Source organism: Acidithrix sp. C25 (assembly GCF_904848545.2).
Map to the genome: position 1 here is coordinate 1 of NZ_CAJHCI020000002.1, position 115,343 is coordinate 115,343.

Genomic DNA, 115,343 nt, shown 5'->3' on the forward strand with positions numbered 1-115,343 from the left:
GATCAAAACTATCTTCGATAAATGATCAGCAAATCCATCCAACCAGTCATAGAACCAGCCCATCGTCTTCGAAATCGATTCTGGAAGCGGACGCCCTATTCCTTTATTGGCAAACCATGCATATCCAGCGCCTTCAGCGATCGGAGCGCGCAGAGCCACATAGCGAACCCCTTTGGGAAGATAGCTAGCCAAGGTGATGATCTCGGTCTCGGTCGATCCCCGTCCATGTAATAAAATGACTAACGGTGCCTTAGGATCATCAGAGCCAGCTGAAACAATAGTTGGCACCTCAAAACTTTCCATATTGACCCTCTTCTTTCAAATTAGTACATCAACAAAAACAATTTCTCAAATCACCAACATGACAATTGCGCTGGTCTATTCCAAGAATTTCAAACCCACCAGCGTAAAAAAATCTAACACCCTTATTGAAAGGATCAAAAGACATACAAATCAATAGGAATAAACTAATTTTATTTACCGCCTTGATGTTTAAAGTTCAAACAACTATTTTGAACCTAACGATTCGAAATTACAAAAAAAACAATACCCCAGCTACAACAATATTGAGAAAAAAAAACCTCAGCCAAGCAACATCTTTTTGATCGCGAAATAAACTAAACATCCATAAAAAAAATAATTAAAAAAATAAGCCCCAAAGGTAACCGATGATACTTCTCCAACGGATTACTACTTAAGTAAAATTTTCTATCTGTTGGCAATTAATTTCGATAATTCGTATCTATCTTCAAAACAAAATGATAAAATAAATTTTAATGTACCCATTTACGTACCCATTTAATCTAAAAAAAATATTCTCCGGTCTGAGCTTTGCAATAGCATCAACAGTCATTCTTACGGGATGTGCCCAAGCTTCATCAACTTCTACTTCCACATCTAGCCAAACGCCTAAAACCTCAGAGACTACCAACGCCAATCAAAGCGGTTCGACTTCAGCCGCTACAAGCACGACACTACCGTCTCTAAATCGTCTAACCAGTCTCACAAATTACAGCTATACCATGACCGTAGGGACTGGGAGTGCATCCTTGACAATGACGGGCCAAATCCACAGTCAAAGTAATTTTGAAATATCTTTAGGGACAACTCACACATACCTAATCAATAGCCAGGCCTATGAAGTGCTCGGCAATCTCGCATCACAAAAAATCACCCTAAATCCGACGTATTTTCAACAACAAGGGATAATTGCTGCAGCTAACACATTCTTCGACCTCACAAAGGCGTCCGGGGTGAAGGTTGAACCATCAGGAAGTTGCACTATCGCCGGTTTAAAAGGCACGCTCTACAAAGAGACAACTCCGTCCAATGCGGGTATCTTCAAAATCGCCCAAGTAGGTTGCGTTGCGAATTCTGGCGGAGCCCTCTTGAGCTTCAACCAGGGCGACTCTGGTTCCGCAGCTCCAGGAGGAGGCGGACAAAAGTACTTCTTTGAAGTTACAGGAGTCAACAATGTTTCTAAATTTGTGACTCCTTAGCCGTGACCTTAAAATCAGATTTTGCAAATTCAAAAGAACTAACAATCCGAGAAACCCGTTTTATGTGAAGCTTCCCTAGAGAGCCCAGAGGTTCCAAAAAACCGGGACAGCAGTAAGGCTCTTTGGCAACTTGCCACAAAAGCCAAATACCCTACACGTTTCGGAATCACTCACCTCAATAAGATCAGGAGCCGATTGTGCTCCAAATCCGCCCACTAACGATCGTGACCTTTGACAGTTCAAAGTCACAGGTTCTAACAACGTTCACCGACGCTGAGAGCACAATATCTCCATGGCCTAGCTCCAAATCAAAGTGCATCCTAAAAGCCCACGAGAAAACCTGAATTATTGAAGTAAAAATCCAAAGTCTTTATGGAGCGAAATCAGGCCGGACATGCCCTGGGATCCCAGGGCTGGGGCTTTTGGGATACATTAACTTGAGTTGCACCAGTAATGCTAGCTATCGTCGTTGAAGGCGACGATGCGGAAGTTGATGAAGTAGCAGTTGTACTACTCGATGGCTGGTTCTTTGTGGAAGACGGTGTTACAGGAGCAACCGCAACTGCGATCTGGTCTCCAGCCAACAGTTCCAGCGGAGTCGAATATCCGGTCGATGGAACTTGGCCCATTATGACCTCGCCTGTCAAAGTTGCCTTGAGAGCTTCCGCCTTTGCCAAATTGCCAGGCGTATAGTAAATCACCGATTCAACGGGATTTGCATTAGGAGGGATTGCCCGCGCCTTAGATACGTTGAAGCCCAATCCGGCAAGGCCACTTGAAATAGTCGAACCAACGCCCGCAGAGTTGGATCCATTTACCACCGTAACATTAACAGTCGATAGAGTAATCTTCGGCTGAGCTAAACCGATCAAATTCTTCAACATAGTTGTGTCTGCTGGCTCCTGTGGCAGGACGATCGATGCGTAATTGGTGCCATCAAAGACATATCCAGAGGCCGGACCAAAGGCAACCGGAAGAGTGCCTGTTGGCGTTGCGGCTGGGTTCGCGTGACGATAAGTAAGTATCAGCGAAAGCATCTCTGATTCAGTAAATTGGCTATCTATAGTTAAATATGGAAGCACATTTTTCAAAAGTGATAGATCTTTAACTGGATTAGTAATCCCCGAAGCCTTCACCTGAGAAGCCAGAACCTGAAGAAATATATGATCCCGTCGAGTCCTAGACAGATCTCCCAATCCATCGTATCCCCAAGTCCCATTGGGCAATTGATATTGTAAATGGCGTGCACGCACTACCTCAAGTGCTTGAAAGCCATTCAAGGTAATGCATCCGGGCTTTGTTATGTTCAAACCCGAATACGCATCCTTGACCGGCATAGGAAAATACATCTTGATTCCGCCAAGGGCATTGACTATTCCTTGAAAGGAATCAAAATTCAACTCAACATAGTGCTGGATCGGAATACCTAAGTCGTATTCGATTGTCTTAACCAATTGGTTCGGGTTCTCAGCGGTGCCGGTAGCTTTAGTGGGATTTAGCGCAGCATCAACACGCTGCAGCTTCTTCGTCCCTGGGATTGGCATAAAAAGATCTCTAGGTATCGAGACCAGAGTGACGTTCTTGGTTTTCGGATCAAAATGTGCAATCATGGTCACATCCGCACGACCACCGCCAACCTGAGACGAAGAGCCAAAAGCAGCGACCTCAGATGGACTCAAGCCAGTTCTAGTGTTGTTACCGATGAGCAGGATATTTAACGGTTGTCCCGCAACTTGAACATGCTCTGACGAAACACTAACCTTCTTGACTTTCGAGAAAAGATACTGCCCGTATACAAACGAGCCCAGCGCACCAAGCAAAATCACCAAGACCAAAAATCCAACAATGAACGCAGATCTTCGAAGCCGTTTGGCTCTCGTGGTTCTTATCTTCTTAGAGCTGGAAGGGTAGACACGCCTATTAGCGCCACCTAGATCCGCCAACTACGTGCTCCTCCTAAGACGCTCACCAACAAAGGGTACCGATGAACTCTAACAATTCAAACAATCATAACCGACTGTGGAATAAATAATGGCGGACATAACTCTCGTACGAGATAATCCCTGATGAGCGGTATATTTGTAGGGGGTGTCGCCTGCGGACAATATTCAGATCGCACGTTTTGCTATCTAATTGTCAGCAGCCAATTATAGGTTTGTGGACAAAACTATAAAATCCAAAGATCTAGACGATCTTGACCCTCATCTTCCATGGTTATCTAACGCAAAGGAATTATCCCTAAAAGTCCTCAAACAAACGATAATCAAATGAACCTTGGAGCAACATTGAACCACCCCACGGATATACGGGTGATTCCTGGCTCAGGCTGCTTGAATGCCCAGCGGACACTCAGCTCTTATGCCATCAATACCAGCCGCATTCAAACCAGCCCAGACGACTGTCATGGCCGCAGAATTCTTGTCCCTTGAATTTCCTAACCCACAAACATAACAGGAATAGGTTCGTTGGGACAATGCTAAGCGAGTGCTTGGTTCTCGCAGTGCAGCTGAAGCAACCGATAGTCGTCTACCTTGGATGGAGGGGTTGTGGGCCTGAAGCGTGCTTCTAATTCATATAAACACCGGTCTGCTCTTGGCTACGCTATCCGGTCTGCTCTTGGCTACGCTATCCGGTCTGCTCTTGGCTACGCTATCCGGTCTGCTCTTGGCTACGCTATCCGGTCTGCTCTTGGCTACGCTATGACAGCATCATCTTTCTTCTTAGCCATGGTTGTCTTAGTGAGAGATTTTGGTTCTAACTCTTCCATGGCGGCCTGGTCGTGGTTCATCACAAATAACTTGGCGTAGTTACATGATTCAACTTGTCGTTTTTGTGCGACGCTGCGATAAGTCTTGGCGGCATATTTTTCTTGGCGCATCGGTGGCCCTTAGAAGTTGATCGTCCACTCTGGGTTTACGTCGAGCCATCTTGCGTTGATAGCGAGAAAGAGGGATCTGGGAGGTTTTTGGTCTTTCAGGATGAGGAAAGTCGTAGGTGTCATCTGTTATGGTAGCAATCTCATTTACTACCCAATCAATCCCTATGATCGCTCCGTTCTTGGGGAGTGGCTCGTGTTTCACTTAGATGACGAAGCTCACTCACCAATCACCAACTCCGTCTTGAAAAGTTCCTTAGAAAAGACGGCTCAGATAAAAAAGGACGCGACCAGACCGGGTGGACGATATTGCCTCCAGCCAGATGTAACTGTAAGAGGTTATGCCTATTTGTTGTTGATCTGGTGATCGGGTTTGTCCTGTTCCTTTTGTTCTGTTCTTTGAGGGGTATCCACTCCTTGTGCGGTTGAAAGCCTTTGACCTGGCTTGTCCGAAGTCTCAAATGGTCTGTTGCCGGGTAACTGAGGAAGCATTTGGCAAACACTCATTTTCGCATCGCCAATGGGTGGGGTCTTTACACAATTTTGCCGGCCCACACTAATCTTGTTCTCAGGAGTAGATGTGCTAAAGGCTGCTTTGGACTCTTGAACACAGCGGCTCCAGACCCATCGGGCACTGTCTCATTCAGCACTGTCTCGTTAGGCACTTTCTCATTCAGCACTGTCTCGTTAGGCTTGCAGTCTTGACCCAGCATCTTTAGAAATAGGCAATCGGTAGTTGTACCAGATGGCGGAAGAGCCAAGTTTGCGTGATAACACTTCGGTGTATAGCTTGCTCATATGGAGATCAAACCCAATAACAACCCAATAACAAAAAATTGTCTAGCGCTGTATTTATCATGTTCTAAGTACGACAGATCAATTACCGACGATGATCTAAAGTAAGGCACTCATCGAGCCTTAGCTCGAGGAAATCATTACTCAGCTTTGCATCACGAAGGGGCCAAAGAAGGGGCCAAAGAAGGGGCCAAAGTGGACTTTAGACCATGGCCAATCAACTCCATCTCCTCGTTAGTGTCGATCCCCAGTTGTGGAATATTCACTATGGCATCGATCCTCTCGTCAAAGTAGATCAAAGCTTGGTCGTCTCTGAGGCTGCGCATTGAGTTGCTAAGTCTTGGCCACAGCCTCGCTAGACCTGTAGCTAAGACTTAGTCTTCGTCACTAGGAGTCTTCGTCACCCCGCTAGAAATCATCAAGCAGTAGGTGGCTAATCAGCGCAATGTTTGAGCACAGTTGTAGGCGCTTCGCCCCGGTGGGACGCTATATCCCCAGGGCTAAAACCAGGGGCATTCCGCCAAATGCCACATTCTGGTAAATACCGAAAAACCTCGGCGGGCTACCAAGCAATCCCCCGGTTCTTACATCACTATCGTCAAAGTCATTTAATCAAAATCTTGCGCTCTGCAGCAAGGGCTAGACAACTAGAGCTCCGAACTAGGATGCCAACCTTTATGAAGCAAAGATGCTGAAAACTTCCAGATCTAGGCGATACGAACGTACAAGTTGGGTTATCAAACACGGGGGCTTCGATCAAATGCAATGCCAAACATGCAACATCAAAGCTGCGAATCTAAATGCGCAAATATACGCCTGAAAACAATCAGTATCTCCAGCTCACTAAGGATAAAGTTACCACTTAAAAATCAGGATACTTCGACCATTTTATTGGTGTTAGCGTCAAGATAACATGGCACCATGGGCCAAAAGCGGTGCTCAAATTCCTCAACCTAACCCTGCTAAATATTTCAGCCGCAGAAATCTAAATCAAAATTAATAAGAATACTTTGAAGCGTTCACCTCTGACGAAAGTCAAACACTCACACTCGTTACCTCGTTACCATGAAGGTCAATTACAATTTGCATCGACCACCAAGGAATGTGTAGCCCAAGAGACATTTGAAAGAACCTATGATTTTACGATAATTTCGCAATTCATTTATTGTAATGAATAAAAATAACTTACCAATTGCCTCACGTAACATTAATTCCAGATAACCAGCCTCCCAATTCGCTAAACGAAAAGCTTTTTACTTTTTACCCTTTCGACTATCTAAATACGACCCACCCGAATCCATATCACTCGAATAGATCGTTGGCTCATAGACCCTGCTGGGGTACCTATCAATTCTTCCTCAGAAAATCCAGGCACTCAATAACAATGTCATACTGCCCGAAAAGTTGTTGACCTCCAACCGAAATCAAAGACCGTAAAATCAGCGCCACACAACACAACATCACCTATCAGAGCAGAGTCAAGGGTTCCAAATGGTTCGTCAATTATAGATTGACAAATAGAATCTGTCAATCTATAATTGACGGTATGATGAAAAAAATCGACGACCATGTAGCCGAGCAGATACGTGAATCAATCACAGAAGCCATAAACAGCGCAATTCGAGACAAAACTAGAGAGGATGAAGTTATTTCGGAGTTAGTAATCGCAGCAACTCAGGTCGGCTTAGACCACTCTCAAGAACTTCTATCCCAAGCGGTATTGGCAGCTCGCCACGCAGGCGTTAGCTGGAGTGAGATTGGAGATCAGCTAGGCGTCACCAAACAGGCTGCTCAGCAACGTTATAGGGTTACGAAGACACCGGTAGTAGGTGCAACCCAACGACTACTAAAGCCAGTTACCGCCTTAAATGAGATGGCCAAATTAGCCGATGCTGGCGCTCACGGGTGGCACTCGATTAGCTACGGTTGGCTATATCACCTTCTTGAAAAATCCGACCAGCAATGGGAGCACCATCGTGACGGATTCCCAATTCCAGGAAATCGAAAGCGACTGGAGGCCCATGGATGGACGTGGATTGGAACAACATATCCATGGCAATACTTCAAACGGCCACTAGATACGCCGGCTTTCAAGGAGAGCCTCTAACAACCAATGCCAAAAGGCCCAATCTGTCGCTTAGCATTGGACTCAAAGCGATATCGTTTTAGGATCTGACAGAAAATAAATAAATCGCTATAGCTAAGCTCTGAAACTTTAGACCTCCAACAAAATAGCATTCGATCATTTAGGCCAGGCAACCAAGCCAAAATATTCGAAAAATATCGCTCGAATTCACACGGCACGTCAATCGCATAAAAGTTAAACATTTATGAGAAAATACTTATTATCAACACGATATAAACGATGGTTTTGATCTACCCCTGGCCTATCGCCAAAGGAATTTCAATAAAATATTAACGATATTCAAAATAAACAACAAGTTATATGTTCGCACCTTGACGATATGGCTCATTTTTAAATGGGCATCTTCCGCCTTCTATTTGTTGGCATATTGACGTCACCAATCTGCCAACTTCCAAGTTTCGGCTGTTGCGATATATGCTCCCGTTCAATTCGAAGGTACCTTAGGTTGTAGGCGATTCTTTGTTTGAAAAGATTATGAATTTGCAGCCTTGCGAAACAATGGCCTACGAATTATGATATTTCGAACAATTAGAAACTCTTTTATCAATTTCAAGTAATTGATCCTAAATTGATGTACTATTAGAGTCAATGAAATCGATTTTCAACATCGTCGATGTTGAACTTAATTCGATCCGAAGGCGATGCATCCTATGAGTACTTCCCCCTTAGCCCCTAATGGCTCTTCTTCTCCTGTTAATTTTTGGAAGGTTCGAGGATTAAACAGACAAACAAGACGATTACCACACCGTCACGCCAAACTCACCGCACTGGGTGTGAGCATCTTGGGTTTCGCAGTCTTCACGGCCTCAACTAGTAGCCCCGCATTTGCTGCGACCGCTCTCAACCTTGGCTCGGCTACGTCGTATGCGGTCGTGGCGGGTTCGACGATTACCAATACCGGGTCATCGGTCATAAGTGGAGATATTGGACTATCTCCAGGCACATCAATAACCGGTTTTCCACCCGGTACCGACACAGGTACAACCAACGCCAATAACTCAGCATCGCTAGCTGCACAGACTGCTGCGACAGCCGCATACGGCATTGCAGCAAGCCAAAGCGCGACAACCGTAGCAGCCGGAACTTTAGGTGGAGTGACATTTACGCCAGGGGCATATAACAACTCGACTCTGAACCTAACAGGGACAATAACCCTAAACGCTGGCAATAACCCCAACGCCGTATTTATCTTTCAAAGTGGCTCAACCCTTACGACAGCTTCATCCAGTAATGTAGTGTTAGAAAATGGAGCACAGGCATGTAACGTCTTTTGGCAAGTTGGTAGTTCCGCGACCCTCGGTACAACTACGAATTTCGCAGGAACCATATTGGCACTGACTTCAGTGACCCTAAATACCGGGGCAACCGTCAACGGGCGCATTTTCGCCCAAACCGGAGGGGTAACCCTCGAATCCAATTCAATCACGATACCGACTTGCTCCACGGCTCCTACGACGACCACAACTTCGAGCACCACAACTTCGAGCACCACCTCTACAGTTGCTGCTAGTACTACAACTACACCCGCTACCGTTACAACAACTACACCCGCTACCGCTACAACAATTACTCCAATTGCCGCGCACGCATCCGGGGTTATTCCTGTAGGTGCACCTGCTACCGGAAAAGGTGGAACTGCAGGTAACAGTCCTATGCAATTGGGAATCATCGGCTTCGGCGCAATCATCATCGCCCTAGGTGCGGCGGGGTTTGCCTTGCGGTCCCGTCATCAACATGGCTAAACAAAGTAGATCGGCCCATCGGATATCTCAAAACAAAAACTCATTTCGTCAATGGATCTGGTGGGGCATTGCCACAGTTGCCATGACAATTGGTGTCGTTTCCCTCGTTGGCACTTTGCCTACGAGGGATCCAATCAAAGTGGTAATTGCCAAGGCGGTCGCACCACGACCGCAAAGAGTGGCCTCTAAATTTGCGACCATTCCGAGCGCTCGACCGGTCCAACTCACAATCCCGGCAATTGGCATTAACACCTATGTCGGGACGCTAGGACTACAGGCCAATCACCAAGTCATGGTGCCTACAAACTCCCATACGGTAGGGTGGTTTATTTACGGTCCTACACCAGGGCAGATTGGGTCATCAGTTATTCTTGGCCATGTAGACTCCTACCTCGGACCTGGTATTTTTTTCAATTTGAAATCTCTTGTTGCCGGAGACACAATCACACTGGTGCTAGCCGATGGTACTGTAACAAACTTTGAAGTTACCAAAGTCGTCCAGTATGCAAAAGCGTCATTCCCCGATCAATTGGTCTATGGTTCAAACGGCACGCGCTCACTTCAGCTAGTTACCTGCGGTGGAACCTTCGATCATGCTACGGGAAGTTACGAATCCAACATCGTAGTATTCAGTCAACTCGTGAGTGCTTCTTTGCCAAAGCTGTAGGAAACTACAATATTCAACTCGAATGAATTGCCACAAAGCAAGGTCACGAATCGGATCTCGACAAAATAACTGACAAAAACTAGGTAAAGCCAATCAAATGCCATTTGATCAAAATTGTCGATTTGCTTGAGATTGTCCACAATAAGAGACTTGAGACACAAGACTACCGCCACCTGATCAAACTCATCAGGGCCGATTAAATCTGGTGCTTCCAATGATTAATACTTTTAGGAAGTGCTCCCGGATGATATTGACCACAGAGACAACGGCAGATGTACCGGCCGTGTTGGTAAGGCTGTGTTGCTGAAGGGGTAACCCTAGTCGGGTAGCCTCCATTATCAAAAAGTGCATAACCAAGAATTAAGACGCCGAAGATCCAAGAGAGCGATGTCTTTCGCCGGGTAGAACGACGCGCACCTTTGGCCGGTATCTTGATTGGCTCCACCCTGGGTATTGGACAGTATCCGAAAATGTACGCAAATGCAACTGCTTCCTTTGATAGTTCCAATCCACACAGTGCCGTAACTCGGATAATCGAAGCTATTAGCGATAGTCACACTGACGCCTTGGTCCGACTGACAGACTCCAAACGCGCTCATCAATTGACAGGAAGATCTTCCCCTCGCCCTGAGGAGCTCCGGAAGGTTCTCCATAACTCCTTGATCGATGTTCTTTCATTGGCCACATGGAGTCTTGCAACCGCGCCACGACTCCCAGCGCCGGACACCGAAATAGTGAAGTGGGTAAGAACCGGGCCAACGGTTGAAGTGGTTCGGGAGCCTCACTTGGTCACCGCAAATACTTTCCTGTTCGGACTTTCCAGTTCAGATGCGCTCAGCATGGATGGGTCCCCGTCAAGCTTGATGACTCCGACCCTGCCACTACGGGCGGGTAACCTATAACTCGTATAGAGTCATGAACGCCATGTGATCCACCTGAAGTGCGAGAAGATCGAGCGGAGTGGAAATGAGACAAGCGTTCATAATCCGAAAGTGGCACGTATGGAGAACCAAATCATTGCAAAGGTCCCAGGGTCGCAAGGAGCCCCCATTTCGCTGACACCATAGCCACTTTGTGTGGCTTGTCGGGTTTTCCAGCTAGTCCGCAGGGTTAAAACATGCCCTGACCTGGTAGGCCCGGTGGGATGCGAACCCACAACCAAGGGATTATGAGGTGTTCACAAAGTGTCCGAACTGGAAGTCAATATGTCCGAGTACGTCTCATTTTTGCAGCTCATCGAGGCGTTTCGGCAAGGGCGGTGAGACAACCTCGGACTGGGTCGGACGTTCTCGGACACAATTGTTGGGTGAAAAGTTGGGTGAAGCGTACATAGAGATCCCCCTAAGCATTGGCTGACCGTGTTGATCTCATTGTTCGTACCCGAACACTACCAACGTGTTCTTCGGTGCCAATGGATCGCCTGACCATTGCTGTCCTGGTTGCGAAGAGCAAAACACCAAGATTAAAGTGCGGTTCTGACGGGGTAACGACAATCGGTTTCGCTAAGTGCCAACATTACCTGGGGACAGAAGCCGCATCGGGTCCCTTGGTAGAGTAAGGCAACCTACTGGATCTTTTCACTATCCAGACAGACCGCACTCTCAAGCGTTAACATCTATCTCAATACCCGACGAGACTTCTCGTAGATGCTATCAGCGGGGGTCATCAATGAAGTTTGCCATTATCCGGGGGCTATTAGTAGCGTTCGCCGGGAGCGGCACTGCTCTTGCGTCACCGGCGACTGTAGCTTCTAGTTCGAATCCTTAGGCCATCTTCGCTCCAGTTAGGGAGGGTTCTGGTAACACCTACTCCACCCTCACCTAACTTTGACTCACTCACTGCAAGCAATACAGCTCTTCGTGCCAACGGCTTTCCCGAAAGGCCAGCTGGCGCTCCTTCGGGTTGGTTTATCGGGGCGGCCTCGCAAACGAAATGGGTATACCTACGGCTCACTCCCCGATATAGCCACCAGCTGGCGTCACCGTTACATCAAAGCGCTAGCCCATCTTTCCGAAAATCAACCTATTCTCCCAGCTAGTTGAGTATGTGGTCTTACGTTGGGACACTACAAATGCGTCGCAATGGTCTTTATCCGTTTAAGGGGATCACTAACTCCTAAGAGACGGTAGATCTCTTTGTGAACCGGCTCAGGAACACCACTAGTGCGGATGTGATAGACGACGCCTTTATCTGATGTAAGAACTATGGTGGCTCGGCGGTGACTGTTAAGTTGCTCTTGGATGGTTGACCATCTTCTCTTATCGTTATTTTGCCTCAAGGTCAGCTCAATGGCACTAAGGAGGTGATAGGCAAGTACTGAGATGAAGAGGTGAGCAGCAGTTCGGCTAGCTAGTTGATGATAGACCGGTCGAAGTCCAAGATCACTCTTGAGGGATCTAAAGGCATCTTCTACTTTAGTGAGAGTCGTATAGATATTCCAGATCTCACCTGCATCTAGCTCGCTATGGCTGGTGTCTATGACGTAGGCTCCTTGGAGATTATCATCTTTGGCTTTAGTGGGTTTTTCTGTAATAGTAAGATTGATTACTTTGTCAAAGCGTCTCTTTTTGATGATCTTGCCATGGTCTTGATGATATTCAAGGGATATCTCGTATTTGGAAGCAATACTTGGGTACTTGGCCTTGATGCGTCCGATACGCTCTGAGACAACTGTGGTCTTAGATATAGAACCCTTTGTGATTGAGGTATTCAACGAAGTGATATCTACTAAGAATCTCTCGTTAGCTTGACTAGAGATCGCTGATTCCTTCTTGGATCTCCCCAAAGAACGACACAACACCACGGTTGTGGTGTTGTTGTTGGTGGAAGAGGAGGAGATGGAGGAGGAGATGGAGGAGGAGATGGAGGTGGAGGAGATGGAGGTGGCGTTAGTATCAGTGTCGGTGCTGTCGCTGATATTGTTGCCGGTGGCACCATTACGGATATAGTCGTCAGTGTCGGTGCTGCTGTCGCTCTTGATGATTTTGGTGTCGGTGCTGCTGTCGCCCTTGCTGCTGCTGTCGCCGTTGCTGCTGTCGCCGGTATTCTTGCTGGTGGCACCATTACTGCTATTGTCGTCAGTGCCGGTGCTGTTGCTGATATTGCTGCCGGTATTCTTGCTGGTGGCACCATTACTGTTATTGTCGTCAGTGCCGGTGTCTTCAATGAGTCGAGCAAACTTTAGAGGTAAATCTACTCATCTACTTTGGCGGCAATGCTTTCGCTAGCCGTTCAGCTATTTGCCAGATCCTATCTTTCGAGAGCGCTTCAATTTCGGCCATCTTCCGAGACAACGCATTCGGTCCAGACACGAAGGCGCCCCTGACTGAAAAAGGCTTGGCGAACCATCCCCATTCAGCGTCCGTAAAGCAAAGAGCCCCATTAACAGCTATTTCATCAGAGTCAAGCGCAGACCTGACCGCTTTCAACTGCCATTCAAGACCATCTGCAAGCTTGGTCTTATCCCGGCCATCAACGAATAGGTGAATATAGGTACTAAAAAATCCTCCTACGTCACGTTGTTGGACCAAACCCGAGTAGTTTTTTGCATCGATGACCCACACTCCAGACGGTGCAATCGCGATATGGTCGATATTGGCCCGACTCTTTGGAACCTTGCGGTCATTTAGTAGGATGACCCTATCTCCAAGGTTTTCAACCAAGACAGACGCTAATTTTTGCTCACCTATCGAACCCTTTTTCCAAGCGATCGTGGACTGGGGGTCATCGCTCAAGAACTTAACGATTCCAGCAAACATCCCAAATTTCGCCTCAATTTGAGCTTCGCGTCTTTCGTGACGCCTTTGGTACTCTTCCATTGCAGACTTCCCGGCCACACCAGTTTCGATAAAAGGTAGTGCTGGTGCGATAGAAATGCCACTGCTCTCATAAAGCTTCTCGACGGGAGGGCTCGCAATCCCACCCTCGAAGCATCTCACGCACAACACCTTGCGCGCCTCCACATCCCACCAAGCTCTATCGCCAACAGCGAGCTGAACTCCACAAAGCGCGCAACAATCGGCGCGACGAAGCGATAGCTGTTTCAAGGCCAATTGCTCCAATCATTCGATCGGATGAACTACTGTCACAATTTGCAGATGTCGCTCCAGAGTATCTGGTAGCAAAAGACAAATTACAAAAAAGACTCCGAGTTAATATTTACGTTATAAGTCATCGGTAAAACCTTTCAATTAATTAAGGGTTGATTAGAGCCCAAATATCAATTCAAAAGTTGGCAGCGCTCATACCGTCGAAGCTGTAAATGCCTTACCACTTCGCCACTGAAGGGCTTTGCCACCCAGCTACACTGCTCTCTAAAGCGCTGATTAGGCTGCGTCGTTATGACCCAGTTGAAAACGTGTTTTCAATCGTTTACTATCAGGGTACCCAAATCTGAGCAGCTGATCAAATCGATATCGAAGTGCAGTAGCTGGATGAAATAAGAAGTAAAGAATCATACTTATCAAGTTTCGTAAGCAAGAGCCATTTTGGAGTCAGATTCGCGGAGTAGCGGATGTGGAGACGCAAACACACATGTATTGAGAAGTCGCTCTACCGAGGACATTTCAAAGTGCCTTGGGTTGAATCGGTATGCAAATTCCTCGAGGCATAAGTTGCTTATGTTCCTCACGTCCGTGGTATGTTCCGTCGATAAATTTCTTGCAGTTCCCTATCAGGATGTTGAGCCATTTGAATGTTACATGTGCTTGTTCGTCTTTGGATAGAGTGAACCAGTGCGCTAGTCCAAGGTCTTTCAGCACATACCCCGTAACTTGGGTTACCATTACTTATCAGCTTGGTATTAGAATCTCAACGTCTCACAAAAACATCTTTGGGTGATTTAGCAGTGGTATCTTTGATTACTTCCATGAAGCAATGAGTAGGAGCACCATTGCTAATCGACACTCCAATTAGAACATTGGTTTGTTTTGTTCCCTTTCCTCTTCTGCCTTCGCCATGGCTCTCACCATCTAAAAAGAACTCATCTACTCAGGCGTTTTCTCCAAGTTTGTATAAACCATCTCGGTCAGCCATTACGCTCAGCCATTACGCTCAGCCATTACGCTCAGCTATTACGCTCAGCCATTGCCTTAGGTAGCTTATTTAGCATCAACCAGCCAGTCGAATAAGATACTTGAACGAATTTAGCAGGGGCTCTGATGGCTAGGGGGTAGTAGCCGAAAGACCACGCTTGTCGTTGGACAATAGATAGATAGCGGAGAACCACTTGGATAAAGAGATATGGCTTCGATGGAAGATGGTTCTGGAGGTAACGCTAGTTTGACGGTGAAAAGATTTACATTGAAAAAGTGGAGCTCGAGATGCTGCATTTCTTGAAATGATTTGGCCTTACTAAAGTAAATTGATCGAAGTTACACTTTGAGCATCTAAATCCCTCATAGCAATAGCAATTTGATCAAATGATCTTCACATGCTTCCTCTGAAGCGAAGCGTACCATAAAGCCTGAGATATCCACCATGCCACCTTAGTAGAACATCTGTTCTACTAAGGATTAGCTCCAATCTGGTCTCGGTGAAGGCGAAACTTACGAAACTTGATAAGTATGTAAAGAATTGCCTTCGATTGTAGATTTGGACGCAAAGGGCAAATCGTCTGTAAACCGAGGGGTTTTGGATAACGGCTGCATTTACTAGACGTGTCTTAAGGACTATAGAACAGCTAATCCGCGACCCCTAGATACTAAATAACTTTCAATTTTCACGCCCTCCAAAGTATGTCCATTGGCACCGCGGCAACGCGATCACCAAAAAAAGCTGAATTAGAGCCTGTGTGAAGGATGGAACCTGCAACAAACCTACTTCCGAGTTTTTCACGCAGGAAGCTAAGGCCCTTTGCATCCTTGACCGTTGGGTTTGAATTGGACTTAACTTCTACTCCTACCACCCGTCCGTCAGGTGTCTCTAGTACAAGATCGACCTCACCGACGTATTGGTCTCGGAAGTGTGTCAACCTAGCCGTCTCATTGCTCCAAGTCGATTGACGTCTGATTTCACCGGCGACAAAGGTCTCAAGCAAGCCGCCGGCTAGATTCGGATTGGCATCTAAAGAGGCACCCTTAGATGAAACATTCATAAGTCGCGCAGCCAAGCCTGCATCGAGAAGTGAAACCTTTGGACGAGATACAACGCGCTTTGAAAGGTTGGTTGTCCACGCCGGTATGTTCTGCGTCAGATATAAGGTCTGTAGCAACTCTAGATAAGGAGTCAGGGTACGTTGAGGAATGTTGGTGTCGCGAGCCAAGTCGGCAACGTTCAACTCTCCGCTACTTCTTGCAGTCAACATTCTCGGGATCACTGGCAGCTCCGTGATACGTTGAAGGTTCGAGATATCCTCAGCCTCCCTGCGAAGTATTGCATTAGCATAGTTATAAAACCAAAGGTCACGACGCCTTCCCGGAGCACGATTCAAGACCTCGGGATGTCCCCCGCAACAGCTAGTTAGAGATAGTCATTTCGGCTCAGATCACTTGTATGGTTTATGAATCTTTCACCGGACAAAGCCCGATCGATGAACTTCTCCCTATGCCCTATGAGCTCACCCTGACTTAGGCCGAACAACTCGATAATCTCAGTCCAACCAGCAAGACTATCTTCGATAGTGGGTAATGTGAGGAGATTGGCCGATCCAGTCAAAAGAAAGCTACCCAGACGATTATCGCCATCGACTACGAACTTTAGCGCTAAAACTAATTCAGGGACACGTTGTACTTCATCAATAGCCAAAAGACGACCTGGGTCGGAGTTGAGGCACCCAACTGGATCCTCACGGACGCCGTTCGCCGCAACTGGATCGTCAAATGAAACTAACCGTCCGTCCTTAGAATCGACAATCTCTCTAATGAATATCGTCTTGCCCACCTTCCTGGCGCCCTGTATAACAACAACTCTGGTATCGCCAAGGGCCTCTAATACCCGACTCTTGGCATTTCTAGCGATTCGCACCATGTTTTGATTTTAGAAAATACTCCCCGATTTGCTGTACTTACTTCGTCAACTTACCGTCGTCGGTCGTCTCGAACATCGAGGTTGGGGGCTTTACCGACTAGCAGCCGTTCCCATCCCAGAACGGGGTGAATACCAAAAAGCCGTTTCGGGGTCTAACGGATTAGAAGTTATTTCTGGGGAATCTGCGCTTGACCTTTGGAACCTAGCGCACGTTAAATCTATAACGTAGGAGTAATAGCGCTCTCCTAACACTCATGTGGTTCACCAAGACTCCATAACTGGCAAGTAACCCCTACGTGATTATTAGATTTACGTCTTGAAAGACGATGTGAACCTTCTCACGATACGCGACACGACGCTCCCTATTCCGAAGGAGAATGCAGAGCTTTCAATTGCATTCAAAAGAGGTAAAGTCTCGTGGGAAGTAAGGACATCGAAACCCAGTGGAACTGAATGGGATGTTCTCTGACACATTTTTGGGTGGATTGTTGAGTGGACAATTCGGTTATTTCCCGGAGAAGGAAAGCGCAAACGCCAGAAAAGATGAAGGTACCGCCCAAACAGCTTCTCCCTCTGTTGCGTCGAGAATATCCCTAGTCGCTAGGATTCCGGTACCAATAGCCGAATTGCGCAAGCCGAGGGCCTCCTGTCTCCACGAATCTGAGACGTATTTGCCCTCGATCGGTGTCATACGTGTCCCCAAATCCGCACACTTACCTACAAAATCAACCTCACTGCTAGCGTTTCGATAATGAGTGATCCAGTCCCCGGAACGAACCGAGCCAGGGCGCACTCTCTCATTCCACTGCAGAAGGGCGACGCCAAGCTGTTGCTCGTTCAAGCGGGTGACGTCGACTTGGCTTCGACCGTTGACGAGCTGTGGCAGTTTGGCTACGAGCGGATCAAGAAAATAGAGCTTTCCCTGCTTGCGAAGATCCGCGTTACCGCTGTTATCAGCTCTCGGGTTTCTCCAGACGAGAAATGCACTCGCGAGAGCATCGATACGCTTCATTAGAGTCTCTCGAGCCACCCCGACCTCTTCGGCGAAGCCACTTATGGCAGTGGGACTCGACAATCGGACCCCGATACCATTGATCACCGCACCTAGGATGACCTCGTTCATTCCACTGGTGATTGCGTCACCTCTCACTACATCCCACAAGGCCTGCCACGTTGGCACCGCCACCTGATTAGTCCGACGCCATTCACCGACAGCCTTGGGGTACCCACCAACCTCAAGGTATGTCTGCCAAGCGGCTACCAAGTCATCGGTATACGGAGCGAGCGCCATCCAAGTTTCACGAGCCCGAGCAGACATCAACCCATCTGCACGAAGTCCCGCAACGGATGGCAAGTCAATTGACAAGCTATGACAGAACTCCCCAAAATTCATTGGCAGTAGGCACCTGTCGGGGTCGTCTACGGGACCTCTGCGACCTGCAAAAGCTTTAATTGCCTCGTCGAGATCTTGGTTCGTTGAACCGGTGAGTACGACACAATCATCACCGAAATGGGTGTTATCTCTGAGGTTCTTCACCACCGACCACCACTGCCCGCGGCAGGCCGTGACCTCATCGATAAACCAGTACCTCGGCCCATCACCCACAGAACTCGTTAAAACTCTCACCACATATTCGTACAGCGTCCCGAGCCGATTGGCCTGCCACCCATCCACGGTCACACGTATGATCTGCAGCGGATTTACCCCCTGGGCAAGAAGCGCCTGAATAGATCGCTTTACTAGCACAGTTTTGCCAACTCGTCGGGGACCGTAGAGCATATAGAGGCCTCCGGACCGTATGTTCGCCAAAGACAAGGGATAGTAGTCAATCTGAGATCCGGCGGCCTCGAGCATATCTCGGTCAGTCGCTGCCCAATGAGGACTTCGCCACCAGGGACTATCTCGACGTACCGCCTCAGCAACCTGTCCCTCATTTACAACCATAAAAAAACTATAGCTTAAACCCCAGCGTTTTTGTAAAGAGCGTCTATAAAAACCCCAGGGTTTTTGTAAAGAGTGCCTACAAAAACCCCAGGGCGTTGTAGGCACAATCGTCCACGGTAAAGCGAAGTTCTATATAACCTTCAGCCAATCGAACTCCGAAGCGAGCCGCCTCTGGATTGTTCGACGCGGTATTGGGGGAACCCCATAATTGCAAACAAGCGTGCGCTGTATCTTTAAGCGTTGCGCTTTAGAAGGAGAAGAGTACCGGCTCGTCCTTCCAAGTTAATCCTTCGCACTACCGGGCCTTTGGTGAGCATTCTGTGATTGGTACTGCAAGACATCCGATGGTTCATCGAACCTTGGATCGGTTTTGCGAGGTTTTTTGAAACTTCCATGGGATGCTTGCTACGAGTGATGCCTAGGAACACGCCGATGTTGCGTTTTCAACGCCCGTATTACTAACTATCCACTGATAACTCATTACTGAATAGCAACTTGCCGTAGGCCCACCGGGACTCGAACCCGGGACCAAGGAATTATGAGATGGACTGGAAGTGTCCGAGCAGGGAGTCATAGTGTCGCATAATTGCAGTTACTAGCTTTACAATCTAAAGACCATTGAGACTCCGTGAAACTGAATGTTACGCTCTCGGACACATTTGTTGGGTGAATTGTTACGTGGACAGGCTTGCTTTATCAGCCCCAAAGATTTCAGCGAAGTGGTCCAAAGATTGTGGCAAGGTCAAACGTCGCCAGACATATAGCAATCAGTGTCGCAACCGCTTCTTACTTCCTTCATTGGACGATTGTGCGATAAAAGTCGCGTGTACGATCATCCACTTTGCTATAGTGTGTACGATCATCCACTTTGCTATAGTGTGTACGATCATCCACTTTGCTATAGTGTGTACGATCATCCACTTTGCTATAGTGTGTACGATCATCCACTTAAGACAGCATTTATTTCCTTAGGAGGCACCTTTGAAGAAGATTCTTTCCATGAATGATCTAGCGGCTATCGTCAAAGGACGACGTCTTGAACTCGGACTCAGCCAGAATGCACTTGCACAAAAGGCACAAGTCTCACGTGAATGGATCGTGCAATTCGAAGGCGGAAAGATTTCAGCCCAAACCATCCAGTTACTTCGAGTTATTGAAGCCCTAGACCTTTCCCTTTCCGTCTCGGTCAACACTAACGCCGTTGCAAAGGACAGTGCAACGTCGACAAGTACATCTTCGACAAGTACATCACTCGATGAATTACTACAAAGATACGGTGCTAGATGAGTGATGCATTGTCAGTAATTTTGAACAATCAAATTGCTGGAACGATTATTCGTTCCAGCAACAGTACCATTCGATTTGAATACGAGGAAGACTATCGATATCAATCGAACTCTACCCCGCTTTCGGTCGCAATGCCGACATCTATAAAGACTCACCCTCATTCGGTCATATCGCCGTGGCTTTGGGGGCTTCTTCCAGAGAATCAAATTGTGCTTGATCGTTGGGCTCGGAAATTTCAAGTTTCATCATCGTCACCATTTGAACTTCTCAAAACGCCAATAGGCGAAGATTGTCCTGGGGCCGTTCGCTTTGTGTCTCCAGATCGCGTAAAAAGTATCGTAAACGCACCTTCGGAACTATTACCACTAAGCGACGAGGAGGTAGGGAAACGACTTCGCGACCTTTTAAAAGATTCAGCTACGTGGCTCGGTGAGTCATACACTGGAAGGTTTAGTCTTGCGGGCGCACAGGCAAAGACCGCTCTAGTTAGAACGGAAAATGGATGGGCCTTACCGGTAGGTTCCATGGCTACAACGCACATCCTCAAGCCTGGAATTTCTGACTACCACGATCATGAAATAAATGAATATCTTTGTCTGAACGCAGCCCGTCTTTTGGGGCTACGAACCGCCAAGACTTCTTTGGAATGCATTAGCGGAGTTGCTAGCGTAGTATCAGATCGTTACGACCGCTATGTCGAAGATGGAATTGTCAAGAGGATTCACCAGGAAGATCTATGTCAAGCTCTTGGAATTATTCCAGCAAAAAAGTACCAAAACGAAGGTGGTCCCTCTCCCCTAGATATTGTAAAACTCCTTCGCAGAGCACTCGCACCAACCGCAGCTGAAGTTGCGATATTGAACTTCGTCGACGCTCTGATATGGAATTGGTTCATTGGAGGAACAGATGCACATGCTAAGAACTACTCGATCTTAATCCTGGGACAAGAAGTTAGGTTTGCACCACTCTATGATGTGGCTTCCGCACTTCCATACGACGACCATGAGAAAAAACTCCGCTTTGCAATGAAGCTCGGAGGGTCGTATGGTGTTTGGATAGATCGAAATCCATGGCCTTCCGTCGCAAAAGAATTAGATCTCGGCAATGACTTGATTGTCTCAAGGGCGCAAGAGATCGGCGACCGTATCACCAATTCCTTCGAAGAAGTTTCGCGAAGGTCAGAGGTTGCTGACCTAGCCAGTACGTTACCTTCGCGGCTTTTAGAGAAAATCAACGAACGATCGAAACGTTGTATGACAATTCTCAAATGATGCGAGGTGAACCTTCTCACGATACGTGACACAGTTCTCCCTTTATACAAGGAGAATACAGGTATCGGGGGAAAGGAATAACAGAAGACTAGGAAAGAGAAGACTCGTCGACAATTTGACGGCGAATTCAAAAAAGACGCAGTCAGACTTTTCTAGAGTAGCAACTCGCTTATAATGCAGGTAGCCGAAGATTCTGGCATCTCAATGGCGGCGCTATTTGATTTGTTCACAAACCTTCATTTTGTCGCCGCCTTCATCATCATTTCGACCAAATCAAAGAAGCTGTGATTTTTCCACAATCTTTGGACTACTTGAATCCGGATACTTGAACCTACTGCCGATCACTTGACAAAAACGTCCAACAGGCTAATATCCGAAGAACCAGAAATGGTGGGCCCGGTGGGATTCGAACCCACGACAAAGGGATTATGAGATGGCTTGAATGTGTCCTAACTAGTAGTCAAATTGTCGCAGCTCGTCCCATAATTGCAGCTCCCGGCTTTGCATTCATATGGTTTTTGAAACACAATGAGACTGAATGGGACGCTCTCGGACACATTTGTTGGGTGGAATGTTGAGTGGAATGACTACTAACCAAACACACATCAGTTCGCTAATTCTGCGTACGTGGGTGTAAATTACTGAAACATTGACTTTCGCTCTCTGTCTGGTGTGCTCATCGAAGTACTCCCCCTAACTTTGGTAGGGAAAATACGATCTTTCCCAGATAGAAACGATCAGGCTGTTGTCCTCACTGATGTCAGCTGCACATTTAGCAACCATTGAGGTTCCCCAGTTTCTGTAGACACCTTTTATGCCAACCTACGATGTTGGTGGAGAGGATGTCACAATGGGAGCAACGAGGCGGAAATTCACGCTGGAGTTCAAAACTGAGGCTGCACATCGAGTAATTGACTCAGGGAGAAGCGTGGCAGAGGTCGCCAAAGAGTTCTCTATCGCCGAAGATTCACTGTACCCGTGGGTCCGCGACGAACGCAGGCGCATGGAAGCTGCAGCAAGTACCGGTGATGAGCCGCTGAGTGCTGCTGAGGTCGGGCTCGCCCAATCGGACTTGGGGCTGGCACAGAACAGCTAACGCGCCATTTGGCACTTGCCAGTGACACAACTGCCGTCACGGGTTAACCCTTTGTCAACGAGCCTCCTTACCCGGCATGCACCAAAGCCGGAGACACCGGTCAATCACGCTGGATCTCTCGGGTACCTCATTCTGGACACGGAGACAACCGGCTTCAGCGCTAGAAAGACCGTCTCATCGAAACGGTTTGGCTCGACAGCACTTTCAGGACCACAGCCGAGTACGCCAGTCTCTACCAGATTGACACACTCTGGTGCGAGCGGCGCACGTTCACGGCATAACCAACGAGGTGCTAACTAGAGCCCACTCCTTCGCTGCTACGGCAAACTGGATCTCTGCCCTGGCAATGACCAATGTTCTCGTCGGCCACAATTTACCGTTCGATCTTCGCTTCATAACTAACGAGATGAGATTGGCGAAAGTAGATTATTTTCAACCTGCCGCTAGTGCCAACACGCTTTCCTAGGCGAGAAACATCGTTAAGGGCGAGGAAGGGTTCACTCTTGCACAGTGCTGCACTCACTACAGCATCCCTTACGAAAAACGCCATAGGACACTTCCGGACGCTCGGAACGTATCAACGGACTTTGGACAACCTTCAATCCAGTTTAAGTGTCCGAGCTAGTAGTCATAGTGTCGCATAATGTCCCACAATTGCAGTTAACAGCTTTACAATCTAAAGACCATTGGGACTCCGTGAAACTGAATGTTACGCTCTCAGACACATTTGTTAGGTGAATTGTTAGGTGGACAGGCTTGCCTTTTCAGCCACCTGAGTAGACGAAAACTCGGGAAGTCAACAACCTCTCAATCGAAACTTCTTGACCCACATTCAGCTAAGAACAAGTCGGAAATGCCGTCCTCGTCATATTTATAGTTGTAGTTGTGGTTTCGCACCGGCAAGTTGGGTAAGCCTAGGCCGTCTCGATTCTCCCGATCAAATCAACGACAGCAGCAAATGCCTGTTCAAATGTCAACCCGACCTGCCCGTCCTCTGCAAGACGTCGCCAGGTTTCTCGCCACGACGGCTGCTATGAAAGTACCGGTGGCCAGGAGTGCCTACCCCGGAGTTCAAAAATCTCCCTACAAGCAGCCGAGAGAGCTGGATACTCCTCCAGTTCAACTAATTCCGCTATCAAGAGAATGTCAAAAAGGTCCCTGACTCTAATGTTCGGATGATCATCTGTAGGTGGCTCGGTGCATGCATGCAATTTTTGAGCAATCTGGTACCTTGCTGGCAGAAATGCAATCTTCCCAGGATCAGGCAACTGAACCGGAGCTAGGGAAATCGCCACCCTGTGATATTCCGGGGAATCCAGGCTAGCGCCTTCTGCTGCCGACATCTCGAATGCTACAGTCGAAAAGGGTTTGGATTTGTACGCCAACTTTATCCTTGCCCTCCGTGGTGGAGGAGTTATTCCAGCGCGAGTGATCTCTACTTCGTCAGAGCGCACGCCCTCAAACCCAGACCAACCTCTCTTAAGCGCGGACCGAAGAAGACCACGCGCTTCAATGATATCTCCGCGAAATGCGGTATCAAGATCGCTGGTCGTACGCGCCCGATCGCCAAGACGTAACTGCAGTGCTGCGCCACCCTTAATGACGAGTCTTGCCCTGCCATCTTCTCCAGGTAGTCCGTCAAGCATTGCCGCGATAGCCGTAAATCCCAAAAGACGTCGCAAGCGACTCTGTCCGAGTTCGAATCCTTCTCGCGCCCACACATCAATTAATCGTTCCAAATGCTGTCTATTGCCTGGAATCCGATCACTTTCGCTCACTTAGCCCCCTCTCCTTATCATCAAGAGCTGCCAAAAGTCTTGCCGCACGACGGGTCCCTATTAGTTCACGCCGACTGGCATTTGTAATGGCCTGATCTATAAGGCTGCCGTCAACACCCTCGTCCATGGCAATCTCAATGGCAAGAGAGGGAGAGACGACCCGGATATCATCTACTTCGTCAATTTGGTCTCTTGGAACATCTCTCCTCAAGAAAACGATGTCCTTTCGAATTCGTCGTATCCGCAGACCCGGGGGTACTATGACTTCGATCCGACGTGGATTAACGTCAGCAAGGTCCCAAAGGTCAAGAGCGGCTTCGCCAGCGAGAGCACCATGATCTCCACCTAGAAGAACCGCCTCAGCGTAGTTGTCGTGAGGGCGATGCGGTACTAAGGAAATACGGTACAGACCTCGTTCTCGTTGTTCAGCACGACCTCGCAATGCAAGCGCCCGAAGGCGCTGAGGGTCAACTCCGACTCTTCGAGCATCCGCTACTGTCACATATCCGTGTTGCTGAATAGCAATCTCCAAAAGTACATCAAGCGTCGTCATGACAATAGTGTACCGAATAACGAACTCTTTTACCACATTTATTGCAATTATTGCCATATCCGTTCATTTTAACGAACGGATCAATTGTCCATCTCAAGTGCGTATAACTCAGAGTAAGTGAGCCAACAAATGACTCCAGGCACTGACTTGACCTTTGAACTCGACACTGGTGACCAAATTTCGGAAATAACTGAAAATCATGGCTCAGGAACCAGAGGGTGGTTGGATCCCACATGCATCCCTAGTACACTCGAAAAGCTGGGTCCGCCATGGTCACAGCTGACCAAACCCTACAACTTAATTGGCTCTGCATGGCATATATGTAGTAGGTCCGGTGGGACTCGAACCCGGGACCAAGGGATAATGAGGCGTTCACAAAGTGTCCGAGCTGGTGGCCAATTTGCCCGAGTACGTCTCATTTTTGCATCTCATTGAGGGGTTTGGGCTAGGGTGCTGAGACAACCTCGGACTGGGCTGGACATTCTCGGACAAAATTGTTGGGTGCGCACTTGGGTAAAGTTGACGTGTAAATCCTCTTAAGCATTGATCAACCGTGTTTAAATTATTGTTCGTACCCGAACACCATCCACTTGCTTTTCGGTTTAAATGGATCGCATGACCACTGCTGTCCTGCCTTCGAACAGCCAGTTGTAGAAGTCATCCGGGGTTTTCCGAACAGCCAATTGCCAGAACGGCCTAGTCCGACCGGGTTAAAGTGCGATCCTGACGAGGCAACAACAATCGGGACATCCGCGCTTTCAACTCTATTCATCAGGTCCTACGTCCCTCGTTCACCTTGGAAGGGAATCGCGAGATCTGTTCCACTGTCGAGCATCTCCTGATTCCATACGAGACCCGCAGCCTTTCCGTGCCGAACGCAGTCGGCAAGACCCACCTCAACATGCGATCCCAGCGTTCCAGCAAGATAGCCCACCAATGCATCGGCACCGTAAATTATTATTTCGTTAGGCACTACTACTTCTAACTACTTAAGGCTTTCGCGGATTGCATCTGCGTCCACGTAGTCTCTACCGCCACACACAAAAACATGGATTAGATTCTCCTGTTGGTATCTGCTCTATATCTATGAACCATTGGAACGTGAACGACATTTTTGGGTGAGAATTCCGTCTGCACAGTCCCCTGTTGGTGATCCAACCCCTGCGTGAATCGACAAATGGACGCATCCGTACACACCGTACCTCGATGTTGATCGCAGCCCAGTAACTGCCCCTTCTAAGAACCTCTGCCTCGCTTGCACGATCCGATAATCAGTGGAGAGATTTCGACCCCTTGGCAACACCATCGAAGATTTCGCTCCGTCAAGGCAGTCATTGACCAAGCCGAGCAGCTTCGGCCCGTGCACTGGTTATCCTCTCCTGCACCAGTTCAATAAGCGCTTGCGGCACCTCGGGGACATCTCTAGCAGCCTGATCCAAAGCATTAGGGAGTCTCTCTAGGAGTTGGGTCAACACCGACTGTGCAGTCCTATATCTCATTCCCCAACGCTCCGCCTCGGACACGAGGTCCTCGACAGTGACTTCGTTGATATTGCGCTTCGCATTCACGAAAAGGCCAAGCGTGCGACTCATTGAACGTGCGTAGGCTGTTCTATAGTACTCGGTACTCATGATGTCATAGACCGGAGCCAGACATACCGTCCCATCTTCTTGGTGAAAAAATGAGACGTTCTTGCCGTGAGCGTCGGCATTGCCGACAATCACATGAATAGCAATCTGGCGCAACAGCTCCTCTTTTGACTGGGCATCCCCCCACTGCTCAAGCAACCTGGCAATCCCGACCAGAGTTGGCCCGCCAAACTCTTCGTATTTGTGCTCAGGGACAATCGTGAGTACTGACAGGGTCTGACAGGCATCTTCTTGGTGCATCCGCCGGATACCGCCTACTTCCCGTCGTCGGTCATAGCGCTCAGACACGAGTACTTTAGTCCCAGCAAAAGACAAAATGGTAGTGCGAGCCGCTTTTAGTCCCGACCTTGCCGCCAGGTTCATACAGAACGCCTCGTTCACCACCGAGTTCGGTAGATCGCGATGTGCCGGTTTGAGAATATGGGTGGACACGACACCATCAGCAGGTAGCACCCAGCGTCCATCTTCAAGCCTGGATAGCAACAGCTTGGATTGGACTCCGGCGAGCGAGACCCGTATATGTCCATCCACTCCAAGCGGATGCAATGGCAACGCCCGCAACCGTCGCTCTATCTCAGCATCATCGACAGTATCCTTCGTTGAAGCTCCTGCCACTAATGCTGCTCCGTCCCCTTTTGGTTGCACCATGAGCGCACCGGCGCAATCTTTTCCCAATACAGCGAGGAGGCCCATGTCATCAGACTCATCGAGACCAAAATCGTAGGCCAGCATCCTTCTAGCCTCCCCTTCGGGTAGCAGACCACGGAAGAACGCCCGCACCTTGGGATCTGAGTATCGTCCAGCACCCACCGGCATTGCCACCGATACAAGAGGAGCGCCGACAGGATGAGCCTCACCAGTGTAGGCCATCGTCATCTGCCTACGATTCTCGCTGAGCATGGCAACGTGTGTCCCATTAAGCCATACCTCAAGCTCCATCCTTACGAGTTCCTTCCCGTGGTCGAACGACGATCTCCAAATCGAGTGCACGGCAGGCCAAGACAAGATAGCGCACGGCTTCAGTGGTGGAACCGCGCTCAAGTTCTGAAAGATAACTCCGATGTAACCCTGAAGTCTTTGCTAGTTCAGCCTGAGTCACTCCACGACGAAGGCGAAATTCACGCAGTGCCATCCCGAAGGACTGGGCGCCCCGAATCACGTACTCCCTGTCTACATTTTCAGACATAGGAATAGTTTAGCTCACTTGTCTACATCTGCGGGCATCGATTGGTGCAGGGTTGATGGTGGACACATGGGGTTCACCACTCCAGGCCGAGGCCGCATCAAGTCTCCAGACCGAGAAAGACAACCACGTGAACCGAAGTTATGCCTCCAACGTCACTCGCCCTCGCTTCACACACCATGGTAACGGATGCTTCGTAATTATGTGGCCCACCTAAACACCATGCTCGCGCGCTGGCAAACCTGAAAGCACCTACCCATTACGTACGTCGCCGATCAGCGTATAGCTACAAATACCTGCCGTGGTGTGACCAATCTGGAGCGAGCATAGAGCCTTCCGAATGCAGAACCAATTACCCTTTCGTAGACTATGTCCCACGTTATACACAAATTCACCATGGCATCTTCAGAATTTCTTGGCTTAGATTAATTCTTTGAATTTGGTGACTCAGTGATACATGTTTCCCAAAGCTCTAGCCAACACTCGATTTACCCGTTTTATGACCGCGGCGGAAGTTCGTGTAAATACATGACGGTATGTTCAGTGATGAGCGAACCTGTCTTCGGGAACATCACTATAAATCTAGGAGACGAGGGGAGGGCGCCCGGTGCCAATACTTAGGTCGATCGGCGACAACTGGATTCAGTAAATCGTGCCTTAGGTATGCACGGCCGAAATAATGGCAGTGTGAACTATGCATGTGAATATCAATGGGGGGTTTGGCCTGACCGAGCAGCATCTAATCCTTGCATTTTCGGGGCTAAAATCGTGGGTCAAAATACCGGTTTGACGTGGATAAAGTTAGAAACCTGATGGAGGGACGCCAGCGACTGCATCAGTCCTAGTCGGCATCGCCCCTACAAGCATCGGACAAGCTGTTGCGTACCCCATGAGCAAATCCGCCCCGTATGTCGCCCCTCAAAAGCATCACTATTGGAGCATTACGTATCTTGAGGACGTCGCCAACGAAGGATTCATTCTCCCAGATCCGACATCGGCGCTTCGGCCAATCCCCGATGCCCGGCCCGACCAGGCCGACGTGCGATGCTGTTGCCACCCTGCGCAACGTCTTGGAGGAGACCTTGGTAATCGCTCACGCGAGTGTTCGTTTGACTCATAGAGGGTGAAGGCGGCGCTATGTGTTTTGTTCACAAAATTTCATCTTGGCGCCGCCTTCACCATCATTTCGCTCAAAATCAAAGAAGCTGTGACTTTTACGCAATCTTTGGACCACTTGAACCTACTGCCAGTCACTTAGCGAAAGCGTCAAACATGCTAAAGTACGATGAGCCGGAAATGTCGAAAGGTCACCCCGCTAGAAACGGAAGAGCCACTGAAAAGCTAAATAGCTTATGAACTGGTGGGCCCACCGGGACTCGAACCCGGGACCAAGGGATTATGAGTCCCCTGCTCTAACCGACTGAGCTACAGGCCCGAATAGATACTAATAGGACATCAACCAGACACTGCCAAATTAACAGACCAAGTAATCCAAGCAGGAAATCAAGGGCTAGCTCACGGAAAATCAATCATTCAAAGACAACCTTGCTGATGAAAATTAACTTTTAGCCAAACTTGCTGGAAGTTACAGTTTCAGCGGTTTCAACCAAGCGGACGGTTCTAGGCCCGATGGCAGCTCTATCTGAAAAAGATTACATTTTGCAATAGAGCGCAAGTCGACCGCACAACGGCAACCACCAAGTCAGCCAAGCTTTCCATCTCTTTGGTCAAGTGATAAAAAACGAGCTAACCAATCGTTCACGCATTTTTTATCTAGCACTTAACCAACGCTGATATCACCTTATGATTTGAACGATAATCTCTAAAACGCCGAGCGGGTGCTATCTGACGTGTCGTAGAGGAACCAGAGTCAGAATAGGACTTCGGAAAATTTCAACAAGAGACCAAGGACAATCCGATGGTGGCTTTATCAATCAAAAAAACGCGATAGAACCCTAGTTGCAAGGATCAAATTCAAAGATGAAAGATCAAAGGTGACAAATCGCATCGCATCTCAACAAATCCAAAGGATAGTGATAGTCAAAGATGATCGTGCCGTTCGCGACTCAATTGCTACCGTTCTCCGACTAAAGGAGTACGTAATAGAACCGTGCAAAGATGGAGAAGATGCCCTTTTGGCGATCGAAAACGAACCACCAGATGCCATCATCCTTGACATAATGATGCCAAAATTAGACGGACTATCTGCGACCCGAGAAATTCGAAGACGGGGCTACAAAACCCCCTCTTAATTTTAACTACCATCTCCCAGGTCAGTGAACAAGTCGCTGGCCTTGACGCTGGAGCAGATGACTACCTAACAAAACCCTTCGCGCTTGATGAACTAATCGCAAGGTTCGGAGCACTTCTAAGACGCTCGCAGCTCGTGAATACATCACCGATGATTTCCATTGGAGATTTGACGATAGACCAAACTTCAAGTCGTGTATGGCGCGCAGACAGAGAGATCAACCTCTCCAAGACAGAATTTGAGATCCTATGTCTAATGGCCAAACACACCGGAGATGTGTTGGATCATTCAATTATCTACCCTGAGATATGGGGCTCAGGCTTTGAACCACAATCAAAAAATCTAGCGGTCTACATTGGCTACCTTCGTCGAAAAATCGAACAACCTAACGAAAGTCAGCTCCTACAGACCGTGCGGGGGAGGTCGGATATGTCCTGGAATCAATATGAAGCTTAGAATAAAACTTCTCCTCCTTTTTGCCAGCTTTAAAATTTTAGCTTCCACGATTGTCGCTCTCTATTCATACAGCGCCACATCGCGCCACCTCAGTGCGTCCATAGACCAATCACTGATGCATACCTTTACGACCCTCTCACGTCGTGCATCTCGCACTTTTATCAATTCTTCCCAGGGCTCACCACTATCCCCCTCGACGCGTCCAAGCGGACCACAGCCAAACAATCCATTTGGCCCAGGGGAGGGCTCTTCAACCTAGCGAGCGCCCAATTCATCAACCCTGCTGGCATCACTCGTCAAATATCCGGATCGATTAGCCTTCCTGTATCCGCGAGAGACATTCATATCTCCAACACCACTAATCAGCGGTGGATTCGCACTGTTTCACTATCGGGTGGTGTATCTGCAGCCTTTTGACACAAAGTACTCCAGGAGGCGCGATCGAGATAGGGCTAAACTCAAGCGCCACCTTAGGTTCCCTCTCGAATGTGAAGCTGCGACTCTTTGAGTTTGGCTTGTTGATCTCATCTCTCTTTGCAATTGCTCGCTATTTTGTTGCATCGGCAATCACCAAGCCAATCGACGAACTTACCCGCACATCAGAAGAAGTCGCTATCACAGGTGACTCGAGCATCCAAGTTGATATAAATAGGAGAGATGAAACCGGTCGACTCGCGCGTTCAATCAACCAACTGTTAGACTCCCTGTATCGTTCTCGACTTGCCCAAGCACGCCTCGCGCAGAACGCATCTCACGAACTTCGAACACCCTTGACATCACTTAGAACCAACATTAAATTGCTTAGCCGATATAGAAATATCCTAGATGTCGATCGAGAGCGCATACTAAGAGATCTACTAGGTGAGACAAACGAACTATTCATGCTAGTCAAGGAGCTACTGGCCTTAGCTGGCCTTAGCTATGAAGACGAAGAGAAATCAGCTGTCGATATCATGAACTCGTGCGAGGCTGTGGCCAGCCGAATAAGTTCACGTTTCAATGTCAATATTAAAGTACGAGGGAACTCGCCACAAGTCTGGGTCATTCAGCCTCGAACTATCGAACGGGCCATTTCGAACCTTTTAGAGAATGCGATAAAATTCAGAGACAGTGAAGAAACCATAACTATCGACCTCTCAAATTTCACGGTAGCCCTAAGAAACTTCGGAAGCTCGATTCCAATTGAGGATCCACCAAATATCTTTGAGAGATTTTATAGAGCTAAAACTTCATGGCCCATAACCGGCTCTGGCCTTGGACTTGCAATCGTCAAAGAGGCCGCCCGGACCAATAATGAAAGAGTATTTGCCAAGAACATACTCGACACAAACGACAAAATTGGTGTCGAGATTGGAATCAAATTTGATTCCGCCAAGATAACTATTCGACTTGGTTCAAATCCTCTGTCTCAAAGTCTTGACCTCTAGTTTGCTTCGACAGGGCAAGATATCAGAGAAAAGAGACGCATAATACAACAATTCATTCATTAGCGGCCATAGCAGGGTCGTTAATCTAAAAATCAATAGATTACTCCCGATAGACTCACCCATGTGGATTTAAACGCAGACGTCGGTGAGACCATAAATGATATACCCTGTAGTAACGATGCGATCTTAATTCCTCTTATGACCAGCGTCAACATCGCATGCGGAGGCCACGGTGGAAATTTAGAATCACTCTCGAGCGCGTTGGCGCTTGCAAAGCATAACAACGTAACAGTTGGAGCACACCCTTCATACCCTGATCGATTGAACTTCGGACGGAGAACGATTGATTTGAAACAAAATGAACTAAGAGAAACGATCACCGATCAGCTCCATTATTTGAAGAAGCTTTGCGACCAGTTGGAGGTCAAGATCTCATACGTCAAAGCACACGGGGCGCTTTATAACGACATGTTTAACGAGAGCGAGATAGCTGACTGGTTTTTAGAGGCAATTGAAAACTTCGATCCCAACCTTGCAATCTTAGGTCAGCCAAGGGGTGCACTAGCTAAAAGAGCAAACGATCGCGGCGTTAGGTACTTCCAAGAAGGCTTCAGTGATCGAAGATACCAGATAGATGGTTCATTGAAGCCAAGAAGTCACGAAAACGCGGTCTTAGAGAAACCGCTCGAGATAGCAACTCAGGGATATCTGATGGCATCAAAGAGACAAGTTACAAGTGATAGTGGCGATCAGATCTCCTTGGAGGTCGACTCGATCTGTATCCATGGAGATAACCCGGCTTCAATAGATGCGGCTCGAAACTTACGCGATCGCTTGCGCGAAGCCAAAATACCTATCGAGTCCTTTTGTTAGGAGTTGAGCCCTATGGAAACGCCGCATTCCTCGTAACGAGCGACAGAGCCTTTAACTTTGAAGAGCGGCTTCTACATGATCGTCCCCCTTGGTTGATCGATGTAATCGCAACGAGCTACGAGGTACTTGTAAAATTCGATACCATATCAACTTGCCCTAATAAGGTAGTCGAATATCTGCATGGACTCTCTGAGGTGACCGATAAGGTTTGGCAGATCTCTAAAGTTGGGCAAAGTCACGAGATCGAATTCGAGCTCACTGGCTTTGATCTAAAAGAGGTCCTTGAACGCTCTAAATCAAGCATTGTCGAGCTTAGAGATGAACTATCAAGTAGCACTTTCAAGGTGGCTCACCTTGGATTCGCCCCAGGCTTTGTCTATCTAGATGGCCTAGGTTCTAAATTTCATATTCAACGTCGCGAGAGTCCGAGAACAAAGCTGCCAAAAGGATCTCTGGCGATTGGCGGCAAATATCTGGGGATATATCCACTTGCCACCCCAGGCGGATGGAACGTAATCGGATCTGCGACCAGTTCATTCTTCGATATCCGAAATAACCCTCCAATGGCACTACATCGAGGTGACACAGTCACCTTCAAGGAGGTCGAGTCAAAACCCATAACCGTAAACAGCTCTCCAATTGATACTGACGATATCCAGCTAGTTCCGTCGGGCAAAAATCTCCTTCGATTTGGAGTAGTAACACAGAGCATTGGTAACCCATCCTTCCAGGATCTAGGGAGATTCGGCCTCAACCATCTGGGTATATCCAACTCAGGGGCTATGGATCGATCAGCCTTTAGCTTGTCAAACTTGATTTTGGGCAATGACCCGGTCAAAGCAACGTCGATCGAGATTCCTATAGGATCAACACTTCAAGTAAAGGTCACCAAAAGCGCCTATGTGGCAGTCGTGGGACAGGGAGCTACCCTTAGAATCGACAACCATGAAGTTCCTATCAATACGACATTGGCTCTTAATGAAAACAACGTATTCCATATTTCAAATCGCGGAGACAGTGCCTACGTCTACCTCTCCATTGCCGGTGGCTTTGCCTGTGATAGGACGCTTGGATCTACCTCATTTGATTCGCTTAGTGAAATAGGTCCGACCCTTAGCTCAAATGACCTTTTGTATATAAAGATTAATAAAAAAAATACCATCTTTGACCATATTGAGATGAACCAAACGGCAACATCAAAAGAGTTATCAGTTCCGGTGATGCTAGGTCCAGATATTAAATATTTCTCGGACGAAACTACGGAGCGTTTTCTCAACAATCGATTTACCATCTCATCGAAGATATCACGAGTAGGAATCCGCCTCATGCCAGATCTAGCACTTAGGCCAATTAGCAATTTGGATCGATCGAAACCTATGGCTTGCGGAGCCATTCAAGTGACGCCCTCTGGAGAGATGATCATCATGATGAGAGACTCCCCCACTACGGGCGGATATCCAGTCATTGGGGTCACCTGCGAACCCTGGATCTCAAAGATCGCTTCACTCTTGCCCGGCGCTTCAATTACATTTATGATAATGGGGCTAGAACACTACAGATCATCCCTTCTGCAAAGGCAATCGCCGCCCTTATCAAAATGCCTTAGGGGACACCGCCCTTACGATGAACTCATTTCAATGGACTATAAGCAATAAAAGGCGCCTAAAAAGGCGCCATAGGAAAAATGAAACCACAAAATAATCATTACAACAAACCAACAAAACGCCTGATGGCCAAAGATCGATAGGTAGCTAAACATTTACAATATGAGCGACTGATACCTCTATCTAACCTCGATAAAGAGGTGCGATAGAGGTATCTCAAGAAATTGATTGATTGATCGCGCTAAAGGATAAGCTCGGCTAGAGTCCGGAGCGAGTCAATATCGCCGCCTGTGACCACGGTAGTTATTACCGTCTCCTTCCATCGTTCGAGATCATGTCGAATCTTATCCTTAGGACCAATCAATGCCACATCTTCGATCATCGTCATAGGAATCGATGCCATAGCCTCACCTTTAGCTCCAGCTAAAAATAGGTCCTGAATACGAGCACACTCAGCTTCGTATCCCATCCTCACGAAGACATCAGCGTGGAAGTTCTTCGCCTTGGCGCCCATTCCACCTATGTAAAGTGCAATCATGGGCCTAATGGCATCGGCGGCTTTTTCGATATCGTCGTTGATCACAATGGGCATAGGACAAATAACTTCAAACTTGCTAGAGTCATATGCCTCGCCACGAGCTTTAAATCCATCCTGAAGAGCCAATGAGTAAAAATCATTGCTCTTTGGGGAAAACCAAAAAGGAAACCAACCATCAGCAATTTGTGCCGCCAGTGAAACATTCTTGGGGCCCTCCGCTGCTAAAAAGATAGGAAGATCGCCACGCAGCGGATGAACCGTGGACTTCAAAGCCTTTCCAAGACCTTCTCCGCCTCCATATGGAAGTTGATAGAACTCACCATCATAGGAGACCGGTCCTTCGCGCCTCAAAACCGATCGTACGATCTCTACATATTCTTTAGTGCGTGCCAACGGTTTGGGATATGGAGCTCCATACCAACCTTCAACGACTTGCGGGCCACTAGCGCCAACTCCCATAATGAACCGACCATCAGAGAGGTAGTCCAGAGTTATTGCCGCCATAGCCGCAGCCGTTGGAGTCCGAGCACTCAGTTGCATAATCGCCGTACCCAGCTTGATCTTTGAGGTATGTGAACCCCACCAGGCGAGAGGGGTCAGCGCATCAGAGCCATAAGCCTCAGCAGTCCAGACAGAATCGTACCCCAGTGCCTCTGCTTCTTTCACTAATTCAAGAGCGCCACTTGGCGCCTTTGATCCCCAATATCCCATTTGTAAACCAAGCTTCATAGAGCACCTTCTAAAAAAATAATTCAGCTCATCATCCTGAGAATGAAAGCTCTCCTAAGTCTCACCATAGCCCAATTACAAAGGAATTATTTGCCATTTAACAATTTGGCGCTGTGTAAAAATAGACAACGACAAGCCAGTACGAATGCAGAGGTCTTCCAAATGCCCAGATTCGCACTACCAGCTCAGAAATAACCAATTTAGAGCCGATGGCCCATGAAAATATTCACAAGAAAGGTCTCTTAGAAGCGGCTGGTAGCCATTTTAGAACTTCAACCTCTTTTAGAATTTGAGTTTCTTGAAGTTAGCAAAGGTGAGCCAATGTCACACTTAGCCTGGATCCACCGAAAATTTAGCCGCTCAACTTTGATTTTGGCATAGAAAAGGTGCTCTGAACTGGTAGAATGATGTTTGAAGACACTTCAAATCTATCAGTTCAAGGAGCACCTTTTAGATGCGAGCATCTGCTAGTGCTTTAGAGTGTTTGATAGTCACCTTTGACGATTCGAACGCAGTTTCCAACAGTGGGTTAATACTCCCTATCACCCTTGCTGAGAGACTTGGCCTTAGGGATCTCTTTGATTTACACATTGACCTAGAGGATCGTCCTGGACGAGCAAATGTTGGCAGAAAAGCTATGGCTATCGTCGCATCTATCTTGGCCGGTGGTGATTGCATTGATGACACTGCAATCCTTGAAAGCCCAAATGCGCAAGTGATTCTTGGTCAGATAATGCCAGCACCATCTAGGTTCGGTGTCTTCTTGCGTAGTTTTGAGACCAGTGACATCGCAGATGTTGAACGAGTTGCAGCTTTGTTGCTAGAACGAGCCTGGCTAGCTGGAGTAGGTCCAGGTGATGAGTCACTCACCATTGATGTTGATTCCACGATATGTCAGGTATATGGAAACAAAAAAGAAGGAGCTTACTTTGGTTATACCAACCTAAGGGGGTATCACCCACACCTAGCAGCTGTTGGTAAAACAGGTGACATTCTTGGAATAGTGACACGTGAAGGCAACGCCAATACCGCTCGTGGTGCCGGGGAGTTTGTAACCCAGGTAATCAACAATGCCAGAGCCGCTGGAGCAACTGGTGAAATAACCATGCGTTTTGACTCTGGGTTCTACTCAAGAGCCGTTAGAGACGCAGCTAGTGCGGGTGATGTTCGCATTTGCATTACAACACGGATGTCCAAGAGACTAAAAGGTATCATCTCCGATATCCAAGAGGATGCCTGGACTTCAATTCCCTACTGGCTTGAAGGTGGAGCTGATGTAGCCGAAGTTGAATACAGGGAAATACAGGGAAATATCGCGCATTTGCAAGAGATAGACAAGACGTTCGTCTTATCGTAGGAAGAACAAAGCCTACTCCAGGGTCTCAGCTGGCACTATTTAGTGACTATGACTATCACGCATTTATTACCGATCGACAAGGCGAAACGCTTTTCCTTGAGGCTGATCACCGAGCACATGCCCAGATCGAACTAGTCATCAAGGATCTCAAAGGAGGTTCTAGATGGAATCATGTTCCATCCAGATACATGAACGCTAATGCCGTTTGGTTAGTTCTGGTCTAATTAGCCATTGGTGCAACTGCACACAACCTGGCACGGTGCAACTGCACACAACCTGGCACGGTGCAAGTGCACACAACCTGGCACGGTGCAAGTGCACACAACCTGGCACGGTGCAAGTGCACACAACCTGGCACGGTGCAACTGCACACAACCTGGCACGGTGCAACTGCACAACCTGGCGCGAATAGGTGCTATTACAGAAACTGTTATCACCACACCAAAGCTTCGACGGTGTTACTTTCAGATCGCAGGACATATCACTCGTTCAGCTAGAAAAGTAATACTCCATCTTGAAGAACACTGGCACTATAAGGATAAGTTCTTAGAGGCTCTTGATCGGATCAGAAAGTTTGAGATCGCCATCACCTGAACATCTGGTTACCTAACACACTGAATATTACTTGAAGGAACTGCTCTAGAAGACAAGGGATTAGGTCACTATACCCAAAATGAGATTTCAGAATCTCAAAAATGACCAAAAAGGCTCAATCACAAAGCGAATAGGTCATATTTGGCACTCTGAAACCAGATTTAAGCCATAGACCCTCCGTCAAACCTAAATCAGTTCCAAAAAACCGACTCAGAGTCACACCGAAGGGCTCAAGCTGGTCCATTTCTGTGGATTCAGGCTTAGGGTAATGGCCTATCAAAAGAGTTGCACTTATTATTAATTGGCTTAAGCGGCTAGCAAGCTTTTCGAATAAAGAGATGATCGAACGTTCAATCATAGCAAGGCTTTCGTCGAAACTTGAGCTATCGCCTAAATAAGGATCTGGCACATCGAACTCATGCGAAGGCTCCCAATGAAGGCCGCTTAGCATCGGATCAAAGTAACGTAACATGACAAGTTCAGCCTTCCAAGATCTCTTGGAACTTAGCCGACGCAAAAAGTCGTAATTCTCGTTATCCAGGGCCACAATTAGATCCAGGTCCCTTGACTTATTAGGTTCGAACTTAGATGCGCTATGGCGATGCGAGCTGTAGCCCTTTCGTGAAAGTGCTTCATGTGCCCTAGGATCTGCATCTTGACCGATATGCCAGGATCCAGTCCCAGCACTAGAGATTTGAGCACTCATGCCATGGTCGAGAGCGACATTAACTGCTACAAACTCCGCCATAGGTGACCGACAGATATTTCCAGCGCAGACAAAACATATCCTTGGAGCTTTCCTGTCTGGCATGACCGACAAGATCGAAGAGACGTCAAACATACTTCACATACCCATTTCGCAATTATCACTTGAACCGATTGCTATTTTATCCAAGAGCCATTAAATCCACGAGCGAGACAAATCTTTCGCATTGGCTTTAGCGATAATTGCACTTAAAACAAACAAACGCCCCAATTGGTCAATACCTTGGATCTATAACCCTGAGGAAAAAGTTGGCTTTGCGTCAACCCGAAGAAGAATCGCAATAAAAGTTGAGCTTGGCAATTGCCAAGCTCAAAAAAAGTATCTACGACCTCGAAAAATAAAAAGCTCCGGGGGAGAGACTCGAACTCTCAACACCGCGGTTAACAGCCGCGTGCTCTGCCAATTGAGCTACCCCGGAAAGGTACCTTTACAATTTAGCACGCTGAACCCAACTTCAATACACTCAAAATACATTATGAGATAATTTCGCCTGGGCTCCGAGTTACCAACCATCCACCAACGGTCAGTCATCGTAGCTCGAGGGTTAAAGGTCTATCAGACCTCGAAGTTCTTCCGCGGAATTTCCAAATTTCACCCTACGCATAGCACGTGACTCAATTTGATGAATCCGTTCCTTCGACACACCCATTAGTCGAGCAATCTCGTCGTCACGAATGGGAACTGCTGCAGAGCCAAGACCATACTTAAGCGAAAGAACTTCCCTCTCTTTATCGCCCAATTCATCCAAGGCATGACGTAAGCGCCCCCTAATATCCTCCTGCTCAACACCAAGATAGCGACTCGCCGATGACTCATCTTCAATCATGTCCATCAAGGTGACTTCCCCTTCGGAGTCTGACTTTAAATTCTGATCCAACGAGATGGAGTCCGACTTGATGTTTAGGAGATCGACGATATGTTCGAGGGGCATCTGACAAGCACGCGCCAGCTCCGGCATCGTTGGATCCCGAGCCAACTCCTGCTTTAGAGTGCCTTTAATTCTTGTAATCAAATTTAGATCGTCGAGGATATGCTGTGGGATCCGGATATTACCCTTCTGCTCACCTATGGATCGAACAATAGCTTGTTTGATCCACCAAGTGGCGTAAGTCGAAAACCTAAAGCCCTTTCGGTAATCGAACTTCTCAGCAGCCCGCATCAACCCAATATTGCCCTCTTGGATAAGGTCTAAGAACGAGAGACCTCGATAGCGATAACGTTTAGCTATCGACACCACCAATCGAAGATTGGAGTTGGTAAGTTTCAACTTAGCCAAATCACCAAGTTTTATAAGCTCTTGATCACCTTCGAGGGGCTCATTGGCTTCAAGGCGAACCAGCGCTAGAGTCCGAGCATCGATCCGACTGGCCAGTTCCAGCTCCTCTTCAGAATTCAAAAGTGGATATTTCGATATCTCTTTCAAATAGTCACGCAAGGAGATATCCGATTCAAGGGAGGACTTTGAGGTAGTATTCATATCGGTCATTTGAAAGTCCCGACTCGCCCAAGATTGCTTGAGTTGCAATTGGTTGCCAAGGAGTTCACTCTGGCACCTCATTCTCCCAAAAATATCGCAGTAAAGTCCCAACTGCCTCATCAAGAGTGAGCGAGTCCCGCAATTTCGCTCGCTCTGACCTAATAAAAGCCATAGTCGAAGAGATCTCCAACAGGACCAAATCATCCTCGTTCCCCGATTGAGCCATTCTTCTGATCCGACGAAGGAGTCCCTCGACCGTGCGATCACAGTGGAGTTCGAGTAGTTGAGCTATCACACCGACCTCATCCATCTCCGAGGGAACAACTGAAAGTCGAGCCATTAGGCTACGTGCGGTTTCGCTTAGGGGAAGATCGCTCTGGTGGCGTAGTTCCAGGCCATTCGATGTAGTCAAATATTCACGCAACTCCAGGTGTATCGGATGGGTAAATAAAAATGGAGGCATATAGTCGCCCAAATCTGTGGGATTTGCGATCAATGCTCTAATCGCTTCATTGTATGGTCTAAATTCACCATCTAGGAGTTCGCTCAAAGAATAACGCGGCGGCAGTGTCGAAGAAAGTTGATCAAAATCATCCTCAGACAAAGGGGCCAGATCAACATTGGCGTCGTCTTGAGGCTGAACTGGGGAAACCATTGGTTGATTTACACCTTTGACAAGTTCCTGACTTGGTTCGCTATGTGAACGGCGAGCACGCACAGTTCTCTCGAGTCGCCGCTCTAAATCTTTAACCTCTAGCCGACAAGCGTCAGCTATCATCATCAGATACTGCCCTCGAATAAGAGGATTGGGATGCTCAGAGATAATATTGATGGCGCCATTACTCGTACTCACCCGCCCCTCGATTGACTTTAAATCACTATCTTTAAAGAATCGCCTGAGTCTAAAGGATAAAAATGGCTGAGCCTCTTCGATCGCCTTTCTCAGGAGATCCGGCGATGAGAGCGAAAGTGATGCTGGGTCTTCCCCGTCGGGAAAGCTAGCCACCCTTACATTTAAACCAAATCTACGTTCCCATTCGTATATCCGCTCGGTTGCACTCGCCCCAGCCTTATCACCATCAAAGGCTAAAACAATATTTTTAGAGAAGTTCTTAAGGCGATCGAGGTGCTCCTCCGTCAAGGCAGTACCACACGTAGCCACAGCCACTTCAAGACCTACCTTGAAGAATGCAACGACATCTGTATACCCCTCACATATAATCGCCATATCCTTATGTACTATCTCAGATTTTGATAGATTCAGGCCATACAAGGTACGCCTTTTGGCATAGTGATCGGTTTCAGGTGAGTTTTTATATTTAGCAGGCTCGGATTCTCCACGGTATTCAACTCCAGGGATAACCCTTCCTCCAAAGGCCACAGGATTATTCGATTGATCAAAGATCGGGAAGACTATCCTTCCCGAAAACATATCTCTTTGATGGCCATAAGAGTCAACAAACCCTAAGCCACTGGCACTAAAGAGGCCATTAGAGACTCCTAGGAATCTAGAAAGTGCAAGAGAATCACCTGGGGACAATCCGATTTGAAATCTATCTCTGAGCTTGGCAGAGATGCCTCGGCTCTCCAAATAGTCAATAGCAATCTTAGAGTTAGGTCCGTCATTCAAATTTGCGACGAAAAACTCCTTGGCTCTACTTATCGTCTCACGCAACACCTTTAGGCGACCTTTGGCCTTAGAGTCCTCCCCCGAATCACGACTTATCGAGATACCAACACGATTAGCGAGATATTCCACTGCGTCTGCGAAATCGAGCTTCTCTATCGAGCGCACGAACGAGATTGCATCGCCAGAAACCTGGCAACCAAAACAGTAATAAACGCCTAATTTTGGATTTACTGAAAACGACGGCGTGGACTCAGAGTGAAAGGGACACAGTCCGACGAAACGGTTCCCGACTCTACGCAAAGGCACGTGTTCGGAGACCAAACCAATCAGGTCGACGCGTTCTAACACAGCAGTCACTTCAGAGGATGGAATTGACACTAAAAACCGCTTTCAAGAGATCAGGTTGACGCCCAGTCGCACAAAGAAAATCACCTACCGCAGACAAGGGGAGCAACTCTATTTTAAAGGTCCACACAAAGATGAATACGACACGATACGAGCACAAGCCATGTGACTTGGCACACTTTTGTACCTTATAAACAAAATCTAGCTCACACCGATGAGTCTATGCGAAAGGCATTGAAGTTATCATCACTCATAAAATAGCTGTGACATTCGACCCCATTGTCGCATCTATCAATTCCAGATACCGCACAAAATAGTAGGCAAGCAACTTGGACTACAAAGAACACTCGGCTATCGATTGGAGGTCTACGCCAAGGAAATAAAACTGTTTTATAAATCCAAAAACCAAGAATAAGACCTCTTCAACTTCGAAGCCGACGCAGCGTTCAAATCCGATCAAAGCAAGAGATTGGAAACGGACCCCATCGAATTCAGATAAAATTCAGAAATTTCACTTTGCGTCACAACTAACGCTGTAATCTGGCTATTTTTATAGTTATAATTTTGTAAAATTAACTCCATAGTTTGAAACAGCAGCAAAAGTTAACCTACCTAGATCGAACTTTACTGCCGACGACTAGGACAATAAGGGCGATCATTGATGAGGACCCAGTACAAAAAATGGATCTTTATTTTGATGTATTCATCCTGAAGATCAAAAGTCGTATGGCTGCAAATGAACTTTGAGGTCATGGCGAAAACTCATTTGAAAAGTAGAATTGAATGTGATGACGCAATACGTTGAATTGGCGGATGCAGCAGAGATATTAGGTGTGCATTACCAGACGGCTTACCGTTGGATTCGAGAAGGCGTCCTCAAGGCGGAGAAGGTAGGGACTCGCTATCGAGTTCACAAAAGCGACCTAGCGGCATTCAGAGACGCTCGATATTCTCCAATCCCACCGCCCGAGGTTACAAAAGTTCGAGATTGGGAAGTCCTATCTCAACACTTCTACACCAACCTGATCACAGGTAGCGCTTCAAATGCCAAAGATCAGTTTGAGAGACTGTTGGTTGGAGGGCTCGATATCGTAGAGGCAATCGAAAAGATGATGGCTCCTGCTCTATATGAAATTGGCCAAGAATGGACTACGGGCTGCCTTTCAGTCGCCGTAGAGCACAGGGCAAGTAGGATTTGCTGCCATATTCTAGAGACCGCATCATATCAACGACGAGGACGACCGCACGGTAAAGTAGTAGTAACCACACCCGTGGGAGACGAACATGAATTACCCTCTATGATGGCGACCGCCTCTCTCCGTTTTCACCACTGGCTCGTTCAACACCTTGGTTCACAGGTACCAATGCAAGATTTAGTCGATTTTGCCAAAACCGACAAGCCGGACTTTGTTGTACTGTCTGTAACAAATCCAAAAGCAAGACCATCGGCCCTAATTACAAAAGAACTCCTCGAGGAAAACGGCTTCCGGACGATAGTAGGAGGGATGGGATCAAGCGTATCGGAACTCATCCAAACTATTCAAAGCGCACATGGCGAAGTCGATATTGACTCCATCGCACAGTAACAGATCCACTGGCACAAATTGAACCCTCAAATTACAAGATAGCTATTCGTTCAACGCTCAAAAGGATGTCCGAGCGATTCCAATTTACGCCTCAAATCTCATGATATACGCGAAATGACGTTTAAGAATAGATGAGAGGTCTCCTAAAAATACTCCAAAGATCCCGCCTTGGGATCTTTGGAGGTGATATAAAAGACATTAATTTGGGCTTTATGCTCTAGAGTCAATCCCACAAACACTCAAGCGGGATTACTATCACCAAATCATTGAATCGATTCCGCGAAAATAATACTATTTATCGCTCACGCCATGGCGAAGGACGGCTTGTGCGGCTGCCAAACGTGCAATTGGCACCCTAAATGGTGAACATGAGACGTAATCCACGCCAGCATCTACGAGGATATCGATTGATGCGGGATCACCACCGTGTTCTCCGCATATCCCCACCTTTAGAGACGGACGGCCCTGCCTTCCTTTGGCGATACCAATTCTCACTAATTCCCCAACTCCATCACCGTCTAGACTTTTGAAGGGGTTGGACGGAAGCAAGCCCTGATCTATGTAAGTCGCCATCATTTTGCCTTCGACGTCATCACGAGAAAAGCCAAAAGTCATCTGCGTTAGGTCGTTCGTACCAAAAGAGAAAAACTCAGCGACCTGTGCTATTTCGTTGGCACAAATGGCTGCTCTTGGAGTCTCAATCATAGTCCCAATAGAAATAGCCACATCTCCAAAGTCACCTTCGGAAGAGATTGCATCTTCAACCCACGAACGAGCTAGCTCAAGCTCTGCCCTAGCGACTGTCAGAGGGATCATTATCTCGACATTGGGGTGAAATCCATTGTCGGCCAAATCTCGAGCCGCCTCAATCAAAGCTCTAACCTGCATGCTATAGAGTCCCGGCTTCATAACCCCTAGGCGAACGCCTCTCGTGCCCAGCATTGGATTGACCTCTCTCCAAGCGCGAGCTGCCTTGTAGAGCCGCCCTTCTTCTTCGGTTAGACCAATCGAAGCCTCTTTGATCGCCAAAAACTCTGTGTCAGGCAAAAACTCATGAAGGGGAGGATCGAGAAGGCGAACCGTAACTGGCAAAGTATCCATGGCGAGCAGGATCTCCCGAAAATCGATCCTTTGCGCAATCCGAAGCTCCTCGAGTGCATCTGCCTCATCCGCTTCGGTCTCGGCCAAAATCATCCTTCGGACGATCGGAAGCCTATCCTCAGCTAAAAACATATGCTCAGTACGACATAGGCCAATACCTTCAGCTCCAAATTTACGAGCGTTAGCGGCATCTTGAGCGGTATCGGCATTAGTTCTAACCGCAACCTTACCCTTACGAATATCATCCGCCCAACCAAGAATCATCTCAAATTCAAAAGAAGGCTCAGAGACTGATACCTCTACGGCTCCGAGAATCACCTCGCCGGTCGTTCCATTTAGTGATATCTCGTCACCTTCAACCACACTAAAGCCGTTTGCTACGAAGGAGCGACCGATAATGTGAATCGAATCCACACCAACAATGGCTGGCTTGCCCCACCCTCTAGCCACTACGGCAGCGTGAGAGACAAGTCCTCCCCGAGATGTGACTATACCCTCTGCGGCCAGCATGCCACTCACATCCTCAGGCGAGGTCTCCTTGCGGACCAAAATTGCCCGTTCACCCCTTTGAGTAGCTGCTATAACATCTTCACTACTAAAGTAGGCCTTTCCAACGGCGGCTCCTGGAGATGCCCCTAGCCCTCTGGCGATAACCTCGACCTCAGTTGTCGTAAATTGCGGATGCAATACCTGGTCTAAATGTTCCGAGGTAATACGAAGGACTGCCTCCTCGCGAGATAGGCCGATATCGGGTTCATTGGTCATATCGACAGCCATCTTCAGGGCGGCTAAGCCAGTTCTCTTTCCCACGCGAGTCTGAAGCATCCATAATTTGCCCTGCTCGATCGTAAACTCTGTATCACACATATCTCGATAGTGACGTTCTAGCCGACCAAAGATCTCGCGCAGCTCCTTATCTATAACCGGGAAACGCTGTGCAATGGCCGAAAGAGGCTCCGTGTTTCTTACACCAGCAACGACATCTTCACCCTGTGCATTGACTAAGAAATCACCATACGCGAGGGCCTCACCGGTCGATGGATTACGCGTGAAGCCAACACCAGTCCCTGAGTTATCGTCACGATTTCCAAATACCATCGTCTGGACGTTCACCGCAGTACCCAAGTCGTCGGGAATTCCCTCCCGTTGTCGATAGGCGATCGCACGCTCGCCGTTCCATGAACGAAATACCGCCTCAATTGCCCCCCGCAATTGCTCTTTGGGATCCTGAGGGAAGGCAGCTCCTACATATCGAAGTACGATTTCTTTATATGAGTTCACCAAGTAGGATAACAAAACTGTTGGTACCTGCGAATCCGAACGCGCACTCGCCAAATCCTTTGCCGCATCGAAAAGATCATCAAAGACCTCGCCTTTGACACCCAAGACGATTCGACCATACATCTGAATAAACCGTCGATAGGAGTCGTAGGCAAAGCGTTCGTCTTGTGTTTGATCGTGCAGACCACCGACACTTATATCGTTAAGCCCTAGGTTCAAGACTGTATCCATCATCCCAGGCATTGAAAACTTTGCTCCAGAACGCACCGAGACCAGTAGTGGATTTGTTGGATCTCCGATTCGCTTTTTCATCTTGTCCTCGAGACGACCAAGCGCTGCATCTATCTCAAGGTCAAATTGTGGGATCCATCCAGAGTGCATATATTCACGACAAGCCTGTGTCGATATCGTAAAGCCTGGGGGCACTGGAAGCTTGAGTACCGAAGTCATCTCGGCGAGATTGGCGCCCTTGCCACCCAAAAGATCTCGCATATCCCTAGGCGCTTTAGCATGGTGAAAATCAAAGTCAAAAACAAAATTCATAGCAACTCTATGCTAACTAACTTTGTCAAATAGATAGTAAAAAATCATCACCCATAAGGGTGATTTTTCAATGTATACAATTTGACTACTATATATATCCATACTGCTTTAAAATATGCGATGACACAACTTCTACCTTGGCTGAAAGTGCGAATTGATTTTCATAAAAAGCGTTTCAATCAGCCAATTTACCACCCTAATGAGGAATCTCCGGAGATCAAAGATCACCGGAGATTACAAAATCCATATAAAGCTTCAGTTGTGCGATTCATTGTGGTCAACGATTTATGGTCAACGATTTATGGTCAACGATAAATATCATCTCGTAAGCTCCAAAATAAGGTATTACGAAGCTAAAGCGCCATCAAAATAAAAGACGCCAAAACGATACGCATTCAAAGAATCATCTCTCAAAAGCGCTAAATAACTTATCGATCTCACTCGGCAAATCCGACACCTTGGCTCTAATTTGGCTAGTCGAATCACGATCTCTCAATGTAACTGTATCATCCTCGAGTGAATCAAAATCGACAGTTAGACAGACTGGTGTTCCAACTTCGTCCTGGCGTCGATATCGTTTTCCTATTGATTGAGTGTCGTCATAGTCGCAGAGAAATCTATCCGAAAGAGCTGAGAAGATCGACCCCGCCTTCTCCATCAAGGGCGCCTTTCTCATCAACGGCAGGATTGCAACCTGAATAGGAGCAATTTTAGGGTGAAGACCAAGTACCACGCGGACTTCGCCTTCGACTTCATCTTCTCGGTATGAAGCAATCAAAAAGGCCATCATAGCCCGGGTCGCACCAGCAGCAGGTTCGATGACATAGGGAGTATAACGACTGTTTGTTACCTGGTCGAAATATTCCAGTTTCTCCCCCGAAGCGCTTTGGTGTGATTTGAGGTCAAAGTCGGTACGGTTGGCGATGCCCTCTAGCTCACCCCATCCCCAAGGAAAATCAAACTCAATATCTACGGTTCCAGCGCTGTAGTGAGACAGTTCCTCTTTTTCGTGATGGCGTAGGCGTAACATTTCGCTCGGTATGCCATTTTCTTGATACCATGCAAAGCGCTCTTGATACCAATATTCAAACCAGGTTTGAGCCTCGTTAGGCGGAACGAAAAACTCCATCTCCATCTGTTCAAATTCACGAGTTCGAAAGACAAAATTCCCAGGCGTTATCTCATTGCGAAAGCTCTTCCCCACCTGAGCTATACCAAAAGGAGGCCGCTTTCGAGAGGTTGTGAGAACATTCGCAAAGTTTATGAACATCCCTTGGGCCGTCTCAGGGCGCAGGTATGCGACCGATCCATCTGACTCGACCGGACCCGCATGAGTCTTGAACATCATATTGAATTCGCGTGATGGGGTCAAGTCGCTAGATCCACAGTTGGGACAGACGCCATCTATATGATCGGCGCGCCATCTCTCCTTACATTTACGACAATCCACCAAAGGATCGGTAAAATTCGCAAGGTGACCCGAAGCCTCCCAAATCTTTGGCGTGGACAAGATAGAGGCGTCAAGGCCAACCACATCTCGTCTGCGCTCCACCATGGCATGCCACCATTGGTTCTTGACATTACGCAACATCGCGACCCCGAGGGGGCCATAGTCGTAGGTGGAACGAAATCCACCATATATCTCCGCTGACGGGTATATAAACCCGCGTCTCTTGCAGAGGCTTACAATCTTTTCCATTAATTCAGCATTAGCCATGATCCAATTGATCCTAATGCCAAAACAATAGAACTCTTCTAATAAGAACCGAGATGAAGGGCCTTAACCTTATGCGATATCAAATTCTCCACTTGGGAAATCGCCAACTCTTCAACTTCTAATCGCACTGGCGAATCACCAAGGGCAAGGGCGCGGGCTACTTCACCTTGGCTGATATAGGAGATCACCTCTATGGCACCCTTTGAAATCCGCTTAGCGCTACCGTGGCTAGAACACACCAGTCCCGACCCAGAGTTAGAGAAAAATTCGAGCCCTTCTGGCTCTCCGCATTCAACACAACACGAGAGCTCAGGAGAGACACCCTCTACCTGTAGAAGCCGCCATAAAAATCCACTCAGCAAATATGGCGAATCACGCCGCTCCAGAGTATCAAGGGCGCGCACGAGAAGTTTGAAGATCTCAATATCACCCGTTGAATCTCCGATCAACTCCTCAATGACTTCTACTATTGCAAGCCCTTTACGCAAAAGCTCGAGGTCGGATTTTATCCTAGGAAAGAGTTCAATTGACTCAACTTGGCTGACGATATGCAGTTCAGAACTACCCTCCCAACACTGAATCTTCAGGTAGCTGATCGGTTCAAGTCGAGCGCCAAACTTGGTCTTTGTCTTTCTAACGCCTTTGGCAACAGCCCTGATTTTGCCGTGCTCCACACCGTATAAGGAGATGATCTTATCGGCCTCGCCAAGTTTCCAATTGCGCAAGACAACTGCTTGGTCGTTATAAAGGGGCATCTATTTTGTCTTGCGCTTACTATTTGGTCCGATATTAAATAGGAGGGAAAAGACTATCACGACCACCAACACGATCCAAGCCGGTCTAAACCCACCAATAGCGGCAAAGAGTAAAAAAGCAAAAATTCCAAAGATTCCAAGGGCTGCTATGGTCTTCATCTCTATCCAATCTTGCCGAAGCGCCTATTTCGCCCCTGATATTCGTAGATCGCCTTATATAGATCTTCTCTACGAAAATCTGGCCACAGAACATCGGTGAAGACCAGCTCTGAATAAGCAATCTCCCAGAGAAGAAAGTTTGAAATCCTATATTCTCCCGACGTTCTAATCACAAGGTCCAATTCAGGTGCATCTGGGTTATATAGGTGTTTAGAGATAGCCTTCTCGGTGATGTCTGAACTTTTAGCTCCACTATCCAGCAACGATCGAACGGCGTCAATAATCTCTGCCCTTCCTCCGTAATTAAAAGCAATAGTGAGAACTAACTTGACGTTATCCCTGGTTTGATCTGCGCTCTCATCCATCTGGCGAAGAACCTTCTTGGGCACACGCCAATCTCGTCTGCCTGCAAAGTTTATACGAACACCATTTTCATCAAGTTCGTCCTTACGCCGCATCAACAAGGATTCGTTGAAGTTCATCAGATATCGAACCTCGTCAGCGGGTCGCCTCCAATTCTCGGTAGAAAATGCATAAACGGTTAACCAGCTCACACCGACTTCGAGACATCCATATACGGTATCCATCAACGCAGACTCGCCAGCAGAATGGCCATCGGTTCGTGGTAAACCTCGCCGCTGGGCCCATCGACCATTGCCATCCATTACACAACCCACGTGCCGTGGAATTCTGCCTTTATCCAGCCAAGAGAGCGTCACATCTGAATCCGAATCACAATTAGGATCGAAGGTCAATTGACACTCACCTTTCGGGTAAGAACCCCAGATAGATGATGAGAGAGAAAGACGTCATTCGTCGCCATCGAGATCCAATAGGCCAGGCCCAGCGAGTCGAAGGTAAATTTCCTCTCAATTCGTCGCACCGCCTTAGCACTTGGTGATGACATCGGAACGCAACCACTTGAGATCTCAACGCTTCCATCGCCTAAAATAGCGACGGACCCAACCGAAACTTCGGTCAATCCCGTCGGCTGAACGACTAGAAATTCAACGGATTGATCTGCTCCCAATCGAAGGTACCCCATCTCTTGATGCATTGGAGTATCGTCTCCAATCGATGTAGTCTCTTGGGAGTATTTGATAAATCCCTTTTTAGATAGCGAAAAGATCGTTATTTCATTGTATTCAAAATCAGCGATCGTTGGATACGTTCCACTTCCACGACCTACAAATCGCCCGCAGACAGCCTCGATAACCGCTCCGTTTTCCATTCGAGCTCCTAAACAATCCAACGGGATGATCCAAATAGATCGCGACTGTTGATTCTAAATCAAAAACAGCTTTAAACTTTTTGAAAATTCAGATACCCACTCAAGGAGAGAGTCTAAAACACATCCGCGATTTCAATCCAAACAACGACCGCGATCTCTCTGGAAATATAACACTAAAAGATGAAAGTTGGCCAAGGAGCGTATCTCATTGAAAAATAGATTTTTATTGATTGGACTCCATAAGTTTTCTTTGCAATCCAATTAGAAGTGCTAAAGGCCAAACTCATCAAGATAGCGATTTTGAGATTGCCAATCCTTGGCAACCTTCACCACAAGCTCCAGGTACATCTTTGGAGCCAAGCTCTTTCTGACCAGAATGCCCACCTCTTTCAAGTTGGAACCCCTGTGTCCGACCACAATACCCTTTTGAGAGTCCCTCTCTACAAATATCTCACAGCGAATATAGGACTCCTCAACCTCGGTCACCATTGTGGCGAGCGAGTGTGGCAGTTCCTCTCGCAATATCTCCAGCAAAGCCTCTCGAACAAGTTCTGCAATCCACTCTGTCTCAGTCGTATCTGAGACCACACCTGGTGGATAGTATGGTGGTCCGCTTGGCATCTTGGCAACTATCGCCTCACGAAGTTCGTCTACACCCTCTAAGGTCTTGGCGGAAATGGGAAAATATTCTTCCATGTTGTAGGAGCTCAACCTTAAAAGGCGATCCATAATTGCACTCTTGGAAGCCCGATCCACCTTATTCAAGACGATAAAGCTACCCGGAGGGGCACTTGCCAAAACTCTCTCGTCGCCAGGACCCATCGAAGCCGACGCATCCACCACCACAACTGCCAAATCCACATCGCTCATAGCATCTGTTGCTGTGTTATTCAATCGAGCACCAAGACGAGATCTCGGCTTATGGATTCCCGGCGTATCGACTAAGACGACTTGATAGCCGTCCCCACTTATAATTCCACGAATCGCTGTTCGAGTCGTGTTCGGCTTGGTCGAAACGATAGAGATCTTCTTGCCGACAAGAGAATTGATCAAGGTGGACTTACCCACATTGGGTCGACCGATTATCGCTACAAAACCAGATCTGTAATCATCAAAAGTCATATTCAAATCCCCGAATCGCCAGATGGGCCATCACGGATCTCAAGACGAATGGTGACAACACGATTTCTTATTACATTTTCTGCGATCAAGGCGTACTTTCCACTGGTAGCTTCCTCTCCAACCTTCGGGAGGTGTTCGAGAAGCTGCAAAAAGAGGCCGCCTACCGTATCCCAATCACCTGTAGGAAGAGAAAGAGAGTACTCTTCATTCAATTCATCAACACTTTTAGTAGCCTTCACTCGATAACAACCAGGACGAATTTCAACAACTTCATCCTCTTCGAGATCGAATTCATCAACAATATCTCCGACGAGTTCTTCAATCAGATCTTCCATTGCCACTAGACCCGCGGTACCGCCATATTCATCGACCACCAAAACTAGGTGATACTTACCGGCTTGCATCTCGCGTAAAAGTGCAAGGACTGGTTTGGTCTCTGGGACAAATCGAGCGCCTCGTGTTATTGTAGCCACCAAAGCCAAACGCTGTCCGCTCCTACTAGCGCGAACCAGATCTTTAATCATAACTATTCCAGTGATATTGTCTAAGTTGTGATCGTAAATTGGAAGTCTCGAGACTCCTTTTTCTAACGCCAGCGACAATACGAAGTCAATAGTGGAAGTTTGATCAGCCGCCACTATATCTACGCGAGGCACCATAATTTCACGTGCAACGGTATCGCCAAATTCAATAACCGACGCAATAATTTCTCGCTCTTGATCCTCGATTGCCTCATCTTCGGCAGCCGCATCTGCCATAGCAAGCAACTCCTGCTCTGAGACATTTCCCATTGTAGAATATGGCTGCCCCTTCAAAAGTGCATTCGTAATACCAGAGACGACCATCGAAGCCCCTCTAACAAGTGGAAACCGCACCAACAAAGAGACGATAGGGGCGGAAAACAGTGCGGCACGTTCTCCATGGTGAACAGCGTAATTTTTTGGGATAGCCTCTGCGACAATAAAAATTACAATAACTTCAAAGACTATGGCTACGCTCACACCTAGGGCACCAAAAAGACGAGCGGCTATAACTCCGACCAGCGTGGCAGCTACAAGTTGAAAAACCAATCCGGTCAACAAAATCGCATTCAAAAATTTGCCGGGCTCTTCAATCAACTTTGAAAGATCCTTGGCTCCACGTCGATTCTGCTCCGCGAGAACGGAGGCTTTAACCTTTGTTATGCGAGTCAACGAGGTCTCAGCCAGAGCAACAAAGCCGGACGCAGCTATAAGAACGACTACAGCAAAAACGGTGAGCGTATCGCTCGCTCGCCATGCAACAGCCGCAATAATGATATTCATCGTCTATACCGTTCGGTCCGATACGTCTCCACCGACGCCCAAACTGAGGCGCAAAGGATGACTTCCGCCCCTTTTATCTAGGTCTTCAACTAGGTCTATCGATCTGCTCAATGTTTCAACTTCTTGGAATAATAAAAGTCATTAAGTAGGTCACGTTCACGAGCTTCCATGACCTCTGCCTCTTCTTCTATCTCATGATCCATTCCAGAAAGATGCAATACGCCATGTACCACTAAAAGAGCCAATTCATCTTCAAGACTACCATCATGAAGATCATCTTGGTGTTCTTGAGAATTTTCACGTGCCACATCGCAACAGATATATATCTCACCTAGAATACGAGGAATCTCAGCCGATATCTCCACTTCAAAACTTACTGGAAACGAAAGAACATCAGTGGGACCCTGTTTTCCCATATACTCCATATTCAACTTGGCGATCTCTTGTGGACTTACAAATGATAGGTAACACTCGGCATTTCCGCTAACACCGCTTGCGAGCAAGACCTCTCTTGTCAGCTCTCCCCAAACAGTAGGGTCCAGCGACGAATCTTGCTGCGCATCGACCGAATATACAATAATCGTCACTCTAACTAACCCTATGTATCGAAAGGCTTCCACTAAACTTTGCAGGAGCCACGATAACAACATTTCGTCAAGAGCAAATTAGAAATGCTCAGCACAAATAGCTCGGAAGGCAACCACAAACCTATCCAGACAGCCTACTCTTTGGATAAAACGTCCATGTAGGCCAAGAGGTGTAAGGTCTCTTAAAAGAATTATAATTCTACCTTAGATTCGGTGGAGGAGTAGCCTTTTCATAGGCAGCTACGATATCAGAAACTATCTTATGCCGAACCACATCTTGGCGACCTAAATGTACGAACGCAATTCCTTCGATCCCGCTCAATAAGCTCTCCAGGCCGAGTAGCCCAGAACGTCCTCCCGCAATATCAACCTGAGTAACATCACCAGTGATTACCGCCTTGGAGCCAAAACCGATTCGAGTTAGGAACATCTTCATCTGCTCTGGCGTGGTGTTTTGAGCTTCATCTAGGATTATAAAACTGGAATTTAGAGTTCTACCTCGCATGAAGGCAAGCGGAGCGATCTCTATTGTTGAACGCTCAATAAGCCTCAGAACGGTTTCTGTGTCCAACATATCATAGAGTGCATCATAGAGAGGGCGGAGGTAGGGATCCACCTTTGCCATGAGGTCACCCGGCAGAAATCCAAGGCGTTCCCCCGCCTCAACCGCAGGTCGAGTTAGGATAATTCGATTGACCGACTTCTCTTGCAAAGCTTGAACGGCCTGCGCCACGGCCAAATAACTTTTGCCAGTTCCAGCTGGTCCAACACCAAAAGTTATGGTATTTGCCGCTATAGCATCTGAGTATCTCTTTTGGCCAGCAGTCTTGGGCTTTACGTATTTTCCTCGCGAAGACTTTACTATCTTGGTCGTCAACACCTCAGATGGATTGACATCGGCGCTTATCATATCGATTGTACGCAACACGGCATTCTCATCAAGAACCTCTCCGGCTTCCAAAAGAACCACCCATTCGCGAAATAGCTTGGATAATAAACCTGCATCCGGGCCATCGATCGTAATTTGATTCCCTCTGACGTGCACCAGAGAGTTCGGAAATGCCGCTTCCAACATCCTAAGGAACTTATCGCCCTGTCCCAATAGCCCCGCCATTAGATTATTGCTCGGGACGAAGACCACCACTGCGTCGGTCATTGACAAAGGTGAGACTCCACGCTAACAAATTTCAAGAAAAGATCGCCTTCCTAAATGATCTACACCTACTTATGCTATCACGAGGAAGGACCATCTTCACACTATGGTCACAAGTCAGAGTTGGCTGGGATGATAGACCAGGTAACTTCACTAACAATGTAATTCCAAAAATAAGCGGCCAACGGCCCCCTCTCGGATCCGAGATTAAGTTATTATATTGTGGTTAACTTGAAAGCAAAGTCTTGGTTCGTTACGAGAACGAGACGAGTTGTTAAACCAAGAAGCCTGCCTAGGCTTCATCGCCAACTAATTGCGACCAAAATCGCCTCCAAATCTCACATCGCAAAACTTGCGATAAACCCCCTGCATCCCGTATGAATTTCTTGGAGAGAAAGTAGATCGATTCAGTTGGAAGATTTTCTAGACAACCCCACGTCGGCCCTGGATCGATGGGCAATGAATGAAGTCCTAGCAGAGCGGAACCTCTATGGCGCACAAAAGACACCGTTTTCGGAGGTCGCTAGAGCTCCTCTTGACACGAAAAAAGCTTTAGAAAACTTATCCCGTAGTCAAACTGAGATATACATTCAGTCCATTTCGGGCATACGGATTACCGGAATAGTCGCCAAAGTTCTCAGCGACGCCGTGATAATTGAGAAAGATGTTTCTACTGGCCAAAGGGATGTAGTGCTCATAACCTTCGGTGCGATCTCAGAGGTAACCTTCAAGGAGCGTTTTGATCTCGCGCTAAAAAAAAGTAAGAGTCCTGATGTTCAGGCCCAATTTTCAATCCTCGCCTATTTGGATAGGCATCTTCCTCTTGGTTCAAAGCTCGAAATTACGCTACTGCATAACAACCATAAAGCTCTATACAACTTCGCCGGAGTCGGCGAGGATCTGATCTTTCTAGAAAAACTAAATGAAATCGCCATATTTAGGACGATCTTCCCATTGGCAGCACTTGGAACGATCTCAATAAGAAGGCCATAGTCAAAATGAGGCTATGTCTGCTTGGAGAAGATTGCTGGGACAAATTGGAGTTTACCCAGCACTTTGAACTCAATTTTAAGCGAACAGATCTTTCGAAAAGAAAATAGCCAAAGATAAATATTTCCCTAATAGACAGCAATACTTGTTGCTCGAATCAGAGTGAGAGTTTGATTGGCGCTTCGACTACCACAAAATTGGCAAAATAAACTTAGCGATCACATTGACCATAAGAAAATTTTCTAGGGAGCTAAGGCTGTGACTTGGGCGATATTACCGAGACTCTTCGTTACCGAGACTCTTGACTACTGACTACTGAGACTAACTACTGAGACTCCTCGAGGATGGAATGTAGCGTACCCCTGCCAATTCTTTGGCCCTCCAAGAACTCCACAACGTCCTTGTATTTAAGTCGAATGACACGACCCATAAAGTAGGCGGTGAGCGACCCCGAATCAATAAATCTATACAAAGTTTGAAGACTGACCCCTAAATACTCAGAGGCCTCCTTTGAGGACATCCAGTCGATAGCCTCATAAGCTTTTCGGTGAACTGCCATTATAATTACCTCCTCGTAAGTGGTGATCTAGTTACCAACTCGTTATTGGAGAATTCGGTTCCACTTTGATCTACGCAAGTTTTGTGGGTGGCGCTAAGCAATTCGTAACAAATCGGGCGGAAACATCAATTTCTCTGCTCTTACAATTTATCATGTTATTTTGAAAGATATCAAACAACTATGCTAATTTTATGATATCGTAAATATTGACGTCAATATAACGATTTTGCTTCATTTTTCAAATTGCCTACTAGGCCTCATTGAGACGTACGCTCAAATCGAGCGCTTACTCAAGGAAAAACCCCTTTGAAAACACTTCCGAAGCGAAATATAAGACTCGGTCTGAGCTCCAGCCCAAACAAGGCCAGTTGGAAACCTCGCAATATCTATCGAAATGTTGGCATTCTTCTCTCGATCCTAGGCGTCGGCCTCGCGCTGAAAGCCATTACCTCCACCTCAACAGCTGGTACCACCGTTGGATATATCACAATTGCTAATCGCCAAATCCTACCTGGCCAGATCGTATCAGCTGGTGACCTTTCTGTTGCTCGGGTGACATCAGCAAATACTGTTGGTGCGCCGACACCAACCCTTGCCGAAGCCGGAATTATTGGCCGACGGACTCTTTATTCTATAGAATCGGGCCAAACAGTGTCACCGGGCGAAGTAGTCGCCTCCAAGTCGGGGAATCAAAAGAGGCTAATCTCATTTGCCATCCCCATATCGAGAGCATTAAATGGCGAAATCGTTACTGGCGATCGCATAGACATCTATGGCACCGCTGGGCAAGGCACCTCTGCGGTGACGACCGTGTTGGGGCGAAACCTCGTGGTAGAAGCGCTTTCAGCCATTCAAACAGGCGTATCTGCCCCAACCAACGCACCTATTACCATCACCGTTGCTGTCCCAGATTCAATGACGGCATTAGCAATTGCAAATGGAACCGCATCTCAGACAGTTTCAATTGATCTCGCGAACCAAGTCAATCCTCCAAATGACCCAGGAACCTATGCGGTCAACTTCGCAGGATAAGACTTTAGCAATCAAAAGAACAAAGACGCTTATACCCCAAAGAAGGAATAATGGAAGACGGACATTCACCATCCATAACGTCCCCTAACAACCGACCAACAGTAATCGCTATCTTAAGTGGAACCCACGCTTGGCTAAGAGAGTTAAGTCGATGGTGTAATGGATCGGTCGTAGACGTTGACCTTGCGGTAGCAATGTCAACGCAGGAGGTCATAGAGTACCTTCAAGCCAAAGCCTTGGTCGTGGCAATCCTGGTCGATTCAAATGCCAGCGAACAATTGATCTCAATCTACGAAATTGCCAAGGCACACAATATCAAGGCAATCAAGATCGGAACGACCCCAAATCCCCAAAAAGTGATCGAAGGATCTAGTAACTACCTTTGCTACCCCTTTAGTGTCGAGGAGTTCAATGGCGCGATAGAACCTATCTCTAAAAAAAACTCGCCAAAAACAGAAGCGCCAAAAACTCCAGAACCACCCGAGACCCCAGATAGCGATCCTTTTATTGACTTGAGCGATCTTCACCTAGGATTTGACGAGCAGAGCTTCTTAGAGGGGCTGGAGAGTCAAACAATCAACCAGGAACAATTCAATCCGATCTTACATGAATCCAACTTCAATCCAACAGAAATAGATAGCTTTGACTACGAAGGAGAGCTATACAACTTCGCAAATACCACAAATCCAATAGAGCAAAAGCCACAACCCCAATCAAGAACGTTTGCGGTCCTTGGCGTAGGCGGGTCTGGGGCATCTACGACTTCAATGGCGATCGCTCAAGCGTTAGCCCAAATGGATTCGACGCTCTTGATCGATATGAAAGCCGATGGTGACATCGGAATGTACCACGACGTCGATCGCGCCCACCCTGGCCTCGGCGAACTAATGGTTGGCGCGCGAAAGTCTGAGCTCACTGCTACCTATCTGCGAAACTTTTATATCCAGTGTCTAGAACGGCGCTATGTAATGATCGTTGGAACCAAGCGGCAAGAAGATACCTTGGCAGCACGAGAGAACGACCTAAGGAGTTTGATCGATAAAGTTACAGAGGAGTTCAACTACGTGGTGTTTGACATCGACAATAAGATTCGTGCTCCTCGGATCGTCGACGCCGTAGATCCAGATCCAACGGTCCTTGGAAGTGAAGTGGCGCTCGCCTTAGCTGACCGTGTAATAATCACACTTAGCGAAGACCTGCGAGGAATTCATGGAGCCCTCCGGTTACTCCATCGAGTCTTATCGCTTGGGACGCCCATTGCTTGCATTGCCTTAGTAGTCTGCAAATCCAATCGAACCATTCGACGCTCCTCGAATCCTCAGCATTCTCAATTGGAACGACTCTGCAACCAGGTTTGCAGTGAATTCATCCTCCACAACGAACCTAATACCTCAAAATCAAGACGAAACCTTAAAGTCAGCCCCGATAATGCTGCACTAAAGATCTTTACCTGCGGATTTGAGCGCAATTTAGAGTCAATTCATGAATCGATTAGACCACTTCCCAAAGGGTTATATCAACCCCTGATGTCATGGCTTGCACGTGAAGATACTCCCAAACAAACAAAGTCCGAACCTAAGGTCAATTTGCGGCGAATAATGCCTGGAGAGCTCGCCAGTGATGGAATCAATTGAACCGTCAAAATAAGAAGTCGCCCGACAAATCACCCCTTCAAAAAGAGAGTCATATCAAAATCAGATGCCTCATTGCGTATGTAGCCCCCTGAGCCAACAGCTCTCAAATGGCCACCTTCTAAGAGTGCGACAACCGAGGCCCGGGTGGAAAGTTCGGCTGCAAAAAAAAGTGATTCCGGGACCGAATCACCATATATTCCTCTGACAACATCCTTGACATCTTTTGGATTTTCGTCAAAAGAAAATAGAACTTGCTTCAACCTCAACATGCGATGACTCAGGTAATACCCTACGACCTCTTTGGATATCTCAGAGGTTAGGTCTGGTCCATGACCAGGTAAAAGATGACGTCGATCCAAGTCGTAAACCTTGATCAATGATCCGATGTAGCTTTCGAGGTCACCATCTGGAGCGGCCACCACCGAGGTACCCCTGCCAAGAATGTGATCACCGGTTAGGAGCTCTCCATCAGGTAGAAGAAAACAAAGATGGTCCCCGGTGTGGCCCGGAGTGCCAAGTGCTATCACCTTGGACGAATCAAGTTCGATGGAGTCATTATCTGAAAGGTGTATCATCTCCAAATCATCTAGGTGGCCATTCCCATAGACAGGTACTTCAAATTCTAAGCCGAAAGCCTTGGTTGCTTCAGAGTGATCAAAGTGACCATGGGTCAAAAGAATGCCACGTGGATCAAGCCCCTTTTTCTCGATTACTCCCTTTACCTCCAAGAGGTGCTCCAGCGTCGAAGGGCCTGGGTCTACGATAAATGTGGACAATTTGTCGCCCACCAAAAGATAGGTATTGGTTCCATCTAGAGTCATTGGCGATGCATTTGGTGCGACAATTCGTATCGCATTCGGTCCAATTTCGGTCACCGTTTCCATAGAGCCAAAAGGCACCTGTGCAACCCTAGGATCCACAACAGGCAGATCTTCGAAGTTCATATTTCACCATCTCCACAGTAAAACGATCGCACGAGATACTCCAATCTAGAATCCAAGAAGGACAGATCCCATAGTAACGATGAAAGTTCGTCTAAAGTCCTCTAGCAACTAGATTTTTCGCTATTGTGAGAATCAATATCGATGATTCTCCTCAGAGCTAAATGCCCAGGGTCCTCACCATCGGCTCATGTGATCATGAAGACAAATGCACCACAAAGCAAAAAAACAAAGCCATTTCTCATTGACCACGCTCCTTTTAGATCGTTGTGTAGTCAATGAGAAATGGGTAAGTTCTCGTCTTTTTTGAAGAGGATCTTTATTGAACAGGCTTTGGCTCATCATTCAAATCATTATGTGCATCCTCATGAACGAAGGTCGAACCTCGCATCCACGACGCAATGGCACTGAATAAACATAGTGCAAGAGCAAAGCTAAAGGCGATAGTAATTCCATGCTTAAAGGAGTTGGATATCAAGGTCGGAAAGTAACTCTTAGCAGTTAGCGTTGCAACGGTGTGAGCAGGCAGACTTGACAGCGAGGAGCCGAGAAGCGTCTTTATAGGATTGAATCCTAAAAATGCGCCAAACAATGAGGCGACTGCGGGCAGGTGCGCGATGTATGCCGCCTTATGAATACCGACTCCCGAACTTCTCAACCCCGAATATAGCTGACCAGGCAGGGTCGAGGATATTCCGGCAATCATAAGGGAGAAGAATATACCGATTGAAAGCACCTGCCCCGTGTTGGTCAAAGTAGCCAACATCCCAGAGGCAGTCCCTCTAGCGTTAGCTGGCACACTATTCATTACCGCCGAGCTATTGGGGGCCGCAAAGAGGCCAAATCCGATCCCATTTAAGACCAGAATTGGCGCGAAGACCCAGTAAGTGAAGTTGGTCGGAAGAAGAATCAGAAGGAAAAAAGAGATCGCGGCCACCAACATTCCCAGCGTCGCAAATAACCTCGCGCCAAAGCGATCTGAAAGGAAGCCTGAAACCGGCCCGGCTACCAAAAACCCTACAGTAAGAGGCAACATGTAGATACCGGCCCACAGAGGGGTGCGGGCAAAGCTATAGCCGTGCAGCGGCAACCAGATCCCTTGCAACCACAGGATCAGCATAAATTGAAGGCCACCTCGTCCAATAGCTGCCATCAGGTTCGCGGCGTTTCCAGCCGCGAAAGCTCTAATCTTAAAGAGCGAGATCTGAAGCATGGGATTTTCAACCTTGGTCTCGGTGTAGAAAAATAGACCGAGCAAGATGAATCCAGCTGCAAACTCTGCCAGAATCGTCGGAGTTGCCCATGACATTGTGTGGCCAGGGGCAGGCTGAATTCCGTATGTGATCGCGATGAGGATCAAAATGAGGCCACCTGCAAAGAGGCCTGAACCTAGATAGTCAATCTTGATCTGTCTACGCGGTGCCGAAGACTTCAACTTATAATATGCCCAAACGGTTCCAAAAATACCAAATGGGACCGAGACACCAAAGACGAGCCTCCAATTGACATCCGCCAAAAGACCGCCCACAATCAGACCAAGGAAAGCTCCAGAGAGACCGGCAACTTGATTAATTCCAAGTGCCGTACCCCGGCGCGATGGCGGGAAAGCATCCGCCAAGATTGCATTTGAATTCGCAAAGAGAAGTGCGCCACCAATTCCTTGGACGACTCGCATAATTATAAGGTAAAGGGCCGCACTGGATCCGCTACCTGGAGTCACCACTAAGGCAATAGATCCCAGGGTAAAGATTAGAAAGCCCAAAGTATAAAGGCGTACTCGTCCGAGAATATCACCCAATCGACCTAGCGAAACCACCAGAACAGCAGAGGCGACCGAGAATCCAAGAAGCATCCAAAGAAGATAACTTACGTTACTAGGCGCCAAGGGGTTGAGCTTGATTCCTCTAAAGATTGCAGGAAGTGCAATTATTACGATGGACGAATTTAAAAAAGCCATAAAGACGCCCAAAGTTGTGTTGGAGAGAACCATCCATTGGTAACGCCGTTCTTGCTTAGATTGACCGTCACCACCTGGTTCAGGTGCTTTATCAACAATCTTCATAATGCTCCTAATTATATGTTTTTATCTTATTTTAGTTGCATGTTACATGCAACTAAACAAACTCTTGATCTATCACTAAAATTTTTTGAGTTATTTCGAATGTTAACACCCTTTATCGGACTTGTTTGATATATATTTAAGTAATCGACAAAGCAGGTCGCTCCAGTCACTGTGAATCATGCTTGGTTGATATCAATTTTCGAATCGACCGGACAGGGTCCAAGCGTCATCAAGGCGTATATCCACAAGCTTCAAAACAGAAAAGCCAGTTTTCTCCTTGATCTCTATTGAAAAACCGCACGGCCAAAAATGACAACTTGAGCAAATAAGAAGACTTGCACAAGCCAAAACTCTGTTCGATGCTAAATCTATCGGTTAAATCCCCTTTTGATCTAAAACTTGGTCCCGAAAAATCGTCGATGTCGGCACGATCATCGCTAGATGTCAGATCCAAAATGAACCATCCAGGATCTCCGGGTTCCCGCTAGGAGAACATTTGGATCCTTGGGATCTTATTCAGGGAGTTATAAATTGACAATAATAAGCACCCAAACTCCACTACAGGAGATCGAGCGATCAGTTCAACTCATTGCACATGAGAACGATATTGACGTCACGATAGTCTCAAATCGCCCGAGGCTGGTAGGGATCATAAACCAAGAGATCGACCTTTGGCAACAGCGAAACTCGCACAGACCATTAACTGACGACTCTAAGCGGCATATATCGGGACGGATTGAATCCAACATTGTTGGCTATGGCCCGATTGATAGCCTTCTCGCCGACGATTCTGTTTGGGAGATCATGATCAACGCCCACGATTCAATCTTCATTCGACGACATGGCAGAGGAACCACTTTCCACCATGAAAGCTTTCATGACCCAGAGCACCTGCGAAGAACTATCGCGCGAATTCTCTCGGAAAATGGCCTAAATCAGCGCAAGCTAGAACCAGCTGATGGTCTCCAAGACGTGCAATTAGCCCAGGGCGCCAGGTTACACATAGTGCATCCCGACCTTACCAAAGAAGGGTCACTTATCGTAAATATCCGGAAATTTACGGGCCTGCCAATTCGTAATATATCAGAGCTGATCAAACGGCAGATGCTCTCAGCTTCTGCTGCTCGCTTTCTATTGAAAGCGCAAGAGGCCAGATCGACCATTATCTTTGCGGGGCCACCAGGATCCGGCAAAACTACACTTTTGGGGACTTTGGTAGGTGAGTTGCCACCTGAGACGAGAGTTACCATCGCCGAAGAGGTCCTAGAAACTCTAGTTGAACTGCCCAATGTTGCACATCTCCAAAGCCGACCCACAAGAAGTGATCGAAACGGAATCGACCTTAGAACTTTAGTTGCAGGCTTCTTGCGAATGTCACCAGACTTTGCGATCGTGGGAGAGGTTAGAGACAAAGAGGCGCTACCTCTCATACTCACCCTATCATCAGGGGTACCTGGATATACGACCATCCACGCCACCTCGGCGCGGGCGGCGCTTTCTCGACTGAGACTGCTAATCCAAATCGGAGGCTTCCAAATGCCCTTTAGCGCGGTCACTCAAATGGTTTCGGACGCCGTCGACCTAGTGGTTTATGCAAATCGAATTGACGGTGTCCCCAAAGTAACTGAGATTGTGGCGGTTGAAGATCCCAACGGTGGAGTCGACTCAAATTCCTTCACAACTTCCACGATCTTTGAACTTGTCGACAATAAGTTGGTGCCCAGCGGCCTCCTCCCCCAAAGGCTCAGACAAAAGAGCAGAAACAAAGGGATTGACATTACCATGGAAGAGCTCTTGAATGATTAATCCAGGACGCTTTAACACAAAGGAGCTGACGACTCTAGCCAGCGGGATCGCTTTCATTGGTGCATCAACCGTCATAATTGCGCACTCCAATGCGAAAAAACCCAAGGAAAACAGGGTCACCAGGAAAAAATAGTCGAAAAGGTCAACGTTCTACTGTCAACATTTAGCACGGGTGAACTCTCTTTGATCTTTGCACTCTCAATCTTTGCAACCGGAACTGCCCTCTCCTTGTCCTCTAGCCCCATCCTTGGATCGATTGTATTTGCGATCACGGCATTAGGCGGTGTCCGTGGGTTAAAGATCAAAAAAGAGACAAAGATCCGCGTTGATGCACTTAGAAGCTGGCCACTAATCCTCTCCGAGCTTCAACTACGCATCGGCACAATGGGCGCACCGCTTCCGAACGCACTCTTTTCATCTGGCAAATCAGCGCCGCCCACGATATCGAAGTTTTTTCACCAAGCCGAACGGAACTTCTCAATTACTGGCTCTTTCGACTCAGCCCTTGCCATCTTGTCCAAGGGTCTAAATGACAGCGGCACCTCGATAGTCACTGAACTTCTGAGTGTCGCCAAAGACGCTCCAGGGTCAGATCTTATGACACTGATCTCAGACTTACAAGAAGATAGACAAGCCGAATGGGATCGTCAAAGCGAATATGAGGCTCGCCTAGCAGGAGTTCGGTTCGCAAAATACTTCGTAATAATCGTGCCTTTGGGAATGCTTGGCGCAGGAAGCGCAATAGCAGGGACAGGGCCCTACCAAAGTTCGCTCGGTCAACTCGGTCTTGTCCTATCGCTTTTGGTTTTGATAGCAACGTGGGTTTGGGCAAGCCGTCTGTCGGATCCCAAGCGCCTGTATGCAACTCTAAAGACAAAAGAGGCGGTACTTCCAGAATGAATCCATCCATTCCAGCTGCATTAGCGACAATCTCATCGGGCATCGGAGGTGGAATCACCATATCAGTTTATTATCAAAAAAACCGATCCGCCAAAGAACGAATCTCTCGCCATTGGATAGCAGAACAAAGTGCGCCCTCAATCAATTTGAAAGGCCATAGTTCCTCGAAAGATCTCATAGAGGGATTAACTGCACGGAGTCGATGGCTAAAAGCCAACTACACACCTCACATAGCTTTGGCCACAATAGGACTGTTCGTTCTGTCAATTCTGAGCAGGTCCTGGTCGGTCTCTGTCTTGTCGTTCTTAGCCTTTTTATCTGGCCTAACTTTGGCGGTAGCATTCCCAGTCGTAAATGACCAACTCCGAAAAGCTAAAATCACAAAAGCGATCGATGCAAATCTTGCATTGGATATCGAAAAGATGGCTGTATACCTCTCCGCAGGACTATCAATCACATCTGCAATAGCACGGCTGTCCAAAAACTCAACCATCGCATGCAGAGCACTGTTTGAAGATTTAAATCTCTCCCTCGCCAGTGGAGTCGAACTCTCCGAGGCCCTCGCCATCTTACAGATCACATTCAATTCAGATTCTCTACATCGGTTTTGTATCATCTTAGAGAGCGGACTTTGGGGCGGAAACTTACCTAGGGCTGCCAGACATGAGGCTCAATCGCAAAGGGTCGATGCACATCGTCAAGCACTCGCCCTAATGGAAAAAAACTCGCAAAAAATTTGGATTCCAATCACAATCGCTGCATTGGTACCAGGCATCATCCTGATATTTATTCCTTTCCTCTCAATACTCCGCACCGTGAGCGGATAGTAAACCACCTCTCGAATTCAACTTTGAAAAACTATCGCGCCCAGAACGCCTCCAGTAACCAACTTCCAAAGGTATGCACCGCACACAAAAGATTGAGAGTCGCTATGTCACTAATAAATCAAACAATAATCAAAATAACCCTTTTGGTCGGAGACGGAGTTCATTGGCTTTCTCAGTGGAGAGATCGCTACGACTTTGACGAAGCCGGAGAAGGCGTCGTCTCTGCAGCAATAGCGGTCCTGATCTTCGCCTTTCTTGGGGTAATCCTATGGGTTGCCTTCAAAGCAACCATGGGAACTGCGACCAACACCATAAATGCCCAAGTTGCAAAGTTAGGACAATAACCTCACTTGAAAGATCCCAAGCAAGCAATCTCCTCCGAGAGCGGTACGGGAATCATTAGTTCGATAGCTGGAATTCTTGTCGCACTCTTGATCCTTCAGGCAATCGTCTACCTGGCCAGGATAGCTGATACCCGTATCCGCTCGCTTGCGGTAGCTCAAGATACTGCAAGACTCTTTGCCGGAATCGACTACCAAAATGGCTATCTTTCCCGAGCAACGATCCTAGATACCGCCAAGGCCGATCTCGGGTCGTTAGCAAAGCAATGTGCCCTAAATGAAACGACAAAAGCACCAATGAACGTCACGGTAGCGATACAGTGCAGTGTTCCGTTGATATTTTCCCTCGGAAATATAGTCAGTTCGTCCATAAGCTCACGTGCCACAATAACCAACTAACAAAGAGGAGTAATGAATGTATGCAATTGCAAAAGATGAATCGGGCGTTATCGATGTAGCCCTAGCCATCATCGCGCTAGTAATAGTTCTCGGCTTCTCCAGCTATATATTCGCGATCACGTCGGTAACCCAGAAATACTCAAGCGGCATCTCACAGACGTTGCGTAACTTGGTGAGAACGGCTCAAATAAGACAAACGCCTCTGAGCCAGAGCGAAAGCTTTACCCTAGCGGCCAGCTATCTACAGCAGTTGGGCATCTCATCTTCAACGCTCAACGTAAATACCAATATGACCTACGGGGGCTGCACTCTTGAGACCTTCACGATCTCTATCTCCAATCCCTTGATCGCCATAATTCCGATTACGTCGTCGTCCACGTCCAACCTTGGTATCTCGAAGGGCTGTCCATGAAACGTAGCCGACTTCGAAGATTATGTAGATCAGCTGCCACCACCTTCTGTGACCGAGATGAAGATCGCGGCTCGATCATAATCCTCGCACCAGCCATTGCTGTGGTTGCCATCACCCTCGCGGGACTGTTGATCGATCTAAATTACCTTTACATGGCAAAAACACAGCTTCAAAATAGAGTTGAGGTTGCGGCCACAGAAGCAGCTAACACAGTCAACAAATCTCTCTATTATCAAAATGGCACGATAGAAATCGATCGGAACGCTAGCGCTCAATTTTTGTGGCAATCATTAAATAATCACCAAGGTCACGGTTATCGAATAATCGCCTACAACTTCCTTTCGAGCGCCTCCTCTATTTGTGTCAACGCAACTGCATCTGTCTCCTTACCTGCATTTGCTGGAATACTATCGAGCATCGCTCCGACAATCACCTCGAAAACGGTTGCATATTTACCCAACCCCGTTAACAATCAACCGGTAACAATACCAAATTGCTAATCAAGCTAAATCACATTTGCTTAATCCACGATTCTCAAATACCTAAGTAAAACAAAGATCTTTCGCACTACTTACGTATGAGTCGATAATTTAAATAAATTAAGATTAACATCTATTACCTTTAACATTAATCTTCTATATCCCAGATTAACAAGCGATCCAATTAGCAATATCAATAATTCGATGGCTTCTACAAACTGGAAAAACATTTCAAACCGTAAAAATTGCGATCAGTGCACTCCTTTTGGTGATAGAGGTCGCGCAGAAACCTAAAACATCGTGATCAAATCAACAATTGAGCACCGCTACGCCAGGCTATATCTCTAAGGCCATCGTAACTGCGAGGAAGAAGATCGGCATTCCCAGCTGGAAGAGGATAATCTACGCCAACGCTGCACTAAACCCGAGCATCAGCCATAAAACCCATCTTTGAAAAGAAAAAGAAGAAATCAATTCACCAGTCTTACCCAAAGCAATTTGATCGGAGAATAACTCCAATCACAGACAAGCCAACAGCGCACAATTGCCAACCTTACAATCTGAATTCTCCGATATATAGTCGGTAGAGCAATAGCCCAATTTGTAAAAAAGGCTGGCGGTTAAGGATGAAGACCAAACAGGTCTGTCTCTTAATGTCCCTAGCCAAATGAACTCCGTGCACCGCCTCTGGCGCTTTATAGGCCCTACTAGCACAACAATTAACCCTCTGTAGTCGACCTCCACCAACTGAAGTAAAACCGCTTATCGACAAGATCCGAATCCCCAAAGAATATTAAATAACCTAGAACATCTCGCCTTAGGGTTATCCCTTATTTCTGGATCGCAAAGGGGGCATCGACAACCAAGTAACTCTTTTTTGCTACTATGGAGGTGAGGATCTCAAAAGGTTACATAGCGCCATCAAAGATCCACCTCAGCGACACTTTCAAGTGATCAACCCCTAACATCACCCAAAATCTCAACTCGGCGTTAGGATCGAAAGTAAAGATAAAGCCACCTTGTTGGGATGGCGTCAAAAAGATTAGACAGAAAGAGCTGATCAATGCTAATCATCAATAGCCAGAACACTTCTGTATATCTGTACGAAAATTACACCAATAATAACCAGAATAGCCTTAGACTCTTTTCCTTCATCGACGATCCTAAAGTACTGCTAAGAACCATACGCCAGGGTCAAATTGGATTGATGACAACTGAAATAATTAGTCTGACCAAATTCGAATCAATCGAACTCAAGTTTGAAGCACCGATTGACCATATGACGATCTTCAACTTTGAATTCAGTGACGGCAAGAGCCAAGAGCTAGCCATGCGCCACATAAAGCTGGAAGGTGCCACAAATTTCAGAGACGCTGGGGGATACGCTGGTCTCAAAGGTATACATATGCCTTGGCGGCGATATTTTAGAAGTGACAATCTTGCCAATCTAACTGAATCAGATCTTAAAGTCTTGAGCGAGCTAAAGATCTCGACTATCTACGATCTACGCCGGGATCAAGAACGCGAATTAAGTCCCACTCGACTATTGAAGTCGTCAGAGATCGAAATTATCGAAGTACCCATCACTAGCACAATTGCAGATCTAAGCGATGCTTTGCCAGAAATCCTAGCTGGCAAGCTATCTGGTCTTGACGATAACCACATGTGTGAAATGTACCAATCCATCGTCGACACTCACCTTGATGACCTCCTCGGGGTTGCAAGCGCAATCATCGCAAACGAACAGGACAACGTGATCTTCCATTGCACCGCAGGGAAAGACCGAACCGGTATTTTAGCTGCTCTAATTCAACTTAGTTTCGGAGTAGATCAAGAGACGATCTTCCATGATTTTTTACTTTCAAATAGATACAGAACTCCGCTTCGAATGAAAACGCTTGAACCACATTTTTTGGAACATTCAATTGATATACAAAACTTCAAGCCATATCTATCAGCACCATACGAGGCATTAGAGTCAATATTTGACGAACTAATCGAGGCTGCTGAAACGATAGATAATCCCAATTTATAGTCCTATCATCTCTCCCATATCCAAATTAGATAAACACGATAGCAAGTGAAGTTTTACCTCTATACTGGCGATACCCGCTTAGAATAGCGGTGCTACCTCGCAAATACTGACGATAAGTGTCTGACTAACGATCAGCTACCACTACCTAGCCTCTGAAAGCTAACGAGCCAAAACAAAATCCATTGCATTCACTAGATCGAAGAGAACGGAATAAAGTACTAAATCGCAATCTCTAATATGTAAGCTAGGAAATAACTGCAAGTCCGGCTTAAATTCAACAATCAATAACTCATATCTCTTGAACCTACACCCATTTTATCAAGATCCATTAATGTAGTCATAGACCTAAAAATCCGTTCGCTACGACGTTTATTAACTCAATCCACCCATAAATTGATGGCTTAGCGTACCTTTTAATAATTTATAACTAATTGGTCAACGATATGCTAAATTGATTGCATCTAATCCAAACTTTTGATCTCATCAAGACGACAATTCGAGGTATATATTAATCCTGACAGATTGATAAGATCCATTTCAAATGTTAACATTAGAGGCTAAGCAGGACAGTAAAAATGGCTAAAAATTCCTCGTCCACAATCTCTTAAAAACTTCAGACCCTTGGCACGAACATCTCAAACAATTGTTAGACATAGCCTTAAAGTCTCCCTTGAACGTCCTAATTTGATTGCAACGTTGCAAATAAACGTTGCAATATAAGAAGATTCCTCTACGCTCGTCACCGATCCCTCTCGGACTTTCCATATTGAAGCGCAAAACATGTCCATAAAACACCGGGCTCCATCGTCAATTTCGACCGTACCCGGCCTACCTCATGCGATAGGAGATTGCGCGAAACTCTTGCAACAAAAAATTTTCATCAAAAATCCCCTGGGTACTTAAAGTACGCTTTCACTCTAAATAGCGCTTGAACAGCCGTGGCCTATCTCTTGGATTGGCTTTGAAGATTTCGCCTTAGCTTGAAAAAGATCTGCTTGAAATTGCTTATATAAATTAAAAGGCCCGAATGGTTTTGGTAGACGTCTCCTGCTTCTCTAGGAGTGCTTTAGGCGTCGCCACAATCTTAGACAGGACCAATCCCGCAATGGTCCGATCGAGAGGCAAACATAAATCCCATAAGCGCCAATCCGAGGAGAAGATATGCACGCTATCGCCTGGGCACCAATGGTCACAGTTGAACACGAATTAGAGAAAATCGCAATCCTTCGCCAAAGGGAGAATACATGATACCCATAAAATCAAGATCAATCATCCGAAAACAACAAATATAAGAATTATTTGCTTCGTTTGGACATCGCGACCATTAAATGCCTATTATCGTGTCGCTTCAACTTTGTATGAAGTTTGTCACAATGTTAAGGGGGAAGCTATGCCTGAGTTACCGGAAGAGCATGCGGTAACAATTGAGGCTCTCATGGACGAACAAAGAAAATTTACTCCGTCCGAAGAGTTCAAATCGCAAGCCAACATCAATTCGCAATCAATCTACGCCGAGGGGGACGATTACGTAAGTTTCTGGGACGGTCAAGCAGCAAACATCTCATGGCGAACACCATGGACCCAGACGCTTGACTGGTCTAACGCACCATTCGCGAAGTGGTTTGTAGATGCAAAGTTAAACGTTACCGAAAGTTGCCTCGATCGCCATTTGGAAAAAAACGGCGACAAGGTCGCCTACTACTTTGAGGGCAAGCCTGGTGATTCCCGGGTCATAACCTACTCCGACCTCTACAAAGAAGTCAATCAGCTAGCCAATGGTCTAGAGAGCCTAGGTATTCAAAAGGGCGATCGAATCGCCATATACATGGGAATGATTCCAGAACTTCCCATAGCACTACTTGCCTCTGCTCGCCTGGGCGCAACCCATTCAGTAGTATTTGGTGGCTTCAGCTCAGACTCCCTAAGAGACCGTATCAATGATGCCGAAGCAAAAATACTAATTACATGTGATGAATCTTGGCGAAACGGAAACCGCGTAGCGCTCAAGGAATATGCAGATGCAGCGATCGAAGAGACACCAACCATAACCAATGTCGTCGTAGTAGCACGCACTGGCGCCAAAGTAAACATGGTTGACGGCCGCGATATCTTCTATCACGACCTAGTCGCAGATCAATCGACAGAAAAAGCAGCTACTGAGACCGACTCAGAAGATCCGCTTTTCATTCTCTATACCTCGGGCACAACTGCGCGACCAAAGGGAATTCAACACGCGACCGGTGGCTACCTAGTCGGAGCTGCCTACACCCATAAAAATGTCTTCGACGTAAAAGAAGACGATGTCTATTGGTGCACCGCAGACATTGGATGGGTTACAGGTCACACCTACATCGTCTATGGCCCCTTGGCAAATGGTTGCACAAGCGTAATCTACGAAGGTGTTCCCAATTTTCCTGACAAGGATCGTTTCTGGGAGATTATCGCCAAGTACAAGGTGAATCAGTTTTACACCGCCCCTACAGCAATTCGCACCTTCATGAAGTGGGGAACCGAATACCCAGCCAAGCATGATCTCTCCAGCCTCAAAGTCATTGGGACCGTTGGCGAGCCAATCAACCCAGAGGCCTGGATCTGGTATAACGAGAACATCGGAAACGGCACCTGCCCCATCGTTGACACTTGGTGGCAGACTGAAACTGGCCACATAATGATCTCACCACTACCTGGAGTAACTACCACCAAGCCTGGGTCGGCTACAGTTCCCTTACCGGGAATCGGTGCCGACATCGTTGACGACGAAGGAAACTCAGTTCCATTGGGCGGCGGTGGCTATCTGGTCCTAACTCATCCATGGCCTGGAATGTTGCGCACGATATATCGTGACCCAGAGCGCTTCAAAGATGTCTATTGGGGACGCTTCTCCAAGCCAGAAGAGAACAAATGGGTCTATTTCGCCGGCGATGGTGCTAAGCGTGACACCGACGGCTACTACTGGCTACTTGGTCGAGTCGATGACGTCATGAATATCTCTGGCCACAGAATCTCCACCCTTGAGGTCGAGTCGGCCCTTGTCGATCACCAAAGTGTAGCTGAGGCTGCAGTCGTCGGACGGGCAGATGCCACCACTGGACAGGCAATCGCTGCGTTTGTTACCCTAAAAGGTAACGTCGTTGGCAATGACGACCTACTTGCTGAGCTTCGAGAGCACGTAGCCACCAAGATCGGTAAGATAGCTCGCCCTGCTTCAATTGTCTTCACCGATGAACTTCCAAAGACACGTTCGGGTAAGATAATGCGACGCCTACTAAGAGACATTTCCGAGCAGCGAAAGCTCGGCGACGTAACGACCTTAGCCAATGCAGATGTTGTTCGAGAGATAGCCGATCGCGCAAATTCTGCAGCAGCTAGCCAAGCTTCTCAAGAGTAAAGAACTACTCGAGAGACAACGACGACTCAAAACGTATACAAAATATGCGCAGCAGTCGTCACTTCATAAGGAAAATCAATGGGGTTCTACAAAAACCAAAAGGTCTTTGACGAATTCAATGATTTTCCTTATGAGATCGATCAAGGATTTTTGCCAAGATCGATCGACCGCTCTTGGTTAGTGGTCCATAGGAGTAATTCTTAGAGGGACTACTAGCAGCTCAAATCGCACAAAATCACAAAGCTCGAACAACTCGAACCTGGGATTGGCCGCGATAAAGAGAAAGAGCGGTCATATTGGGGGAAGAAACTTTGTCAGAAAGGACAGAGAAAAAATAATGGCAGATAATACGCCTACAATCGCAGACCCAGGTCCGTTAGGACTTGCGGCCTTCGCTATGACAACTTTTGTGCTAAGCATCTTTAATGCCGGGATCCTCAATGCCAAGCTAACCGCCGTCGTGCTACCACTAGCACTCATCTACGGAGGTACAGCTCAGATCCTCGCTGGAATGTGGGAATTCAAACGCAACAATGTTTTTGGAGCGGTTGCATTCACCTCATGGCGCATTCTGGATCGCCTTCTTCTACTATGTCAAGTACGTAGCTGGCGGCCTTCCTGCAAGTGACGCTAACAAAGCAACCGGCCTATTCCTTCTTGCTTGGACCATCTTTACCGTCATCTTGCTCGTTGCATCCTTTGGGACCAATGGTGTACTGGCTGCGATCTTCGTAGTCCTTACTATCACCTTTATCTTCTTGACGCTAGGTGCATTCGGAAACAGCAGTGGGACAACCAAGATTGGTGGCTACTTCGGAATCATCACCGCTATCTTGGCGTGGTACGGAGCAATGGCGAATATCGCTAATACGACATTGGGTAAACCTATATTTCCACTATTCCCATTCAAGAAATAGTTGTAACTTTGCCAAATTGATCAGCTCAGCTTGATCTAATGCCCTATAAAAGTACGGCCCCAGAATCTTAAGGCGATTTCTCCCCTTGGGATTCTGGGGCTTACAATTTAATTAAATGCAAAGCGAATTTTAGTAAATTCGACCTCATCTATTCCATCGCGGACAATAAAATTGCAAAAATCATACGCTGAATTGAAAACAGGTCAAGCCATATTTGCGATGACAACAAACATTCAAAGGGCACCATTTGAGCTTACCCAAGAGTAGATTCCCGCTAATTATATGTCAGTGCCTCAACTGGGCTAGCCAAAGATCAGTCCAACCATGTATCTACTATTTTGAATGAACCTTTGCCTAAGAGTCGTCAGCCAAATCGATACTAACCTCTGGCCACTTCTACTATGAGAGCTTCGAATGGACCCCCTGAAAGTACCTCGCGTAACTTTACCCTCAACGACGACAGATCAGTAAAGACCACCCCACTTTCGTCGACACCTGGCAAAGCATCCACGTGTTCAAGGATCACGCTGATGCTATCGACGAAGTTTCCGACGCCATCCAACACGAGCAACTTAGCGAGAGCCTTCACGACCCCTTGTGGCTTATTGTAGCGGATATCAAGCAATATATTGCTGAATAGATTTACGGCTTCCCTTTGGCTTCTCGGATCAATTACTGGCTCTAGAAGGCCTCTGGTCTCAATCAAGAGAGTTGATAGGTCTTCAATTAAATACTCTTGACTTGAAGTAAATTTCAAAGACTCGCCCACATAGCCATTATTCACATTAGAAGAGATTGCCCTTGCAACTACAAGTGCGTCCATTGCCACAATTCGATCAAAGGCACGTACGAGAAAACTAAAGATCCCTAAATCGTCGCCGACGCCTACTTCAAAAAAACAGTTCTCAAGGAGCACAAGCATCTCGTTAACGCCCTGCGAATTATTGAAATCCAACTGGACTAGGTGATTTCCTATGTCCATAGCGATTTTTTTTGAAAGCATTACAAGTGTCCTTTGGAATTTTCGGTCAGCGACTGCTCGAAAAGGACAAGATATCCTCAAGACGCCTACCTTGAAATTCGTTTAGCTCTTCTATTGTAATCTTCGATGTGTCTATAAATCCAACCAGCTGATTGTGAAGCAGACGTCCTTTAGGCGTCAACACCAATCGCCGGTCTTCGGTTAGGCTATAGAGGTCTTCGGGAACGTTTTCCATCTCAAACGTCTGGGACGGAATTCCTAATACCGTACGAAGCAAGAGGCCCAATCCTTCAAACTTTGCGGTTTCAACATCTAGGCGCTCAGAGCCCGCTTTCGCACTCTTTTTATTTGATATCGAGGCGATCCACCTCAGGGAATCTCTGATATTCCAGGAACGTTCATCTCCAATAAAAGAGTGAGCACTTGGTCCAACTCCTAAATATCGACCCTGCATCCAATAGCTCCAATTGTGCTTTGAGTAGTGACCCGCTCGTGCGAAATTAGAGACCTCATAGTCAACAAAGCCAAAACCATCCAAGATCTCACAAATCACCAAATACTTCCAAGCTAGATCATCGTCATCAGGATGCATCTCTTTTTTAGCAGCGAGTCGGGTACCGCCTTCAACTGTCAAACCATAGATGGAGATATGATCCGGAGGGCACTCTACCTCCATTATCTGAGCAATCGACCCTTCGATGGATCCAAAGTCTTCCCCGACAGCACCATACATAAGGTCAACCGAGTAGGAAAGTCCACTATTAGAGAGTCGCCCAAGAGCCGCTCTAGCAGTCGATGATCGATGATCGCGACCTAGACGCTTTAGCTCGGTGTCGCTAAGCGATTGGACCCCCACACTAACCCTATTGATCCCTAATTTCAGATAATCTGCGGGTTCATCGGCCAAAGACTCTGGATTGGCTTCAATGGTAACTTCAGCACCCGGCGAGAGAGAGATCATTGCCATTATCTTAGATAAGGCTTCAAGGGAAAGAAGGCTGGGAGTGCCGCCACCAAAAAATACAGTGCCGAAGACAAGGCCGCTACCGGCCTCGGAGAGTTCTATTGCGAGAGCCTCTAGGTACCTATCCATGGAATCAAAACGATCGGACCAAGTTGCAAAGGCACAATACTCGCACCTAGAGATACAAAAAGGAACATGAATATACAGACCCATCACGACAAATAGGCTATCGCCTCGAACGAAACGATAGCCTTGAATTCAAAAAATTCAATCAATAACGCCTTAAACCGAGTTCATCTAGACGCGCACTCATCTGGTCTAAAGTGAGCTCAAAGATACATCCGATCACCCGAAGGTCGTCGGTTCGAATCGTAATCATTCGACCGTTGAAATCTTGCCTCTGAACCTGGATCATTCCAAGATACCGTTTCAAGACGTCACGCTCAGGTCCTGAAACTTCATTAAGACGATTTAGATCAATCGTAACTTTTGTCTCAGTCGGCGACGAACGACGATAGGTCACCTCTGGCTGCATCATAGGATCAAGAATCAGATCCGCCGAATTAATCTCACCAGAACGGAATTCACTCGGTGGTAAATTTAAAGTGAACGGATCCTTAGGTAAGAGTTGATCAATCGGTACATCATATAGTGCTGCCAGTCTTTGAAGACGCGGAACAGAGATCGATCGCTCGCCCCGTTCGTACGCACCAAGAACAGACGCCTTAAACTCCAGCTCCGACATAGCTTCAACAGCTTGGAGCGAAAGTTTCTTTTGCTTTCTAACCGAACGAAGCCGCGACCCAACCGCTGCTGCGTATCCGTCTACTAATTCTTCATCTCTTATCGTCATAATTCTTCGCATGGTTATGTGGTTACTAGTGAAGATACTAGCGCAAAAAGCTCACGTTAGGCGTCAAAATTACAACAATGTCAGATTAATTTTGGAACATTCCCATTGCCAATGAAGCTGCAACTAAAGCGGCCGTCTCTGCACGCAGTACATTTCCAGGAAGACGCCATTTCGTAACAGTTGATGGTATTTCACCAGGAGCAAAGCCACCCTCTGGACCGATCAAGACCGAAGACGGTGGAAGGACTAGATCCTCTCCGTCTATATCACATACGATCACCCGATCCATAACTGCGTCATAGTCACCAAATGAAAGCTCGGGCAGATATAAGCTTCGGGATTGACCGGCCGCCTCCCTTGTGATCTTTGTGAGTCTGGCGAGACCTAATCGACCTTCACCTAGACGCTGTGGTACAGAACGCGAGCGATGAGCCTCAACAAGGGTAATTCTTGCTACACCCAATTCGGTGAGCTTTGAGATAGCTATATCTAACCGATCTGGATCAATAACGCTTAGAACCATCTCCAAGATTGGCGCTGAAAAATCACGATAATAGCGATCACCATCCGTCTGGAGAACCAGCACCTTGTCTCGTTTATTGCGCCGAGTTGTTCGATCGCTTGGGTTACAAACGACTCGACAGGGAACTACAGTCCCTCTTCCATCACAAAGGGTAACAGAATCACCCTCTATGAGCCTCTTTACCACAAAAAGATGATGGGCCTCGTGCTCAGTGAGATAAGGCTCATTAAAATCGTCTACGATCAGGTGCGCTTTAGAGACCAAATGAGGATCTGAAATTTTATAGCCCAAACCAATCAATCAACTAATTAAAAAAGTGCCGACTTTATGCGCGAAAAAAGGCCAGCTTCGTGATGAGCAACTATATCTCCCCTTACCGTTGCCAATTGCCTAAGTAGAGTCTCTTCTTCGTGGCTTACCGCGGTGGGAATGTCAACCGAGACTGTGACGATATGGTCACCGCGTCCACGAGATCTTAAGTGAGGAACACCCTTACCACGAATCGTGAAACGCTTCCCTGATTGAGTTCCCCCTGGAATAACCAGCCCTTCAAGACCATCGATCGTCTCAACCTCGAGTTCAACCCCCAGCGCTGCTTGGACGTAACTGATGTGCAGGACTGAATGGATGTCGTTTCGCTCTCGCGTAAAGCGAGGATCTGGTGTAACTCTCAGCGAAATAAAAAGGTCTCCAGGCATCCCGCCCCGACCTCCCGCAGCACCCTTGCCTGTCAGGTGTAAGGTGGTCCCATCATCCACACCCGGTGGCACATCGACGGTATAGGTTCGATCCACGGTCCTTCTACCGTCACCTCGACAGTCCTGGCATGGAGTTGAAATAATCTGACCATTTCCTCGACAGCGATCGCATGCAACTGTCGTAACCATACGTCCTAGAATCGTCTGGGCAATCTTCTTGACGCTTCCTGCGCCTTGACATGAGGGACATATCGTAGGGGTGGTTCCTGGCTTAGATCCATTGCCGCCACAAGTAGTACAGGTAGCGGGCACACGAATCGAAACCTCCTTATGAACCCCAAATACGGCTTCCTCAAAGGTGAGTGATACGCTAACTTGCATATCTTCACCACGCAATGCGCCAGACCTTGAAGTTCGGGCATTTCCTCCGAAAGCAGCACCAAACATCGACTCGAAAATGTCTCCGAATCCACTTTGTCCAAAGAAGTCATTGGGGTCACCGCCCATTTGTGAGGCTCCGCCTTCACCATAGACGTCATAGGCTCTACGCTTTTCAGCGTTGCTAAGAGTCTCATATGCCCTAGAGACCTGCTTGAAGCGCTCTTCGGACTCTTTGTCACCAGGATTGGTATCGGGGTGTAGCTCACGGGCTAACTTGCGATATGCCTTTTTGATTTCATCATCTGAGGCGGTACGAGAAACTCCAAGAAGTTCATAAAAATCTGCTGCCATCTATCCCTCGCTAAGTCTCTTCCCAAGGTTCTCACTGACCAACTGAACAGCGCCGATCACCGAACCATAATTCATTCTTGTTGGACCAATGAGCCCAACGCTTCCCACTTGAATACCATCTATCGAATACGGGGCAGCAACCACTGCGCACTCCCGCAAGGAGGTAAGCCCGTGTTCGGAGCCAATAGCCACCGCCTGCCCTGTGGAGATCACAGATCTCAACAACGAGACCACGAGATAATGACGCTCCAAAATTGAAATTATTCCACGCACGGTCTCAAGAGCATTAAACGAAGCAGCCACCGTGCTGGCTCCTCCAATAAATACACCGTCTCGCTCAGCGTCGGCGACTGCACTTTTAACTGCGACAAAGCAACGCGAAACCAAATTACTAAAGTCAAGATCGTCAAAATATGGAGCTTCATCGACCGAATGAGGCTCCTTCTCCTTGAAATGGTCGGTCATAACCTCTGAAAGCTGCTCAAGTTGCCCGTAATCGACATCTAGGGGCCATTCGATAGCTCGTTTCTCAACCGACCCATTTACATCGACCACTACAGCCAGAACGAGCCTAGAGGCAAGTCCTACGAACTTTACGGAGATTATCTGTGCACGCTGCGGAGAGGGGCCTGTAATAATTGCCGCACAATTAGTCAAATTCGTCAATAGCGTCGTTGTCGCGCCCAAGAGTTCGTCTATCTCCAAGTGAGCAGATTTGAAAAACCCCAAAACCTGGTCGCTCTTGTTTCCACCATCAGCTTCACCCATAAGTTCATCGACGTAGCGACGATATCCCTTTTCAGTGGGCACTCTACCGGCACTGGTATGGGGTTGACGAAGATATCCTTCACTCTCTAGAAAACTCATGTCGTTTCTAATTGTGGCCGACGATACAGCAATATCGGTAGTTGCAACAATATAGGCAGAACCAACTGGCTCAGCAGTTCCAACGTACCCTTCCACAACTGCACGTAAGATTCGCGCACGCCTATCATCCGAATGAGAGCCCAATTTCGACTCCTAACGACTAAATCTTGAAGTTTTCTAGCACTTAAGTTTACCGAGTGCTAAAAGTTTTCCGGAGTTTTATGGCTCGTTTGGTGACCTTGCTACAACCCACTAACGCCGTACTGGCAGATTGAGCAATCGCGACACCGTCAAAATATATCGACACCGTCTCAAAAAATGGTAAGTCAAATTATGATTTCAGGCAAAATATCCGCGGAAACCAAAAGACAAAGCTTACATTGGGGATCGACTAAAAGACTTTGGACGTACATCAACCATTGAATCGAGAACAATGAAAAGCTACCCGAAATCTCCTCCTTCAGATTTAGGGATTTCAATAATCCTTCCGCTAGAGCCAGTAGGTGACAAATAGTTAGCAAAATGCTATGTGACAACCTTACAAGTCCAGGTTGACAATGAAAACTACAGCGTCACCTGAGGTCTTAGGTGACCCTATCATAAAAGTGCAAGATCCTCTCGCGATAAAAGATCGCAAAGGTATCGACGATGGTATTGAAGACTGCTCGGCTATTGACCGTAGAGGTAAGTCGTTCCCGAATCACCACCGGTGCTTCAAAAAAGTTCCGATATCCCAAACGGCGAGCCACCACAAACAGCTCCAAATCGAATGCGAACCGCTTTTCAACCATCAGTGGGAGAACATCTTCAATTACTTGACGGCGAGCAAGTTTGATTCCTGTTTGGGTATCTCGAATGCTCAAACCGAACAGAGCCTTAATCAAGAGTTGATACATTGCCGAATAGAGACGCCGGATTGGAGGATATACGACTTTGGACATTGGGTGACGCTTCGATCCAAGCACAATATCAGGCTCATAAAGCGCGACCGTGCCAATGAATGCCCTAAGTGCAGATGGATCGATATCCCCATCAGCATCGATGAACCCAAGGTACTTTCCACGACCTAGCGCCAAACCCGTTCTAAGAGCAGCACCTTTACCTTGACGTCGCAGGTGATATACGTCCTTGATGGTAGAGATTCCGATCTTAGAGATGGTGGAAGGACTTGAATCAGTCGAACCGTCGCTTACCGCGATCAGCTCATATGAGAGGCCGACGCTATCTAGAACATTCACCATCTCACGAATAGCGCTTTCAAAATGCTCACCCGGATTATAAAACGGAGTTACAATCGAGATAAGAGGAACTTCGTCTTCGCCCTCAGGCACAAACTTCTGGATAGCGTTCGAGGAAACAATGACATAGCCGTGAGACTCAATCTCTTCAGCTAGCGAATACTCATTATCCTTCAAAACCGCTCCTTGACTAGTCCAATATTTCGAAGTTCCGTATCTCGAGTCACCGATTATCCCTAAAACCATACCCTAGGGGGTACCAGAAGCCACAAAACCACATCAAGACTCAAAATTCAATAGTGCACGCAAGAAACTAGGCTACCCTCACAAAGATACCAAGCAACTATCGGCGAAAAATCAAAGAACTATTAGGCGCTTATCGCACCTGGTCGAATCAGACTCTATGCCTATCAAAACAGTAGGCCTCCTCCATCCATAGCCCCATCAATTCAACAAGCCACCAAAACTCAATAAAAGATCTAAGAGATAGCTAGGGCACTCAACCTCGCAATTGCAGCCAGCAGCCCCTCTAATTTGTGTAAACTATGAATCCTTCTTGGAATGAATCTTCGATTTCATACGCTCTATGTGGCTAAAGGGCTATCCAAGAAACCCTTTGACGTCGCCAATCATGAATCGAGGCGGTCTGTTTGCTGGCAACGCTCGTAATCTTTCTACGTGAGGGGATTGAAGCATCTCTAATCGTTGCGATCCTTCTCGCCTACCTTGACAAGATCGGGAAAAGGGAAAACTTCAAAGACGTCATTTTAGGCGTGAGCGTTGCGCTAGCCTTTGCTCTAATAGCTGGAACAGTAATTTACCTGACCCTTAAAGATTACGCGGGAACACGCCTTCAAACCCAATTCGAGACGGTCACATACCTCATCGCCGCAGGCGTAATGACCTATATGACATTTTGGATGACCAGTCACTCCAGAAAAGTATCAACACAACTAAAAAAACAGACCAATGAAGCCCTTGAGCGAGGTGCACGCCTAGGAATCGCGATAATGGCAGCCCAAGCTGTGGGGCGCGAAGCTCTCGAAGCGATGGTTTTTACTCTTGCAATCGTCTTTGCTACCAGCGCGAAGGGCGCCATTATTGGCGGTGCAATTGGGTTACTTGCTTCTTTAGCCTTTGCTTTTTCGATCTATCGCCTTGGAAAAAAGCTAGATATAGCTAAAGCGTTTCGAATACTTGGGATCGCACTCATGGCATTTGGCGCTGGGCTTTTGGTGGACGCAGCGGAAAACCTCCAGAGTCTGGGATATCTCCCTCTACTTCGAGAGACGATGTGGAACTCTTCGTCGCTTTTACCCGACTCTTCAACTCTCGGTGATATCGTCCATAGCTTTTTTGGATACGCTTCAACACCCACAGTCCTACAAGGCATTGTTTGGATCACTTATCTAGTTACCGTTATGACAATCTACATTCGATTAACTCATACGAAAATGACTAAAAAAGCGCTCTGATCGCAATCTCAGATCCTCTGAATTAGATAGGTTTACGACCTAGATACGAGGTTGTCCATAGCGGTGAGTGTCAGGATAGTTGGCACGTTTGCTTAGTTTTTCGATTAATAGTTTTTTGACATTTTGGTGCCGGCAAAATCTAGCTAATTGCGGTTTCTCATGGATCGACCTACCCAAGAGAATTCAAAAATCTACAATCAGCGATATCTCTATATGCTCAAAAGCACTACCACGAATAAGTGGGGTGGGTCAAAAACAGGTTGCTGGCAACACAAACACACTTCCAAAAAAGATTTGGCCAAGAAAAGCGCCATCTTCTTGCCAAATCAATACTATTGATTGCTCGAAGTGGTCGCTTTGGCACCTGGTTTTCCCTTAGTACCTGGTTTTCCCAGTGTCGCTAATCTCTGAGTGTGGTTGCAAAAAAACCGCATCAACAGTTCGAGGCTCCATGCGGAGGCAAGGATTCCGCCTCGATCAGATATGTAGCTTTTGGAAGTTAACTCGGCAACTATTACAACAAAAGTAGTAGTTGATGCCATATAAATTGCAATAATGGCGCTAGCGTCGAACACTACATAAATTCCACAGATTGGGTCAATTCCAATATGTGGATAGTTGGCTCTTGGGTTCTTAAATAAGGGTCATGAGTTTATATCAACGCAGCTCAGAGCGGGTAACTTATTCAGTATTTGTCGAGAACATTCATAGTTGTTCAGGATTCCGTAACTTTTTTTTGACACGAATTGGTAGCTGTGTCGAGCGAGGCAAAACTCTCAACCATCCGGGCAGAACGACACCCATTGCCCTCCAGCAGCAAGACGGCCCGGCATATGTCTAGCGTCCACCATAACTGGTCATTAATAAAATCGGATCGGTTCTCATCGCCAAAGAGAACCTACCTCGCTTACATGTCGTTAGTGGATGTCCTAGGTGGATAGAGCCGGAAGCCCGACTCCGCCTTGTGGGAAAGAGAGCGATAGAAGGTTTCGGCGGTATCGGTAATTAGATCGACTCTCGTAGCCCCAAGCAACGGGAACGCGTAGGATATGATTCCCTTGGCGACACCGAGTCTGCGAAAGGTCTGTTCTACAACGAGAAGAGACAGGTGAGCTTGTATCGCTCTATCGGTTTGGAAGTAGGCGAACCCAATAATATGCCTGGAAGCAGTGGCAACCACGGCGACCACCCCGGGCGCGGCGAAGACTTCCCGCGCTCGATCCCTGTCGTCGGCATAGGAGGTCCAGCTCTCTTGACTACACAAGGCAATCACACCATCGAGATCACCTTCTTCGTATTCTCTGAACTCGATAGGACTCCGCACACGCTCAGCCTAACTAGCCTTCCGAAATAAGCTGTATACCCGTTATCGTACTTCGATTCTCCCCGGTTCAACCTGTCAGTACTGGATTCAAGTCCCATTGACCAGCATAAAGAGACATTATGTCGTTGTTTATATTTACCAGCTGTCCGATTAGTTTGGACTCGCAATTGGAGATGTGCTCTAGGTAAGTGGGTTGTCGCCGGAGTGATTGTAGCTAGCTACGTCTAGTCAAGTTTGCCAGTAGCTGAGAGCAACCAGGCCCGAAAATGAGTGAAATTTGAGAAAGTTTTTCTGCCGTGACTCTCGCGTTGGTTATGTCATGCTAGAAAAGTAGTAATTTAGCGCGCCGATGATGAGTCAGGTTGGCAAACTCTCCTCTGTGCCGCCATTACCAGCGACCTGAGATTGCCGATGCACTAAGGATTACTGCAGTGAGGAACTCTCAATTAGACAATGATGATTCGACACTGCGTCAGTCCATCTTGCACCTGTAAGGTGACTGCCACACTATCACGTACCCACGGTTGCGACTTTGGTGCTTCAAGATACTCCGGCTCGGTCCTTAACCCCTTCGTAAAATATGAGAAACAATCATCGAGGTTTGCGAACTTCCACCCGGCGCTTGAGAGAGTTTCCTCCGGTACCCTTGGTTCTTTGAGATCTAGTCACCGGTCGAAACCAGTCCAATCGCCTGACGAAGCGCGAACTGGTCAATTTCAGGAACTGCGCCAAATCTTCCTTGCAGATACGCTCTTTCCGAGTTTAAGGATCTCCTAACTTTGTCTCCACCATATTCCACCAGAGCGGTCAAAGTAATCGCACCACTCTCACCCTTTTCGGTTAGCCAGGCTTCATCACGATTTAGGTGGTTTAGAAGACTGGTATCGTGGGAGGTGAAGATCAGCTGAGCACCTTTTTTTTTGGGGGGGGGTTAATCTCGGGATCTTGAAATAGTTTCACCAAACGTGCTGATAATCTTGGATGAAAACTCAAATCGATCTCATCAAAGATAAGAATTTGGCCTCCGCCTAAGGCTCTTAGAGTAGGCCCAATGAGAGAGAATCACATTTGAGTTCCAACTAATGCTTCTTCAAAATCAAAAGCTATTTCTTCGCCTAGCACACGATGTATCAATCGCAACTGTTTTCGGGGGTTAACATGTACTTGGCGAGTTTCCCGCGACCCATCTATTTTAAATTCGCTAATTTGTACATCGTCAATACCAGAATCAGCGAAACGCAAAAGTGCCAATGCTAACTCTCGCGATACCGCCGGAGCGCTCCCCGACTCTTCAAATAGCGACTGCTGTATTGAAGCTCCTCATTCTTAAAACCTAAGCAGAAAAACATTTTGTTAGCATTATTACAGCACTTACAGCTGTTAATACGTCAATATCTGACAATTTATGGATCAAGAGTGAATCTTAGTGCGATCTAGCATCCGCTAATAAAATCGGACTTCGGTATACACATGATGAATTCGTCTAAGACTGATTGGCTCAAGCACCACTTTCCTCCAAATGTCCAAGCATGGATTTACCTTAGCCGTTCCTGGTTGAACAACTTCTTTAGCATATCGAGTGAAAACCTCAGTTCCTCGGCTAATACGCAAACCACAAGAACAGTGGTCCTCCGGCTAGCTTTGAGATAGATAACGCTGTAATGGGTTGCCATGTGAATTTGAAGTAACTTGGAGCAGCCAAAAATGAATATCCAATGGTTGAAGAAGCCGAAAAGTCAAAGCGAAGGGTCGATGGCTATTCATCAGAGTTCGAAGCGGTAACGACCTTCATCGCCTCGTAACGCTCCAGTGTTATTTGCCTCTCTAAGGCGTGATCAACGATCGGCGACGGATAAGAGGCTTCCCCAATAAGACCGAGACGCTTGGCTTCAGAGGGATCGTGCACAAATCGGCTCGGGATCTCCGCCAACTCCTTGATCCATGTTTTTATATAGTCTCCGTTGGGATCAAACTTTTTAGATTGAAGCACGGGATTGAAGATTCGAAAATAGGGGGCTGCATCTGTACCCGAACCAGCCACCCACTGCCAAGAGTGGTTATTCGAGGCCAAATCTCCATCAATGAGATGCTCCATAAAGTAGCGGGCACCAACCTGCCATGGAACGTGCAGATCCTTGATCAAAAACGACGCAGTGATCATTCTTGACCTATTGTGCATCCAGCCCGTCGCAAGCAGCTGACGCATGCCGGCATCGACAATGGGATATCCGGTAAGCCCTAATTTCCATGCTTGCAAGCGCGAGCGCGTCGTTGCCTCGTCTATTTCATCATAAACAAGTTGATCAAACTGTTCATTAAGGTTCTTCCATGCGCTCTCTGGATTGTTCAACAAGACCTGGGCGTAAAAATCTCGCCAAAAAAGCTCGCGAATATAGTCAGAGCCACCCTCCTGGCCAGAGGCCAAGTACGCGAGTTGGCGGGGATGTACCACTCCAAAGCGAAGAGCTGGTGAAACGACGGAGGTATTCTCGGTCGATGGACTATTGCGACCAATGCTGTAGTGACTTAATTTTTCCTCCACAAAGGTCGAAAAGGCCTCCAACACAAATGAAGCTTTGGTAGGGAACCGCTTCCTATCAAAGCAATCGGAACCTTCAAGGTATGCCTCAGCCTGGCGATGAAAGAGAACTCGGTTTGAGAACCTATTTGGATCAAATCGAATATCGAAAGGAAGTTCGAATCCATGGGACAACGCAGCACGGTAATAGGGAGTAAACACCTTGTACCATCCACCACTCTGACGATTGATCTTTCCGGGTGAGATCAAATATGGCGAATCTCCTAGTAAAAATTGAATACCATTTAACCTGAGCTTCAGTCCAACAGCTTCATCGCGCGTCCGTCCTAGCGGCGAGAACTCTTTAGTTGCATAGACCTTTGTGGCGCCAATCTCAAGCGCGAAAGAGACGAGTGACCCAACAGGATCGCCCCAATCCAAATTGAGTCGACCATCGAGATCTCCATCGAGGTCCCTGACCACACCAGCCAAATAAGACGAACGAACAGGAGAGGTCTTCTCTAACAACTTGGGTGAAAAAACAAAATAGGGGTAGACAACCGCATCAGGTAGCGACAAAGCCGCCGCCATGGCTCGGTTATCGCTCAATCTCAAGTCTCGCCTTAGCCAGACAATCACCTTTTGCATCCAGTGAACTTTCTGTTAATCTTGTCAGGCTCACCACGAGGCACTGGAAAGTTCCAATACTCAAATTCAACTTTGATCGTACGAATTGACCTTAGCATCGCGCCTTTTCGAAGCCACGGTCAAGGTTTAGTGGTTGATAACTATCTTGTTAAAACTTTACTTCTATGGATTCGAAACCTCGCAGGGTCAACGAGCTCTTCGCCTTAGCCGAAACCACCTCATAAGTCGGCAATTTCAGTAACTCCTCTAAAAAGATCGCACCCTCACGTCGAGCAAGTGTCGCACCAACACAATGATGGATACCAGCACCAAAGGAGATAAGCGAGGAATTCGACCGATCTAGCCTAAAAGCGTTCGGATCTTCAAAGACGGATGGATCTCGATTTGCCCCACCTAGCAACGTCAGGATAAAACTTCCAACCTCTAATTCGACGCCGGCGATCGTCACCTCAGATTGAACCACCCTACCGTCTAGTTGAACCGGAGAGTCGAGACGCAAAAATTCGTCTACCGCCCTTGGCAAAAGGTCGTTAAAACCCCCTACTTTCGAATACACCTCATCATCGGTACCCAGGCGATAGGCCATGCTTGAAAGGAGATTGGCGGTAGTTTCAAATCCTGCCATGAAGAGCAAAAGTGCCATTACGGCGGTCTCTTTACCATCAAGAGGACTATCGCCTTCCATTAGGGATGTAAGCAATCTGGTCTTTTCTAGGTCAGATTGAATAAGCTCATCAAAAAAAGACAACAGGTTACTTCCAGCATCAATTAGCTCTTGGCGGTCACCTTGTCGAACGCGCTCTCCGATATCCAAACTGGCTGCAACGATGGCGACCTCTTGGGCCAAGTTCGACCGCTCACCTCTATCGACCCCCAACATCGCTGAAATCACAGAAATCGGTATCTCTAGAGCCACCTTTGAGACGATATCTCCTCCTCCATCTTTGACCATTGACGATAAGGCGCTCCTAGTAGTTTCACGAATCAATGGCTCTAGACCAGAGATCTTTGAGGGTGTGAAAAACGTCGTGACCGATCGCCTTAATCTGGTGTGGTTCGGCGGATCCTGAAAGAGCATCGACGGCGGATACTTGGAATCAAAGATTAGAGGTCGTGCCTGTTCTATCGAATCTGCTCGCTTGCCAAAGCTGTGGTTACGAAGCACGCTATCGCATGCAAAAAAGGAGGTGGCTAAGTAAAACCGTTCCATTACAGGGATTACCTCTCCCATCGAACGGGCCATGTCGTAGATTGGAAAAGGATTCTCGCGCACCTTTGAATCGCCGGCCAAGAGCTGAACGATATCAAGTGGATTTTGGATCATAGTCTTTTATCTTACGCCACCCAACAAGATAAAAGACTTACTCCATGTCGCCGTTCTAATCGTCGAGGCGCAGTGCGGAGATGAATGCCTCCTGAGGGACCTCTACCCTTCCAATATTCTTCATCTTCTTTTTACCCTCTTTCTGCTTTTCGAGCAGCTTTCTCTTACGAGAGATATCGCCACCATAACATTTAGCAAGGACATCCTTACGGCGCGCTTTCACTGTCTCACGAGCAATGATTCGACCGCCAACAGCTGCCTGAATCGGAACGTCAAATAGCTGCCTAGGTATCAACTCGCGAAGCTTTGTGGTCATTTTTCGTCCGTAGTCATATGACTTTGACTTATGAATAATTGCAGAAAAGGCGTCCACGGGAGTCGAATTCAACAAGATATCGACCTTGACTAAATCTGATGGCGCATAACCATCAGATTCGTAATCTAAGCTGGCATATCCTTTGGTTCGGGACTTAAGGGCATCAAAGAAGTCCATCACTACTTCAGCAAGTGGAATTCTATAGATCATCTCGACACGCTCAGGTGAGATGTAGTTGACATTAACCATCTCGCCTCGCCGACTTTGGCAAAGCTCCATGATGGTGCCGGTGTATTCGCTTGGAGTTAAGACGTTGATCTTGAGAAATGGTTCTGAAATTGCTATTATCGATTGAGCGGCCGGCATCTCTGAAGGATTGTCCACCAAAACTGCGTCAACCGATCCAGCAACGGTAACCATATACTCAACCGATGGTGCCGTCGCTATCAAACTTAAGCCGAACTCCCGTTCTAAACGCTCCCTAACGATCTCCATATGTAGTAGCCCCAAAAACCCACACCGAAAACCAAACCCCAGCGCCAATGACGACTCTGGCTCATAGGTAAATGAGGCATCGTTCAGACGCAGCTTTTCCAAGGATTCCCTAAGATCTTCAAATTCATCACCATCGATGGGATACAATCCGCAAAAGACCATAGGCTTTGGATGCAAATAGCCATCTAGAGCGACCGTAGCCCCCTTTTCAGCCGTTGTTATCGTCTCTCCGGAACGTGCTTGGCCGATATCCTTTAGCCCGGTTATAAGGTATCCAACCTCTCCAGGTCCGAGCTTTTCCACAGGTACCTGAACCGGAGTACGAACACCAATCTCTTCGACGCTCTGTAGCGTTCCAGCCTGAAGAAACCGCAATCTATCATTGGCATGCAGAGTGCCGTCCATTACTCTTATAGAAGAGACGACACCTCTATATTGATCGTAGATGGAATCGAATATCAGAGCACGCAAAGGATCATTTGGGTCTCCCTTTGGAGGGGGAATTCTCTCGACAACGGCATCCAAAAGAGCATCTACCCCCACGCCAGTCTTTCCTGAGACCCTAAGTATTGAATCCGCTGGGATTCCTAATACGTTTTCAATCTCGGCGGCATAACGATCGGGGTCCGCAGCGGGAAGGTCAATCTTATTTAGCGCCGCGACAATCTCGAGATCATTTTCGATCGCTAAGTAGCAGTTCGCCAAGGTCTGTGCCTCAATCCCTTGAGACGCATCCACCAGCAATACCACTCCCTCGCAGGCCGCCAATGATCGACTTACCTCATAACCAAAGTCAACGTGGCCGGGCGTATCGATCAGATGAAGAATATGTCCGTTCCAATTTACCCTCACATTCTGGGCTTTTATGGTTATGCCTCGTTCGCGCTCAATATCCATCGAGTCGAGATACTGCTCGCGCATCTCTCTGGGGTCGACGGCTTTAGTCAGCTCCAGAATTCGATCTGAGAGAGTTGACTTACCGTGATCTATATGTGCAATTATTGAAAGATTGCGAATCTTATTAATTTCTACCATTTCTGAACAATCAGACTAGGTTCTTTCGGCGCATTTATGATCCATTAGCGCTAAACTAAGTTGTTCGCAATAGATGTAGGTAGTTGAAAATAGTGCGGTTCGCTCAATATTCATACCTATATGTGGCCAAACGCCAAATCCTACCTTGGGCTGGATTCACGCAAAGCCATCTTTCGAAGCGATAGTTTTTAGACATAACGACAACTGAGGTAAACATGGCAAATATCAAGAGCCAGATCAAGCGCAATAAGCAGAACGAAGTGGCACACTCTAGGAACAAGGCCCTAAAATCTGAGCTCAAGACTCGTGTTAAGGTAGCAATCGCAGACGCCCAAAGTAACGCGGAAAAGTCGGAGCAAACGCTTCGAACTGCGATTTCCAAGCTTGACAAAGCAGTTACCAAGGGTATCATTCACAAGAATCAGGCATCGCGACGCAAGTCACGCCTAATGGCGCAGATCGCTAAAATTAGCCAAACCGATTGATAGCTCGGTTGGATCTCTAGTGTTTTCCAAAGAGATCCAGCAAGAACCATTACAATTACGCAAAGATAGCGTTATCGCTATTGGTTTAAAATTGGCTTCGGTATAGGGGCCGTTTCAAGATTTAGCCAATAGAGGTAGCGTTATCTTTGATACCTGAAATCCTAAAATTTGATGTTACCCAGCTCGCCGAGGTCTAAAATCAAGGCCCGCAATCTCGCCTGGGCCACAGAGATCAAGGATACCGTGCGAACTCATGGCAATTCAACCAAACCTTGGTATCGGATCCATCCATACCAAGAGATTCAACTTGAGACACCAAGTGACTACCTCAAAATCTCATAACGGCCTGCTCAACGCTGTCAACTTAGGCTGCTTGCTCTCATCCGGAAAAAGATCAACCAACCAAAACTGCACCGCATTTCCCCGCTATTTTATTCTTGAGAATAAAACCTTGAACCCGTAATCTATTTTCATAGATAGAGATCGCCATTGTCTAAAAGAACCACTACTGGAGTGCTATTGAAAATCATGGATTGTTTATGTTGGTCGAAGTTTAATACGAATTGAGCAACTAGCAGTGACGCTTCCTTCGTATCCTTAGCAAATAAAATAAAATTCTCGAAAATACAATCAGATGCGGTTTCCGCATTCATAATTCTTTTACAAGAAAAAGCTTGTGCGAAGTTATCGAATGGTAATTTAGTCTTTATGACGCACTCTTGGGCGAGTAGTGCAAGGTCATCCCATAACTCAAAAAGCACTTAACATTCTCAGTTCTCTTATCGACCTTGTCACGTGTGCAAATGGGATCAACAAGCCAAAAGCTGCAGCTTGAAAATATATCGTCGCTTCCATGCCGGCCTAGCTTTCGTCGGGCATCTCAAGGACCAGGTCTACCTCACCGACGGCACTGGTCATCAAAGTGTGCAAGCCTGGCTGCCTCCTGGCTCCATGTGAGTTGACGTCTGATTTCACTGACGACAAAACTCTCGATCAATCCACCCTCTGCATTTGGGTTAGCCTCGAGCGAACCTCCTTTCGACTATAGGTTGAATAGCCGCGCGGCTAAGCCCTTATCGAGAGGCGATACCTTTGGTTTGGAGAAAACTTCCCTTAGTTAGATTAGTGTTCGAAGCTAGAATCTGCTGAGTTAGATAGAGCGTCTGCAGTAACTCCAAGTAAGTAGTTAAAGTTCGTTGGGAAATTTCAGTATCGCATGCCAGATCGGCTTCGGGCGGCTACGCGGTCGCCCCCACAGCATCATCAGCTCCAGTGACGCTCTACACCCCCATAGTAATCAACCAAAGCGTCGCCCTACAATTATCGATTCAACGATTACGGCGTCGGCCGGGCGATCGTTTCAGGGTAACTGCCGATAATCGCCAGGTTGAGATAATCACTTCGGTTAAGTTGACTGGTGCAGTTTGTGAAACGATCCCGAGAAAGAAGCCTATCAATGAACTTTACCGTGTGTTCTACGAGTTAGCCCTGGCTAATGCCGTAAAGTTCGATACCCTCAGTACGCCCACGAACTTGTCCGCATAGCCGATAACTTTAGCAGGTTGGCCAATCCGGTCAATAGGAATCTACCCGGGCGAGTGTCACGGTCACCTATATACTTTAGGGCTAATATTAACCCTGGAACACGTTGAACTTCATCAATTGTCAGCAGGCGATTTGGGTCTGAGTCCACGAATCCAACCGGGTCTTCTCGGGCACCAATGGCTGCAACTATATCGTCGAACGTGACAAATCGTCCGCCTCGAGTATCGATGATCTCCTTGATCAGTGTGGTTTTACCTACCTGTCTAGGAGACAATTGCAAAAGTAGATCTTTAGCTGTTTTGGATTTAAAGCTCCTCACTTAATGCTAGATAAGGTATAGCAACTGCATTCTGAGTCAAAAGATACCACCCGAAAGAGTCGATCTATGAATTGCGCAATAGTCTCCTAGTGTCCCCTCTCATAAGTTCCCTGAAACTGAGGAATTAATCCCTTCGTAAGGTTGTTCTCCTTGGTAAGGACATAACCTTGCAAGGGAGAACGATGCTAAGTCACACCGTTTCAGAGGAGCCAAACATTGATGCCAACCAGAGCAAGCCGCCCAAGAAGAGATCTGGACGACAAGCTTCGGTGGTTCCGCTCAGTCCCAAAGAACGTAGCGAATTAGAAGCAGTGGTAAGAAAGTCCACAGCTCCCATAGGACAGGTGGCAAGGGCCAGCATTGCCCTATGGAGTAACGAAGGGGTTGGAACCAACGAGATCGCGCAAAGACTTCAGATATCTACAGAGACGGTATGCAAATGGAAGCGGCGTTTTATCAACTACGGAGTGGAACTTCTCGATGACGCACCGAGAAGTGGAAAACCGAGAAGCATTGATGACGAAAAGATCGCCGAGATTCTAAGGATCACTTTGGAAGAAGAGCCCCCGCTTGCTACCCAGTGGTCGACGTCTTCAATGTCCAAGCGGATCGGGGTATCACCAGCGAGCATCTCACGTATCTGGAGAACCTTTGGCCTCAAGCCCCATGTCTTGGGATACTTCAACATCAGTACCGATCCGGCCTTTACCGAAAAGTCCGCGACATAACTGGGATCTATCTCAATCCCCCTGATGCTGCACTGGTACTATGTATTGACGAAAAGACACAGATCCAGGCGTTGGATAGAACCCAGCCACTGCTTCCCATGAGACCTTTTGTTCCAGAGCGGCAAACACATGACTACAAACGCAACGGCACAACAAATCTCTTTGCAGCACTTGATGTTGCCTCTGGCAAGGTGATCACCAACACCACAAAGGCTCATCGGGCGATCGAGTTCATAGCCTTTTTGGATCAGGTGAAAAAAGAAGTTCCAAAAGAACTCGAAGTCCACGTCATCCTGGACAATTATGCAACGCATAAAACCGATGCTGTACGGGCCTGGCTCATAAAAAACCCCAGATTCCACTTCCATTTTACACCCACCTACTCCTCGTGGATGAACCTGGTTGAGAGATGGTTCTCGGAACTGACTACCAAAATGCTCCACAGATCCACCCATAAGTCACAAAAGCAACTCGTTGCTTCGATCAACACCTGGGCAGAGCGCTGGAACCAAGACCCAACACCATTTAGGTGGGTAAAGACAGCTGACGAGATATTCGCATCGATGGCAAAGTATCTGGGGAACTAGAACTCAGGGAACTTATGAGAGGGGACACTAGTACCCTCCACTACTACAATCCGAGTATGTTCAAGAGCCTCAAGGACACTAGTTTTGGAAGGGCAAGCAATTCGTAACAAGAGCTGATTCTAATTCTGGTTCGCCGATTTAACCAACAAAATTCGCAGATTTGCGGTATCGGCTTTTTCGATATAAAACTACCCAGCATCATTCACAAAACCTCATTACCGTCGTCTTGTCGAGAAAGGTGGACGTCAGAGACAATCCGAGGCTTAAGCTTTTGCCACCATTTGACGGTAATGAGAAGTACCCTAAAACCAAGACTTCTCCCTGACGCGCATCAGGACCCGAATACCTCTGAAGGTCGAGTTGACTGGACAGTTAAACGGACGTATGTGAACTAATCCTCAAAGACGGCCAAGCTTTCGACAACCTAAATAGTTCAGCAATTCGAAAAATCTAATTGACACGACGAAGCAATCATCAAAAGTCAATCAGATGCGTCATCTAACTTATCCCCGACCGAAGTCGACTTTGACCCAAGAGAATTAAAAACTCTAAAATAAGCGATATCTCAATCTGCTTGGAAGAAGTACCACGAATGGGCGAGATGGGTCAAAAATATCTTGCTGCAAGTTGGTCAAAAAAAGGATCCTTGAAACAATTTCTAATCACCAATGGTTCCAAGAACCATCTTCTCTTTCTTTTCAATCCTCGCTCTTTGCAAGTGGATCAAGACATTCGATCCACTTGCAAGTTTCTCGCATTTACCTACTTCAAAGAAGCGGTAAAGGGTTTCCGGAATGGGTGGAAACATATTACTGGAGTAGATAGACAAGACAAAGTGAAATATTCGCCACTGCAACGGCAACGGATTTTACGCCGAGCTCCAACTCTCCCAGCTTCGTTGTGTCATCGCCAGGCATGCCGGAGCATTGGATCGAGCCTATAGCTACGGTGAGCTGCTTTTGGGCACGGGCACGGTTCCACGGAAGCAGCCGAGAACCCGGGCATCAACGCGCTCCCGAGATCCGAGCCCGCTTTGATGCCCACTCCAACACCGACGGCTAGCGTCAACCAACTTCCTCGGAAGGAAATCTCCGAATGGAGGGCGTCAGCGTCTTCTCTGTTGACATCGTCCACCTCGCTGTTGCAAAGACCATTCGATCCGCATGGGCGCTACCAGACCAGCACCTAGTGCCCTAGCCCACTATCGGCTCATTCAAACGAATATTGGCAGCCGATCCATAGAAGGGGGCGTCAAAGGAGAAGACGCCTCCATCGGCAGCCACGAGCCAGTAACCGCCGGTCGCGGGGTCGACTGCCATACCCACCACCGGTTGGTTCAAACGAATATTGGTAGCCGATCCATGGAAAGCGGCGTCACCAAAGGAGAAGACGCCTCCATCGGCAGCCACGAGCCAGTAACCGCCACCCGTCGGGGTAGAGGCGATACCCACTATCGGCTGGTTCAGGGACTTACCGGCCATATCCCCGTGGTAAGAGGCGTCCCCAAATCCGTAGACATGCCCGTCCGCGGTAGTAATCCAGTATCCGCCACCATCCGGAGTAGAGGCGATCCCGACGATCGCTGAGGTAAGGTTTCCGCCGCCTTTCGAACCGTAGTAGGGGGCGTCAAAGGAGAAGACGCCTCCATCGGCAGCCACGAGCCAGTAACCGCCGGTCGCGGGGTCGACAGCCATACCCACCACCGGTTGGTTCAAACGAATATTGGTAGCCGATCCATGAAAAGCGGCGTCACCAAAGGAGAAGACGCCTCCATCGGCGGCCACGAGCCAGTAACCGCCACCATTAGGAGTGCGGGCCATACCCACAATCCTCGCATTCAATCGGGTGTTGGCCGCGGAGCCATAGAAGGGGGCGTCAAAAGAGAAGACGCCTCCATCGGCAGCAGCAAGTTGATATCCAGAGCCCTGTGTTGGTGCTGGTATTGAGGTTGGTGTTGGTATTGGTATTGAGGTTGGTGTTGGTGTTGGTGTTGGTATTGGTATTGAGGTTGGTGTTGGTGTTGGTGCGGTACCTGTACCAGCAAAGATGGAAAGGGTACCCGCTGCAAGGTCGACCTTTTCCACGACGTTGTTCTTGGTGTCCGATATATAGAGCTTATTGCCCGATATCGCCAATTCCCCAGGACTGTTGAGTTTAGATGAGGTAGCCTGACCCGGCGTAGGCGGCCCACTTTGGCCCACCATCCCAGCTACAACCGAAAGAACCCCTGTCTGTGAATTAATCTCCTCGACCACATTGTTGGACGGGTCGGCAATGTAAAGGTTGCCACTGGCTTCCAGGGCTAACCCCGTGGGATCACCTAGCGCAGACTTATTCGCCGGGCCTAAGGTAGGAGCACCGCTTGAGCCCGGTACCCCGGCAATAACTGAAAGAAGCCCTGTCTGTGAATTAATCTCCTCGACGACATGGTTACCCGTATCAGCGATAAAGATATCACCACTACCGTCAACCGCCACTGCCTCGGGGATGTCCAAATAAGCACTGGTGGCCGGAATCGGCGTGCACGTGATGGCGTAAAGCGTAGTTGTCGACAACGTGCAGTTGGGTGCCCCGATGGTGTCAGCTTGACCTGCCACTATCGACATGGTCCCAGAGGGCGTGAACTTTTCAACCACCGAATGGAAAGAATCAGCGACATAGAGGTTGCCAGCGCTGTCTAGTGCAATACCCTCCGGAGACGAGAGTGGGGTGCTAGTCGCGGGGCCTGGAATGGGGGCTCCGTAACTTCCAGGATTGCCAGCATAGATAGAGAGTATTCCGGGCAACGTAGATCCCGAGTATGTCACCTTCCCAATTGCTTGATTGTAAGAGTCTGCGAAGTACACATTGGAGCTAGCGTCAACCGCCAAACCGGCTGGGGTGCCAATTTCCGAAGCTGTAGCCGGTCCCCGGGTGAGGGCGCCACTTGAGCCCGAAACCCCAGCCACAATTGAAAGACCCCCCTGTGGAGTGACCTTGTAAACTACGTGACTTCCGATATCTGATATATAAAGGTTGCCGGCCGCGTCTACAGCCAAGCCATTCGGCACCATAGCTGTGCTCGTCGCCGAGAGAGTTCCAACCGCGGAAACGAGTTGGACTGTGGATTTTCGAGTCAACCCCATCATCCCTACGGCCAATACGAACATTACAGCCAACAATAAGCGTCCGAACCCAGAAAGAAAGTGCGTCCTTGCCGCCGTCATTTCATTTTTCACTCTAGTACTCACTTTATCAAATAGATGTGGAAAAATAAGCTTCCAGCTGGGCTTTCTGCTGGGCAGCAAGGGTGTTGAGAAGAGTTGGCAGGTCTATCACTGAGGCATTTGAGAAATTAACGAGGTCAATTATGTCAGCTACCAACTGTAATCCTCCACCGAAGGTCAATGCAGCCGCGACTCCAAAGACGACTCCAACGACCGTCTGCAAAATCTGGATTTGAGAGCAGCTGAGCTCACCGATGCTTACTGTGATAATAGAGGTGTCTGTCTGATTTGCTGGGTGGCAATTCGGCGGCGACGTGTTAAGAACAATCTGTACCTGATTCTTTTGCTGCTGTATTGCTTGCTGTATCGCATAAGTGGCCTGTGCGACTGAGGTATCGCCACCGAGCTCCCCATAGGTGAACGAAGGCTTGTAGTTCGTGCTTCCAGCGTAGGAGGCAGTCCACGCACCGGTGCCTTTAATAAAGTTGGTGGCATCTTGACCAGTCAGAGTGCACGTTGCGAATGACAAGTTTGCTTGAGAAGAGGAAGAGGAAGAGGAAGACGGTCCAACGGTTTGAATACTTGAAGGATTTGCAGTGCTACCTTGAGAACAGGGAGGGTCGGACCACAACTCGGTAGTGATTCCATTGACATCTAATTGGCCTTGTTCACCAAAGGTGATTGTCTGGCCAGTCAATGGAGAGCTATCACTACTCGGCGGAAAGTACGCAAGGGCCACCTCCAATGTAACCGTGTTATTGGTCTTATTCTCTGAACTAAAGGCTAGGAGTTTCGTTGCATCAGGGGTAATTGTGTATGCACCGCCAAGGATCTGAAGTTTGTATAGCTGGGTTGTACCAGTCAGGGCCAACGGATAGCTTTTTTCGCTAGCACAGGAGCTGGTGACGAAGTAATAAGAGCCCACGTTAAGTGTGTTTAATCCGTTCGTCGGTACCGTCTCAGTCGTCCCGGTCTCCCCACTGTCATACATAGTTGAACAGCTAGCGCTACCCGTCAAAGATACCCCTGTGGGCAACGCTGGGCTCACCCGAGTTTGAAAAAAAGTACCATTTATCCCGTAGGCTTGGTTGGCATAGACTGTGACATAGTATGTGTTGGATACCTGTGATGCTGAAGCCGGGGTAACCGACAGTACCGAAAGCACGAGTCCAGTTACCAATACCACAGCAATCTGTACCAACAATAGGCGGGACAGCCGCCCGAAGCCAATTTTTCTCTCCATGCCTACTTTCTCCTAGTTTCAGTACTCTAAATCCGATAAAATCACTAGATCGAAATTAGTTCTCATATAATAATGCCCGTAAGTTTACAAGAAAAATATCATACTTATCAAGTTTCGTAAGTTTCGCCTCCACCGAGACCAGATTGGAGCTAATCTTTAGTAGAACAGATGTTCGATTAAGGAGGCATGGTGGATATCTCAGGCTTTATGGTACGCTTCGCTTCAGAGGAAGCATGTGAAGATCATTTGATCAAATTGCGGTGGAAAGAGGGATTTAGATGCCCAAAGTGTGACTCTGACCAGTTTACCTTAATCAGGCCAAACCATCGAAGAAATGCAGCATCTCGAGCTCCACTTTTTCAATGTAAATCTTGTCACCGTCAAACTAGCGTTACCTCCGGAACCATCTTCCATCGAAGCCATATCTCTTTATCCAAGTGGTTCTCCGCTATCTATCTATTGTCCAACGACAAGCGTGGTCTTTCGGCTACTACCATTGCTAAATTCGTTCAAGTATCTTATTCGACTGGCTGGTTGATGCTAAATAAGCTACGAAAAGCAATGGCTGACCGAAATGGTTTATATAAACTTGGAGGAAACGTCCAGGTAGATGAGTTCTTTTTAGGTGGTGAGAGCCATGGCGAAGGCAGAAGAGGAAAGGGAACAAAACAAACCAATGTCCTAATTGGAGTGTCGATTAGCAATGGTGCTCCTACTCATTGCTTCATGGAAGTAATCAAAGATACCACTGCTAAATCATTCAAAGATGTTTTTGTGAGACGTTTAGATTCCGATACCAAGCTGATAAGTGATGGTAACCCAAGTTACGGGGTATGTGCTCGAGACCTTGGACTAGCGCATTCGATCACTCTATCCAAAGACGAACAAGCACATGTAACATTCAAATGGCTCAACATCCTGATAGGGAACTGCAAGAAATTTATCGACGGAACATACCACGGACGTGAGGAACATAAGCAACTTTACCTCGAGGAATTCGCATACCGATTCAACCGAAGGCACTTTGAAATGTCCTTGGTAGAGCGACTTCTCAATACATGTGTGTTTGCGTCTCCACATCCGCTACTCCGCGAATCTGATTCCAAAATGGCTCTTGCTTACGAAACTTGATAAGTATGAAAAATATTACATAATTATCTAGCCCTACTTTCGGCAACCACCCCATGAAAGCCCAGTTCATGACCATATTGGTGTCTGGATTTGGGCACTACAGTTGAGCAATCACCTTCTTGGTTCGAGCTAGGGTATCTACTACTCCAAGAATAGAGTAGATCTCTTTTTGGGTAGAGTTTGGAGTAGAGGAGATACGAAGGTTATGTAGACGTTTGTTATCATCTAACATCGTTACGTTCAAGCGGCTATGGGTAGACACTTGAGCAAGAATGCTGTGAACACTTCTTTTGTCACCGGCTTGAGATAAGCTAAGTGCAATTGCTCCATAGAGGTGATAAGCAACTACTGAGATAAATAGATGAGCAGCGGTACGACTAGCTAGTTGGTGATAGATCGGTCTCATCCCTAGATTGCTCTTTAGGGCTTTGAATGCATCCTCTACCTTTGTTAGGGTCATATAGAGCTTCCAGATCTCTTCTGGTTCTAGATCGTTCCTATTGGTCTCAATCACATAGGCACCATAGAGAGTCTCAGCTGCTTCTTTTACTTTTGGTTTCTCGGTCAAAACCAGCTCTTTGACTTTTTGGTCATCGCCAGTTATGGCATCTATCTCATAGCGACGTGCAATAGAGCGATGCTCTTGCTTTAGCTTTCCTATTCTTGAAGCCACAGTTGTGGCATTGGAATATTGACCACGCTTAACTGAGTCAGCTAGTTTGTCAAATGCACTCTGGAACTTAGTTTGCATACCTCTAGCAATTGCCTCTTCTTTATCCCTGCGACGCTCTGAGATACATAGGATCTGCTTTATCTTGTTGTCCATTGAGTCACTTGCGTATGGTTGAGCTCTATTGGAATGATTGGCTTGGGGTTCATTGCTCGGGGAGTGCTTGGCCTGTGGACCGCCTACTTGTGGAGCAGTATCCATCGAATCGATACCGAGGGACTCGCCGCCAAGTGAATGGTTAGCTTGTGGATGAGCGACTTGAGGACCGGCAACTTGTAGACCGGCATCGATGGAATCGACGCCAAGAGACTCATTGGCCGCCTCGGCAACTCCCACCTTGCCATCCATCTCGGCACCCGACTCGACAACTCCCACCTTGCCGTCCAGCTCAACACCCAGGTCATCACCCAGTTCTTTGATGTAGATGCTCTCATTGGAGGAGTTCTTGATCTCTAAGAAGGTATCTTTTCCTTGGCGTAGTTCAGCTAGATAGTGTCTAGCTGCATTAGCGCGTGTAATTACCAGATAGCTAAGACCATAGGACTCAATCAGTGCGATGTTGTCATAAGTTGCTATCCCTCTATCCATGATAACCGTTGGGAGATCTTCGCTAAAGAGTCCCTGTCTTAGGTGACTAGAGATACTAGATAAGACATCACCAAGGGTTTCAGGCTCTGACTGATTACCGGGATATATGTGGCTATAGATCGGTAGTCCACGATCATCCACCAAAAGGGCAAGACTTACTAAAGTACAGTCGAAGCGCTTCTCTTTGGAGTGGCCATATTGGGCTAGATCATTACCAAGTGTTCGTCCCTCAAAATAGGCATTGGTAAGATCAAATAAAAAGAGACGCTTATTAGTTGGGTAAAGCTCATTCTCGGCTTTGATAAGTGCCATCTCGATTGAGTCTTTGGCTTCGTAGATAGCATCAGCTATCTCATAAATAGCATCTTTACCGATATTGCTAAGGTCTTGGTCTACCAATTCATAGAGTGCAGAGTCCTCTTTTAGGAAGCGATGTGTTTCAAGATCAGAAGAAGGAGCAACCAAACGAGCACATATTACAGCTTTAGCAATTGCTGTCTCTTTTTCACTAAGGCCACACCGTAGTAGTTGCTCTTTGATCTTCAATCTGTCATAGAAGCTACTAGCTATTAGTTCAGGACCTAAGCGCCTAATATCAGATGCCTCTAGAGATGATGTATTGACATTTAGGAACTCGGCATCTTTTGTGATTACTTCACGATCAGAGCGAAGTGTTTGAGTAACAGAAAAGCTAGATAGAACTTTATCGGCGATTGACTTTAGTTCTAGATCACCTTCAAACAAAGACTCAGAGCCAGCTAGTCTCATCGTCAATATCTGAGCTAGCTTCTTGTAGTCCTTAGGATCAATCTCAAGTCGTCCTAGATCCATAACTATCTCTTGGCGTACTTTGTCTCCTTCGCGATAAGACCTAACTAACTGATGCTTTATATATTTAGTTCCAGTTGCCTTATTCTTAGTGGTCTTCTCGCGAATGAACATATAACAAGTATACCAGATGAATTACCTTGTAGGCCAATATTCCCAGCTAACTCTCAGCTTAGGGCACTACATTCGCCACTTGAGAAAACCGAACTTCATCTACCAGCATCTCCAAATAGGGGTTACCCCTAAATAGGGGCTAAAAGGGGGCTTAAACGGGGTCTTGGGGGAAATTCAGTCGAGTGGCGGGGAGGAACTTCCCCTCCCCGCTCTCACAGAACCGTGCGTGAACCTCTCAATTCACACGGCTCCTAGCGAACCGACTTTTGGTATTACCCCAAATGACCAGTGAGCCCAAAGATTGGGTTCACGTTCGGCTATTTGAGATAGGTATTTCCAAGCATTTGCTCGTATGCTAAGTCGCCTGTACTTTTTGCGTGCCCATCTAATCAAATAGATATTGATACGACGGAGGAGTTGGCCTAATCTGGATTTGTAGAAGCGTCCATAGTAGTTGATCCAGCCTAAGATCACCGGGTTGTAAAGCCTGGCGAGTTCGGCTATGGTTTGGCCTGTTTGGAGGTGAATACGAAACCGCCTAAGTTCTCTGCCCATTTCTTCTACCGCTTTATCTGAAGCCGCTGGCAGGAAGTTGTTAAACTGCTGCTTGAACTTATTGCGGGCGTAGCGTGGTGCAAAGGTAAATCCTAGAAAGTCAAAGCGTATTTGTTCGAACTCTCCTTTACGGTTGGAGTCCTTACAATAGACGATTTTGGTCTTTTGTGGATGTAACTCCAACTTGACCTGCGTCATTCTCTGACCTATAGCCTCTAGGATCTCTTCGGCTCGTTTCTTTGTTTCCACATGTACCAAAAGGTCATCCGCGTATCGTTCAAACGGGGCATAGGGTAAGTTCTTTACCATCCATTTGTCAAAAGCGTAATGTAAGAACAGATTCGCCAAAATCGGAGAAATCACCCCGCCTTGGGGTAATCCTTGCTCTCGATCTATTAGTTGTCCATCTTTGTTTTGCATTGGAGCTTTCAACCAACGTTTGATGTAGAGAATTATCCATGGCTCTGATACGTGCATAGAGACAGCTTTTAGCAGCAGTTCATGATCTATTGTGTCCAAGAAGGCCTTGATATCTAGATCAATGACCCAATCGTACTTCCAACATCTCTTGCGTGCTTTTTCAATGGCATCATGGGCTGAGCGATTCGGCCTGTAACCATAGGAGTCTTCGTGGAAGACCTCTTCCAATCTTGGCTCTATGTAGGCTTTAGCTACCCCTTGGGCGATGCGATCTTTGACGGTTGGAATACCTAGGATTCTTTTACCGCCATCTGACTTGTCTATCTCGACATATCTAGTTGCCGCTGGAAAATAACTTCCAGAAGCCATTCGATTCCAGAGTTGGTAGAGATTGTTCTTTAGATCCATCTCAAAGACTGAGATGGACTGCTTATCAATCCCTGGTGCTCGCTTTGTGTCTATTGTGATTGGCTTTTGCCTCTTTGTATGCTTTAAGTACGACGTACTTGTCTTTTGTCAAAAGCTTTTTCTTGTCGTGGTCTTGACATTTGATCCCTCCCCCTCAACTTTTACCTTGAGAAGTTGTTCATTTGCCAATTACAACTAGATCTGCTGTTTACTCCATCTCTTTGGCTTACATCCTCATTACAAGGACTTCGTAGCTACTACGGGATGGTCCGCCCCCAATCCATAGGCATTTGGTACTTTCCCTCTTGTTGATCTGCAACTTGTAGGTTTTTCCTCATCTTTGGGCTTAGCCCATGTGGGCTTAGCCAAGAACGTCTAGGACTGGGTTCTCATGTTCCACATAAACGCCTGATGTTAAGCTCACGCCACCTACACGCCGGATGCCCAAGGAGCACTAATTGGGTTAGTCTCCAAGTTGTCCCGAAAGTTCGACGTCCCTCGGTTTCGACATCATCCATACCAATTTCGAACGCTTCGTCAGTGGTTTGTTTTCACTCGTCTTCTTAACTCATACCTGAAAGAGTCATTGCTCTAACTTTTCCGTACCGCTTTGGACAACAGTCTTTAGCTAATGCCCCGTACGGTGGTTTGGAATCTCCTCCCAAAAGGCGATCCCGGAGGGCCTACCTCCATCATCTATGTAGCATTGCAGTGTGATTGTTATCAGCTTCTACATGATTTACAACCTCTTTCATTCATGACGCACGTCGAGTGGCGGGGAGGAACTTCCCCTCCCCGCTCTCACAGAACCGTGCGTGAACCTCTCAATTCACACGGCTCCTAGCGAACCGACTTTTGGTATTACCCCAAATGACCAGTGAGCCCAAAGATTGGGTTCACGTTCGGCTATTTGAGATAGGTATTTCCAAGCATTTGCTCGTATGCTAAGTCGCCTGTACTTTTTGCGTGCCCATCTAATCAAATAGATATTGATACGTCGGAGGAGTTGGCCTAATCTGGATTTGTAGAAGCGTCCATAGTAGTTGATCCAGCCTAAGATCACCGGGTTGTAAAGCCTGGCGAGTTCGGCTATGGTTTGGCCTGTTTGGAGGTGAATACGAAACCGCCTAAGTTCTCTGCCCATTTCTTCTACCGCTTTATCTGAAGCCGCTGGCAGGAAGTTGTTAAACTGCTGCTTGAACTTATTGCGGGCGTAGCGTGGTGCAAAGGTAAATCCTAGAAAGTCAAAGCGTATTTGTTCGAACTCTCCTTTACGGTTGGAGTCCTTACAATAGACGATTTTGGTCTTTTGTGGATGTAACTCCAACTTGACCTGCGTCATTCTCTGACCTATAGCCTCTAGGATCTCTTCGGCTCGTTTCTTTGTTTCCACATGTACCAAAAGGTCATCCGCGTATCGTTCAAACGGGGCATAGGGTAAGTTCTTTACCATCCATTTGTCAAAAGCGTAATGTAAGAACAGATTCGCCAAAATCGGAGAAATCACCCCGCCTTGGGGTAATCCTTGCTCTCGATCTATTAGTTGTCCATCTTTGTTTTGCATTGGAGCTTTCAACCAACGTTTGATGTAGAGAATTATCCATGGCTCTGATACGTGCATAGAGACAGCTTTTAGCAGCAGTTCATGATCTATTGTGTCGAAGAAGGCCTTGATATCTAGATCAATGACCCAATCGTACTTCCAACATCTCTTGCGTGCTTTTTCAATGGCATCATGGGCTGAGCGATTCGGCCTGTAACCATAGGAGTCTTCGTGGAAGACCTCTTCCAATCTTGGCTCTATGTAGGCTTTAGCTACCCCTTGGGCGATGCGATCTTTGACGGTTGGAATACCTAGGATTCTTTTACCGCCATCTGACTTGTCTATCTCGACATATCTAGTTGCCGCTGGAAAATAACTTCCAGAAGCCATTCGATTCCAGAGTTGGTAGAGATTGTTCTTTAGATCCATCTCAAAGACTGAGATGGACTGCTTATCAATCCCTGGTGCTCCTCGATTGGCTTTTGCCTCTTTGTATGCTTTAAGTACGACGTACTTGTCGATATCAAAAGCTTTTTCTTGTCGTGGTCTTGACATTTGATCCCTCCCCCTCAACTTTTACCTTGAGAAGTTGTTCATTTGCCAATTACAACTAGATCTGCTGTTTACTCCATCTCTTTGGCTTACATCCTCATTACAAGGACTTCGTAGCTACTACGGGATGGTCCGCCCCCAATCCATAGGCATTTGGTACTTTCCCTCTTGTTGATCTGCAACTTGTAGGTTTTTCCTCATCTTTGGGCTTAGCCCATGTGGGCTTAGCCAAGAACGTCTAGGACTGGGTTCTCATGTTCCACATAAACGCCTGATGTTAAGCTCACGCCACCTACACGCCGGATGCCCAAGGAGCACTAATTGGGTTAGTCTCCAAGTTGTCCCGAAAGTTCGACGTCCCTCGGTTTCGACATCATCCATACCAATTTCGAACGCTTCGTCAGTGGTTTGTTTTCACTCGTCTTCTTAACTCATACCTGAAAGAGTCATTGCTCTAACTTTTCCGTACCGCTTTGGACAACAGTCTTTAGCTAATGCCCCGTACGGTGGTTTGGAATCTCCTCCCAAAAGGCGATCCCGGAGGGCCTACCTCCATCATCTATGTAGCATTGCAGTGTGATTGTTATCAGCTTCTACATGATTTACAACCTCTTTCATTCATGACGCACGTCGAGTGGCGGGGAGGAACTTCCCCTCCCCGCTCTCACAGAACCGTGCGTGAACCTCTCAATTCACACGGCTCCTAGCGAACCGACTTTTGGTATTACCCCAAATGACCAGTGAGCCCAAAGATTGGGTTCACGTTCGGCTATTTGAGATAGGTATTTCCAAGCATTTGCTCGTATGCTAAGTCGCCTGTACTTTTTGCGTGCCCATCTAATCAAATAGATATTGATACGTCGGAGGAGTTGGCCTAATCTGGATTTGTAGAAGCGTCCATAGTAGTTGATCCAGCCTAAGATCACCGGGTTGTAAAGCCTGGCGAGTTCGGCTATGGTTTGGCCTGTTTGGAGGTGAATACGAAACCGCCTAAGTTCTCTGCCCATTTCTTCTACCGCTTTATCTGAAGCCGCTGGCAGGAAGTTGTTAAACTGCTGCTTGAACTTATTGCGGGCGTAGCGTGGTGCAAAGGTAAATCCTAGAAAGTCAAAGCGTATTTGTTCGAACTCTCCTTTACGGTTGGAGTCCTTACAATAGACGATTTTGGTCTTTTGTGGATGTAACTCCAACTTGACCTGCGTCATTCTCTGACCTATAGCCTCTAGGATCTCTTCGGCTCGTTTCTTTGTTTCCACATGTACCAAAAGGTCATCCGCGTATCGTTCAAACGGGGCATCCGGGAAGTTCTTTACCATCCATTTGTCAAAAGCGTAATGTAAGAACAGATTCGCCAAAATCGGAGAAATCACCCCGCCTTGGGGTAATCCTTGCTCTCGATCTATTAGTTGTCCATCTTTGTTTTGCATTGGAGCTTTCAACCAACGTTTGATGTAGAGAATTATCCATGGCTCTGATACGTGCATAGAGACAGCTTTTAGCAGCAGTTCATGATCTATTGTGTCGAAGAAGGCCTTGATATCTAGATCAATGACCCAATCGTACTTCCAACATCTCTTGCGTGCTTTTTCAATGGCATCATGGGCTGAGCGATTCGGCCTGTAACCATAGGAGTCTTCGTGGAAGACCTCTTCCAATCTTGGCTCTATGTAGGCTTTAGCTACCCCTTGGGCGATGCGATCTTTGACGGTTGGAATACCTAGGATTCTTTTACCGCCATCTGACTTGTCTATCTCGACATATCTAGTTGCCGCTGGAAAATAACTTCCAGAAGCCATTCGATTCCAGAGTTGGTAGAGATTGTTCTTTAGATCCATCTCAAAGACTGAGATGGACTGCTTATCAATCCCTGGTGCTCCTCGATTGGCTTTTGCCTCTTTGTATGCTTTAAGTACGACGTACTTGTCGATATCAAAAGCTTTTTCTTGTCGTGGTCTCCCTAGCCCTCAGAGTCTTTGCCGGAAAATCTACTACAGTCATATATAGGGCGAGGATAGAGGAGTCATGAAAAAGGTATACCCAAGAGAACAAAAGGAACGAGTGCTGAGGAAGCTCTTAGAGCTAGGCGATGGTGGAAATGCTCCAGAGGGTGCTATTACCGAGCTTTCTAATGCTGAAGGAATTCCACTCAATACGCTCTACACCTGGAACGCGTCACTGAAACGAACTGGTGCCGTTGGCAAGTTCTCAGCATCTGGGAATCCGTCGCTTACGCTCTCGTCGAAGGCAAAGTACGAGATTGTTGTTAGAACTGAATCCATGACCGAACTCGAACTTGGTACCTACCTGCGAGAACATGGGATTCTTGCGGAGGATCTCGATAGCTGGAAGTCGGCCTGTCAAGAAGCCAATGACCGCTCTAGTATCGCTGCCAAGGAGTACCGTGCGAACTTAGCCAATGAACGAGCAAAGGTGACACTCTTAGAACGAGAACTTGCTCGTAAGGAGAAGGCACTAGCAGAAACTGCGGCTCTGCTGGTGTTGCGGGGAAAAGCCCAGGCGTTCTGGGGGGACAGGGAAGATTGATCCCTCTCTCAGAGCGCCAACGAGCCGTAACTCTCATTGCTGAGGCCAATAGCGCTGGTGTCAACCTCTCTTGCGCAGTAAGGGAGGTGGGAATCTGCGAGAGCACCTATGAGCGTTGGAGGAAGGCAGGTGGAGTGGATGCCACCAAAGCATCACCTAAGGAGATCTCAGATGCGATCCTCGAAGATAAACGACTCACCAGGGTCTATCCAACCCCACCTAATGCCCTGAGTGATCAAGAGAGGGCCGAGATCCTAAAGGTGTGCGCCAGTCCTGAGTACCGCTCACTGCCACCGGCTCAGATTGTCCCAGCTCTAGCGGATCAAGGAGTCTATTTAGCATCAGAGTCCACCTTCTATCGGGTCTTAGGAGACGCGGGACTCAATAAGCGACGAGGACGGGTAGCGCTGCCTCGTAGGCGTTCTGAGCCCAATCATGTAGCTAAGGGACCACGTGAAGTTTGGGTCACCGACATTTCCTACCTGCCAGGGCCTATCAAAGGTCTCTTCTACTACCTGCACTTCATTATGGACCTGTACTCCAGGAAGATCGTCGGCTATGAGATCTACGAGAATGAATCATCTGAAAATCTAGCAACTGTCCTAAAGAGGGCCACTTTGAATGAGGGTTCACTCGCTCCTTCTGTACTACATTCAGACAACGGTTCACCTATGAAGGGGACAACCCTAGTGGCACTGTGTTACCTACTTGGTATAGCTGCCTCCTACTCACGTCCCAGGACGTCGAATGACAATGCTCACATGGAATCGATGTTTCGCACAGTCAAGTACTGTGCGAGCTATCCCCACGATGGCTTTGCCTCCCTCATGGCGGCAAGGGTCTGGATCGAGGGATTCGTTCAGTTCTACAACGAGGAGCACCATCACTCTGGCTTGAACTTTGTGACCCCAAACCAAAAACATAACGGCGAAGATGTCATGATCCTCGCCAAGCGAGTCAAGGTCTACGAGGAGGCCAAAGCCAAGAATCCAAAACGATGGATCAATGCCAACACCCGGAACTGAAAGCCAGTTGTCTCTACGTCACTTGTTCCAACAAACCAGACAACGACAACATCAAAGTCCACCACTGCAGCGTCTGATTTGAACCTAACGAGTCTGCCATGAGTGCCAGACCTCCGTTGCGTCACGATAGCGTCACGATAGCGTGCCCTGTCTGTGGAGGCAACTTCCCCTTGTCAGGGAGGAGAACCTATTGCTCAGATGCTTGTCGGGCTCTTGCTTATCGACGACGTCACGATATAGGTGGCATTCTTCCAGTCACAGTTCCAGGGTCAAAGTCACATCGAGGCTTCACCGTCTATGAGTGTAGGTGTTGTGGTGAAAGATCCCTCGGAGAACAACGCTGCTTAGAGTGTAATACCTTTATGGCTCGAGTAGGAATAGGGGGATATTGTCCCTCCTGTGACGAACCAATCTCCATTACCGATCTACTTGGGGAGGAGTTGACACAAGCAAGAAAATAAATCGGGGATAGTTGACTTATTGCTACCCCGGTCGAGTGGATAGCAACTAAGATATATAACAGTTACTTCCAGCAAATACACTGACGGTTACCGGTCTTGACATTTGATCCCTCCCCCTCAACTTTTACCTTGAGAAGTTGTTCATTTGCATTTCCTGTTCACTCCATCCCCTTGGCTCCATCCTCATTACAAGGACTTCGTAGCTACTACGGGATGGTCCGCCCCCAATCCATAGGCATTTGGTACTTTCCCTCTTGTTGATCTGCAACTTGTAGGTTTTTCCTCATCTATGGGCTTAGCCCATGTGGGCTTAGCCAAGAACGTCTAGGACTGGGTTCTCATGTTCCACATAAACGCCTGATGTTAAGCTCACGCCACCTACACGCCGGATGCCCAAGGAGCACTAATTGGGTTAGTCTCCAAGTTGTCCCGAAAGTTCGACGTCCCTCGGTTTCGACATCATCCATACCAATTTCGAACGCTTCGTCAGTGGTTTGTTTTCACTCGTCTTCTTAACTCATACCTGAAAGAGTCATTGCTCTAACTTTTCCGTACCGCTTTGGACAACAGTCTTTAGCTAATGCCCCGTACGGTGGTTTGGAATCTCCTCCCAAAAGGCGATCCCGGAGGGCCTACCTCCATCATCTATGTAGCATTGCAGTGTGATTGTTATCAGCTTCTACATGATTTACAACCTCTTTCATTCATGACGCACGCCGAAACTGGGGCTAGGAGTCAGAAAGACCAGTCACCAGCAAATAAATCTCGATCAATTCTGACCTACGCGAGAAATTAGACCAGCTTGATGGACCCAGCTTGATTTGCCAGCCAGCCCAGGACAAGACAAATCGATATAAACCAGAAAAAAGCTCTAGATCTGACAAAACAAGAAGAACAAATCTCTAAAAGAGGAGCCTTATCCTCCTAAGCAGCGGTTCATGAGCAAAAGCAACTGGGCAAAAGCAACTGGGCAAAGGGTAGCTTGTGAGGCTTACTTAGCAAAGCTTTAGCGTACCCGGGGCGGGACTCGAACCCGCATGACCCTTTCAGGTCCGGGGGGTTTAAGCCCCCTGCGTCTACCATTCCGCCACCCGGGCAGCATGAAACATCATAAACGCCCTGTGGTCTATTGCCAATCGCTCACAATTGAAATAAATGATCAATTAAAATAAACCATCCTTGCCCAGCAAACAATTAGCTCACCGCTCCATTTGCTGACAAGCCGCCAAACAATACCATCACAGACGGTCACCTAGGGTTAGTCGCCATTGTGATTGACGAATCCCAAGAGCATGCTCTGTGGTTTTAACTATTTGGTCTAGGCGGCTAGCTCCGAAGTGCAAAAAGGGCACCTTGTGGCAGCAATATTGATTTCGCTGGTACAGAAGTCACATGCCTTAGTGATCGGATCGGCTGGAAGCGGAGCCTTCTTTGTCCGTGCCACCAATGAGTTGATGGGCTTTACTACAAAGAAGAAGATTACCGCTGCCAAAATAATAAATGAAACGATCGCATTGATGAAATCACCAACTAGAAAAACGCTCTTATTTACAGTGAAATGAAGAGCAGAAAAGTTGAAATTTCCAGCAATTCCAATTAGTGGTGTTATGAGATCTTTCACCAATGCAGTTACCATGGCGCCAAATGCGGCGCCAATTACGATACCCACAGCAAGGTCAACAACGTTGCCACGCAAGACGAACGCTTTAAATTCACTAATAATTTTCATTCATTCACAATATATGACCAAGGACAACTTGACCTTCAAAAGATCATTTCTTTAAATAGAGCCAAACCACGGAATTCGCGCCCACTGAGATCGAAGTGGAGTCACTAAAGCCATCGCACTCATTTGGCCTCGAGACGATTTTTCTTGGGTTTTCCACTCCACGTCCTTGATATTTGGTGGCATCTGTATTTAGGATAACCTCATACTCCCCCGCCTCTGGCAGACCAATAGCAATTGAATCGTATCGCCAACCAGAAAAATTAGCCACACAGATCAATGTCCCTGACAAAGAGAAGCGAGCTGTAATAAAAAGATTCTTATCAGCATCATTTGCTCGGATCCATGAAAATGATGCTGGATTTGAATCTCCCTGATATAGCTCAGGATGACTCTTGTAAATTCGATTCAGATCGCTCACCAAGGTAGCGATCCCTTTATGTACTGGATTGTCAAGCAAGTGCCAATCAAGGCTTTGATCGTGAGCCCACTCCGAAATCTGGCCAAATTCATCGCCCATAAAGAGCATCTTCTTGCCTGGATGAGCCCACATCCATCCATAGAGCGCCCTTATGGTAGCTACTTTAGTCTCTTGGTCTCCCGCAAACTTCGAATAAAGAGATCCCTTTCCATGTACGACCTCATCATGAGAGAGAGGCAGGACAAAATTCTCCGAGAAGGCGTAATGAAGGCCAAAGGTTATCTCACCATGGTGATAGGAGCGATACATTGGATCCCTCGTAAGATAAGCAAGGGTGTCGTGCATCCAACCCATGTTCCACTTAAAACCAAAACCAAGACCACCGTCATATGTGGGTTTTGAGACCTTCGCAAAGGCTGTCGACTCTTCAGCAATCGTCGTAGCACCGATTTGATGCACCATTTCATTGAAGTATTTGAGAAATTCAATCGCATCTAGATCTTCGTTGCCACCAAAGATATTAGGGGTGTAGTCGTTCCTCGAATAATCCAAATACAACATGGACGCTACAGCATCGACCCTAAGACCATCAAGGTGAAACTCTTCAATAAGATAGAGCGCCGATCCCAGCAGAAAATTTCTCACCTGTGGCTTTGAGTAGTCAAAGACCAGCGTACCCCAATCACCATGACTGGCCATCTTTGGGTCGTCCTTTTCATAGAGGCTATAGCCATCAAAGTTCGCAAGGGCAAATTCATCGCGCGGAAAATGGGCCGGAACCCAATCGGCGATGACCCCAATTCCAGCTTGATGGAATCGATCTATAAATTCCCGAAGTTCGTCTTGGGTTCCAAATCGTGTAGTGGGAGCATACAAAGAGGTCGTTTGATAGCCCCACGAGCCATAGAAGGGATGCTCATTGATAGGCATTAACTCAACGTGGGTAAACCCGGTCTCTATGATATGAGGCAACAAGAAGTCAGCTAACTCCCGAAAGGTCAGATGACGAGAAGGATCGCTGGGGTCACGGGCAATCGAACCCAGATGTAACTCGTAGATCGAGATCGCCTTATCGCCTAAATAGGTCGGTCTAGTCGACATCCACCCATCGTCTTGAAAATCATAATTTGAGTCATATGGTATCACTGATCCCGAAGAAGGTGGTTCGGCGCTCTGCCTGGCGTAGGGGTCGACTCTCTCAACCACTCCACCCCACTGAGTCTCAATGCGATATTTATAGCGCTGACCTGGACCAACACCAACCATAAACCCTTGCCAAATCCCAGAGTCTCCCTCTGGATTCAAATAGTAGGCAGTTGATGGATCCCAAAAATTCATATCTCCAAAGACTGCAACGCTCTTAGCGTGTGGGGCCCAAAGCGCGAAACGAGTACCAAAACTTCCATCCATAGTTCCGACCCTGGAACCTAAATGGTCAAAGATTCGATTATGCCTTCCGTGGCCAAATAAGAAAAGATCAAGTTCTCCCATGAACGTCAACTCGGCCATCTTAGTGGTACTCCTCATTCTGGATTTAAAAAATATTCAAATCGTCTCGCAACCAATACTTCATCGAGATCCGGCCACATCAAAGATTCTATCGACGCCCATATTTCACCCCGTGCCAACTACATGCCCACGGTTATGGAGTTGAAATCACCCGTAGATGATCTTTTAAATGGCTACCTTTATTCAATCTAGGTTTATTACTACATGCTAAAGATAACCCAAAAAAAATCACCCTAAAAGGCAACCCGAATCATCATATAGGATTCAAGGAGCAAGATTTTGGAGTCACCAACCAATCAAGTTGGATAGTGTCAGCAAAAATAGGGGCTGATGGGCTTCAATATGATTTAGACGACACGAATCTAATTACCTATCCAACATTGCAAAAGGATAACTCGGTCGATCTGTTATCATCCCGCTTCATTTAATCTCCCCTGCTTCACACGTTGAATCAACTCAAACACATGGATCCGAGTCAAAAAATTACTTGCGCCATTCAGGCTGATAAGATCTCTAGCAAACGGAGATAAATAAACATAGCGGGCTCTCACCTTGAAATCGAAACCTTTGGCTCCATCTAACTGGCCAATGCAACAAGCATTAGGTATACGCTGTCAAGCGCAAAAAGTAAAATGGCAAGGCAAAGCCACGAACATCTTTGTAACGCCTTCATATTTACCAGTAAAAGAGACAAGACCTATTAGCTGCCAAAGCAAAAAGATTAAAAGCACCTCAGAAATCCTTTTGGCATAGATCTACCAAAAGGAGCTAACTCCCACCAAGAAGGTAAAGGTCCGAGATGGCGACCTTGGGATCGTAATTGCCTAGTTCGCTCAGCCAATTAGAGACCAGCTCCTCAGAGGCATCGTCACCAACTTTAAATTCCACCCCACCAAGAGATGAAGTCAGAGCTAGCAAAAAGGAAAGTGGAACCCCAATGTAGTCCTGTCGAAAGCGCTTCTCGTAATATAGCTCATAAAGAGCCTTTTCCATCTCAAAGAAAAGTGTCAAATATGTACTTTGGATGTCCTCAAAGATGAAAGCTCCAAAAGGCGATTTGGCATATCCATCCACGAGCGCGCGCCTCAGCTCTAAAAGTAGAGCGTTAGGATCCCCTAACAGATCTCCTTGAGAGCGAGCGATCTCGATCGCATACGACAGTGATCGAAGAGCCCCACCGAGATCCCGAAGGGGATGGTTAACTTGGCCGGCATCGCTGATAGGCTCGCCTTCAAAGTCGATGATCTTCAAATCTGAACCGCTCAGCATGACTTGCCCCAAGTGAAAGTCACCATGAATCTCAAAACGATGTTTCGCCAAGTCTGATTTATCGACAATTCCAAAGAGGGGCACAGAGATCTTCTCGTCCCCAACGAGCGAGCTAGCCCATCGGCCACTTACCACGTCACCTCGAGCTCGACATCGATGACGGGCCCAATCATCGAGATCGTAGACCTCGTCATGGGCTGATAAGTCTATTCGAGCAAGCTCATCTAGACGACCATGCAATTTGCCAAGCGCCAAACCGATACCATGAATATGGCTCAATAATAGTTCACGGCGCGTTTCATCCAACTCTAGAGTTAGCGACTCTATGAGATAGTCCCAAAGACTGCGTGGCTCAGATAGAAGCTCGGTAACAATTGCTACAGTTTCGCCACCCTTAGAGAAGATTTCGCCGTAGAAACGAGGAACCACATCGCAATCGGCAAGAAGGCCATAGAGACGAGCCTCCCTTGGACGGGTCCCCACACTTCGAAAATATTTGCCAAAGGCAATGTCGCCCACTCGAAAGGCAGAGTTGGTCTGGTCCAAGACAATCGGAGATATCTTCTCCCCATAAGAGTTAATCAAACCTTGGAGCTCGGATCCTTCTCGAACTACCACTGATCCCGAACCGACCAATAGACCAAGAGCCACCCCCAGGATCTCACCAGCGTCCTTGCTCAAAAGATCTACAACCTCAAAGTCAAAAACTACCTCGGCAGCCTTGTGCGCCGAACCTTGGTCGACACCTTCATCGTCGCCATTTAGCCCCAAGGACTCCTTGAACGAAATAGAGTAAAGCCCCCTAAATGTACCGCTCGAGGTGTATATTCGAGCTTCGTAGATAGCACCGTCAAAAGATCCTGGCTCAAATAAATCACCGTAGAGCCAATCCAAATCCACGCTTTTTACAGATTGGCCCTGGCCAAGCCACCTCAACGAGGAAGAGTGGGCGTTTATGTGTTCACACACGACCTGGCCGAGTTCATCTATTGTTGGGTGTCTATCCAAGATCACGCACCGCCATAAAGATCGTTCTCTTGTTGATCTACCTCTTGCTCTTCGATTTGACTTCGCATTGAGGTCCCACTCGCTGAGATATCAAACCAAAAGGTACCATAAGCCGATAGGGTCAAGACATATGGTACCGAGGTAATCCTAGGAAATACGACACCGCCCAAAAGTTCCCTGGCGATATTTCCTTCGTATGCGCTAATGTCTAGGCTCACCGGCATAGCTGTTCTGGCAAAGTTATTCACACACAGAATTGCAGTTCCAGTCTCTGGATCTCGCCTAACAAAAGAAAAGATTGCGTCGTTATCGTTTTCAATCGACTCAAAATCACCGGTGCCAAAGACTGGATTACCACGACGGATCCAAAGCATATGACGAAGCCACTGTAAAAAAGAGCTTGGATTTAGAAGTTGAGATTCAACATTTAGAGCTTCATAACCGTAGACCGGATCCATCAAAACTGGCAGATACAGACTGGCATAGTCCGATCTCGAAAAGCCACCGTTGCGATCTGAACTCCATTGCATTGGCGTGCGTACCGAATCTCGATCACCCAAATACATGTTGTCGCCCATCAGAATCTCATCACCATAGTACAAGACCGGCGAACCGGGCATCGAAAGCAAGAGCGAGTGCAGCAACTCAGCTGTTCGTCGATCGTTGTCGATCAATGGCGCCAACCTTCTCCCGATTCCTACGTTACGGCGCGCCCTAGGATCTGCCGCATATGCCTGGTACATGAAGGTACGCTCTTCGTCAGTAACCATCTCTAGGGTCAATTCATCGTGGTTACGTAAGAATATTCCCCATTGGCATCCATTGGGAATTGGAGGGGTCTGAACTATAGCTTGACGAAGTGGCTCCGAGGACTCCTTCTTGATAGACATGAACATCTTGGGCATTATCGGAAAATGAAATGACATATGACATTCGTCGCCGTCTCCAAAGTATTCAACCACTTCATGAGGAAGTTGGTTCGCCTCTGCTAAAAGGACCTTATTTTGGTATTTTGAATCCACCTCCTTGCGAATCACCTTTAGGAGATTATGAGTCTCAACCAAATTTTCACAGTTTGTTCCTTCGCGTTCAAAGAGGTAAGGAACTGCATCAAGTCGAAACCCATCTAGACCCCTCTCAAGCCAAAAGTGCAGAACCTGCATCATCTCATTGACAACCTGGGGGTTATCATAGTTCAGATCGGGTTGATGAGAGAAGAAGCGGTGCCAATAGTATTGACCTCGATTCTCGTTATAGGTCCAATTTGAACGCTCAGTATCTACGAAGATTATCCTGGCGTCCTTGTATTGTTCTTGATCATCCGACCAAACGTAAAAGTCTGACTTGGCATTGGTGGTATTTGACGAGGACTCGATAAACCATGGGTGTTGATCTGAGGTGTGATTCATGACTAAATCAGCTACGACCTTTATATCCCTTGAATGACTCTCCTCGAGCAAGCGCTCAACATCTGAGACATTGCCATAAGCTGGGAGCACTGTCATAAAGTCGCTAATGTCATAGCCACCATCTTTGAGGGGCGAAGAGTAAAAGGGCAACAGCCATAGCGTATCGATCCCCAGCCACTCCAGATAGTCGAGCTTTTCAATGATTCCGGGAATGTCACCGGTTCCATCGCTATTGGA

General features: G+C 47.3%; 91 protein-coding genes, 3 tRNA genes and 4 pseudogenes (1 of these 98 running past the window's edge). 39 read left to right on the forward strand and 59 right to left on the reverse strand.

What is annotated here, in order from left to right; all coding sequences use genetic code 11:
- Positions 1–303: alpha/beta hydrolase (locus ACIDITHRIX25_RS93305; protein ID WP_213333432.1), on the reverse strand; the 303-nt coding region annotated here is incomplete at its 3' end.
- 473 nt (positions 304–776) lie between these two features.
- Between ACIDITHRIX25_RS93305 and ACIDITHRIX25_RS93310 the strand changes: the two genes are divergently transcribed.
- Positions 777–1,499, forward strand: a complete 723-nt coding sequence (locus ACIDITHRIX25_RS93310; RefSeq protein WP_201732975.1) for a hypothetical protein — start codon at positions 777–779, stop codon at positions 1,497–1,499.
- A gap of 383 nt (positions 1,500–1,882) precedes the next feature.
- On the opposite strand, the gene ACIDITHRIX25_RS93315 is transcribed toward ACIDITHRIX25_RS93310, so the two are convergent.
- From ACIDITHRIX25_RS93315 to ACIDITHRIX25_RS93325, 3 genes are all read right to left on the reverse strand, one after another.
- Entirely contained in the window at positions 1,883–3,442 is a 1,560-nt protein-coding gene (locus ACIDITHRIX25_RS93315; RefSeq protein WP_201732976.1) for an LCP family protein, read from the reverse strand.
- A gap of 749 nt (positions 3,443–4,191) precedes the next feature.
- Positions 4,192–4,377, reverse strand: a complete 186-nt coding sequence (locus ACIDITHRIX25_RS93320; protein WP_201732977.1) for a hypothetical protein — start codon at positions 4,375–4,377, stop codon at positions 4,192–4,194.
- A gap of 947 nt (positions 4,378–5,324) precedes the next feature.
- Positions 5,325–5,495: a hypothetical protein gene (locus ACIDITHRIX25_RS93325; RefSeq protein WP_201732015.1), complete on the reverse strand. Its 171-nt coding sequence runs from the start codon at positions 5,493–5,495 to the stop codon at positions 5,325–5,327.
- A gap of 1,220 nt (positions 5,496–6,715) precedes the next feature.
- Between ACIDITHRIX25_RS93325 and ACIDITHRIX25_RS93330 the strand changes: the two genes are divergently transcribed.
- The 4 genes from ACIDITHRIX25_RS93330 to ACIDITHRIX25_RS93345 all read left to right on the forward strand — a co-directional run bounded on the left by ACIDITHRIX25_RS93330 (position 6,716) and on the right by ACIDITHRIX25_RS93345 (position 10,626).
- Positions 6,716–7,276, forward strand: coding sequence for a hypothetical protein (locus ACIDITHRIX25_RS93330; RefSeq protein ID WP_201732978.1), 561 nt, complete (start codon positions 6,716–6,718; stop codon positions 7,274–7,276).
- Positions 7,277–7,965: 689 nt separating this feature from the next.
- The gene (locus ACIDITHRIX25_RS93335; RefSeq protein WP_201732979.1) at positions 7,966–9,057 is read left to right on the forward strand and encodes an ice-binding family protein; all 1,092 of its coding nucleotides are present in this window, start codon (positions 7,966–7,968) and stop codon (positions 9,055–9,057) included.
- Positions 9,026–9,724, forward strand: coding sequence for a class F sortase (locus ACIDITHRIX25_RS93340; RefSeq protein WP_201732980.1), 699 nt, complete (start codon positions 9,026–9,028; stop codon positions 9,722–9,724). Before ACIDITHRIX25_RS93335 ends, ACIDITHRIX25_RS93340 begins: the two co-directional genes overlap by 32 nt.
- 470 nt (positions 9,725–10,194) lie before the next feature.
- Complete coding sequence (locus ACIDITHRIX25_RS93345) at positions 10,195–10,626, forward strand: hypothetical protein (RefSeq protein WP_201732981.1); 432 nt, start codon at positions 10,195–10,197, stop codon at positions 10,624–10,626.
- A gap of 829 nt (positions 10,627–11,455) precedes the next feature.
- On the opposite strand, the gene ACIDITHRIX25_RS93350 is transcribed toward ACIDITHRIX25_RS93345, so the two are convergent.
- Together ACIDITHRIX25_RS93350 and ACIDITHRIX25_RS93355 are read right to left on the reverse strand one after the other, a co-directional pair.
- Entirely contained in the window at positions 11,456–11,677 is a 222-nt protein-coding gene (locus ACIDITHRIX25_RS93350; RefSeq protein ID WP_152626202.1) for a hypothetical protein, read from the reverse strand.
- A 112-nt stretch (positions 11,678–11,789) separates the two neighbouring features.
- Positions 11,790–12,521, reverse strand: a complete 732-nt coding sequence (locus tag ACIDITHRIX25_RS93355; RefSeq protein ID WP_201732982.1) for an IS1634 family transposase — start codon at positions 12,519–12,521, stop codon at positions 11,790–11,792.
- A gap of 22 nt (positions 12,522–12,543) precedes the next feature.
- On the opposite strand from ACIDITHRIX25_RS93355, the gene ACIDITHRIX25_RS93360 reads away from it, so the two are divergent.
- Entirely contained in the window at positions 12,544–12,672 is a 129-nt protein-coding gene (locus tag ACIDITHRIX25_RS93360) for a hypothetical protein (RefSeq protein ID WP_283770420.1), read from the forward strand.
- Positions 12,673–12,678: 6 nt separating this feature from the next.
- The gene (locus ACIDITHRIX25_RS93365) at positions 12,679–12,951 is read left to right on the forward strand and encodes a hypothetical protein (protein WP_201732983.1); all 273 of its coding nucleotides are present in this window, start codon (positions 12,679–12,681) and stop codon (positions 12,949–12,951) included.
- Here ACIDITHRIX25_RS93365 and ACIDITHRIX25_RS93370 read toward each other — a convergent pair.
- The 5 genes and pseudogenes from ACIDITHRIX25_RS93370 to ACIDITHRIX25_RS93390 form a co-directional block, all read right to left on the reverse strand.
- Complete coding sequence (locus ACIDITHRIX25_RS93370; RefSeq protein ID WP_201732984.1) at positions 12,925–13,662, reverse strand: nuclease-related domain-containing protein; 738 nt, start codon at positions 13,660–13,662, stop codon at positions 12,925–12,927. The genes ACIDITHRIX25_RS93365 and ACIDITHRIX25_RS93370 overlap by 27 nt on opposite strands.
- 524 nt (positions 13,663–14,186) lie before the next feature.
- A pseudogene (locus ACIDITHRIX25_RS93375) lies at positions 14,187–15,201 on the reverse strand (IS1595 family transposase).
- 242 nt (positions 15,202–15,443) lie between these two features.
- Positions 15,444–16,154: an ATP-binding protein gene (locus tag ACIDITHRIX25_RS93380; RefSeq protein WP_201732985.1), complete on the reverse strand. Its 711-nt coding sequence runs from the start codon at positions 16,152–16,154 to the stop codon at positions 15,444–15,446.
- A gap of 29 nt (positions 16,155–16,183) precedes the next feature.
- Positions 16,184–16,690, reverse strand: a complete 507-nt coding sequence (locus ACIDITHRIX25_RS93385) for an AAA family ATPase (protein ID WP_213333434.1) — start codon at positions 16,688–16,690, stop codon at positions 16,184–16,186.
- Positions 16,691–17,195: 505 nt separating this feature from the next.
- On the reverse strand, positions 17,196–18,635 hold the full coding sequence (locus tag ACIDITHRIX25_RS93390) for an ATP-binding protein (RefSeq protein ID WP_201732987.1): 1,440 nt from the start codon (positions 18,633–18,635) through the stop codon (positions 17,196–17,198).
- Between the two features lie 981 nt (positions 18,636–19,616).
- Here ACIDITHRIX25_RS93390 and ACIDITHRIX25_RS93395 point away from each other — a divergent pair.
- From ACIDITHRIX25_RS93395 to ACIDITHRIX25_RS93410, 4 genes are all read left to right on the forward strand, one after another.
- On the forward strand, positions 19,617–19,922 hold the full coding sequence (locus ACIDITHRIX25_RS93395) for a helix-turn-helix domain-containing protein (protein ID WP_052605315.1): 306 nt from the start codon (positions 19,617–19,619) through the stop codon (positions 19,920–19,922).
- Positions 19,919–21,193, forward strand: a complete 1,275-nt coding sequence (locus tag ACIDITHRIX25_RS93400) for a type II toxin-antitoxin system HipA family toxin (RefSeq protein WP_201732988.1) — start codon at positions 19,919–19,921, stop codon at positions 21,191–21,193. Before ACIDITHRIX25_RS93395 ends, ACIDITHRIX25_RS93400 begins: the two co-directional genes overlap by 4 nt.
- Positions 21,194–22,007: 814 nt before the next feature.
- Positions 22,008–22,289 carry a transposase gene (locus ACIDITHRIX25_RS93405; RefSeq protein WP_082058568.1) on the forward strand — a complete coding sequence of 94 codons (282 nt, stop codon included), beginning with the start codon at positions 22,008–22,010 and terminating at the stop codon, positions 22,287–22,289.
- Positions 22,290–22,542: 253 nt separating this feature from the next.
- Entirely contained in the window at positions 22,543–22,755 is a 213-nt protein-coding gene (locus ACIDITHRIX25_RS93410) for an exonuclease domain-containing protein (RefSeq protein ID WP_160291774.1), read from the forward strand.
- Positions 22,756–23,320: 565 nt separating this feature from the next.
- Here ACIDITHRIX25_RS93410 and ACIDITHRIX25_RS93415 read toward each other — a convergent pair.
- The 5 genes from ACIDITHRIX25_RS93415 to ACIDITHRIX25_RS93435 all read right to left on the reverse strand — a co-directional run bounded on the left by ACIDITHRIX25_RS93415 (position 23,321) and on the right by ACIDITHRIX25_RS93435 (position 27,455).
- Positions 23,321–24,067, reverse strand: a complete 747-nt coding sequence (locus ACIDITHRIX25_RS93415; protein WP_201732990.1) for a nucleotidyl transferase AbiEii/AbiGii toxin family protein — start codon at positions 24,065–24,067, stop codon at positions 23,321–23,323.
- Positions 24,054–24,677: a type IV toxin-antitoxin system AbiEi family antitoxin domain-containing protein gene (locus ACIDITHRIX25_RS93420; RefSeq protein ID WP_052605318.1), complete on the reverse strand. Its 624-nt coding sequence runs from the start codon at positions 24,675–24,677 to the stop codon at positions 24,054–24,056. Before ACIDITHRIX25_RS93420 ends, ACIDITHRIX25_RS93415 begins: the two co-directional genes overlap by 14 nt.
- Positions 24,678–25,398: 721 nt before the next feature.
- Positions 25,399–25,593 (reverse strand): hypothetical protein, encoded by a 195-nt coding sequence (locus tag ACIDITHRIX25_RS93425; RefSeq protein WP_201732991.1) that lies wholly within the window; start codon positions 25,591–25,593, stop codon positions 25,399–25,401.
- Between the two features lie 358 nt (positions 25,594–25,951).
- The gene (locus ACIDITHRIX25_RS93430; RefSeq protein WP_201732992.1) at positions 25,952–27,208 is read right to left on the reverse strand and encodes a HipA domain-containing protein; all 1,257 of its coding nucleotides are present in this window, start codon (positions 27,206–27,208) and stop codon (positions 25,952–25,954) included.
- The gene (locus ACIDITHRIX25_RS93435) at positions 27,198–27,455 is read right to left on the reverse strand and encodes a helix-turn-helix domain-containing protein (protein ID WP_052605321.1); all 258 of its coding nucleotides are present in this window, start codon (positions 27,453–27,455) and stop codon (positions 27,198–27,200) included. Before ACIDITHRIX25_RS93435 ends, ACIDITHRIX25_RS93430 begins: the two co-directional genes overlap by 11 nt.
- Before the next feature lie 886 nt (positions 27,456–28,341).
- On the opposite strand from ACIDITHRIX25_RS93435, the gene ACIDITHRIX25_RS93440 reads away from it, so the two are divergent.
- Positions 28,342–28,572: a hypothetical protein gene (locus ACIDITHRIX25_RS93440; RefSeq protein ID WP_201732993.1), complete on the forward strand. Its 231-nt coding sequence runs from the start codon at positions 28,342–28,344 to the stop codon at positions 28,570–28,572.
- A 238-nt stretch (positions 28,573–28,810) separates the two neighbouring features.
- On the opposite strand, the gene ACIDITHRIX25_RS93445 is transcribed toward ACIDITHRIX25_RS93440, so the two are convergent.
- Positions 28,811–28,887: transfer RNA gene (locus tag ACIDITHRIX25_RS93445), tRNA-Ile, on the reverse strand.
- A gap of 586 nt (positions 28,888–29,473) precedes the next feature.
- On the opposite strand from ACIDITHRIX25_RS93445, the pseudogene ACIDITHRIX25_RS93450 reads away from it, so the two are divergent.
- The 4 genes and pseudogenes from ACIDITHRIX25_RS93450 to ACIDITHRIX25_RS93465 all read left to right on the forward strand — a co-directional run bounded on the left by ACIDITHRIX25_RS93450 (position 29,474) and on the right by ACIDITHRIX25_RS93465 (position 34,114).
- A pseudogene (locus ACIDITHRIX25_RS93450) lies at positions 29,474–30,152 on the forward strand (response regulator transcription factor).
- Positions 30,153–30,572: 420 nt separating this feature from the next.
- Positions 30,573–31,586 carry a HAMP domain-containing sensor histidine kinase gene (locus tag ACIDITHRIX25_RS93455; RefSeq protein ID WP_052605323.1) on the forward strand — a complete coding sequence of 338 codons (1,014 nt, stop codon included), beginning with the start codon at positions 30,573–30,575 and terminating at the stop codon, positions 31,584–31,586.
- A gap of 123 nt (positions 31,587–31,709) precedes the next feature.
- Positions 31,710–32,459, forward strand: a complete 750-nt coding sequence (pxpA, locus tag ACIDITHRIX25_RS93460) for a 5-oxoprolinase subunit PxpA (protein ID WP_052605324.1) — start codon at positions 31,710–31,712, stop codon at positions 32,457–32,459.
- Entirely contained in the window at positions 32,453–34,114 is a 1,662-nt protein-coding gene (locus tag ACIDITHRIX25_RS93465) for a 5-oxoprolinase subunit B/C family protein (protein WP_201732994.1), read from the forward strand. The genes pxpA and ACIDITHRIX25_RS93465 overlap by 7 nt, the downstream gene beginning before the upstream one ends.
- A 190-nt stretch (positions 34,115–34,304) precedes the next feature.
- Here the strand turns inward: ACIDITHRIX25_RS93465 and ACIDITHRIX25_RS93470 are convergent, their stop codons facing one another.
- A complete protein-coding gene (locus ACIDITHRIX25_RS93470) occupies positions 34,305–35,330 on the reverse strand; it encodes an LLM class F420-dependent oxidoreductase (protein WP_201732995.1) in 1,026 nt (341 codons plus the stop codon).
- Between the two features lie 454 nt (positions 35,331–35,784).
- On the opposite strand from ACIDITHRIX25_RS93470, the gene ACIDITHRIX25_RS93475 reads away from it, so the two are divergent.
- Together ACIDITHRIX25_RS93475 and ACIDITHRIX25_RS93480 are read left to right on the forward strand one after the other, a co-directional pair.
- A complete protein-coding gene (locus tag ACIDITHRIX25_RS93475) occupies positions 35,785–36,687 on the forward strand; it encodes a transposase (RefSeq protein ID WP_201732996.1) in 903 nt (300 codons plus the stop codon).
- Positions 36,688–36,921: 234 nt separating this feature from the next.
- On the forward strand, positions 36,922–37,281 hold the full coding sequence (locus tag ACIDITHRIX25_RS93480; protein ID WP_201732997.1) for a hypothetical protein: 360 nt from the start codon (positions 36,922–36,924) through the stop codon (positions 37,279–37,281).
- Positions 37,282–37,396: 115 nt separating this feature from the next.
- On the opposite strand, the gene ACIDITHRIX25_RS93485 is transcribed toward ACIDITHRIX25_RS93480, so the two are convergent.
- The 4 genes from ACIDITHRIX25_RS93485 to dnaG all read right to left on the reverse strand — a co-directional run bounded on the left by ACIDITHRIX25_RS93485 (position 37,397) and on the right by dnaG (position 41,532).
- Positions 37,397–38,122: a low molecular weight protein-tyrosine-phosphatase gene (locus ACIDITHRIX25_RS93485; RefSeq protein WP_201732998.1), complete on the reverse strand. Its 726-nt coding sequence runs from the start codon at positions 38,120–38,122 to the stop codon at positions 37,397–37,399.
- 270 nt (positions 38,123–38,392) lie between these two features.
- Positions 38,393–38,465 (reverse strand) — tRNA-Asn (locus ACIDITHRIX25_RS93490).
- Between the two features lie 126 nt (positions 38,466–38,591).
- Positions 38,592–39,533, reverse strand: a complete 942-nt coding sequence (locus ACIDITHRIX25_RS93495; RefSeq protein WP_160291857.1) for a sigma-70 family RNA polymerase sigma factor — start codon at positions 39,531–39,533, stop codon at positions 38,592–38,594.
- 55 nt (positions 39,534–39,588) lie between these two features.
- The gene (gene dnaG / locus ACIDITHRIX25_RS93500) at positions 39,589–41,532 is read right to left on the reverse strand and encodes a DNA primase (protein ID WP_052606375.1); all 1,944 of its coding nucleotides are present in this window, start codon (positions 41,530–41,532) and stop codon (positions 39,589–39,591) included.
- 755 nt (positions 41,533–42,287) lie between these two features.
- Between dnaG and ACIDITHRIX25_RS93505 the strand changes: the two genes are divergently transcribed.
- The gene (locus ACIDITHRIX25_RS93505; RefSeq protein ID WP_052606374.1) at positions 42,288–43,085 is read left to right on the forward strand and encodes a helix-turn-helix domain-containing protein; all 798 of its coding nucleotides are present in this window, start codon (positions 42,288–42,290) and stop codon (positions 43,083–43,085) included.
- Positions 43,086–43,376: 291 nt separating this feature from the next.
- Here ACIDITHRIX25_RS93505 and ppdK read toward each other — a convergent pair whose 3' ends face one another.
- From ppdK to ACIDITHRIX25_RS93550, 9 genes are all read right to left on the reverse strand, one after another.
- On the reverse strand, positions 43,377–46,010 hold the full coding sequence (ppdK, locus tag ACIDITHRIX25_RS93510) for a pyruvate, phosphate dikinase (RefSeq protein WP_052606373.1): 2,634 nt from the start codon (positions 46,008–46,010) through the stop codon (positions 43,377–43,379).
- A 403-nt stretch (positions 46,011–46,413) separates the two neighbouring features.
- On the reverse strand, positions 46,414–47,727 hold the full coding sequence (locus ACIDITHRIX25_RS93515) for a glycine--tRNA ligase (RefSeq protein WP_152626083.1): 1,314 nt from the start codon (positions 47,725–47,727) through the stop codon (positions 46,414–46,416).
- Positions 47,728–47,765: 38 nt separating this feature from the next.
- Positions 47,766–48,482, reverse strand: a complete 717-nt coding sequence (gene recO, locus ACIDITHRIX25_RS93520; RefSeq protein ID WP_052606372.1) for a DNA repair protein RecO — start codon at positions 48,480–48,482, stop codon at positions 47,766–47,768.
- Between the two features lie 161 nt (positions 48,483–48,643).
- Positions 48,644–49,396, reverse strand: a complete 753-nt coding sequence (gene uppS / locus ACIDITHRIX25_RS93525) for a polyprenyl diphosphate synthase (RefSeq protein ID WP_249685715.1) — start codon at positions 49,394–49,396, stop codon at positions 48,644–48,646.
- Positions 49,393–49,872, reverse strand: coding sequence for a heme-binding beta-barrel domain-containing protein (locus ACIDITHRIX25_RS93530; RefSeq protein WP_201732999.1), 480 nt, complete (start codon positions 49,870–49,872; stop codon positions 49,393–49,395). Before ACIDITHRIX25_RS93530 ends, uppS begins: the two co-directional genes overlap by 4 nt.
- A gap of 270 nt (positions 49,873–50,142) precedes the next feature.
- Complete coding sequence (era, locus tag ACIDITHRIX25_RS93535; protein WP_201733000.1) at positions 50,143–50,994, reverse strand: GTPase Era; 852 nt, start codon at positions 50,992–50,994, stop codon at positions 50,143–50,145.
- A gap of 2 nt (positions 50,995–50,996) precedes the next feature.
- On the reverse strand, positions 50,997–52,298 hold the full coding sequence (locus tag ACIDITHRIX25_RS93540) for a hemolysin family protein (protein ID WP_052606369.1): 1,302 nt from the start codon (positions 52,296–52,298) through the stop codon (positions 50,997–50,999).
- A gap of 107 nt (positions 52,299–52,405) precedes the next feature.
- The gene (gene ybeY / locus ACIDITHRIX25_RS93545) at positions 52,406–52,885 is read right to left on the reverse strand and encodes an rRNA maturation RNase YbeY (RefSeq protein WP_052606368.1); all 480 of its coding nucleotides are present in this window, start codon (positions 52,883–52,885) and stop codon (positions 52,406–52,408) included.
- A gap of 199 nt (positions 52,886–53,084) precedes the next feature.
- Positions 53,085–54,041: a PhoH family protein gene (locus ACIDITHRIX25_RS93550; RefSeq protein WP_052606367.1), complete on the reverse strand. Its 957-nt coding sequence runs from the start codon at positions 54,039–54,041 to the stop codon at positions 53,085–53,087.
- 408 nt (positions 54,042–54,449) lie between these two features.
- Here ACIDITHRIX25_RS93550 and ACIDITHRIX25_RS93555 point away from each other — a divergent pair, with 408 nt between their 5' ends.
- Positions 54,450–55,031 carry a hypothetical protein gene (locus ACIDITHRIX25_RS93555; RefSeq protein WP_052606366.1) on the forward strand — a complete coding sequence of 194 codons (582 nt, stop codon included), beginning with the start codon at positions 54,450–54,452 and terminating at the stop codon, positions 55,029–55,031.
- Between the two features lie 322 nt (positions 55,032–55,353).
- Here ACIDITHRIX25_RS93555 and ACIDITHRIX25_RS93560 read toward each other — a convergent pair whose 3' ends face one another.
- Positions 55,354–55,587 (reverse strand): helix-turn-helix domain-containing protein, encoded by a 234-nt coding sequence (locus ACIDITHRIX25_RS93560; protein ID WP_052606365.1) that lies wholly within the window; start codon positions 55,585–55,587, stop codon positions 55,354–55,356.
- A 306-nt stretch (positions 55,588–55,893) separates the two neighbouring features.
- Between ACIDITHRIX25_RS93560 and ACIDITHRIX25_RS93565 the strand changes: the two genes are divergently transcribed.
- The gene (locus ACIDITHRIX25_RS93565; protein ID WP_052606364.1) at positions 55,894–56,619 is read left to right on the forward strand and encodes a CpaB family protein; all 726 of its coding nucleotides are present in this window, start codon (positions 55,894–55,896) and stop codon (positions 56,617–56,619) included.
- A 50-nt stretch (positions 56,620–56,669) separates the two neighbouring features.
- Entirely contained in the window at positions 56,670–58,253 is a 1,584-nt protein-coding gene (locus ACIDITHRIX25_RS93570) for a CpaE/TadZ family protein (RefSeq protein ID WP_052606363.1), read from the forward strand.
- 29 nt (positions 58,254–58,282) lie between these two features.
- Here ACIDITHRIX25_RS93570 and ACIDITHRIX25_RS93575 read toward each other — a convergent pair whose 3' ends face one another.
- Both ACIDITHRIX25_RS93575 and ACIDITHRIX25_RS93580 read right to left on the reverse strand, forming a co-directional pair.
- Positions 58,283–59,197, reverse strand: coding sequence for an MBL fold metallo-hydrolase (locus ACIDITHRIX25_RS93575; protein ID WP_052606362.1), 915 nt, complete (start codon positions 59,195–59,197; stop codon positions 58,283–58,285).
- A 316-nt stretch (positions 59,198–59,513) separates the two neighbouring features.
- Entirely contained in the window at positions 59,514–61,256 is a 1,743-nt protein-coding gene (locus ACIDITHRIX25_RS93580) for an MFS transporter (protein ID WP_052606361.1), read from the reverse strand.
- Between the two features lie 531 nt (positions 61,257–61,787).
- Here ACIDITHRIX25_RS93580 and ACIDITHRIX25_RS93585 point away from each other — a divergent pair.
- From ACIDITHRIX25_RS93585 to ACIDITHRIX25_RS93630, 10 genes and pseudogenes are all read left to right on the forward strand, one after another.
- Positions 61,788–63,062, forward strand: a complete 1,275-nt coding sequence (locus tag ACIDITHRIX25_RS93585; protein ID WP_152626082.1) for a TadA family conjugal transfer-associated ATPase — start codon at positions 61,788–61,790, stop codon at positions 63,060–63,062.
- Positions 63,063–63,245: 183 nt separating this feature from the next.
- A complete protein-coding gene (locus tag ACIDITHRIX25_RS93590) occupies positions 63,246–63,962 on the forward strand; it encodes a hypothetical protein (protein WP_201733001.1) in 717 nt (238 codons plus the stop codon).
- Positions 63,959–64,789: a type II secretion system F family protein gene (locus ACIDITHRIX25_RS93595; protein WP_052606357.1), complete on the forward strand. Its 831-nt coding sequence runs from the start codon at positions 63,959–63,961 to the stop codon at positions 64,787–64,789. Before ACIDITHRIX25_RS93590 ends, ACIDITHRIX25_RS93595 begins: the two co-directional genes overlap by 4 nt.
- A gap of 104 nt (positions 64,790–64,893) precedes the next feature.
- Complete coding sequence (locus tag ACIDITHRIX25_RS93600) at positions 64,894–65,133, forward strand: hypothetical protein (protein WP_052606356.1); 240 nt, start codon at positions 64,894–64,896, stop codon at positions 65,131–65,133.
- 6 nt (positions 65,134–65,139) lie between these two features.
- Positions 65,140–65,529, forward strand: coding sequence for a hypothetical protein (locus ACIDITHRIX25_RS93605; protein ID WP_052606355.1), 390 nt, complete (start codon positions 65,140–65,142; stop codon positions 65,527–65,529).
- A 16-nt stretch (positions 65,530–65,545) separates the two neighbouring features.
- Positions 65,546–65,941, forward strand: coding sequence for a hypothetical protein (locus tag ACIDITHRIX25_RS93610; protein ID WP_052606354.1), 396 nt, complete (start codon positions 65,546–65,548; stop codon positions 65,939–65,941).
- Positions 65,938–66,441 carry a pilus assembly protein TadG-related protein gene (locus ACIDITHRIX25_RS93615; protein WP_052606353.1) on the forward strand — a complete coding sequence of 168 codons (504 nt, stop codon included), beginning with the start codon at positions 65,938–65,940 and terminating at the stop codon, positions 66,439–66,441. Before ACIDITHRIX25_RS93610 ends, ACIDITHRIX25_RS93615 begins: the two co-directional genes overlap by 4 nt.
- Positions 66,442–67,483: 1,042 nt before the next feature.
- Positions 67,484–68,455 carry a tyrosine-protein phosphatase gene (locus ACIDITHRIX25_RS93620; RefSeq protein ID WP_052606352.1) on the forward strand — a complete coding sequence of 324 codons (972 nt, stop codon included), beginning with the start codon at positions 67,484–67,486 and terminating at the stop codon, positions 68,453–68,455.
- Positions 68,456–69,845: 1,390 nt separating this feature from the next.
- A complete protein-coding gene (acs, locus tag ACIDITHRIX25_RS93625; RefSeq protein WP_201733002.1) occupies positions 69,846–71,843 on the forward strand; it encodes an acetate--CoA ligase in 1,998 nt (665 codons plus the stop codon).
- Between the two features lie 397 nt (positions 71,844–72,240).
- A pseudogene (locus ACIDITHRIX25_RS93630) lies at positions 72,241–72,760 on the forward strand (acetate uptake transporter).
- A 379-nt stretch (positions 72,761–73,139) separates the two neighbouring features.
- On the opposite strand, the gene ACIDITHRIX25_RS93635 reads toward ACIDITHRIX25_RS93630, so the two are convergent.
- From ACIDITHRIX25_RS93635 to ACIDITHRIX25_RS93665, 7 genes are all read right to left on the reverse strand, one after another.
- Entirely contained in the window at positions 73,140–73,763 is a 624-nt protein-coding gene (locus tag ACIDITHRIX25_RS93635; protein ID WP_052606350.1) for a hypothetical protein, read from the reverse strand.
- Positions 73,764–73,788: 25 nt separating this feature from the next.
- Positions 73,789–74,919: a radical SAM family heme chaperone HemW gene (gene hemW / locus ACIDITHRIX25_RS93640; RefSeq protein ID WP_249685763.1), complete on the reverse strand. Its 1,131-nt coding sequence runs from the start codon at positions 74,917–74,919 to the stop codon at positions 73,789–73,791.
- Positions 74,920–74,977: 58 nt separating this feature from the next.
- Positions 74,978–75,559, reverse strand: coding sequence for a transcriptional regulator (locus ACIDITHRIX25_RS93645; RefSeq protein WP_052606348.1), 582 nt, complete (start codon positions 75,557–75,559; stop codon positions 74,978–74,980).
- A gap of 85 nt (positions 75,560–75,644) precedes the next feature.
- On the reverse strand, positions 75,645–76,373 hold the full coding sequence (locus ACIDITHRIX25_RS93650) for an RsmE family RNA methyltransferase (protein ID WP_201733006.1): 729 nt from the start codon (positions 76,371–76,373) through the stop codon (positions 75,645–75,647).
- A 17-nt stretch (positions 76,374–76,390) separates the two neighbouring features.
- A complete protein-coding gene (dnaJ, locus tag ACIDITHRIX25_RS93655) occupies positions 76,391–77,512 on the reverse strand; it encodes a molecular chaperone DnaJ (RefSeq protein ID WP_052606346.1) in 1,122 nt (373 codons plus the stop codon).
- Positions 77,513–78,523, reverse strand: a complete 1,011-nt coding sequence (hrcA, locus tag ACIDITHRIX25_RS93660; protein WP_052606345.1) for a heat-inducible transcriptional repressor HrcA — start codon at positions 78,521–78,523, stop codon at positions 77,513–77,515.
- 440 nt (positions 78,524–78,963) lie between these two features.
- Complete coding sequence (locus tag ACIDITHRIX25_RS93665; protein ID WP_052606344.1) at positions 78,964–79,794, reverse strand: glycosyltransferase; 831 nt, start codon at positions 79,792–79,794, stop codon at positions 78,964–78,966.
- Positions 79,795–80,267: 473 nt separating this feature from the next.
- Between ACIDITHRIX25_RS93665 and ACIDITHRIX25_RS93670 the strand changes: the two genes are divergently transcribed.
- The gene (locus ACIDITHRIX25_RS93670; RefSeq protein ID WP_201733007.1) at positions 80,268–81,092 is read left to right on the forward strand and encodes an FTR1 family iron permease; all 825 of its coding nucleotides are present in this window, start codon (positions 80,268–80,270) and stop codon (positions 81,090–81,092) included.
- Between the two features lie 332 nt (positions 81,093–81,424).
- Here ACIDITHRIX25_RS93670 and ACIDITHRIX25_RS93675 read toward each other — a convergent pair whose 3' ends face one another.
- The 5 genes from ACIDITHRIX25_RS93675 to lepA form a co-directional block, all read right to left on the reverse strand.
- Positions 81,425–81,667 carry a hypothetical protein gene (locus tag ACIDITHRIX25_RS93675; RefSeq protein ID WP_249685718.1) on the reverse strand — a complete coding sequence of 81 codons (243 nt, stop codon included), beginning with the start codon at positions 81,665–81,667 and terminating at the stop codon, positions 81,425–81,427.
- A 332-nt stretch (positions 81,668–81,999) separates the two neighbouring features.
- Positions 82,000–82,416, reverse strand: a complete 417-nt coding sequence (locus ACIDITHRIX25_RS93680) for a GNAT family N-acetyltransferase (RefSeq protein WP_052606340.1) — start codon at positions 82,414–82,416, stop codon at positions 82,000–82,002.
- 1,756 nt (positions 82,417–84,172) lie between these two features.
- Positions 84,173–85,582, reverse strand: a complete 1,410-nt coding sequence (locus ACIDITHRIX25_RS93685) for a cryptochrome/photolyase family protein (RefSeq protein WP_283770421.1) — start codon at positions 85,580–85,582, stop codon at positions 84,173–84,175.
- A 148-nt stretch (positions 85,583–85,730) separates the two neighbouring features.
- The gene (locus ACIDITHRIX25_RS93690; protein ID WP_052606338.1) at positions 85,731–86,906 is read right to left on the reverse strand and encodes a cytochrome P450; all 1,176 of its coding nucleotides are present in this window, start codon (positions 86,904–86,906) and stop codon (positions 85,731–85,733) included.
- Positions 86,907–86,961: 55 nt separating this feature from the next.
- Complete coding sequence (gene lepA / locus ACIDITHRIX25_RS93695) at positions 86,962–88,752, reverse strand: translation elongation factor 4 (RefSeq protein WP_201733009.1); 1,791 nt, start codon at positions 88,750–88,752, stop codon at positions 86,962–86,964.
- A 215-nt stretch (positions 88,753–88,967) separates the two neighbouring features.
- Here lepA and rpsT point away from each other — a divergent pair, with 215 nt between their 5' ends.
- Positions 88,968–89,237, forward strand: a complete 270-nt coding sequence (gene rpsT, locus ACIDITHRIX25_RS93700; RefSeq protein WP_052606336.1) for a 30S ribosomal protein S20 — start codon at positions 88,968–88,970, stop codon at positions 89,235–89,237.
- A 1,516-nt stretch (positions 89,238–90,753) separates the two neighbouring features.
- Here rpsT and ACIDITHRIX25_RS93705 read toward each other — a convergent pair.
- Positions 90,754–91,056, reverse strand: coding sequence for an AAA family ATPase (locus ACIDITHRIX25_RS93705; RefSeq protein WP_201733010.1), 303 nt, complete (start codon positions 91,054–91,056; stop codon positions 90,754–90,756).
- 260 nt (positions 91,057–91,316) lie between these two features.
- On the opposite strand from ACIDITHRIX25_RS93705, the pseudogene ACIDITHRIX25_RS93710 reads away from it, so the two are divergent.
- Positions 91,317–92,416, forward strand: a pseudogene (locus ACIDITHRIX25_RS93710) (IS630 family transposase).
- Positions 92,417–93,319: 903 nt separating this feature from the next.
- Here the strand turns inward: ACIDITHRIX25_RS93710 and ACIDITHRIX25_RS93715 are convergent.
- The 3 genes from ACIDITHRIX25_RS93715 to ACIDITHRIX25_RS93725 are packed head-to-tail and all read right to left on the reverse strand — an operon-like array spanning position 93,320 to position 96,865.
- Positions 93,320–93,550: a hypothetical protein gene (locus ACIDITHRIX25_RS93715; RefSeq protein ID WP_152625972.1), complete on the reverse strand. Its 231-nt coding sequence runs from the start codon at positions 93,548–93,550 to the stop codon at positions 93,320–93,322.
- Positions 93,551–93,609: 59 nt separating this feature from the next.
- Positions 93,610–95,634, reverse strand: coding sequence for an NHL domain-containing protein (locus ACIDITHRIX25_RS93720; RefSeq protein ID WP_201733011.1), 2,025 nt, complete (start codon positions 95,632–95,634; stop codon positions 93,610–93,612).
- A 16-nt stretch (positions 95,635–95,650) separates the two neighbouring features.
- Entirely contained in the window at positions 95,651–96,865 is a 1,215-nt protein-coding gene (locus ACIDITHRIX25_RS93725) for a hypothetical protein (protein WP_201733012.1), read from the reverse strand.
- A 189-nt stretch (positions 96,866–97,054) separates the two neighbouring features.
- Here ACIDITHRIX25_RS93725 and ACIDITHRIX25_RS93730 point away from each other — a divergent pair, with 189 nt between their 5' ends.
- Positions 97,055–97,996 (forward strand): IS1595-like element ISAxf1 family transposase, encoded by a 942-nt coding sequence (locus ACIDITHRIX25_RS93730; RefSeq protein ID WP_052604138.1) that lies wholly within the window; start codon positions 97,055–97,057, stop codon positions 97,994–97,996.
- Positions 97,997–98,093: 97 nt separating this feature from the next.
- Here ACIDITHRIX25_RS93730 and ACIDITHRIX25_RS93735 read toward each other — a convergent pair whose 3' ends face one another.
- The 4 genes from ACIDITHRIX25_RS93735 to ltrA (ACIDITHRIX25_RS93750) form a co-directional block, all read right to left on the reverse strand.
- Positions 98,094–100,256 (reverse strand): IS1634 family transposase, encoded by a 2,163-nt coding sequence (locus ACIDITHRIX25_RS93735; RefSeq protein WP_201733013.1) that lies wholly within the window; start codon positions 100,254–100,256, stop codon positions 98,094–98,096.
- A 240-nt stretch (positions 100,257–100,496) separates the two neighbouring features.
- The gene (gene ltrA, locus ACIDITHRIX25_RS93740) at positions 100,497–101,639 is read right to left on the reverse strand and encodes a group II intron reverse transcriptase/maturase (protein ID WP_249685720.1); all 1,143 of its coding nucleotides are present in this window, start codon (positions 101,637–101,639) and stop codon (positions 100,497–100,499) included.
- An 829-nt stretch (positions 101,640–102,468) separates the two neighbouring features.
- Positions 102,469–103,737, reverse strand: coding sequence for a group II intron reverse transcriptase/maturase (gene ltrA, locus ACIDITHRIX25_RS93745; RefSeq protein WP_201732343.1), 1,269 nt, complete (start codon positions 103,735–103,737; stop codon positions 102,469–102,471).
- A gap of 689 nt (positions 103,738–104,426) precedes the next feature.
- On the reverse strand, positions 104,427–105,662 hold the full coding sequence (gene ltrA, locus ACIDITHRIX25_RS93750) for a group II intron reverse transcriptase/maturase (protein WP_201733576.1): 1,236 nt from the start codon (positions 105,660–105,662) through the stop codon (positions 104,427–104,429).
- A gap of 94 nt (positions 105,663–105,756) precedes the next feature.
- Here ltrA (ACIDITHRIX25_RS93750) and ACIDITHRIX25_RS93755 point away from each other — a divergent pair, with 94 nt between their 5' ends.
- The 3 genes from ACIDITHRIX25_RS93755 (at position 105,757) to ACIDITHRIX25_RS93765 (ending at position 107,764) form a co-directional block, all read left to right on the forward strand.
- Positions 105,757–106,278, forward strand: coding sequence for a hypothetical protein (locus ACIDITHRIX25_RS93755; protein ID WP_201732300.1), 522 nt, complete (start codon positions 105,757–105,759; stop codon positions 106,276–106,278).
- Positions 106,275–107,303, forward strand: a complete 1,029-nt coding sequence (locus tag ACIDITHRIX25_RS93760) for an IS3 family transposase (RefSeq protein WP_201732301.1) — start codon at positions 106,275–106,277, stop codon at positions 107,301–107,303. The genes ACIDITHRIX25_RS93755 and ACIDITHRIX25_RS93760 overlap by 4 nt, the downstream gene beginning before the upstream one ends.
- Positions 107,304–107,401: 98 nt before the next feature.
- Entirely contained in the window at positions 107,402–107,764 is a 363-nt protein-coding gene (locus tag ACIDITHRIX25_RS93765; RefSeq protein WP_201733014.1) for a hypothetical protein, read from the forward strand.
- Positions 107,765–108,776: 1,012 nt separating this feature from the next.
- Here the strand turns inward: ACIDITHRIX25_RS93765 and ACIDITHRIX25_RS93770 are convergent.
- The 5 genes from ACIDITHRIX25_RS93770 to treS form a co-directional block, all read right to left on the reverse strand.
- A tRNA-Leu gene (locus ACIDITHRIX25_RS93770) sits at positions 108,777–108,861 on the reverse strand.
- A 221-nt stretch (positions 108,862–109,082) separates the two neighbouring features.
- A complete protein-coding gene (gene mscL / locus ACIDITHRIX25_RS93775; protein WP_052605010.1) occupies positions 109,083–109,493 on the reverse strand; it encodes a large conductance mechanosensitive channel protein MscL in 411 nt (136 codons plus the stop codon).
- Positions 109,494–109,536: 43 nt separating this feature from the next.
- The gene (gene glgB, locus ACIDITHRIX25_RS93780) at positions 109,537–111,420 is read right to left on the reverse strand and encodes a 1,4-alpha-glucan branching protein GlgB (protein WP_201733015.1); all 1,884 of its coding nucleotides are present in this window, start codon (positions 111,418–111,420) and stop codon (positions 109,537–109,539) included.
- Positions 111,421–112,188: 768 nt separating this feature from the next.
- Entirely contained in the window at positions 112,189–113,697 is a 1,509-nt protein-coding gene (locus ACIDITHRIX25_RS93785) for a hypothetical protein (protein WP_152625902.1), read from the reverse strand.
- A gap of 2 nt (positions 113,698–113,699) precedes the next feature.
- Positions 113,700–115,343: the 3' portion of a maltose alpha-D-glucosyltransferase gene (treS, locus tag ACIDITHRIX25_RS93790; RefSeq protein WP_249685722.1), read on the reverse strand. Its footprint extends 78 nt past the window's final position; 1,644 of the gene's 1,722 nt are visible here — the last part of the coding sequence; the start codon falls outside the window, past its right edge; it ends in the stop codon at positions 113,700–113,702.

Bases quoted from the DNA above. Each gene is read 5' to 3' on its own strand.
- ACIDITHRIX25_RS93310 (WP_201732975.1), top strand. From the start codon at position 777: ATGTACCCATTTACGTACCCATTTAATCTAAAAAAAATATTCTCCGGT.
- ACIDITHRIX25_RS93320 (WP_201732977.1), bottom strand. From the start codon at position 4,377: ATGCGCCAAGAAAAATATGCCGCCAAGACTTATCGCAGCGTCGCACAA.
- ACIDITHRIX25_RS93325 (WP_201732015.1), bottom strand. From the start codon at position 5,495: ATGCGCAGCCTCAGAGACGACCAAGCTTTGATCTACTTTGACGAGAGG.
- ACIDITHRIX25_RS93330 (WP_201732978.1), top strand. From the start codon at position 6,716: ATGATGAAAAAAATCGACGACCATGTAGCCGAGCAGATACGTGAATCA.
- ACIDITHRIX25_RS93335 (WP_201732979.1), top strand. From the start codon at position 7,966: ATGAGTACTTCCCCCTTAGCCCCTAATGGCTCTTCTTCTCCTGTTAAT.
- ACIDITHRIX25_RS93345 (WP_201732981.1), top strand. From the start codon at position 10,195: ATGTACGCAAATGCAACTGCTTCCTTTGATAGTTCCAATCCACACAGT.
- ACIDITHRIX25_RS93385 (WP_213333434.1), bottom strand. From the start codon at position 16,690: ATGGTGCGAATCGCTAGAAATGCCAAGAGTCGGGTATTAGAGGCCCTT.
- ACIDITHRIX25_RS93390 (WP_201732987.1), bottom strand. From the start codon at position 18,635: ATGGTTGTAAATGAGGGACAGGTTGCTGAGGCGGTACGTCGAGATAGT.
- ACIDITHRIX25_RS93400 (WP_201732988.1), top strand. From the start codon at position 19,919: ATGAGTGATGCATTGTCAGTAATTTTGAACAATCAAATTGCTGGAACG.
- ACIDITHRIX25_RS93405 (WP_082058568.1), top strand. From the start codon at position 22,008: ATGCCAACCTACGATGTTGGTGGAGAGGATGTCACAATGGGAGCAACG.
- ACIDITHRIX25_RS93420 (WP_052605318.1), bottom strand. From the start codon at position 24,677: ATGGCAATAATTGCAATAAATGTGGTAAAAGAGTTCGTTATTCGGTAC.
- ACIDITHRIX25_RS93430 (WP_201732992.1), bottom strand. From the start codon at position 27,208: ATGGAGCTTGAGGTATGGCTTAATGGGACACACGTTGCCATGCTCAGC.
- ACIDITHRIX25_RS93435 (WP_052605321.1), bottom strand. From the start codon at position 27,455: ATGTCTGAAAATGTAGACAGGGAGTACGTGATTCGGGGCGCCCAGTCC.
- ACIDITHRIX25_RS93440 (WP_201732993.1), top strand. From the start codon at position 28,342: ATGAGCAAATCCGCCCCGTATGTCGCCCCTCAAAAGCATCACTATTGG.
- ACIDITHRIX25_RS93470 (WP_201732995.1), bottom strand. From the start codon at position 35,330: ATGAAGCTTGGTTTACAAATGGGATATTGGGGATCAAAGGCGCCAAGT.
- ACIDITHRIX25_RS93475 (WP_201732996.1), top strand. From the start codon at position 35,785: ATGCGAGCATCTGCTAGTGCTTTAGAGTGTTTGATAGTCACCTTTGAC.
- ACIDITHRIX25_RS93485 (WP_201732998.1), bottom strand. From the start codon at position 38,122: ATGTTTGACGTCTCTTCGATCTTGTCGGTCATGCCAGACAGGAAAGCT.
- ACIDITHRIX25_RS93495 (WP_160291857.1), bottom strand. From the start codon at position 39,533: ATGACCGATATGAATACTACCTCAAAGTCCTCCCTTGAATCGGATATC.
- ACIDITHRIX25_RS93505 (WP_052606374.1), top strand. From the start codon at position 42,288: ATGACGCAATACGTTGAATTGGCGGATGCAGCAGAGATATTAGGTGTG.
- ppdK (WP_052606373.1), bottom strand. From the start codon at position 46,010: ATGAATTTTGTTTTTGACTTTGATTTTCACCATGCTAAAGCGCCTAGG.
- ACIDITHRIX25_RS93515 (WP_152626083.1), bottom strand. From the start codon at position 47,727: ATGGCTAATGCTGAATTAATGGAAAAGATTGTAAGCCTCTGCAAGAGA.
- recO (WP_052606372.1), bottom strand. From the start codon at position 48,482: ATGCCCCTTTATAACGACCAAGCAGTTGTCTTGCGCAATTGGAAACTT.
- ACIDITHRIX25_RS93530 (WP_201732999.1), bottom strand. From the start codon at position 49,872: ATGGAAAACGGAGCGGTTATCGAGGCTGTCTGCGGGCGATTTGTAGGT.
- era (WP_201733000.1), bottom strand. From the start codon at position 50,994: ATGACTTTTGATGATTACAGATCTGGTTTTGTAGCGATAATCGGTCGA.
- ACIDITHRIX25_RS93540 (WP_052606369.1), bottom strand. From the start codon at position 52,298: ATGAATATCATTATTGCGGCTGTTGCATGGCGAGCGAGCGATACGCTC.
- ACIDITHRIX25_RS93550 (WP_052606367.1), bottom strand. From the start codon at position 54,041: ATGACCGACGCAGTGGTGGTCTTCGTCCCGAGCAATAATCTAATGGCG.
- ACIDITHRIX25_RS93560 (WP_052606365.1), bottom strand. From the start codon at position 55,587: ATGGCAGTTCACCGAAAAGCTTATGAGGCTATCGACTGGATGTCCTCA.
- ACIDITHRIX25_RS93570 (WP_052606363.1), top strand. From the start codon at position 56,670: ATGGAAGACGGACATTCACCATCCATAACGTCCCCTAACAACCGACCA.
- ACIDITHRIX25_RS93575 (WP_052606362.1), bottom strand. From the start codon at position 59,197: ATGAACTTCGAAGATCTGCCTGTTGTGGATCCTAGGGTTGCACAGGTG.
- ACIDITHRIX25_RS93580 (WP_052606361.1), bottom strand. From the start codon at position 61,256: ATGAAGATTGTTGATAAAGCACCTGAACCAGGTGGTGACGGTCAATCT.
- ACIDITHRIX25_RS93595 (WP_052606357.1), top strand. From the start codon at position 63,959: ATGAATCCATCCATTCCAGCTGCATTAGCGACAATCTCATCGGGCATC.
- ACIDITHRIX25_RS93600 (WP_052606356.1), top strand. From the start codon at position 64,894: ATGTCACTAATAAATCAAACAATAATCAAAATAACCCTTTTGGTCGGA.
- ACIDITHRIX25_RS93610 (WP_052606354.1), top strand. From the start codon at position 65,546: ATGTATGCAATTGCAAAAGATGAATCGGGCGTTATCGATGTAGCCCTA.
- ACIDITHRIX25_RS93615 (WP_052606353.1), top strand. From the start codon at position 65,938: ATGAAACGTAGCCGACTTCGAAGATTATGTAGATCAGCTGCCACCACC.
- ACIDITHRIX25_RS93620 (WP_052606352.1), top strand. From the start codon at position 67,484: ATGCTAATCATCAATAGCCAGAACACTTCTGTATATCTGTACGAAAAT.
- acs (WP_201733002.1), top strand. From the start codon at position 69,846: ATGCCTGAGTTACCGGAAGAGCATGCGGTAACAATTGAGGCTCTCATG.
- ACIDITHRIX25_RS93635 (WP_052606350.1), bottom strand. From the start codon at position 73,763: ATGCTTTCAAAAAAAATCGCTATGGACATAGGAAATCACCTAGTCCAG.
- hemW (WP_249685763.1), bottom strand. From the start codon at position 74,919: ATGGGTCTGTATATTCATGTTCCTTTTTGTATCTCTAGGTGCGAGTAT.
- ACIDITHRIX25_RS93645 (WP_052606348.1), bottom strand. From the start codon at position 75,559: ATGACGATAAGAGATGAAGAATTAGTAGACGGATACGCAGCAGCGGTT.
- dnaJ (WP_052606346.1), bottom strand. From the start codon at position 77,512: ATGGCAGCAGATTTTTATGAACTTCTTGGAGTTTCTCGTACCGCCTCA.
- ACIDITHRIX25_RS93685 (WP_283770421.1), bottom strand. From the start codon at position 85,582: ATGCAAAAGGTGATTGTCTGGCTAAGGCGAGACTTGAGATTGAGCGAT.
- ACIDITHRIX25_RS93690 (WP_052606338.1), bottom strand. From the start codon at position 86,906: ATGATCCAAAATCCACTTGATATCGTTCAGCTCTTGGCCGGCGATTCA.
- lepA (WP_201733009.1), bottom strand. From the start codon at position 88,752: ATGGTAGAAATTAATAAGATTCGCAATCTTTCAATAATTGCACATATA.
- rpsT (WP_052606336.1), top strand. From the start codon at position 88,968: ATGGCAAATATCAAGAGCCAGATCAAGCGCAATAAGCAGAACGAAGTG.
- ACIDITHRIX25_RS93725 (WP_201733012.1), bottom strand. From the start codon at position 96,865: ATGGAGAGAAAAATTGGCTTCGGGCGGCTGTCCCGCCTATTGTTGGTA.
- ACIDITHRIX25_RS93735 (WP_201733013.1), bottom strand. From the start codon at position 100,256: ATGTTCATTCGCGAGAAGACCACTAAGAATAAGGCAACTGGAACTAAA.
- ltrA (WP_249685720.1), bottom strand. From the start codon at position 101,639: ATGGATCTAAAGAACAATCTCTACCAACTCTGGAATCGAATGGCTTCT.
- ltrA (WP_201732343.1), bottom strand. From the start codon at position 103,737: ATGTCAAGACCACGACAAGAAAAAGCTTTTGATATCGACAAGTACGTC.
- ACIDITHRIX25_RS93755 (WP_201732300.1), top strand. From the start codon at position 105,757: ATGAAAAAGGTATACCCAAGAGAACAAAAGGAACGAGTGCTGAGGAAG.
- ACIDITHRIX25_RS93765 (WP_201733014.1), top strand. From the start codon at position 107,402: ATGAGTGCCAGACCTCCGTTGCGTCACGATAGCGTCACGATAGCGTGC.
- mscL (WP_052605010.1), bottom strand. From the start codon at position 109,493: ATGAAAATTATTAGTGAATTTAAAGCGTTCGTCTTGCGTGGCAACGTT.
- glgB (WP_201733015.1), bottom strand. From the start codon at position 111,420: ATGGCCGAGTTGACGTTCATGGGAGAACTTGATCTTTTCTTATTTGGC.